Origin of the sequence: Oleiharenicola lentus (assembly GCF_051660365.1) — a bacterium.
Classification (GTDB): Bacteria; Verrucomicrobiota; Verrucomicrobiia; order Opitutales; family Opitutaceae; genus Lacunisphaera; species Lacunisphaera lenta_A.
This window is the reverse complement of record NZ_JBOZXB010000001.1, coordinates 1-115,343: the sequence shown is the minus strand read 5'-3', so window position 1 is coordinate 115,343 and position 115,343 is coordinate 1. Positions and strand designations below refer to the sequence as shown.

Below are 115,343 nucleotides of genomic sequence, written 5' to 3'. Positions count from 1 at the left end.
GGTCTCGGCCTACGTCGCAGGATTCGTGATGCTTTATGCCCTGGTGTTTGGTGCGGTGGCGGAGTGGTTTTTCTGGGAGGAGTTTGGCGCACGATTCAATTTCATCGCGGTCGATTACCTCGTCTACACGACCGAGGTCATCGGCAATATCCGCGAGTCCTACAATCTGCCGCTGATTCTGGCTGTGGTGGCGGCGGTGGCTGGACTCTGGTTGTGGGCCCTGCACCTGTGTGGTGCTTTCGCGCTGACCTTACGTGCTCAGCCCGAGACGGCACGACGGCGCTATGCGAGTGGCGCGCTGTGGTTGGCGGGCATGCTGGCGTTTGGGCTCGTCCTGCGCGAGGAACAGCTCCCGGCGTTTCGCAATAACTACAATCGCGAGCTCGGGAAGGACGGACTCTGGTCGCTCTTCGCGGCGTTTCAGAACAACGTGCTCGATTACGCGCAGTTCTACAAAACGATGCCGATCGACGACGCGTTTGCGCGTTTGACACATGAGTTAACTGAAGACGACTCGGTGCCGGTGAAAGCCGCGGGTTACGACACCTTGCGTTTGGTGCGGGGTCAGGGCGTTGAACAGCATCTGAACGTGATTCAAATCACCGTGGAGAGCCTGAGCGCGGATTTCCTCGGCATTTTTAACCACGCGTCGAATCTGACGCCGAATCTCACGGAGATCGCGGCGAAGAGTCTGGTGTTCGATAATTTCTACGCGACGGGCACGCGCACGGATCGCGGCATGGAAGCGCTGACGCTGTCGCTGCCGCCGACTCCCGGTCGGTCGATGATCAAGCGTCCGCGCAACGAAGGCATGTTCACGCTCGGCTCGTTGTTTCGCGCGAAGGGTTACGACACGGCGTTTATCTACGGTGGCTTTGGCTACTTCGATAACATGAATTATTTTTTCGGTAACAACGGCTACCGCGTGATCGATCGGAACAGTGTCGCGAAAAACGATGTGTCGTTTGCCAATGTCTGGGGCGCATGCGACGAAGACCTCTATCGCTGGACGATGCGCGAGGCGGATGCATCCAGCACGGCGGGGAAACCTTTTCATTACTTTGTGATGACGACGTCGAATCACCGGCCTTACACGTTTCCCGAGGGAAAAATCGATCTTGCGTCAAAAACTTCTGGCCGCGCCGGCGCGGTGAAATATACGGATTACGCGATTGGCCAATTTCTACGCGATGCGTCCACGAAGCCGTGGTTTAAGAATACGGTGTTCGTGATTGTCGCCGACCATTGCGCGTCGAGCGCGGGCCGGACGGAACTGCCGGTGCAGAATTATCATATTCCGCTGATTATTTATGCGCCGGGCGGGCACATCGCGCCGGGTCATATCAAAACGCTCACGAGTCAGATCGATTACGCCCCGACGTTGCTCGGGATGCTGAACTGGAGTTATCCGTCGCGTTTCTTCGGACACGATGTGCGGAGGATTCCGGAAGACGATGCGCACGCGCTCGTGGGAAATTATCAGAAGCTCGGGCATCTCGAGAAAGGCGAGATGGCCGTGCTGCGTCCGCAGCAAGGCTCGGCCACGTATCATTACGACGCGAAGGCTGCGCTACTCACGCCGGTCGCAGACAGTGCCTACGCGGTGAGTGAAGCCATCTGCTATTACCAAACCGCGAGTTATCTTTATCAGCACGGGCTGTATCGCGCTTTGCCTGCGGATGAGTTTGCCCGACTCACGGCGCTCGCGAACACGCCCGATCACAAGAGCGCAGTGGCGGTGAATAAATAAAAGCGCGCGGCCATGAAGCTTTTCAATTGGGGTTGGTGCGCGGGTGGTGCGTTGCTCGCGTTGACCGGACTTGCTGCGGAAAAAGAGGTGCCTGACGACGATTTGCGCATTCGGGGTATCTTTAACTCGAACCTTCCAGGCACGGAAAAGAAACATTCACTGCGATTTATTTTTCACCCGCATTTGGGTGATTTGATCAACGAGGATTATTTGCGGACGCCGATGGGTGCGCGTTATGGCATCACGCAGCAGTGGGAAGTGTCTGGTGAGGTGGAGACGTATTTCTCGCACGGGTTGGGCGACGAGAAATTCTTCGACCGCTTTGGGTTTTCGCAGGTGCGCTTCGGGACGAAGTATCGATTCGCGAAACCGTTGTTCGCCGATTGGGAAACGGCGACCGGGATGGATTTCTCCAGCCCGGTCGGCAGTCCTCCTGCGAAAGTGAACGACGGACTTGAGCACTTGATGCCCTTTGTCACGTTCGCGCGGCCGCTCGATGGGCATCCGAACGTGCGCGTGTTTTGGGGATTGGGCGCGGATTTGGTCGATCGGTCGTCGGTTCCCGGTCAGCTGCGCAAAAATCAACTGAGCGACGATTCCCTTAATCTCACGACCGGCGTGGTGTGGAAACGCGGCATCATGAATTACACCCTGGAAACCAATTACGCGACGACTCGTGGGATTGGTCAGGTCGATGAGGACGTGTTTACCGTGCGTCCAGGGTTTGTGTGGGAGGTGCCGGAGAAATACACCAAAGGCTACTTGGGAGGACGTTGGCTGGTCGGGCTCGGCTTGCGCGCGAGTTTTGGTGAAGACGGCACGGATCTGGGCGCGAGTGCGAAAGTGCGCGTGAACTTTGATTTCAAGAAGTTGCTCCGGCGCAAAAAATAGTTCGCGATGCCACGTTTGTTTTTCGATCTGCGTGTCCTGAAGGCGAAATGCGCGTCGGGTTGGCTGGCGCTGGCGTGTCTGGCGGGTGTGCTCGTGTTGTTCGAAAGCACGCGACTCGACCTCGCGGTGCAGGATCATTTCTACGACGCGCGCGCAGGGCGGTGGCTGGTCGATGCGAAAGAGCCGCTCGGAAGGGCGCTATTTTATGATGGCCCGAAGATTCTAGTGTGGGTGATTGCGCTGACGGTGCTGGTTTTCGCGGTGGGGCCGTCGCGTTGGCGTGAGCAGTGGCAGCTTGATCGTCATGGTTTGTGGCTCGCGTTGTTGGTGTTCGCGACCGTGCCGGCGCTCGCGGGGCTGGGGAAGAGCTGCACGAATATCTTTTGTCCCTCGGAAATCCGGCGTTACGGCGGCGACGTGGCTTATGTGCAATTATGCGGATCGTATCCGTCCGGCGATGTGCCGACGAGGCGGGGAGGGTGTTTTCCGGCGGGGCATGCGAGCGGGGGCTTTGCGTTGATGGGCTTGTTGGCGATTCGCTCGACGCGGCGCTGGCGAAAGAGCGCGGTGTGGTTGGGCCTCTCGCTGGGATGGTGGATGGGAGGTTACCAGATGCTCAAAGGCGCGCATTATCTCAGTCACACTGTGACGACGATGCTCGTCGCATGGGTCGTCGTGGCGAGTTGGCGGGCGGTGCTCGGCGGGCATGCGCGGACGGATCTGCCAGGGAGTTGATCGAGAGTTTGAGTTTGTGCACGCGGGCTCTTGCCACAGGGGAGGGCGCGACGTTTGGATGGGGCATGGAAGTTATCTTTTTAGGCACGGGCACGTCGCAGGGTGTGCCGATGATTGCGTGCGATTGCGCGGTGTGCACGTCGACTGATCCGCGCAACCGGCGCACGCGGGCGAGCGTGCATGTGGTGATGGATGGCTTGCATGTGCAGGTGGACGCGGCGCCGGAGTTTCGTTTGCAATGCTTGCGCGAAAACATCCGCCAGATGGATTTTTTTATCCTGACGCACGGTCATGCGGATCACATCGCGGGCATGGATGACTTGCGGCGGTTCTGCGATTTGAAGGGGGCGACGGCGCTGACGGTGTATTCGACGGAGGAGGGGATGGGGCGCGTGCTGGCGATTTTTCCTTACACGATTGCGGAGCGACCGATCGCGAAGGGTTACGCGGCGTTCCGGCTCACACCGATGCCGCCGAAGCTGGAATTGCCACAAGGGACGATTCAATCGACGCTGTTGCCGCACGGCGGTCTAAATACGCTCGGCCTCATCTTTACCGAAAAGAGCAGCGGCAAGAAATTCGTCTATTACACGGACAACAAACGCCTGCCGGTCGAAGCCATGGAACTCGCGCGCGGAGCGGACGTGGTGGTGTTGGACGGCCTGCGGCCTGAGCCGCATCCTACGCATATGAACATTGCTGAGGCGTGCGCGGCGGCAGCCGAAATCGCGGCGCCGATTACATATTTGACCCACCTGACCCACTTGAGCAACCACGCAAAGCTTTCGGCGGAAATGCCTGTGGGTGTGCAGTTGGCCTACGACGGGCTGCGGCTCCAGCTGTAGCCTAGAGGCACCCTGCGACCACGGCGCCGAGGCGACCGGACGTTATAAGTCTGTAGGAGAAATTTTATGACAAGTGCCTCAAATAGAGCTTGATTCAATTCATACTAAACCAATGTAGTATTAATTAATAGCCTATGAAACTGTCCAAACGCGGCGAATACGCCCTGCGCTCCCTGATCAACCTCGGCATCGGTGCCAAGGTGGGGCGTTCGCTGATTCGCGTGTCGGAACTGGCCAAGGCAGAGGACTTGCCGGTGAAGTTTCTGGAGCAGGTCATGCAGCAGCTTCGCGAGGCGGGTTTTGTCGCCAGTGAGCGCGGCAAACACGGCGGCTACCGTCTGGCCAAGCCGGCGGCGGAGATCCCCATCGGCGCGATCGTCCGCCTGATTGACGGCCCGTTGGCTCCGATCGGGTGCGTGTCGCAGTCGGCTTACGAACCGTGCAATTGCCCCGACGAAACCCACTGCGGGTTGCGCATGCTGATGCTCGATGTCCGCAACGCCATCGCGGCGATTCTCGACCGTTACACGCTCGCCGATGTCGTCGAGGTCACCACGCGCCGCATGGCGGTGAGCGGCCTGCCGCTCCCTTACACGGAAGCCATTCGCGCCAATCTTTCCGTTACTTCAACACCACCCAAACGCGCGAAAAACCGCGCCATCCACAGCCCCACCGAGGGCGTCATTCATCAACTTTTAGGAGACTACGCCATATGAGCCAGACCACCGAACAGGAAAAAACCGATGTGAACCCGGAGTGGTTGCGCATCGTGCAAGAGAAAGTCGAAACCCTGCGCTACGGCCTCGTGCAACTCGTCGTGCACGACGGTCGCGTCACGCAAATCGAGCGCACCGAAAAAACCCGCCTCTCCGGTCCCGGCCATCGCGACGGCTCCGGCATCTAACTTTACCTGCCTACCGCTCAAGCGGAGGTGTTTCCAACCAAGCAAGCCCACCCCGAAGTGAGGACGACCAGCCACACTGGAGACCTCGCGAAGATAAAAACTAGTAACATGATTATTCGAAACACCGCGGCCCGCGCAGTTTTATCTGCCGGTCTTTTATTAGCCACTCTGCCCGTTGTCGGCAGCGCCCAGAGCGACGACATCCAATTCCTGCGCGAGCAAATCCGTTTGCTCGACCAAAAGCTGCGCGTCCTTGAGCGTAAACAAGAGCTCAAAGATGAAGCGTCCGCCACCGCTGCTGCGGCGGCGGCGAAGTCCACGCCGAAGATCACCGCGAGCGATGGTCGCTTCGAAATCGTATCCGCTGACGGCGCGCACTCACTTCGTCTGCGCGGCCTGATTCAGGGCGATTATCGTTGGTATGACGCCGCCAACGATCCGAACGACACCTTCATCCTGCGCCGCACGCGCCTGATCTTCGAAGGTAAGTTCAACAACATTTTCCAATACTACATCCAGCCTGAGTTTGGCGGCACGATCCAGATCCTCGACGCGAACATCAACGCCGCGTTCTCGCCCGCGTTCAATGTGCGTGTCGGCAAATTCAAGACGCCGGTCGGCCTTGAGCAGCTCCAGTCCGATCCAGTTGCTTTTTTCAACGAGCGCTCCATCGCGACGAATCTCACGCCGAATCGTGACCTCGGTCTGCAAATCCAAGGCGACGTGCTCGACAACCGCCTGAATTACACGGTCGCCGTCCTCAACGGTGTGCCGGATGGCGGCAACAACGTCACGGGCAGCGCCGATTTCGATGCGGATAAGACGCTCGCGGCGCGTCTCTTTGCCACGCCGTTCGCCAATGACAAGGAGTCCGCTCTCGCCGGTCTCGGGGTGGGGGTTGCGGTCAGCGCGGGCGATTACGCGACGGTCAACGGTCGCACGGCGGCTTACCGCACGGACGGTCAGCAAAACTTCTTCACCTACGAAACCAATGTGTCGGCCGCTGGCAAAGGCCTCACGTTCTCCCCGCAAGCTTACTACTACCGCGGGCCGCTCGGCGTGCTCGCCGAATACGTCGGCTCGTCCATAGAAGTGCAACGTGGCACCGACCCGATTCAAAAAGTCAAAAACTTCGGCTATAATCTCACCGTCGGTTACGTGTTGACCGGCGAAGATTCCACCTACCGCGGCGTCTCCCCGAAGAACAGCTTCAACCCGAAAGCCGGCACTTGGGGCGCGTTCGAACTCGTGGCCCGCGTCTCGAATCTCGATGTCGATGACTCGGCGTTCAACGGCGCCGCCGCGGCTCGCCTCGCGAATCCCAACGTCAGCGCGACCGAGCTCAACGCCTTCGGTCTCGGTTTGAACTGGCATCTCTCGAAGAGCGTTCGTGCCGGTTTCAACTTCTACCACAACGAATTCAAACTCGCACCCGGCGCCGTTCCCGCCGCCAACGCGCTCATCAACGATGACGAAAATACCGTCATCACCCGTCTCCAGGTTTCGTTCTAACGAACAAAACGTGCGTCACGTTTAACTAAAAAACTTAAACAAAATTACGTCATGAAATCTTTTAAATCTCTTCTCGCCCTGTCGCTGTTCGCCGGCGCGGCCGTGTTCGCCTCCGCTAAATCTATCGAACTCCTCAACGTTTCCTACGACCCGACGCGCGAACTCTACGTCGAATACAACGCCGCTTTCGCCAAGCACTGGAAAGCCAAGACGGGTGACGATGTCACTATCAAGCAATCCCACGGCGGTTCCGGCAAACAAGCGCGCTCGGTGATCGACGGCCTCCAGGCCGACGTCGTCACACTCGCGCTCGCCAACGACGTCAGCGCACTCAATAAGAACGGCAACCTGCTTCCCGCCAACTGGCAGGAGCGTCTCCCGCTCGGTTCCGCGCCTTATACGAGCACGATCGTGTTCCTCGTGCGCAAAGGCACGCCCTTCAAAGTGAAAGATTGGGACGATCTCGTGCAGCCCGGTATTTCCGTGATCACGCCGAATCCGAAAACTTCGGGCGGCGCGCAATGGAATTATCTCTCCGCGTGGGAATTTGCCCGTCGCAAATATGGCAGTGATGCCAAGGCGCAGGAGTTCGTGAAGAAGCTCTACAAAAACGTGCCGGTGCTCGACTCCGGCGCGCGCGGCTCGACGACGACCTTCGTGCAACGTGGCGTTGGCGATGTGTTCATTTCCTGGGAAAACGAAGCGTTTCTCGCGGTGAAAGAATTCGGCGCCGACAAATTCGAAATCGTCGTGCCGTCGCTGAGCATCCTCGCGCAGCCCACAGTCAGCGTCGTGGACAAAGTCGTGAAGAAGAAAGGCACCGAAGAAGTCGCCAAGGCTTACCTCGAATACCTCTATTCCGACGAAGGCCAAGACATCGCCGGTAAAAACTATTACCGCCCGACGTCCGAAGCCGCCAAGGCCAAGTATGCCTCGAGTTTCCCGAAGGTTGAACTCTTCACCATCGACCAAGCGTTCGGTGGCTGGACGAAGGCCGCGAAGGATCACTTCTCCGACGGCGCCACGTTCGACCAAATCTACGCGCCGTAACGCGCTGTTTCTCCGCACTGCGACCGGCGCCCCACGCGCCGGTCGCAGTTTTTCCTGCTCAGAGCCTCACAATTTAATTTTTCTTACGATGAGCTCGATTCCTTTTGCCGGTAAAACTTTGTCTGTTTCCGCGGCGACGCTGCCTCCCGCCGATGCGTTTCGCGCGCAACTCAGCGCGCTCTACGCGCTTTCCCAGAAAAACCATTACATCTTCGGCTCGCCGCTCGGGCCGTTCTTTCACCAAACCCGCCACGCTTACGTGCCACGCTTCGTTTTCTTCGGGCCGCACGCGTCTGACGATTCGTGGCGTCTCGCGTTTCTCGCCGGTTACGACCGGCGCGATCTCCGCGCGAGCCGCGCGATGTTGCACTTGGTGGAGCGTCTCGCGAATCACGCCGAGCAGGGCCACGGCTTAAATCTCTCCTTTTTTCCCCTCGTGGATGCGGGCGGATTTTTCCTCGATGTGCCGCCGCGTGCGCTTGCGGAGCAACACTGGGGCCGCACACGTCAGCCCGAGATCGACTTGCTGGAAAAAGATGCGCGCCTCCGCGGCTACCACGGCTTTATCCGCATCGAATCCGCTGCACCCGGCGACGACATCATCACGATTCGCGTCCGTCAGCCGCGCACGTTGCTGGCGACGCCCGACCTCGAATTGATTTCCTCTGAGGAAACGACGCCGTTCCCGGTGCGTTTCGAATGCGATTCCAGCGAGCCCGCGACCGCCGGCCCGCTTTCGGTCGCGGACGATCTCCCGCACGTGCCGTTCGAACTCGTGCTGCAAGTTCCCGCCTCGTGGCCGGACGACATTTATCACGAAGCTGTGAGCTACATTCTCACGCGCTTCATTTTGCGCTACCGCGCGTTCCAGGCCTACGGCCAACACCTTTAATTAAAATTTTCATGTCCCTTTTTCGTAAATCACTGCTCGCGCTCGTGGCGGCGGGCGCTCTGCTCCAACTCTCCGCGGCGGATCCCGCGTTGCTCAACGTCTCCTACGACGTCACGCGCGAGTTCTACAAGGAATACAACCCGCTGTTTTCCGCGCATTGGAAATCCACCAATGGCGCGAATGTGGCGATTAACCAATCCCACGGCGGCTCCTCGAAACAAGTGCGCTCCGTGATCGACGGCCTCGCGGCCGATGTTGTCACCATGAACGGCGTGCCCGACGTCGATCAGCTCGCGAAGGTGAAATTGATTCCCGCCGACTGGGCGAAGCGCCTGCCGAACGAAAGCGTGCCTTACACGTCCACGATTCTGTTCATCGTGCGCAAAGGAAATCCCAAGGGCATCAAGGATTGGTCCGACCTCGTGCGCGAAGGCGTGCAAGTCGTGATTCCGAATCCGAAAACCTCGGGCAACGGCCGCTACAGTTACCTCGGCGCGTGGATCTACGCGTTGAAACAACCGGGCGGCGACGAAGCCAAAGCGCGTGAGTTCGTGAAAAAACTTTTCGCGAACGTCCCGGTGCTCGACACCGGCGGTCGCGGCGCCACGACGACCTTTGCCCAACGCGGCATCGGTGACGTGTTGCTTACGTTCGAAAACGAAGTCGCGCTTACGATCAAGGAACTCGGCGAAGACCAGGTCGAAGGCGTCGTGCCCTCGTCGAGCATCCTCGCGGAAAATCCTGTCGTGTGGGTCGACAAAGTGACGAAGAAGCATGGCACCGACGCGCTCGCCAAAGCTTACCTCGAATACCTTTACTCGCCCGCGGCGCAGGAGCTGGTCGCGAAGTATAATTTTCGTCCGATCGACAAAACGGTGTTTGCGAAACACAGCAGCCGCTTTCCGAACATCCCGCTTTATTCCGTGCCGGAAATCTTCGGCAGCTGGGACAAAGCGCAAACCGCACATTTCTCCGACGGTGGGGTCTTCGATCAAATCTACGTGAAGCAATAATTGTTTAGCTCAAGCCATGGTTCTGTCCGCCCAATTCCCTGACACTCGCGACCTGCGGCTGCTTTACGCACCGCTGGAAGCGCTGCTGGGCCGCAGTCAGGAATTGGTGCGCGGGCTGCTTGGGAAATTCTCGCTCGGCGGCCGCGACTACGAGATCGATGGATTTCGTTTCGTCGGGCCTTACGCGGGGCACGATCCGATTCACCTCGGATTTTTCGCGGGCGTGCATGGCGACGAACCAGCGGGTTGCGCCGCGCTCGTGGAATTTTTACTCGCACTCGTGCGCGAACCGAAACGCGCCGCCGGTTACGAGTTGTGGGTTTATCCCGTGGTGAATCCCACCGGTATCGAAGACGGCACGCGCGAGAATCGTGCGAAGAAAGATTTGAATCGCGAATTCTGGCGCGGTTCCAGCCAGCCGGAGGTGAAGCTGATCGAGGCCGAGTTGCGCGACCGGCGTTTTCAAGGACTCATCACGCTGCACTCGGACGACACCTGCGACGGCATCTACGGTTACACGCACGGCCGCACGCTTGACGAAGCGTTGCTGCGCCCCGCGTTGCTCGCGGCGGAGCGTTTGTTGCCGCGCGATTGTCGCGAGACAATTGATGGATTTTCCGCAAAAGAGGGGATGATCTCCGATTGTTTCAAAGGCGTGCTCTCCGCGCCGCCCGAACAAAAGCCTCAACCGTTCGATCTTATTTTCGAGACACCGGCGAAAGCGCCCTTTAAAGATCAAGTGGCTGCGACGGTCGCGGCCCTCGATTCGGTCATCGCCAACTACCGCGGCTTCATCGCTCACGCCCAAAATCTCTAATGTCTCTTTTTGGAAAAACTCGTCGTAAAGTGCTCCCGGGCTTCGGTCTGTCGCTGGGATTCACGCTCGCTTACCTGAGCCTGATCGTGCTCATCCCGCTTTCGGCCGCGTTTATCAAAACTTCCGGCATGACGTGGGACGCTTTTGTGCAAGCGGTGACGTCACCGCGCGTGGTGGCGTCGTATCGTTTGAGTTTTGGTGTGTCGTTTCTCGCGGCGGCCATGAATGCGTTTTTCGGCACCATCGTGGCGTGGGTGCTGGTGCGTTACACGTTTCCTGGAAAAAAAATCATCGATGCGCTCGTGGATTTGCCGTTCGCGTTGCCGACCGCCGTTGCGGGCATCGCACTCACGGCAATTTACGCGAAGAACGGCTGGCTCGGTGGCTATCTAGAACCGTTGTGGGCGAAAGGCGTCACGACCTTGGACGCCAACGCGCCCGGCGCGTGGAAGGACTGGCTCGGCCTGCGCATCGCGTTTGATCGCCCAGGTATTTTTATCGCGCTCACCTTTATCGGTCTGCCGTTTGTCGTGCGCACGTTGCAGCCCGTGCTTGAAGAAATGGAGCCGGAACTCGAAGAAGCGTCCGCCACGCTCGGCGCGAATCGCTGGCAAACGATCACGCGAGTGATTTTGCCTGAGTTGACGCCGGCACTTATTACGGGCTCGGCGCTAGCGTTCGCGCGCGCGCTGGGCGAATATGGATCGGTTGTCTTTATCGCGGGCAACCAACCCATGCACAGCGAGATCACCCCTTTGTTGATCATCACCAAACTCGAGCAATACGACTATCGCGGCGCCACCGCGATCGCGGTCGTGTTGCTCGTGGTGTCGTTCACGTTGCTGTTGCTCATCAATCTCCTCCAGAAATGGAGCCGCCGCCACCACGCGCTCGTCTGACATGGCCGCCATTGTTTCCAGTTCGCTGAGCACCACCGCTGCCGCTCCCGTTCGCAAATCGCGCGTGACGCAGGACGCGCCGTGGGTGCGCTGGTTGCTCACGAGCGTCGCGTTACTGTTTCTCCTGTTTTTCCTTTTCCTGCCGCTCGCGGCGGTGTTCGCGGAAGCCTTTCGCAAAGGCGCGAAGGCTTACTTTGCTGCGTTCTCTGATTCGGATGCATTGTCTGCGATCAAGCTGACGCTCACGACCGCGGCCATTGCAGTTCCCGCTAACGTGATCTTCGGTGTCGCCGCGGCGTGGTGTATTACGAAATTCCAGTTCCGCGGCAAAAGCGTGCTGACGACGCTCATCGATTTGCCCTTCGCTGTTTCGCCCGTCATCGCCGGTTTGATCTACGTGCTCGTATTCGGCCTGCAAGGCTGGGTCGGCCAGTATCAGAACGCTGAAAATCCGTGGTTTCCGTGGCTACAGACGTGGCTCGTGGAGCAGGATTTCAAAATCATTTTCGCCGTGCCGGGCATCGTGCTCGCGACGATTTTTGTGACGTTCCCGTTTGTCGCGCGTGAATTGATTCCCCTCATGCAAGCGCAGGGCACCGACGAGGAATACGCCGCCGTCACCTTGGGCGCGAATGGCTGGCAGACGTTCTGGCGCGTCACCTTGCCGAACATAAAATGGGGCCTCTTTTACGGCGTAATCCTGTGCAACGCCCGCGCAATGGGCGAATTCGGCGCGGTCTCCGTCGTCAGCGGACACATCCGCGGCGAGACCAACACGATGCCGTTGCACGTGGAAATCCTCTACAACGAATACAACTTCGCTGCCGCGTTTGCTGTGGCCTCGCTCCTGGCCTTGCTCGCCATTGTTACTATCGTCCTCAAATCCATCGTCGAATGGCGCCACGCGGCGAGCCGGTCGAACGTCGAACAGTGAACCTTGAACGCTGAACATCGAAGTATGAGTGCCGCAAATTATGATTTGGAGGAACGCTTGCTGGAATACGCCGCGCGGATCATTCGACTCGCGGAGAATGTAACGCGTTCACCGGCGGGCCAACACATCGCGCTGCAAGTGCTGCGTTCCGGCACCTCCGCTTTGCCAAATCATGCGGAAGCTCAGGCCGCGGAGTCGTCTCGTGATTTCGTTCACAAACTCAAAATTTGCCTGAAAGAGCTGCGCGAACCGTCGCGTTGGTTGAAACTCATTCAGCGGGTGCCACTCGTTAAGAAACCCGCTCTCGTCGACGCACTGCTCGCGGAGACGGACGAACTCATCCGCATATTCGTCACCAGCATAAAAACCGCCCAAAAGAACGCCCTGAAATGATTTCCGCATCCTCCCTTCAAAGTTCAACGTTCAGCGTTCGCTGTTCGAAGTTCGCCTCTCTTTTCGCGTGAGTATCGTCGCCAATAATATCAAAAAGACCTTCGGTCGCTATACGGCGCTCTCGGGCGTCGATCTGAACGTGCCGAGTGGCAAACTCGTCGCGTTGCTCGGGCCTTCGGGTTCCGGCAAGACCACGCTGCTGCGTATCATCGCGGGCTTGGAATTCGCTGACGAGGGGAGTGGCCGCATCGCGTTTCACGGCGAGGATGTGACCGACGTCGATGCCGGCCATCGCCGAGTGGGCTTTGTGTTTCAGCATTACGCGTTGTTCAAACACATGACCGTGTTCGACAACATCGCGTTCGGGTTGAACGTCCGCCGCGCGGGTCGTCCCCCGAAATCGGAAATCGCTGATCGGGTGAACAAGCTGCTCAAGCTCGTGCAACTCGACAATCTCGGCGCGCGTTTCCCGTCGCAACTTTCCGGGGGCCAGCGTCAACGCGTGGCGCTCGCCCGCGCGCTCGCGGTTGAACCGAAAGTGCTGCTGCTCGACGAGCCGTTTGGCGCGCTCGATGCGAAAGTGCGCAAAGAACTGCGCCGCTGGCTTCGCAAATTTCACGAAGAGATCCATCTCACGACGTTGTTCGTGACGCACGATCAAGAAGAAGCGCTCGAGATCGCGGACGAAGTCGTGATCATGAACAACGCCAAGATCGAGCAGGTCGGCACGCCGCAGGAAGTTTACGACCGCCCCGCGTCGCCGTTTGTGTATCAATTTCTCGGCAACGTAAACGTGCTCCCGGCCAAGACGCTCTCCGAATCCGGCACGCCCACGCAACTGACGTCCGCTCAGCGATCGGAAGGCCGCATCTATGTGCGCCCGCACGATATCGAAGTGATCCGTCACGCGCCTGGCCAGCCGGGTCTGACTGCAGTGGTGCGTTACATGCACGCCGCCGGCCCGCAAGCGCGTCTCACGCTCGAACAGGTGCAGAGCCGCGATATCGTCGAAGCCGAGTTAGCGCGCTCCGAACTCGATGGGCTCAATCTCAAGGTGGGCGACCTCGTCAACCTGCGCTTGCGACAGACGCACTCGTTCCCGGCCGACTATTCAATTTAATCCCAAACTAAAAACCCAAACCCGAATCCACCATGGCTAAGATCTATAACGACATCACGGAAACCATCGGCAACACGCCCCTCGTGCGCCTTAATCGCACCGCCGCCGCTCATGGCGCGCAGGCGGAAATCTTGTTGAAGTTGGAATTTTTTAATCCGCTCTCGAGCGTGAAAGACCGCATCGGCTTTTCGATGATCGATGAGGCGTTGAAGTCCGGCAAAATCAACCAGAACACCGTCCTCATCGAGCCGACCAGCGGCAATACCGGCATCGCGCTCGCGTTCGTCGCCGCCGCCAAAGGCCTGAAGCTGATCCTCACGATGCCCGAGACGATGAGCTTGGAACGTCGCAAACTCCTCAAAGTCCTCGGCGCGCGCGTGATTCTCACCGAAGGGCCGAAAGGCATGAAGGGAGCCATCGCGAAAGCCGAAGAACTGCAATCGAAGATCGCGAACAGTGTCATTCTTCAGCAATTCGCGAATCCCGCGAATCCCGAGATCCACCGCAAGACGACCGCTGAAGAAATCTGGCGCGATACCGATGGGAAAGTGGACATCGTCGTTTCTGGCATCGGCACCGGCGGCACCATCACTGGCATTGGCGAAGTGCTGAAAGCGAAAAATCCGGCGGTGAAAATCATCGCGGTCGAACCCGATGCTTCGCCGATTCTCTCCGGTGGCACGCCCGGCCCGCACAAACTGCAAGGCATCGGCGCAGGCTTCGTTCCTTCCGTGCTCAACACCAAGATTTACGACGAAGTCATTCGCGTGAAGGAGTCCGACTCCGGCCCGGTTTCCAAACAAGTAAACCAGCTGGACGGCATTCCCGTGGGTATCTCTTCGGGCGCGGCCATCTGGACGGCGTTGCAACTCGCGAAGCGCCCGGAAAACAAGGGCAAGCAAATCGTCGCCATCATCGCGTCGAGCAGCGAGCGCTACCTTTCCACGTGGCTCTTCGCGGATATCAGCGCGGAAAGCGATTCGCTCGACGATCTCATTCCGACCGGCACCTCCGCGTAATTAAAGCACGCAGTCGCCATTCTTTTTAGCCGCGAACTGTCTGCATCAGTTTGCGTTTGGAATTTAAGTCCTCCGTGCATCCGGCATTTCCGGGGCACGGAGAGAATTTTAGAGGATGACCAGTCCACTGGAGTCCACGCCGCCGCACGCGGCATAAAAATTCGAGCACCACTTGCTCGAATCGCGTTTCATTGTTCGTTCCCGGGGCCAAGGGACACTCCCGTGCCCGCGTGGATTTCACGCCTGTCATCTTCTATTTTCATGAACCAGATCACACCAAGTAAACTCTCCCGCTCGATCGCGGGAGCAGTCGCAATTCTCGCGCTCGCCCTGACCAGTCGCGCGCAAGTGGACACTCGTCCTGCTCAAACTGCCCCAGCGCAACCCGCCGCGGAGGAAACATTGCAGCTCGAAAAATTTGTCACGCTCGGCACCCGCTTCGAGCAGCGCACTGTCGCGGAATCCACCGTGCCCATCGACATCATCACGCAAAAAGAAATCCGCCAGGGCGGCTACACCGAGACCGCGAAAATTCTCCAGACGCAGGTGCCCTCGTTCAACAATCCTCACCCGACGACGCCCGATGGCAACACGCACATCCGCTCGATCACGCTGCGCGGTTTGTCGCCCGACCAGACGCTCGTGCTCATCAACGGCAAACGCCGGCACACCGCCGCGTGGGTCAACACCGGCGGCACGATCGGTCGCGGCGCTGTGTCCACCGATCTCAATGCCATTCCCTCCACCGCGCTCGGCAGCATTGAGGTGCTCCGCGACGGCGCTTCTGCGCAATACGGCTCTGACGCCATCGCAGGCGTGATTAATCTCATTCTTCGCAAAGATCTCGGCACGGAGTTCAGCGGCACTTTCGGCGTCACCAAGGAAGGCGATGGCGACGTCTGGGAAGCCTCCGCCGATTCTGGCGTGCGCCTCGGCGACGACGGGTTTCTCCGCGCGACCGTTTATTACCGCGACCGCAACGCCACAAATCGCGCCGCGCCCGACACGCGCCAATTTTACTTCGGCACGAATAACACCACTAATTTGCCCACCGCCAACTCCGGCGCCTTCGGTTCCGGGTCGACGCCGCAAACCGGGATCACGCTCGACCCGCGCGAAGCCACGGTCGATCGCAACGTCTGGCGTTACGGCGACGCCGACGTCGTCGAACAAACGATTTTCCTCAACGCCGAGAAACCGATCAAGGCCAACACCGGTCTCACGTTCTATGCTTTCGGCGGCTACGGCCAAAGCGACGCTTTCTCGAACGCCTCGTTCCGCCGTCCGGCGGACAACAACAACGTGCGCGCGATTTATCCAAACGGCTTTCTGCCCTTCGTCGCGACGGAAAGCACCAATGCCTCGCTCGCCGCGGGTCTGCGCGGCAAAGCCGGGCAGTGGGATTGGGATCTGAGCCAGGAATTCGGCGGCAACACGCTCGATTTCTCCACGCGCAACACGCTCAACGCTACGCTTGGCGCGGCCAGCCCGACGAGTTTCTACAACGGTCGCGTGGAATTCGCGCAAGCCGTCACCAACTTTGATGCTAAAACTTCCATCGACACCGGCTGGAGCGCTCCGCTCAAAATCGCGGGCGGTGCCGAGTATCGTTTCGATCGCTACCGCGTGACGCCCGGCCAGGCGGACGCTTATCGCGACGGTGGCGTGCGCATTCTCGACGGCCCGGCGGCGGGCACGGTCGCCACGGTCGGCGCGCAAGGTTTCGGCGGCATCCAGCCGCGCGATGCCGTCCGCACGGACCGCGACAGCTACGCGTTCTACGCAGAAACGGAAACGGATTTCTTCCAACGCCTGCGCGTTTCCGCCGCGGCGCGTTTCGAAGACTACAGCGATTTCGGCACGACCGTTAACGGCAAACTCGCCGCGCGCCTCGGCCTGGTCGGTGGTCTCGCGGCGCGCGCTTCGGTGAGCAGCGGATTCCACGCGCCGGCATTGCAGCAGCAATATTTCGGCTCTACCAGCAGCCGCACGGACGCGAATACCAACACGATTATTCTCGCGCGTCTGTTTCCGGTCGGCGATCCCGCCGCCGTGGCGCTCGGCGCGTCTGCGCTCAATCCGGAAGAGTCGGTGAATCTCACCGGTGGTTTCACGTATGAACAAGGCGCGTTCACCGCGACCGTCGATTTCTACGAAATCAAAGTCGATGACCGCATCTTACTTTCCAGCCAATTCACCGGCGCAGCGGTGCAGGCTTACCTGACTTCGCAAGGCATCGCTGGCGTCGAAGGTGCGCGCTTCTTCACAAACGCAGGCGACACGAAAACCCGCGGCGTTGATTTGACGGCGCGTTATCGACTTGATCTGCAAAACGCCGGCAAGCTCACGCTGACCGCCGGCTACAATCATAACGAAACGAAACTCACGCGCGTCCGCCCGACGCCGGCGAGCGTCACCGCGCTCGGTATCACGACGCCGTTGTTCGACATCACGGAGCGCATCCGCGTCACGAAAGGTCAACCGAAGGACAATGCGCAACTCAGCGCCACGTGGGATATCGGTCGCTTCTCTGCGCTCGTGCGCGGCGTGCGTTACGGCGATTACGAAGCGGTGGCGTTCACCAATCTTGCGGCATCACAAGTCGCGCTATTCCCCGCGGGTTCGCGTTTCTACACGCTTCCGACCGAAACTGTCGGCGCAGCGGCGGGTAACGTCGATGTCGTGGGCACGTTCGAGTCGAAGATTTTGACCGACGTGGATTTCGCTTACCGCGTAACCGATCGCATCACGCTGTCGGTGGGTGCGAATAACGTGTTCGACATTTACCCGCAGGAAGTGATTCGCAGCGTGCCGGCCCGTCTCGGGGCGGATTCGGGCGGCGTGTTCCGTTACAGCGAGTTCAACCCGTTTCCGTATAGCGGCGCTTTTTACTACACTCGCCTCACGGTGAAATTCTAATTCAATCGTTCTCATGTCCGCTTCTTCGTTTCGCTGGTTTAAGAAAAGTGTTTTCGCATTTGGCGCTGTTGCGCTCGCGTGTTTCCTGCCCGCCGGCGAGCCGGTGCGACTGACGCTGAATGAAAACCCGTTCGGCCCATCGCCCAAGGTGGGGCCGGCGCTGCAAGCGGACTTGCAGAATCTCTATCGCTACACGGACTCCACGGCGACGGCGCTCATCGCGCAAATCGCCGCGAAGGAAGGCGTGGCTCCTGAGCAAATCGTGCTCGGGGAACTCCTCGAACCGCTCGGTCTGGCCTTGAGCCAGCAGAGCGGGCCGGGCGGGGAATTTATCTATTCGGTGCCGGGCTATCCGGCGCTCGTGGACGCGGCGGCACGCGTCGGCGGCGTGGTGGTGGCGGTGCCGCTAAACACCCAACTGGAGAACGACCTCGCCGTCATCGCGGCGAAGGTTAACTCGAAAACGCGCGCGGTCTTTTTGGTGAACCCGCACAACCCGTCGGGCACCGTGAATGACGCGCGCGCGTTTTCAGAGTTCCTGAAAAAAGTCTCGAAGCAGGCGCTCGTGATCGTCGATGAAGCTTATTTGGAATTCAGCGACGACTACGCGGGACGCACGGCGGTGACGTTGACCCAAGTGGGAGAAAACGTGCTCGTGTATCGCACCTTCGCGAAAGCTTATGGCCTCGCCGCGCTGCCGCTCGGTTACGCGGTCGCACCGAAAGCGGTCGCCGATTTACTGCGCAAACAAGGCCTCGGCGGCGTGCGCGACGTCAATCGCCTCGCGGCCACGGCGGCATCTGCGACGTTGGCAGACAACGATTATTTGCCTCGCGTGCACGCCGCTGTGACCGGCGAACGCGCCAAGTGGCGCGCTGTCCTTGATACGCTCGGACTCAGGCACACGCCGTCGCAGGCGAATTTCGTTTATTTTGAATCGCCCAAGCCGCATGGCGAGGTGGTGGAGGCGTTGCGGAAAGAAGGCGTGCTCGTGGGACGGGCGTTTGCGCCTTACCATAACTGGGTGCGCATCACGATCGGCTTGCCCGAGGAAAATGCGCAGGCGCAGGCCGCGCTGAGAAAAGTTTTTCAGAAATAAGCTGCGCATCGGCGCACGCTTGTTTTCGCTGTTGGTCGTAGCATCTGTCCATGAGCACACCACTTTCAGTTCCCACTTTGGCCATTATTGGCGGCGGCGTGAGCGGTTGCCTCGTCGCGGCGCAATTGCTGCGCCAGGCCACGCAGCCGGTGCGCGTGCTGCTCATCGAGCGCATGACCGATATCGGCCGGGGCGTCGCTTACGGCACGGAGAATCGCGAGCACTTGCTCAACGTGCCGGCGGGACGCATGGGCGCGTTTCCTGATGACGTGGGCCATTTCCAAGCGTGGGTGACGGAGCGGGCAGGGCAGGCGGGTTACCCGGAGAAGGTGGGCGCGGGTGACTTTTTGCCGCGCTGGATTTTCGGCGATTACGTGCAGGCCGTGTTGCATAACACCATCGCAGCCGCGAAACCTGGCGTCGGGTTCGAGCGGTTGAAAACGGAGGTCGTGGATATCGAGGATAATACGGGCGAAGTGCGCGTGCGTTGCGGTGACGGCCAGATGATCGCGGTGAATAAAGTAGTGCTCGCGATCGGCAACTTGCCGGGAGAATACCCGATTCGCCGTTCGCTGCCGATTTACCACACCCAACATTACGTGCACGTGCCGTGGCGCCCGGGCGTGCTCGCGAGTATTCCGATCGATGCAGAAGTGCTGCTCGTCGGCGCTGGCCTCACCGCGATCGACCTTGTGCTCGAATTGCGTGCGAAAGGACATCGCGGAAAAATCCACGCGCTCTCGCGGCGCGGTCTGCGCCCGCAAGCGCACCGTCCGGGGCTGGAGCCTTACCCGAAGTTTTTAGACGATCACGCGCTGCCGACGACTATTCGTGCCCTCACGCGTGTGATTCGGCGGGAAGTGAAAAACGCGGCGGAAAAAAATATCGATTGGCGCGCGGTGCTTGATGCGTTGCGTCCGCAATCACATGCGCTGTGGCAGCAGTTGTCGTGGGCGGATCGCGCGCGTTTTATGCGGCACGTGCGGCCATTTTGGGAAGTCCACCGTCACCGCGTCGCGCCACCGGTTGCGGAGAAGATCGGGGAAATGCTTTCGTCAGGTCGTTTGCAATTTTACGCGGGTCGACTCACCAAACTGGTTGAACAAAATGGTCGCGTCGCCGCGGAGTTTCGCGAGCGCGGCACGAAGCACGTGCGGCAAATCAGCGTGGCAAAAATCATCAACTGCACGGGGCCACGGTCGGATTATTCCAAATACCAGCACCCGTTGCTCATTAATCTGCTCGCGCGCGGCTTGATCGACCACGACCCGCTCGCGCTTGGCATCAACGCGGGCAATGACGGCGCGGTGTTGCGTTATCGCACGAGCGGCGGCGCGCAAGTCGGCTGGCTTTACACGATTGGCGCGCCCTTAAAGGGCATGCTCTGGGAATCGACCGCTGTGCCGGAAATCCGCGCGCAGGCGAAGATCGTGGCTCAGGGCTTGTTGGCGTAGGCCCGGCCGCGCGACGGATTCTTTTTTTCGGACGCCTGATACCAGCGATAAAAGCTCACCGCGAACGCGAGCATCGAGACGGACAGGCCGATGAGTTTCATCATGCTGCCGGCGAGCACTTGATCCTGCATGGGCGTGAGTGTGGTGATGCGCGGCGCGAATTCGTAGGTGGGATAAAGCACGTCGCTGGAAAACGTGAGATAGGCGAACACCGGGGTCATGCCGATGACGACGGCGGGGAAATAGAGCATTTGCCACGCGTAGGACGCCGGCGGGAATTCTTTGGAAGGACTGCACACAGGCCACCAAAACATCAGCGCCGCGCCGAACATCATGAAATGCTCGCCAATGTGGACGAGGCGGTTTTGCAGGGCGTAGTCGTAGAATAACGGCATGTGCCAGCCGGTGAGCACCACGGTGTAGGTCACGCCGCAGACGACGGGATGCGTGAGCACCTTGAGGATAGGCTGGAGATTCGGCCGGCCGGTGACGACGCGGACCAGCCAATCGGGCAGTCCCAACAGGAAAAAAATCGCCGCCGGATAAATCAGGATCTGGTGCTGCAGCATGTGCGCACTGAAGAGGTAGCGTTCCGCGATCTGGTCGAGCGGCGAGCCGACGCTCAGGTAAAACGTGATGAGCGCGCCGTAAAACATCGCCGCGTGCCGAACCGGATAGGGTGTGCCGGGGGCAAATCTGGCGCGATACGGGCCGGTGAGGATGGCATACAGCCATCCGAGGAAGGTAAGGCCTCCGATCAAGATCGGTTCGTTGTGCCAGTGGGTCCAGTCGATCATCGCAGACGCCGAACTAAACGCGCCATTTCACGAATGGCCACACAAAGTCTTTCTCGTGCCGAGGTATCAGCGTTTGCGCTGACGCTAAAAAGAAAAGCCGCGCGAATGGCGCGGCTTCGATGAGGACGGATTTGAATCCTTTACGCGTTGGCGGTAATCGCGGCGGGAGCCTCGATGGAGGCAGCGCTCAGGGGTTTGCTAGCTTCGGCTCCGAAGAGGTGCAGCAACGCAAACAATGTGAAGCCGCCGAGCACGAGACCGATAAAAAAGAGGATTGTGCAAAACAACTTATCCCAGCGCAAATGCATGAAGTAGAAGATAACGAACAGAAACTTCACGGCGGAGAGCGTGACGAGCGCGGTGACGACCAGCCATTTGGCCAGCGGGAGATAGACGAGCACCACTTCCACGCCCGTGATGACCGCGAGGATCATCGCGATTTGGATGTAGAGGTGGAATTTGCTCGGTTCGTCGTGGTGAGCGTGAGCGTCGTGAGTGGCGGCGGGAGCGGACATGAGTGCGAAAGTTGAGAGCTAAGAACTGTGAGTGAAGAAACTCAGAGATACTCGAGCAGGTAAACGGCGGTGAAGATGATGATCCACACGATGTCGACGAAGTGCCAGTAGAGGCCGATGGCTTCGACATCGATCGCGTTTTTCTCGCCGAATTCGACCGCGCCGTGCGATTTGCCGAGGAGGAAGAGAACCACCGCGGCGACGGCGCCGACGGCCAGAGGGATGCCGGCCTTTTTAATCCAGTCGCCGAAGTGCGCGCCGTAGAAGATTTCGATCAGGCCGGGAACCAGCCAGATGAAGGAAACGGCGATGACCACGGAGAGCGTCAGCAAATGGAGGAAGTTTTTCGCCAAGCCGCCACCGTTGGCGGGCTTGAAGGTGCGCACATAGAGCATGCCGAGAAGCAGGACGCCGATGGCGACGTGCGTGCCGTGCGTGCCGGTGAGCGTGTAGAACGTCGAACCGAAGATGCTGTTTGAGAGCGTCATCTTCTGGGCGTGGACGAAGTGTTCGAACTCGTAAACCTGACCGCCGAGGAAGATACAGCCGAAGAAAATCGTGCCGAGGATCATCGTGCGCGTGCTCTTGACGTTGCCGCGCTGGATTGCGTTCACGGCGAGCGCCATGAGGAGCGACGACATGAGCAGGATGAACGTCGAGAAGGACGTGAGCTCGATATTGAAGACCTTGGTCGGCTCCGCGTTACCCGGGGGCGGGTTGAGACGATAGACGAGGTGCGTCGAAATCAGCGCGCCGAAGAACATACAATCCGAGGCAAGGAAAGCCCACCAAAGGAGCTTCTTGTTCGGAATGCCGGTCGTCGTGGTATGATCGTGATGGTGGTCGACTTGACCAGTGGCCGCGTGGCTGCTCATGGAAGATGAAGGGTCGGGAAAGGGACTTGGGACTCGGGTCAGGACTCTAGACGGGGCGGCTTAGTGGTGGTCGCCGCGGGACTCGGTGACTTTACCGTCAGCCGCGATGTGGATGTGGTAGCCGGCCGGGCCTTCGAGCGCCCAGAGATACAGCGCGATAAGCGTTACCACGCCGCCGGAGATGGCGAGCGGGAGGTGGGAGGCCAGCACTTGGTTACCGAAGAAGGTGACCGGGTGGTGCAGTTGTGCGAAGTTGTAGCAACCGATCAGCAAGCCCACGCAAGCGATGAACGGATACCACGACTGGTCAGGCATGTGGATGCCGCCGTGAGATTCCTCGGCCTTGATGTGCTCGGCCTTTTCCTTGGTGATCTCCTCCTGGTGATGTTTCTCATACCAATAGGCGTCGCGGGCGTGCACCGTCGGGATGGCATTGAAATTATGCTCAGGCGGCGGGGAAGGGATCGACCATTCGAGCGTGCGCGCGTCCCACGGATCGTTGCCGCATTTCGTGCCCTTGAAGTAGCTGTAAACGAGCACCGAGAAATACGTGAAGATGCCGATGCCGAGCGTGTAGGCGCCGAGGGTGGCGACCAAATTACCTTCGTTCCAACCCATGTTGGAATCGTAAGTCCAAGTGCGGCGCGGCATGCCGTTCAAGCCGAGGAAGTGCATCGGGAAGAACGTGACGTTGAAGCCGGCGAAAATGAGCCAGAAGGAGATCTTGCCCCAGAGCTCCGGCACCATGCGGCCGAAGAACTTCGGGAACCAGAAGTGAATCGCGGCCAGCAGCGCGAAAGTGGCGCCACCGATGAGCACGTAATGGAAGTGCGCGATGACGAAGTAGGAGTCTTGCTGCTGCGCGTCAGCCGGAGCGGCCGAGTGCATGATGCCGGAGAAACCGCCGAGCATGAACATCCAGATAAAGCCCAGCGCGAACAGCATTGGCACGCGCGTGGTGATCTGACCGCCCCAGAGGGTGCCGATCCAGTTGAAAATCTTAACACCGGTCGGCACCGCGATGGCCATCGTCGCGAGCGCGAACGCCGCCGTGGCGACCGTGCCCATGCCAGTCGTGAACATATGGTGAGACCACACACCGAAGCCGATGAACCCGATGGCCACGCCGGAGAACACGATGATCGGGTAACCGAAAAGGGGTTTCTTGGAGAACGTCGGGAGAATTTCCGAGACGTAACCCATCGGCGGCAGAATCAAAATATACACTTCAGGGTGACCGAACACCCAGAACAAGTGCTGCCAGAGAATCGGCTGACCGCCGCCCGACACCTCGAAGAAGCTCGTGCCGAAATTGCGATCCATCATGACCTCGACGAGCGCGATGGCGATGGCCGGAAGCGCGAGCACCAGGAGGAAGCTGGTGACGAGCGTCATCCACGTAAACACCGGCAGGCGCATCATCGTCAGGCCGGGGGCGCGCATGTTGATGATCGTCACGATAAAGTTCAGCGAAGCGACGATGGAGGAAAGACCGAGAATCTGCAGGCCGAGCACCCAGAGGTCGGTCGACATGTCAGGGGAGAACACCTTGGAAGAGAGCGGGGCATAACCGAACCAACCCACGTCAGGGGCACCACCGAAGCCGCTCCACGCCGGAACGAAGTGGGAGAGCCAGCCGATGTTCAGGAGAATCGCCCCGACGACCCACGACCAGAGGGAGAACGTGTTGAGACGCGGGAAAGCGACGTCGCGCGCACCGATTTGGAGCGGGATGAGCAAATTGAAGAACGCGGCGTTCAAGGGCATGACCGCGAGGAAGATCATCGTCGTGCCGTGCATCGTGAACAACTCGTTGTAGAGCTGGGCGCTGATGAAACGATTGTTCGGGACGATCAGCTGCGTGCGGATGAGCAACGCTTCGAGGCCCCCGACGAGGAAGAAGAAGATCGCGAACGCGGCATACATCATGCCGATCTTCTTGTGATCGACAGTGGTGATCCAACCGGCGAGGCCGGTCTTGGCCGTGGGACGGCGGAAGAGATCGAAGGAGGTTTTCACCGCAGGCACATGAGTGCCGCCGGTGTAATCGCTTTTAGCCAAGGCTTGGGCCATAAGAAGGGAGGGTCGAAGTGACTTTTAAATTTAACGACGAAGCCGATTATTTCAGGCTTTGGAGGTAGGCGACGAGGGCGTCGATTTCGGTGTCGCTGAGAACGATGCTGCGTTCCCAACCACCTTTGCCGTCGGGTTTGACGTAACCGGTCATGCCGCCGAGGCCGTAATACATTTTGCTGCCAGGTTTGAAATATTGTGGGTCTTTGATCCACGCGTGCAGACGCTCGGGAGTGTTTTCGAGGACGCCGGCGGCAATCGTGCTGCGCGCGCCGACGTGCGTGAGATCGGGGCCGTTCACACCGCCGCCATCGTGACCGCGCGTGGTGTGACAGTTCGTGCAGGTCTTCTCTTTAAAGAGACGGTGACCTTCCGCGATCAAAGTCGCGTTCTCGTTCGCGGGCTGAGGAGCCTGACGGGCTTGCCACGCGCCGAAGGGATTGGCGTCGAACGCTTCCGTCGCGGCCAAGGCTTCGCCCTTCACTGGCACGTAGCTGGCGAATTGCACGCGAGGAGCGTTGGCGGAGGCGACCGCTTGAGCAGTGACGTTACGCGCGGGCTGCTTTTGAGCGGCGAGCCAGACATCGTAGTCAGGTTTATCGAGCGCGATGACGCGGAAGCGCATGATCGCATGGGACTCGCCGCAATACTCGGCGCACTGGCCGTAGAAGTAACCGGCTTTGTCAGCCTTAAACCAAAGATGGTTCGCGCGATTCGGGATCATGTCGACCTTACCGGCGAGTTTCGGGATCCAGAAACTGTGGATGACGTCGACGGTGCGGAGCGCGACGCGCACTGGCACGCCGACCGGGACAACGAGTTCGTTGCCCGTGGTGAGGGGAGCTTCGCCGCCCGACGGGATGGGAGCCATCTCGGTGGGGTATTCGAATTTGAACCACCATTGATAGCCGGTCGCTGTGATTTCGAGGGCGTTGCCTTTCTCGGCTTCAGGCACGTCGTGGGTATACCAGATGTCCTTGAGCGTCGGGATGGCGATGAACGCGAGGAGCACGATCGAGGCGGCGATGAGGCCGATTTCGATGAGCGGATTGCCGTGGCCTTGGTGCGGAACCTCGGCCTTGCCCGCGTCGGAAGGCTTGGCGCGGAACTTGATCTGCGCATAGGCGAGCACGGCGCCGACCACAATGAAGATGCCTCCGGTCACCCAAACGGTCACCATGAAGAGGTCCCACTGGGCCTTGGCGACAGGGCCTTCGGTGACCATGGTGGACTGGTGTCCGCTCAGGCTGAAGACTTTGCTACAGCCGGTTAAAAACGCCAGGCCAAGCCCGGCAAAGAGTGTGGTCGCAAAGCGGGAAGCCTTGCGTAGGTCGATACGTGGTCGAGTCATGTGTAACAATGGCGGCATCAGCGTAGTGCGCTGCGGAAGAATGCTTGGGCGAGCGTTTGCAAAAAATCAGGCAATTCAACCTTAAAACCCATGAAAACTCCGCTGAAACGCGGGAGTATTAACAGCGCTAGGTCTGGCATTAGGTGCGCACAAAGATTTTTCGCGGGATTGCGCACGCTCGGCGGCTGTGCGATAGTCGTTTTGCATGAAAAAAACGCTTACCCTCGTTCTCTGTGGTGCCGGCCTGATGTTTGCAGGTTGCGGCCCGAAAACTGAAACAGTAGCAGCTTCCACCCCTGCGGCTGCCCCAGCTTCGGCTCCGGTGGCCAGCGCGCCGGCTCCAAAAGCGCCCGTCGTGGCGTTGTTTGAGTTTACTGCGAACGACACGATGAAATTTAACCTCACCCGTTTCGAGGTGACCGCTGGTCAGGACGTCACCGTGACGCTGACCAACACTGGCATGATGCCGAAAGCCGCGATGGGCCACAATTGGGTGCTTTTGAAGAAAGAGGCCGATGTGAAGGCCTACGCCAACGCCGCCATCACCGCCATGGGCACCGAATATATCCCCGCCTCGAAGGCCAGCGAAGTCATCGCGCACACCAAGATGCTCGGGCCGAAACAGAGCGACGAAGTGAAGTTCAAGGCGCCGACCGAGCCGGGCGAGTATCCTTTCCTTTGCACGTTCCCCGCACACTTCGCGTCCGGCATGAAAGGCGTGATGGTCGTCAAGTAAGGCCTGCGAATTTGCAAAAACTGACTCCGTTTTCCACAAAACCTTCCGCCGCCACGCGGGAGGTTTTTTTACGGCAAAACGCGTGAGGGAGGTGGGCGTCGGTCTCTGCACCGACGCTTAGTCGCCTACGCAGCGCGTCGCCGGTGCGGAGACCGGCGACTACCTTTGCATCGAACTCAGTTTTGAACCGGCACCAAGCGCACGATGCGCCCGGGTCGACCGACCAACTCCAGCGAGAGATAAAGTAATCCGTCCGGGCCGGTCTGGATGTCGCGCACGCGGCCCAAGCCTTTGAAAAGCTCTTCTTCGTGCGTGATCTCGTTGCGGTCGTTGATTTCGAAACGCAGAAGTTTTTGCTGCCCGAGCGAGCCGAGGAAGAGGTTGTTTTTCCAATTGGGAAAGCGGTTGCCTTTGTAGAATCCTATCGGGCTCACGGCAATCGATGGTGTCCAGTGTTTCGCCGGCGAGGTCAGGCCGTCTTTTTCGGTGAGACTGCTGATGGGCGTGCCGTCATAGTTGATGCCGTGGGTGACGATCGGCCAGCCGTAGTTCGCGCCGCCCAGGATGTGGTTGAGTTCGTCCCCGCCGCGCGGACCGTGCTCGGTTTCCCAAATCGCGCCGTTGCGCGGATCGACGGCGAGGCCCTGCGGGTTGCGGTTGCCGTAACTCCAAATCGAGCCGATCGCGTCGGGCTGACCCACGAAAGGATTATCGGGTGGGATGCGGCCATCGCGGAATACGCGATGCACTTTGCCGTTCGCCTTGCTGAGATCTTGCGCGTCCTGCGGCAGCCAGCGGTCGCCGACGGTAAAATATAAATACTCGCCGTGGAAAAGCAGGCGGCAGCCGTAACCCACGAAGCCTTTCTGGTAGTTCTCCTTCGGGATGCTGAAAATCGTTTCGTGATCGACGAGGCGATTGTCACGCAGACGCGCGCGAATGATTTTGGTCATCGCAGTCGTGGTCTCGGCCGCCGGTTCTTCCCCGGCATCGCTGAACGATAAATAGATCCAGCCGTTCTTCGCGAAATCGGGATCGAGTTCGATCGACATCAAACCGCCTTCGTCGTGCGCGACAACTTCCGGCACGCCTTCGATGGGCTCAGGTTGGAGTTTGCCATCAATGACCAGGCGCAAGCGACCCGGGCGTTCGGTCGTCAGCAAGTGGCCATTGAGCAGGAACACAAACGACCACGGCACATCGAGTCCTTCCGCGACCGACTCCAGCCGATACGAGTGCTTTTCACTTTTCTGGACGGCGACGGGCAGGTCAGTGGATTTCGCGAGCGCGGGATCGACGACCCGCATCGAAACTTCACGGATGTAAGCGATGAGGCCGATGACCTCCGCTTCGTTCAGCGCCGCGGCGAAACCAGGCATTCCGCCCGCCGGCCGCCCCTTCAAAATCATCTTGGTTAAACTCTCATCGTCGCGGCCGTATTTGGATTTCTCGGTGAGGAGGCTCGGGCCTTTGCCGCCGTGAAGATTGTCGCCATGACACGCGGCGCAAAAATCCGCGTAAATTTTCGTCGCGTCGCGTCCCGCAGGGGGAGGCGGCGCGGGTGCGGCCGGTTCTTCCGCGCAACCGACGGCAGCGCCCAAAAGAAAACCAACAACAAAGATGTGCGGCGTGAACATGGGCACGCCAAACTGACTGGCATTTCGAGATTCAGTTCCGATTTGTCTGCGCGCTGATTACGCCCGCACGCCGGCGGTTAAGCGACTGGCTGGCTCGGCCACCACACGTAGAGGAAAAAATACACCAGCACGCCGGTCACCGAGACATAATACCAGATTGGAAACGTGAACTTCGCCCAGCGCTTGTGCGAAACGATATCGCCTTTGATCGCGAAGAAAAAAGTGCGCGGCACGAGGTAGGCGATCGCGATGGCGAGAATGATGTGCGAAATCAGCATCACGTAATACACGAGAGCGATTGCGCCCGTGCCGCCGAATTTGGTGTGCACCGCTTCGCCCGCGCCGGCGGCCATTCCTTTGAGGAATTTGTGAGTGAGATAACCGACTAGAAAAATCGCCGACACCACACACGCGGAAATCATCGTGCGGCGGTGAGCGAGGATTTTGCCGCGTTTGATGAAAATGAAGCCAATGCTGATGAGAATCGTGGCGAGTCCGTTGAGCGTCGCGTTGAGCGCGGGAATGTCGTTGATCGTCATGGTCGCGTCAGAATTTGAAAATAAATCGGTCGATCACTAACAGCCCCAGCACGAGTGGCAGGTAGCCGAGCGTGATAAAGAAAAGTTTGCGCGCCTCAGTGTCGCGTTTTTCGGGATTCAGGAATGTGATCGCCGATTTCAAAATCCACAGGCCGAGTGCCGCGGCGAAAGAGAAATAATACCACGAGCAGTAACCCCAGAGCGTCGGCAACAAACTCGAAGCGACCAGCAACACTGTCCAGATAAACGCCCGGCGCGCCACGCGCACGCCGCTGGGATCGAGCACCGAAAGCATCTTCATGCCGGCAGCGGCGTAGTCCTTGCGATACGTCCAGCAGAGTGAAAAAAAGTGCGGCATCTGCCATGTGTAAAGAATCGCGAACAACGTCCACCCGAGCAGATGATTCGAACGTCCCGCCGCCGCCCAGCCGATCAACGGCGGCAGCGCTCCGCTGATGGCGCCGATCTCGGTGTTCCAACGCGACCAGCGTTTCGCCGGCGTATAGATCGCGAGATAAGCCACGATGGTCGCGAGCGCGACGAACGCCGACATGCCGTTCACCAATTTAAATAAAACTGCGAGGCCCGCGATGCACATGATCCAGCCGATGATAAACGCCGAGCCCGGCGCGACCGCCCCGGAAGGAATCGGGCGATCCGCCGTGCGTTTCATCAACGCATCGAGGTCGCTCTCCATATACATATTGAGCGAGGCCACGCCGCCCGCGCACAGCGCCGTGCCGAGCACGACGAAAAACATCCGCGGCCAATCGACGAACGAGTAGGGCACCGCGGCGAGGTAACCGATCATCGCCGTGATCACCGACATCAGGCTCAGGCGCGGCTTCGTCAGTTCGAAATACTGCCGCCAGAGCGGGATGCCGGTATCAACCGGAGCAGTGGCGGGAAGCTTTTCGTGGGTCTCGGTCATGGGCGTGGGCGCTCAATCGAGTCGCGCCCCGTGAAAAAAGCCACCACGAACGTCGTCGCGAGCGTCAGCGCCCCGATGATTACGTGGCCCGTCGTCATGTAAACGCTGCGACCCGTCCAGATGATCTGCGCCCCGAGGTAAATTTGCAGAGAAACCAGCCCGACCAACAAGAAACTCGCTGACCGCAGAAACAACGTAAGCGATTTCTCGCGCCATAAGAAGTGTCCGTAAACCAGCACCGCGATGCCGATCAACATCGCCATCACCCGGTGGATAAATTGCAGCGTAACGCGATAATCCCAATGCGCCGGCAGTAAGTCGCCCGTCGGTGTCGAAAACGGAAATGTGCCGATCGCCATGCCGGCGTGGTTGTGCCGCATGCTCGTGGCGACGATCAGCTGGATGCCGAGCAACGCGACGCACCACCAACCGATCTTGCGCAGACGCGCGCTGGCGACACCGAAATTATTTTCCACCCACGGACGCGACACGCCCGCTGCGATGGCGAACAGCACGCACACATATACCTGCGCGAGCACGCCATGCGGGATGCGCAGCATCTGGCCGAGCGTCATGTCGAACCCGGGCACGCCAATGGAATCGAGCAACACGCGCTTACCGCCGAGGATGCCTTGGAAAATCACGATGCCGAGCGCCCACCAGCCCAGTTTGCGCAACCACGCGCGCTCTTCGCGGCGTTGCAACCACACCGCGAGTGCAATGGTCACCAAGCCCATCACGGTGCCGCTCAGGCGATGCGAATGCTCGGCGAATTTATCGATTTCTTCGAGCCAGCCGTCGGGATTGATCGAGCCGTTCGAAAGCGGCCAGTCCGCAAACGCCATGCCCGCGCCAATCGTCGTGGTGAATGCGCCCAGCGCCACGAGCACAAACACCCACGCGCTGCCGAGCGCGGCGAACCACGCGAGACCGGGTTTGTAGGTGGAGGTGCGGGCCATCAGTTAAAAATTAGGCGTGAAGCGGGCAGGTGATACTTGGCGTGGGGACGGCGCAAACCTTTTGACAATCCGCGCCGGTGGCAAATGTGTGTTCAGCATGCACCCCGGTTATTCGCCTGCCTCGCGCCTCGCCCTTAGTTTGCTAATGGCCGCCGGCGTGCTCACCGGATGTGGAAAGCGCGAAGCCGGCGCAACTCAACCGGCTGCGAACGCCGCAACTCAATCGCCGACTGCGCCTTCAGTCCCCGGCGAAAAACGCTATGCGTTAACGGGCGAGGTTCTTAAAGCGGACCTCGCACGAAAAGTGCTCATCGTGCAACACGATGAAATCAAAGGCTACATGCCCGCGATGACGATGGAGTTTCGGGTCGAGACCTCGGGCGATTTGCAAAACGCCAAGCCCGGCCAGCGCATCCGCGCCGAGATGGTCGAGCGCGGTGACGATTATTTCCTCGAAAAAATCTGGCCCGACGACGCCGTGACGACGCAAGCGATTGCCGCCGCGACCAACGCACTCGCGCAAGACACCTCGACGCGTGGCAAAGGCGTTTACCGTGAGATCGGCGAAGAGATGCCGCTGTTCACCCTGCTTGACCAAGAAGGGCGCGCGGTGAACGCGAATCGGTTTCGCGGCAAGCAGATCGTGTTGAACTTTATTTTCACGCGTTGCCCGATCGCCACGATGTGCCCGGCGGCGACACTGCGCATGATGGATCTGCAAAAAGCCGCGAAGGACGCCGGCGTGAAAAATTTCGAACTCGTCTCTATTTCGCTCGATCCGGAATACGACACGCCCGGCGTGTTGAAGGAATACGCGGAAGTGCGCGGCATCGACACGGCAAACTGGTCGTTCCTCACCGGCCCTGATGCGGCCGTGCGTCACTTGCTCGCGCAACTCGGCATCATTCGCGAGTTCGAGGGCGCGACGATCAAGCACACGCTCGCAACTGTGCTCATCAACGAGCAGGGAAAAATCAGCTACCGGATCGATGGTAGCTCGTGGCCGGTCGATGAATTTGTTCGCCGTTTAAAAAGATCATGAGCGAACGCGAAATCGATTTGGTGCGTTCCGAAAATCCGTGGGGCCACTCCGGCGGAAAAAAGCCCGCGTCCGCGCTGCCGTGGAAACAAGTCGCGCTCATCACCGTCGTGGCGCTGGGCGTGTATTTTGCAATCCGCCTGATGCCGACGGCGAGCAACCTGAACCACATGGATTTCCGTGCGGAAGGAAAGGGGATGATCGAATTCTGCGATCCGGCGAATCCACAGTTCATCCCGGTTGTCGCGGTGCGTTCGCCGGTGCAGCTGGCGCTGAAATCAAGTCGCGCGCCCGCGGTGAATCAGCCGATCGAGTTCACGCTCACGATGCAGACTTCCGGCGGAAAGCCGATCGGGCCGGCCGACTTGCTCGTCGCGCACACGCGCAAACTTCACTTGCTCGTGGTTGATCCGACGCTCGGCGATTATCAACACGTTCATCCGGAGCCGGGCCGCAAAAATGGCGAGTGGATTTTCACGCTCAGCCCGGAAAAACCCGGCACGTATCGCGTGTTTGCCGATTTCACTCCCGCCGCGACGGCTCGCGGGTTGTATGCGTCGGTCGATTTTGAAGTTCCCGGCCTCGTGGCTAAAGTCATCCGCAGCAGCAACACGACGTGGCAAGGTGGCGGTTTTAATTTCGAACTCGTCACGCCGACCTTGATTCGCGCCGGACAAGTGACCGACTTGAAATTCCGTATCAGCGCGCAAGGGACGGAGAAACGCGCGGTGCCGCTGCAGCCAGTGATGGATGCGTTCGCGCACCTGGTGGCGTTCGATGAAACGCGCTCGGGCTTCGCGCATTTGCATCCCAATGAAACCGATCTCTCGAAACCCCCGGATGCGGTGAATCCTGAATTAAATTTCAAGATCACAATTCCTCAGCCCGGTCGTTACGTAATCTGGGCGCAGGTGAACATCGGAGGCCGCGAAACGTTCGTGCCGTTCTGGGTGGATGTGTTGCCGTGATTTTTTTGAACCACGAATGGACACAAATTCACACGAATAGAAACCAATCAATGGCTCTTCATTCGGGTCAGTTCGTGTCCATTCGTGGTTAATTTTTATAAAGTCTAAGTCTCACACCGGTTCGCTGGAGAGTTCGAACAACTCGCCGCCGTCGGTGTGCAAAAACCGGCCAAGTTGCGTGCCGGGGAAACTGCCGAAATTTCCGGGATGGCAACGATGCAAGCCTTCGCGCGCGAGCCGCACGATGCTGTGCTGGTTACGTTCGGGGTCGTTGCAGAAGTAATGTTCGCGCGCGCGGTTCGGCCATAGGATGCTTCCGCGCAAGACGTCGCCGATCAGCGCTTCGCCATTGGCGAGAATCACCGAGACCGATCCGAGGGTGTGACCCGGCGTAGGCAGCACCCGACCGCGCAGGCCATAAGGCTCCAACGCAATGCCTTGTTCAAACACGATGTCCGGCTCGAACGGTTCAAACTCTTCGTCGATGTAAGGCCGCATGAAACGTCCCAGAATATCTTGCACGGCGAGCACGCCACTCCGACCGGCGCGCGCGAGCGGCGCGTCAGCGGTGTGAATCGCGATTTTCGCGCCGGTGCGGCGGCGCAATTCCGCTGCGCAGCCCGCGTGATCGCCATGGCCGTGGGTGAGCAGAATCAGCGCGAGATCTTTGGGCGCGACGCCATTGGCCTTGAGCGCGGCGATGATGCGTTTCAAATCGCCCGGCGCGCCGGTATCCACGAGCACCGGCTTGTCGCCCAGCAACAAGTAGCTGTTGGAAATCGTGCCTTTGATCCGGACGAGCATCGTGGTGTTCGACGAAAATTAGAACCGCAGATGCTTCACCGTGAGGCCGTTGTTCTTGAGCTGCTTCAAGGACTCGATGCCGATTTTCAGGTGCTCGGAAACGTGGTCGGTATCGACTTTCTTATCGCTGGCGCTGGTTTTCACGCCTTCGGGCGTCATGGGTTCGTCCGAGACGAGCAGCAGCGCGCCCGTGGGAATTTCGTTCGCGAAACCAGTCGTGAAAATCGTCGCCGTTTCCATGTCGACCGCCATCGCGCGGATACGCTTCAAATATTTTTTGAACACCGTGTCGTGTTCCCACACGCGGCGGTTGGTCGTGTAAACCGTGCCGGTCCAATAATCTTTTTTGTGATCGCGAATCGTGGTGGAGATCGCCTTTTGCAGCGCGAACGAGGGCAGCGCGGGAACTTCGGGCGGGAAATAATCGTTACTGGTGCCTTCGCCGCGGATGGCCGCGATCGGCAAAATGAAACTGCCAATTTTGGCGCGGTGTTTGAGTCCGCCGCATTTGCCGAGAAAGAGCACCGCTTCAGGATGCACGGCGCTGAGCAAATCCATCACCGTCGCGGCGGTCGCGCTGCCCATGCCGAAATTGATGATGGTGATGCCGCCGGCGGTGGCGCTGGTCATCGGTTTATCGCGGCCTTTGACGGGCACGCGGTGCCAGTTGGCAAAGAGTTCGACGTAGCGGTGGAAATTTGTGAGCAGGACGTATTTTCCGAAATCTTTGAGGGCGACGCCCGTATAGCGCGGCAGCCAGTCGTGGACGATTTGTTTCTTGGTGTTCATGGCGATTGCTTTGCCCGCAAAGAATTAATCGCGGTGCGACTTTGCGCGAGGCAAAAGTAAAACGCGCCTCGGCGTCGTGCGGATGCGAGCGCTGCGGGTGATAAGTGTGAGCACCGTTTTTAATAGATGAAGCGGCGACATCGACAGACGCTGCTCGATTGGGCAGGCTGCGCGCATGTGGTCGCTCGCTTACCCGTCTGAAGCAGAGATCCGGAAGTTTCTGGAGGTGCAATCGTCGGCGCACTTCAGCTACACGGAAGCAGGCGCTTCTCGCGGGGCGATGCTCGCGGGTTACAACATAGATGTGAATCGCGGGTGCCTCGGTCACGGCGAACGCGCTTTCGATGCGGCGTGCGACGCCTTGCGCGCCTGGAAAATGTTTCCGGAGTCGTGGACGAAAATTTTACCGGAGCGCGCGCCGCTGAGCACCGGCACAACGGTCGCCATGCTCGCTCACGTGTATGGCTTCTGGTGGCTGAATGCGTGCCGCGTTGTTTATACGATCAACGAGACGACACCGGTGCGGCGTTTCGGTTTTGCTTACGGCACGCTCAAGGCACACGTGGAAACGGGCGAAGAACGTTTCTCCATCGAGTGGTTGCCCGATGATTCGGTGTGGTATGATTTGCGCGCGTTTTCGCAGCCGCGCTATTGGCCGGTGAAATTATTCAAACCGCTCGCGCGAGCGCAGCAGCGGCGCTTTGCGGTCGAATCGAAAACGTCGATGCAACGCGCGGTCGGGGAGGCGCTGGCGTGATGACGCCGGTGATTCTTTCCGCACTGATTCGCGCGGGCCTTGGGGCGTTGGCGTGGATATTGGTCACGGTTTGGTCGGTGAACGACCTGCGCGGGGCATATTGGTCGGCGGCGATTTTGTTGCTCGCGGCGTTCGTGCTCGTGCCGCTCGTCATTGCGCTCGTGCGTGATTTTTCGAGTGACGCATGGCCGGAAAAATTGCTGGCGCTGGCCGCGACGCTGCAGTTGCCCGCCGCGGTGTTGCTCATGGTGTCGAGCGCGCAAAAGCCTGGAGTCACCGCTGCGTTGCTGGCTGCACCGTGGATCGGGGTGACGGCGTTGCTCGCACTTGCGGGCGGACTGAGAATTATCGCGCGCGGCTGGCATTCGCACTGGGAACAGTGTCGTGATACCGGGCTGGTGTTCATCGCCGTCGGCGGCGCGTGGACGCTGGCGGATCGACTCGGAATGCATCCGCTCGGGTTTGGGTCTGACATCGTGCAGCTGACCGCCGTGCATTTTCATTTTGCGGGGCTGGTGCTGCCGGTCGTCGCAGGATGCGTGTGGCGCGAAACTCATTTTCCGCGCGTGACTGCGGTCGCGGGGTGGGGCGTCCTCGCTGGCGTTCCGTTGGTCGCTGTCGGCATCACGGCCACGCAACTCAACTGGGGGCACGCGCTGGAATTGCTCGCCGGCTTGGTGCTCGGCTTGAGCGGAATGGTGGTGGCGATTCTTCAGATCAAACTCGCGCAAGAAAACCGCTGGCCGTTGGCTGCGCGCGTATTGTGGGTGATCGCGGGTTTTTCGCTGTTTTTCGGCATGACGCTCGCGCTGCTTTATTCCGCGCGGACTTTTGTGATGCCGTTACCATGGCTGAACATTCCATGGATGCGCGCCCTGCACGGAACTGCGAACGCGCTTGGCTTCGCGCAGTGCGCGGCGCTGGGGTGGGTGCTGGCGTTATGTGCCAAACCTGACATCTCGCTTAAATCGGGTGCGCGCCGCGGCCAACATCAGCAGCGCCGCTAGGAACCACAGGGAGGGCGACCCACCACCGCCGCTCCCACCGTTGCCGCCGGCGGGTGGGTTGGAATTAGTGGTGATGGCGAGCACCGCGACTTCACTCGAGACCGCTCCGAGGTCATTGCCGACCGCCACCGTGTAGTTACCGTCGTGGGACGCGGTGACATTTGGCAGCGTGAGCGTGCTGCTGGTTGCTCCGTTGATCGGCTCACCATTGCGCGACCATTGGTAGTGGGTGGCGCCGGTCGCCATCACCGAAAACTGGGCGCTGCTGCCTGCGCTGACGCTGAGACTGCGCGGTTGCGTGGTGATGTCGGGACTGTAACCGAGGAATTCGCCGCGACGTAATGTCTGCCCGTAGTTGTCGGATACGAAGAGATTGTTTTGTGCATCGACGGCCACGCGGAGAGGCGCGTCGAAGCGGGCATTCTCACCGGTGCCGTCACGGGTTGTTGAATCGTCGTTGGCTCCGCCGAGGATCACGTTGTTTCCAATCGAAGTGAGAAGTCGGATGGTGCGATCGTAGACGAGAACAAACTCGCCGCGGGAGTTAACGGCGAGATCCAGCGGATAATCGGAGATCGTGCCAACCGGCTGGCTGAGGTCGGCGCGCAGCGTGGTGACCGTGCCGCTCGATTGCACCCGCCGGAGCGCGGTGCGCGTTGTCGTGGCGGAGGTCGGCAGCTGATCGAGCACAAAAATTTCGCCGCCGGTATTCGTCGTGAGCGCAGTGATGGCGCTGAAGCGAGCATCGGCACCCGTGCCATCTTTGATTTCTGCACTGGCATTGGCACCGGCGAGCACTTCCCAAGCACCTTGATGGTTGCGCCGATGAATGCGGCGGCTTTCTGCGGCGAGCAGTTGATCGGCGGCATCGAAGGCGATTTTCGATGGGTAGTTGAAATCGCCGCGCTCGATCATACTCGTCCGGCCATCGCTTGCGATCCGCGTGAACCGTGCATAATAGTCGGTGATGGAGAGCATGATGTTGTTCGTGCGATCCACGGCGAGCCCGCTGGCGTAGCGCCCGGGACTGATCGTCTGAACGACGGTGTAGGCCGTGCGGACGTTGCCCGCCGGGGTGACTTTGCGAAGATTCACGCCTGAATAAAATCCATCGTCCTGAAACCAACGTAGGTTCGTGTCCGTGACCAACGCGTCACCATTGCGATCGACCTGGAGGTGAGTGATGCCTGCAAAACGAGCGGCATTTCCAGCGCCGTCAGTGCCGTAGGCATTAGTTTCTGTGCCAGCCAATAATCTAGGGCCTACTCCAGTCGTAACTTTGAAAATCGCGCTGTCTGCATCCCGCGTGTAAAACAATGTGCCGGCAGCATCCACGGCGAGGCCGAGGGGAACGCTCGCCGCTCCGGAGTGGGCAACCACGTTACCTTTGAGGATGATTCGCTCGTCGCCGGTAATCATCGCCAAATGATAGATCGGCGTGGTGGATAAATAATGAAATGCGAAATAGAGCCTGCCCGCCGCATCGGTGGCCATCGCGACGATGCGCGGCAGATTCGAGCCGAACAGGAAGATGGCGGGATCCGAGTAGTCGGCACTCGCCACGATGGAAATCACGCCCGCTGCGCTTCGTTTCATGAGGCGATGGGTGTAGAGGTAGAAACTCGCATTACTCACGGGGACCGCATGGCCTGCGAAAAAAAGCTCGCCCGCAGGCGAGCAGGTCAGGCTCCCAGACGGAGCGATCGTTACGGCCAAACCGTTTCCCGTGGTGAGTTGAATGCTTTGAAAAATCGTCTGCACCGTCCCCCCGGCGATGTGCCGGATGCCATTGTCCGTGACGTAGACGCCGCCACTTGCGTCGACAGTGATTTGATCGAGTTTCTCAAATAGTGCCATCGAAGCGGAGCCATTGGCGTTTCCGCTTTTCCCTGCTTGTCCCGCTAACGTAGTGACGTCACCCGCGGGCGAAATTTTACGAATCAGAAAGTTACCTGCATCGCTGACGTAGACATTGCCATTGGGATCAACGGCGACGCCTTTGGGGGATTTGAAACGTGCGGCGGCACCGTTGCCGTCCAGGCTGCCGGATTTACCAGAGGAGCCAGCCAGCGTGGAAACCACTCCGTCGGTTGAGATTTTTCGAATCGAATGATTGTCGGTATCGGCAACGTAAATATTCCCGGCGGAGTCGCGGGCCAGACCGTGCGGCGCGTTGAACCGTGCACTCAGCGCGACGCCATCTTCGGAACCGACGCTGCTTCGACCGGCGATGGTCGACCAGCGATACACGGGAAATGATTCCGCGCGCAGGCCGCACACAGCGACAACGCTGCTCGTAGCCAGGAACAAACGCATGAGGGAAAAATTCATGGAGTGAAACTTGAGTGACTGACAGGCCGTTTCGGTTATCTGGCTCGCCGTGACCACCCGCGCACGATGGTCAGCAACGCGAGGAGTGCTCCGAACCAATGAGAAGGCGCGCCGCCGCCTCCGCTGGCACCGGAACTGTTTCCCCCTCCGGAGCCAGGCGTGGAGCCTGACGTCACAGTCAGCGTGGCGGCGTTGCTCGTGACGCTGCCGAGTGCATTGCTCACGACGACGGTGTAGGTGCCGGCGTTGGCAGAAGTAACACCCGCCAGCGTGAAGGAACTGCCAGTCGCGCCGTTGATCGCCGTGCCGTTGAATTGCCACTGATACGTGAGTGCCGGCGTGCCTGTTGCGACGACATTAAGTTGAACCGAAGCGCCCTGATTTACGGATAAACTCTGTGGATGAGTTTGGATAGAGGGCCCGATGTTCAGCGTGCCTTTGCGGATGGCGGAATTCATCTCCTCGGTGATGTAGAGGTTGTCGGCGTTATCGATCGCCAGTCCGAAGGCGCTGAAAAAGTGCGCATTGCCACCGGCACCGTCGGCGCTGCCGTAGATGTCGGGGTTTCCGCCGATGGTCGTCACGACACCAGTCGGCGTGATCTGCCGGATGGTTTTGTCGTCGGTGACGATGAGATTGCCTTTGCTGTCTATGACGACGCCGCACGGGCCACGAAAACGCGCCGCTGAGCCGACGCCATCGACGTGGTCGAATTTGTCGGGCGAGCCCGCGACGACCGTCAGCACGCCGGCGGGAGTGATTTTTAGCACGACGCGTGCGTCGCGGTCTGCGACGTAGATGTTTCCAGCTGCGTCCACCGCTAATCCGTTCGGTGCTTTCAACGGCGTCTCGGCGGAAGTGATGTTCAGCGTGGTCACGACGGCCTGCGGGGAAACCATCCGGATTTTTTTGTTGGCGGTGTCGGATACGTAGAGGGTGCCGTTTTTCGCGATCGTGATGCCCAGCGGGTAGGCGAAGGTTGCGTCGGAGCCGGTGCCGTCGGCACTGCCGAAAATCCGGCTTTTGCCGGCGAAAATCGTCTCGGTGCCTTGCGGAGTGATTTTGCGCACAATATTGGCTCCCGCGTCGCTGGTGTAAACATTTCCAGATGCATCGACCGTAACCCCGCTTGGTTCAAGAAAGCGTCCGTTACCCGGCGCGAGCGTTGTAACCTGACCGTTGGGAGAAATTTTCCGGATCCGATGGTTTTCCCGGTCGGCGATGATCAGATTACCGGACGCATCGAGGGCGATGCCGCACGGGGAATCGAACGACGCCTTTGTCCCGGCGTCATCAACCGCGCCAGTGTTTCCTGCCACGCCGGCGAAGGTGGAAACAGTCGAAGGCAAGCGCAGTTGCCGGATCGTATCATTGCTGGAATCGGGAATAAAAAGATCGCCGGAGGAACTCACGGTGAGCTGACCGGGTTCAAAGAACCGCGCGTCGGAGCCGGTGCCATCGGCAGAGCCCAGCGCGTTGGCCAACCCGGCGATCGTGGTGACGGTGCCGTCGAGCGTCACCTTGCGAATGACGTGACCGCGTTCGCTGATATAAAGGGTGTTGGATGAATCGATCGCGAGCGTCGGGCGATTGAAACGCGCCGCTGAACCTACGCCATCCACCGTGCCGAGTTCTGCCGCTCCCGCAATCGTAGTCACAACTCCGCCTGGAGTGACGCGCCGGATCGTGCTGACATCAGCGACAAACAGATTGCCTGACGCATCGACTGCGATGCTGACCGGTCCGGCGAAACGCGCGGTGCTGCCGGTGCCGTCGACGCTGCCGCGGATATTGGGCGTGCCCGCAAGGGTGGTAACGTTGCCGTCGGGAGTAATTTTCCGGATCGTCTGGTTTCCGGAATCGGCGACGTAGAGATTGCCGGAGTGATCGAGCGCCAAGCCGTAGGGTTGATAGAAGCGGGCGTCGGTTCCCAAGCCGTCGCGATTGATGCCAATGGGAATATTGCCGGAATAGAACGGGTCGTAACGGGCTCCGGCAAACGCGATGGAGCCTTGGGAAGTGATCTTATATATGACCGAGGTCCCCGAATCAGCGACGTAGAGCGTGCCTGAATCGTCGACGGCCAAGCCGCTCGGATTCAGGCCAGGGGTCAGGCCGATGGTTGTGACGGTGCCATTCGGCGCCACTTTGCGGATCGAACGGTTGCCGCCATCGATGACAAAGAGGTTTCCTTGACGGTCAAAGGCGACTGCGCGCGGGCTGTTAAAGCGCGCGATGTTCGGGGCTCCATCGGCATTCCCAGCACCGCCAAGTGGGCCGGCGATGTGAGTGAACACATACTCAGCGTGAGCGATTGCCGTTAAGATCGTAAGCCCGATCAGCAGGGTAAGTAAGCGGGAAGGTTTCATGGAAGTGCGGATACTTCCAATGACAACCTCCACGGACTACTCCGCTATCGGCGTGCGAATAACCTGTCTCGTTTGCTAGAACTGAACCGCACAAAACGGTCTGACTTCAAACGCCCGCGAGCGCGTTCTGGGTATTCAGATGTTCGACGCCGGTGTATTTTTGCGACTGTTCGTCGGCGTGGTAACTGGAGCGCACCATCGCGCCGCTTTCGACGACGCCGAGGCCGATGCTCAGGCCAAATTCTTTCCAGTGCTTGAACTCGTCGGGATGCACCCAGCGTTCGACTTTCAAATGTTGCGGCGTGGGCTGCAGGTATTGGCCGATGGTGAGGATGTCGGTCTTGTCGCTCGCGATGTCGCGGAGCGTTTTTTCCACTTCTTCGTGCGTCTCGCCGATGCCGAGCATGATGCCGGTCTTCGTGGTGAACCCGCGGCTCTTCGCGTGTTGGAGCACGGAGCGCGAACGATCGTAACGGGCTTGCACGCGCACGGGTTTTTGCAGGCGTTCGACGGTTTCGAGGTTGTGGTTAAAAATGTCGGGTTTAGCGTCGAGCACGGTGTCGAGGTCGTGGAGCCGGCCTTTCCAGTCCGGCGTGAGGACTTCGATCGCGCAGTCGGCGTTGCGGTAGCGCGTGGCGCGAATCGTCGCGGCCCAGACGCTGGCGCCGCCGTCTTTCAAATCGTCGCGGGCGACGGAGGTGATGACGCAGTGCTTTAAATTCATCTTCGCGACGGCGTCGGCGACGCGTGCAGGTTCGCCGAGATCGTATTCGGTCGGACGGCCGGTCTGGATCGCGCAAAAATTACAGGAGCGCGTGCAGATGTTGCCCAAAATCATGACCGTCGCGGTGCCGCGCGCCCAGCATTCGCCGATGTTGGGGCACTGCGCGCTTTGGCAGACGGTGTGGAGCTTGTTCTCTTCAACGAGGCGACGCGTGGCATTGTAGCCGGGGCCGGAGGGCAGCTTGGCGCGGAGCCAGTCGGGTTTGCGGAGGGCGGTCGTCATGAAGAGGCGTTAAGAAACCACAGATGGCCGAAGTTGCACACAGATTTTTTCACGGAAACAGCCCAGAAGCGCGACTTCACCTGGGTTAATTTGTGTTAATCTGCGGTTTAAATTAACCCCGGTTTACGCCATCGGAACCTGCTGGGAAGGAAACGGTTTCGCCGGTTGTAACTTCGACGCCTGCGGCGGTCACGGAGTTGGCCGCAGGTGCGCGAGACGTTCGCGCAGTTCACTCCAGCGAAGCCGACTGGCGGAAACGGGCTGCGCGACGCCGGCGAGGAAAAGTGACGTGTGCTCGTCGCTGTCGCGCTGGTAATTTGTCACGTGAGTGAGGTTCACGATTTGCGTGCGGTGCACGCGCATGAACGCGCTCGTCGGCAACGAGTCTTCCCACGCTTTTAAACTTTTGCGCAGGAAAATGCGCGTGCCGTCAGCGAACAGCACCTCCGAATAATTATCCTGCGCGGTAATGACGCTGATGTGCGCCACCGGCGCAAAACGGGCGCGCTGGCCGGAGCGCAGATAAACGGTGTCGTCGAGGCGCAACGCGTGGCGTTGGCGATGGCTGTTTGTAGCTTGTGCAGCCGGCGCGTCGTCGTCTTCGGGTTCAGGTTGGGCGAGTTTGCTCAAACTCAAGGCCAGCCGCGCGGGGTCGACTGGCTTTAAGAGGTAATCGAGTGCGTTGATTTCGAACGCGCGAAACGCGTAATGATCGTAAGCCGACGCAAAAATAATCCGCGCGCCGGGCCGCACGTCGGGGATGAGTTCAAACGATTCGCCACCGATAATTTGCACATCAAGAAACACGAGATCGTAGTCCGCTTGCTGGAGTAGGGCGCGCGCAGCGCGTAGCGTGCCGGATTCTCCCACGACGGTGATGAAGGGATGAGCGGCGAGTTTCGCGCGGAGTTCCACGCGATTCGGCACTTCGTCCTCAATGATGAGGGTGCGCAGAGTGGGGGGACGGGAAATCATGATGAAAAATCTTCAGGTGCAGCGTGACGCTGACCCAGCCAGGCGTGTGCGAAAAAATCAACTCGTGCGCGCGCGGATAGTAACGCGCGAGACGTTCGCGCAAATTCGCAAGGCCGATGCCAAACGAGGGAGTGCCGCGTCGCGCCGCGTCGGTTTCGATCCATTCACCGGAGTTGGCAACCACGAGCACCAGTTCTTCGGGTTCGCGGCGCACACTCAAGCGCACGATGATGCGATCCTGACTGGTTGCGCGCCCGTATTTAATCGCATTTTCCACGAGCGGCAGCAGCAGGAAATGGGGCAGCGGTTCCAACTCCAGCATCGGCGGGCAGTCGATGGTGACCTCCAGCAAATCGCCCCAGCGCGACTGTTCTATTTCGAGATAGGTGCGCAGTTGCCGCATCTCTTCACCGACGTTGCTGCGTTCGGTGTCTTCGCCACGATGGAGCGTGATGCGGCAAAAATCCGCGAGCCGCCGCACCATCGTGCGCGTCGCTGTGGCGTTCTCGGGCAGGGACGCACTGATCGACGTGAGCGTGTTGAACAGGAAATGCGGATTGAGTTGGTAGCGCAGCGTTTCGAGCCGGGCTTTTTCTTCGGCGAGGAGCGCCGCCGATTTTTGGTTCAATTCCAACTGGTGCAGTCGCTTCAACTCACGATTTTGCTGGAGCAATTCGGCGGTGTGTTCCGCCACGGTGGCCGTCAATCGCGCGGCGCGAGCTTGCAGCGCGCGCGTGCGCAGGTGGATCAGGCTCGCGATGGACAGAAGACCAAACACGAAATACGCGACGACCGCCCACGACGTGCGCCACCACAACGTGGGCAGCGTGAATCGAAGCTGGCTGACCGGTCCGCTGTTACCGCTGGCGTCGCGTGCCTGCACCCGAAAAGAGAAATTTCCCGAGGGAAGATTCGAGTAGTCGCGTTGGGTGTGTTCGCTCCAATCCGACCAGCCCGCGTCGACGCCCTGAAGTTGCGTGCGATAGGAAATTTTTGTGCGCCCAAGCGTGTCCGAATGAAAATAAGGCGCGGCGTAAGTGAAGCCGAGCGAAGTGTCTTCGAAAGACAGCTGGCGCGTCTCGTCGTTGCTGCCGCGCCACAGGCTCTTTCCGTTGCGACTCGCAATTTCGCGAATCACCACGCTGGGCGGTGACGTGTCGCGCGTTTTCCAACGGAGATCGAACGCGGCCAGCCCGAGGTGTCCGAGCCACAACGTGCCCGTCGCCGGATCGTCGATGAGCGCGGTCGGACGAAGCGATTCCAGGTCGGTGCCGGTCAACGGCTCGAAGCGCCAGGCGTTTGGCGTCGTGGCACGGGCGAGGGCTGGCGGATCGTTGTCCTGAGAATTGGCAAGCCACAGCGAACCATCGCTAAGTGGGAACGCCCGCGACCAACGCTTCGCATCGAACCCGCCCGCGATGCGATCTTCGGCGACAAAACGATTCACGATTGGATCGAACCGCCACAGTTGATCCTGGCTCGAAACTTCGATCTGCCCGTTCAGCAAAAATAGGCGCACGCGAAACGAAGCCGCTCCCGCGCCAGTCAGGCCGTGCTCCGCGCCAAGATTTTCGAGCGGCGTATCGAGCCGCATGCCTTTTCGCCAGTCGAGCCGCACGATTTCGAGCCGGTTGCGCGAACTCCAGATCCAACCTGCATCGTCTTCGACCAGCGGATAAAGCGGCGCCCGCACGCTGGCGACCAGGCCTTCGAAACGCCACGTGATTTCGCCCGCCTGTGAACGTTGGCGCCGGTAAACGCGCAACTGTCCGCCTGGGCCGGTGCTCGCGAGCAGGCAATTCGGATCGCGCCGCAGAAAAATCGCCGAGCGAAACCCGAGGCGTTGTTCCTCGATCAATTGCACACTGCCGTCTGGACGAATCAGGCGCAGATCATCGCCGGCGACGACCAAGCCGTCTTTGGTGCTGAGCAGCGCCCACGTGTCGATGCCGCCTTGCGGTAAAAGTTTAAATTGCCCGTCGTCGCTCCCGCGCACCATGACGCCGCGCGTGGTGCCGACATGGAGTTGACCGTGGTGAAACGCGAAACTCTCCACGCGCGCAAATCCTCCCGCGATATCATGCAGCGACGTGGGTGAATTGAACTGCGCGCGCGTGACTCCGCCGTAGTGCGAGATCCACACGCCGCTCCAAGTGTCGCCGGTGAGCGCGGCGATTTTTCCTGAGATGGGAAAGTTGCGGTCGTTCTCGGTGTAATGCGCGAGCACGCGGCCTTCGGTATCGACGATGAGGAGGCCGTGTGCGTCGGTGCCGAGTAACAACGTGCCGTCTTCGAGTGCGGCGCAACTGGTGATGCGGTCGCCTGCAAGCAGCGTGACAATATCTTTGGAAAGCAGCGGCGCCTCGTCGCGGTCCCAGCGATGCAAGCCATCGGAGCAAATTAAGAGCGCCTCGCCACCCGCGGTCGTGTGCGTGGCCACCACGGCGATTGATCGCAACTGCGGCAGCGTCGCCACGCGCGCCGGTGCGGAATTTGCTTCGACGCGCCAAAGTTCGGTTCCGACCGTAAAGAACACCGCCCCCGCGTGCGCGAAAAGCGAGGTGCAGCGACCGGTCAGCGGAATTTTTTCAACGGTGCCGTTCGGTTGTGCGCGCACGAGAAAATGTTCCGCGCCTTGCGGGGCGAACACCGCCGACTCGCCGGCGAGCGCGATCCGCAGCACATGGCCGACGCGCCGGTCGGCGGTCGCGAGTTGCGTCTGCAACGGCTGCGCTTGCAACGCACCTTGCCCGTTACGCACCAGATGCCCGAACGTTTCCGCGCCGCTGTAATAAACGTGGCCTTGCGGAGTGACGGCGACGTTGTGGACGATCAGGCCTTCCGTGCCCGCGACGCGCTGCCAAGTCGCGCCGTCGTATTCCGCCAGACCGTCAATCGAGGCGACGTAAACGAAGCCACGCGGATGAATCGCGACCGCCCGCGCCGGTGGATTGATCGGCATCTCACCCTGCGTAAAACTGCGGACGATGGGCGTGCCGGAAAAACGTGCCGGCAAAGCCGCGCTCCACACCTTGCCGGCGGCAAGGAATAGAAAAATGAAGATCGCAATCGCGCGGGGTGCAGACGCGTGAGGTGTAATACTTGGTCGTATAAATCGGACAGGTTAGCATCCGCAAGAATCATTGCGTATGAAGGCTTTAAGTTATAAAATTGCATCTACGTTTAGGGCCGTTCGTCACACGCGAACTCGCAGCGGACGCATAAACAGAAAGGCCACCAAATTGTCGCCGTCTGAGTCTAAGCGGAGGGGGCTTCCGCAATAAACTGCGCCCACAGTCCCCAAAATTCCTTGGCGAGCACGGCTTTAACTTCGGCAACCGGGAGCGCGTTGCCGCCGAGTTCGGCTTGCATGGAGGTGACGGTGCCGTCGGTGATCCCGCACGGCACGATGCCCTCGAAGTGAGTGAGGTCGGGATTCACATTGAGAGCGAAGCCATGATACGTCGTCCACTTTTTCACCGCGATGCCGATGGCGGCGATTTTGCGCGGGCCGAGCCAGATGCCGGTTTTGCCGTCGCGACGCGCGGCGGCGAGCCCGAAGGTGCCGACGGTGTTGATGAGGACTTGTTCAACAAAACGTAGGTAAGCGTGCAGATCTTTGCGCGCATCGAGGCTGACGATCGGGTAGCCGACGATTTGCCCGGGACCGTGATAGGTGATGTCGCCGCCGCGGTTGGACTGAACGAGTTCGATGCCGCGTTGCCCGAGTTCAGATTCTTGCCAGAGCAGATGTTGCGCCGCGTCTTTGCGCACGCCGAGCGTGAAGACCGGTTCGTGTTCCGTGAAGACCAGCGTGTCGCCGATGTCGCCGGCCTGGCGTTGCGCGAGGAGAATTTCCTGCTGCTTAAACGCCTCACTGTAGCGCGTGCGACCCCAGTCGATCGTCGATACGGGAAGCGTATTCATGGCGCTGGCAGGCGAGGTCATCGCCGCAACTTTTCCCAACTAATTCGCCGGTGCAACTGTTTCGTCGAGTCCGCCTTCGAGCACGAAAAATCCAACCAGCCCGCAGGCGACGGTGACGGCCATCAACCCGACGACGTGCCAGCGTAAGGTGGCTGAGCCGCACACGGCTGCAATCCCCGCTTTCGTGATGGAGTTCGCGATCGCCGCGAGCACCACCGCTTCGGCGGCGAGTCTGGCGGGGAAGGCTTCGCCGAATTGGCCGGCAGCGGTCAACGCGATCGCGTCGACACTGTGCAAGCCCGACGCGAAGGCTAGGGTGAGCACGCCGTCTTTTAAGTGATCCCAGTGCTCGGCCGCTTTCACCAAAAATGTCACGACCGCATAGGCGGCCGCGAATTGCAGTGCGGCTTTTAAGTTGAGCGGATTCGTGATGATCGGCTGCGGCGCGTCACGTTTGGTTTGGCTTTGCGTCCACCACGCCCACGCGATGTAGAGTATGCCCGGCGCCATCATCAGCCCGCACGGAATCAACAATTCCAGCGCAAGTTGCCGGTTTAGAAACGCGACGAGAATCACGAGACGCGGAATCATCACGGTGCAGGCGATGGCCACCGCCATCGCGTAATTGGCGGATTGTTTCTCGTCATCGCGGCTGCGCCGACTGAAGGCGAGGGTGGTCGCTGTGCTCGACGCGATGCCGCCGAGCAGACTCGTGAGAAAAATTCCCGAGCGCGCGTTTAACAACCGCATGGAGACATATCCGGCAAAGCCTACGCCCGAGATCAACACGACCATCATCCAAGTGGAGAACGGATTAAAGCCATTGAATGGCCCAAATTCCTTATTTGGCACCAAGGGCAGAATCACGCCGGTGATGGCGACGAATTGCAGGGTCGCGCGCATGTCGATTTCCGTGAACGCGCGCGTCCACGCGTGAATCGGATGTTTCAAACCGAGCAGCACCACCGTGATCGCGCTGATGAGCACGGCTTCTTCACGTCGTTGCCACGTCACGAGCGCGCCGACGCAGATCGTGAGTAGTGTCGCCGCAAAGGTCGTGCTGCCGACAGGTGCGGCGGTGCCCGTGGCCCGTAATCCCGAGACTACAAAATGGGCGCCGACTGCGGCCACGACGACGGGGAGAACCGCGGGCGAATATTCTTCGGATAAAAATGCCGCCACGCAGCCGAGCACGCTCCAAAACGTAAACGTGCGCACACCGCTGAATTCACCGGTTTTGGTTTTGTCCGCCTGCTCGCTCCATTGACGGATCAAGCCGATCACGGCGCCGAGACCGGCGCTGGCAATTATGGCGAGCATCAAGGGGTGTAACTGCATGCGAGGCGAAAGGTATACAGACACGAAAATGCGCCGATGTTCGCGACAAAAATCCTCACTTGGAAAATGGGTTTGGTTCTCCACTCCGCACCGCTTGCAGATAAATTTTCATTGTCATTCATATTGCCGCGCGCCGCGCGAATCGCGGAACGTGCAGCATGCTTTCGCCTTTACCCTTGAGCGATGTCGTGCCGGCGGGCGATTTGCGCCGGCGGCAGGCGTTGAACTACCAACGAATCCACGACGAACCGTTTCGTTTCGACGCGATGATTGTGTCGTCGACGATGCGCGAGGCGCCGGGCGATTGGATCGGCCGCGAGATTCTCGGGCTCGCGGTCTTGAGCCAGACGCTGGCGACCGAGCCGCGTTATCTGGAAGACATTATCGCAAAACTTCCCGGCGCGATGAACAGCCGCGGCTATCTCGGCGCGGAACTGCCACCGCGCACCGTGGACGAAAACCAAGTCAGCGGCCACAACAGCATGCTGCGCGGACTCTGCGAATATTACCTCTGGAAAAAAGATCCGCGCGCGCTCGCGTTGATGCAGCCGATCGTCGCGAACTTGATGCTGCCGCTGGAGCCGTTGTTCGCGGAATACCCCAGCGACCGCGTCGAAAAGGCTGCGGACGGTGTGCCGACTTCGCTGACGGTCGAGCATCATGGCACGTGGTCAAAACTCGCGACCGATGTGGGCGCGGTGTTTTTCACACTCGATGGACTCACGCAGGCTTACACGATTTTGCCGTCGCCCGAATTTCGGAAGCTGATCGAGACAATGATCGCGCGGTTTCGTCAGCTCGACCTCGTCAAAATCGGCGCGCAAACGCACGTCACTCTCAGCACGCTGCGCGGGATTTTTCGCTGGTGGGAAGAAGTCGATCCGCGGCCCGAGTTGCTCGAGTTAATCAAGGACCGTTTCGCGCTCTACCGTGAACACGCCGAGACCGAGCACTTCGCGAATGTGTGCTGGTTCGGCAAACCGGAATGGACGGAAATCTGCGGCGTGGTGGATGCCTATTTGCTCACGATGCAACTGTGGCGCGCGACCGGCGAACGCGATTACCTGACCACAGCTCACCGGATTTATTTCAACGCGATGCTTTATGGCCAGCGCCCGAACGGCGGTTTCGGCTGCGACATCTGCACGGGCGCACGCGGGCAATTGCACGTCGCGCCATTCCCGAAAATTTTCGAAGCGGCGATTTGTTGCACGATGCGCGGCTCCGAAGGTTTGGCGCGCGCGGCGCAAGCGAACTTCATGCTCGATGTGAAAGCGGGCCAAGTGTGGTCGCTGTTTTATTTCGAGGGCGATTACACGCTGCGATTCGCCGATGGCGAAATCGTGCTCCGCTGCCTGAGCGAATACCCAAATAACGGCGTGGTGAAGTGGACGGTGCTGAAATCCACGGTGTCTTCGGAGAAGGAGTGGAATTTCTTCGTGCCGCCCAATGTTGAGGTAGCCGCGATGAAGCTCACGCACTCAAAATTCCCTTCGCTCGAAATGAGCGGCCCGACGCGCGGGTTTGTAATGGCGAAATTCGCTTTGGCGCCAAACGACGTGGTGACGCTGGAATTTCCAGTCGGCTTCGGGGTGGCGCAGCCAAGCATGAACGAAGTTCCCGCCGGGTATCACCGGTTTTTCCATGGCGCATTGCTGTTGGGCGCGGAGCAACCGGACACCCTGAGCCTGCGCGCGAACGATGAGTTCCTGGCGCTCGGGCGCGGGCGCTACGAATGCAAACGCACCGGCACGCAACTCGCGCCGATCAACGATCTGACTTATCGCTCCGAAGCGGAAGCGCGCGCGGATCGCCGGCAGGTGTTGTTTCCGGAATCGGATTAACGTCGGCTGCTTTCGCGGACGATGAGTTCACCGCGCAACAATACAGGTGCGCGGGGCGCGTCGCCGGTGACGATGGCCATGGCGGTGGCCGCGAGGTCGCGTGCGGGTTGGCGGATTGTCGTCAGCGCGGGACGCATCAGCACGGCCATCGGCACGTCGTCGTAGCTTGCAACGGCGATTGTCTCGGGCACGGCGATGGCGTGTTGCGCGAGGGTGTGCAGCAGGCCGAGTGCGATGGAGTCGCCGGTGGCGATGGCGGCGGTGGCGCGCGTGGCGGCGTCATTTGCGAGGAGAAATTGCGCTCCGTCCGTGCCGGCTTCGGTGCCTTCGCGCGGGCTGAGAAATTCACTCACGTGCGTTTCGGTTGCCGCGAGTTCGTGGAGTGTGGCTCGCAATAAACTTACGCGGGCGTGACTGGCGGCGGTGAAATCGCCGATCAACGCGAAGTGGCGGTGGCCGGCGTCGTGGAAATGCTGGACGAGCGCGGCAGCGGCCGCAGTTTCGTCGATGCCGCACGTGATGACGCGCGGGTCGGCGCTGGCGAGGCCGATTTGCACGACGGTTTTTCCCGGGGTGAACAGGTCGTCGCTCCACGCGCTAAAATCCGTCGAACCCACCACGATGAGCGCGTCGGGACGGTAACGTTGCATCAGCCGCACCTCCTCGGTGCGCTGGCGTTCGTCGCCTTCAAGGCCGATGACGAGCAGCGTGTGGCCGGACGCGAGCGCGCGGCGATTTAACTCCTGCAGAATCGCAGCGAGAAACGGATCGTCGAAGGAGCGCACGACCACGCCCACCAGTTTGCTGGCGCCGCCGAGCAGCATGGTCGCGGCGGGATGGGGGCGGTAGCCGAGTTGCGCCGCGATGGCGGTGATGCGCGCGGCGGTTTCGGTGGCGATGCCGAATTGCGCCGCGCGGCCGTTGAGCACGCGCGAGACGACCGACTGGCTTACATTCGCGAGGTGCGCGATTTCGTTCTGGCTGGCCATGACGGTCGCGAAACGGAGTTACGCGTGCGCGGCCGCTTCTGGTGCGCGTTGGCCGATTTTCCCCACGAGCAACGAGACGGCGGCAAACGCAGTGAGGTGTAAGAACGCCGCGACGGCGAACACGGGACCGAAGGAAATGTTTTCCACCGTCCAGCCGATGCCGGTTTGAGTGAAAATGCCAACCACGCCGCCCATCGCGCCGGCGAGTCCGGTGACGGAGCCGATGGCGCGCGTCGGCAATACTTCGGCGGGCAAAGTCATGTTGGCCCACGCGGCGTGGAAAAACATCGCGAGGCTCATGTAGGTCAACGCGAGCGCGGGAATCTGCGATTGCGCGATGGAGAAACATAGCACGGGCATCGCGAGCGAGGCGAGGAGCATGACGGATTTGCGCGCGCGGTTGACACTCCAGCCGTAGCGCACGAGGCGATTCGGCACGAGTCCGCCAAAAACGTTGCCCAGCGCGAGCGCGACAAACGGGATCCAACTAAACTTGCCGATGTCGGCGAGGTTGAAGCCCTGCTCCTGCTGCAGGTATTTCGGCGTCCAGAAAACGAAAAAGTAAGTGACCGGATCGGTCAGCATGCGGGCGAGCACGCAGGCCCACGTCGCGCGCGAGCGCAGGATTTCCTTCCACGGCATCATCGGCTCGGCGGGTTTGTCGGCATCGCGCCCGTCGAGGATGAGCGTGCGCTCGGCGTCGGAGAGACGAGGGTGATCCTTCGGTGTGTAGTAAACGCGACGCCAGACGATCACCCAAATGAGACCGAGGCCGCCCGTGACGACGAACGCCCAGCGCCAGCCGAGCGTGAGCGCGATAAATGACACCAATGGCGCGGCCAGGCCGGCGCCGATCGCGGTGCCCGCGTTAAAAAGTCCGACCGCGAGCGCGCGTTCGCGCATCGGAAACCACTCCGAGACCGCTTTGACGCCGGCGGGAAAATTCGCGGGCTCCGTCGCGCCGAGGAGAAAGCGACACGACGCGAATTGAAACGGCGTGCGCGCAAAGAAGTGCAGCATCGTCGAGAGCGACCAGCCGGTGACGAAAATGGAAAACGATTTCCGCGAGCCCAACCAGTCGACCAACCGCCCGCTCACGAGATACATCACGGTGTAACTCATCAGGAAGGCGGACGTGATGTAGGAATACTCCATCGTCGTGAAACCGAGCTCGTCCTGGATTGTTTGCGCGAGGACGGACAGCGCCTGTCGGTCGAGGTAATTGAGCTCCGAAGCGACAGCCAGCATACCGACAATATACCAACGCAAGCCGGGGATTTTTTTAGCAGGACTGGGGGCCATAAGCGGAGGAGTGGTTGAAAACGAGCGGTGCTGGATGCCGACGCAGAAGCGCGAGCGGCGGATTGGCAACAGCAAACCACATGCCTATTCACTATGAGTTTATGAAATTTCAGGGGCGATGGTTTAGTTTGACGAAGCGCGGCTTTTCTGAGGCTTTGCAACGCCGCGCGATTTCCGCCGGATCATTTCAAATGTCACTCAAAGTCGAACAACTCTCCGTTTACATTTATCCCAATCGCACGCTCATGGGGCGCGCCGCCGCCCTCGCGGCTCACGCGCACTTGAAGGCCTGCGTCGAAGCGCGCGGCCACACACGCGTGATCCTGTCGAGCGCGCCTTCGCAAAACGATTTCTACGACGCGCTCGCCGATCTCGCAGAAGCGGAGCCGAAAGTGTGGACGTCGGCCGTGGTGTTTCACATGGACGATTATGTCGGGCTCGCGCCGGACCATGCGCAAAGTTTCAGCCGGTATTTGCAGGAGCATTTTTTTCACCGCGTGAAGGTCGCGGAGTTTCACCCGATTCGCGGCGACGCGCCTGACGCGGCGGCGGAAGCTGTGCGTTATGGAAAATTGCTGACCGCGGCGCCGATCGATCTCATCGGGATGGGCATTGGCGAGAACGGCCATATCGCGTTCAACGATCCGCCCGTCGCCGATTTCAACGATCCGGTGCCGGTGAAAGTCGTCGAGATGGATCGTGTGTGCCGTCAGCAGCAGGTGAACGACGGGTGTTTCCCGAACATCGATGCGGTGCCGCGTAATGCGATCTCGATCACGCTGCCGACCTTTGCAAATGCCGGGATGTTGTCGTGTCACGTGCCTACAACGCGCAAAGCCGACGCCGTGCTCGCGACGTTAACCGGGCCGGTCGGCACGGCGTGCCCCGCAACGTTGATGCGCTCGCATCCGAATGCGGCGCTGCACTTGGATCCGGCCGCGGCGAGTTTACTGCCGGAATCGCTGGTGGTCGCCGCGAGTGTTGCGATCGGCGCGGTGCGAGGCTAATTCTGTTTCAATGTCGATGACCGCTCCGTTTTTCGATCTGCAGGTTAATGGTTTCGCTGGCGTCGATTTTCAGGATGCGCAGTTGACGCAAGCCGCGCTACGTCGGGCGGTGGATGCGTTGCTGCGGCATCGCACGGGCGGGATTTTGCTTACGCTGATCACGGATCGGATCGATTCGCTCGCCGCGAAACTGGCGCAGATCGAGCATTACCGGGCAGCGGATCCCGTCATTGCAGCGATGGTGGTGGGGTATCATTTGGAAGGGCCGCATATGAGTGCGTTGCCGGGTTACCACGGGGCGCATCCGCGGGAACTCATGTCTGAGCCGGACGTCGCCGCGTTTGATCGATTGCAATCGGCGGCAAATGGCCGCGTGCGTCTCGTGACGATCGCGCCGGAACTGCGAGGTTCACCCGAATATATCGCTCATGTGCGGTTGGCAGGCGCGCGCGTCGCGATCGGGCATTCAGCGGCGAGCGACGCCGAAATCGACGCGGCCATCGCAGCGGGGCTCACGATGTGCACGCATCTGGGTAATGGCGCGCCGATGGAATTGCCGCGTCATGATAACATCATCCAGCGCCTGCTCGCGCGCGACGAGTTGGATGCGGTGTTTATCGTGGACGGGTTGCACGTGCCGCCGCGGGTGCTGAAAAATTTCGTGCGCGCCAAACCGGCGGCGAAAGTGTTGTTCACGACGGATTGCATGGCCGCCGCGGGCGCGGGGCCGGGGCGTTATCAGATCGGCCGCTTGGAAATTGAAGTCGGGGCCGACGGCGTCGTGCGCGAGCCCGGCAAACCGAATTTTGCCGGCTCTTCGCTGACCATGGATCGCGCCGCAGAAAATGTTGCGGCGTGGCTCGGTTGGCCGGGCCACGAAGTTGCCGCCGCGTGCGGTTCGCGGGTGAGGGCGGCGCTCGGGCTGGGGTAGAGTGGCATGCTCGCATACTTTCCGTTTGCCGAGGGCCGTGGGGACGTGCACTTTGAACGGTTCCCATGAGCGACATCACTCCGGATATTTCCCACGATCAGCACGCAGTGCGCCGGCAAAAGCTGGCCGACATGCGCGCGGGCGGCTTCGACCCGTTCCGCGCCAACGTCACCACGACGCACTTCTCGCAGGATGCCAAAGCGCTCTATGTGGAAGGCCAGGATAACGTCACCACTGTTACCGTGGCAGGTCGCCTCGTGACGTTCCGCGTGCAAGGCGGCAGCTCGTTCGTCAAAATCCAGGATCAACAAGGTCCGATCCAACTCTATTTCCGTCGCGATGTGCTCGGCGAGCAGCGTTACAACGAAGGCTTCAAAAAGTCCCTCGATCTCGGCGACATCATCGGCGTGACGGGTTCGCTTTTTAAGACCAAGACCGGCGAAATCACCGTGCGCGTCGATGCGTTCACCCTCGTGTCAAAGGCGCTGCGGCCGTTGCCGGAAAAGTGGAGCGGGCTCACCGACTCTGAACAAATTTATCGTCAGCGTTATCTCGATCTCATCGTGAATACGGAGTCGCGCGAGCGGCTCATCAAGCGTTCGAAGATCGTGTCGCACGTGCGCCGTTTTCTTGAAGATCGCCAGTTTCTCGAAGTCGAAACGCCGGTATTGCAAAGCGTCGCGGGGGGCGCGGCGGCGCGGCCGTTCCAGACGCACCACAACGCGCTCGGCGTGGATTTCGTGCTGCGCATCTCGCTCGAACTTTATCTGAAGCGCATGCTCGTCGGCGGTTACGACCGCGTGTTCGAGATCGGCCGCAACTTCCGTAACGAAGGCGTTTCGCGCCGCCACAATCCGGAGTTCACGATGCTAGAAGTTTATCAGGCTTACAGCGATTACCGCGGCATGATGACGCTGGTGAAGGATTTGCTTCATCACCTCGTGCGCGACGTCGTGAAGCCCACCGAAACGGAAGGCGAGGGCGAGACCGCGGTGCAGCGTCCCAGCATGCGCATCAAGCATGCAGCGAGCGGCGAACTGATCGACTTCAGCGGCGACTGGCGCGAAGTGAAGTATAAGGATCTCATCATCGAAAAGACGGGTGATGCAGATTGGTTTGCTCGCTCGAAGGCCGAAAAAGTGGCCGGCGTGCAAAAGCTCGGCCTCTTCGCGGATCCGAACTGGCAGGAATTCGAACTGACCAACGAAATTTTCGGCAAGCTGATCGAACCGAAGCTGATTCAGCCGACATTTGTCACGCATTTGCCCAAGGAACTGTGTCCGCTCGCGAAGATCACGCCCGACGACCCGACCACGATTGATGTGTTCGAATTGATCATCGGCGGCATGGAAATCGCGCCCGCTTACTCCGAGCAGAATGATCCTGATGTGCAGCGCCAGATGTTTGAAGCCCAGGCCGGCGAGGAGCAGCAAAAGGTTGACCAAGATTTTCTGCTCGCACTCGAACATGGCATGCCGCCCGCCGGTGGCATGGGCATCGGCATCGATCGCTTGTGCATTTTGCTCACAGGCGCGGAAAGTATTCGCGATGTGATTCTGTTTCCCGCGCTGCGGCCCACCGCCGTCGGTGCGTCAGAAGGCGCTCCGGCGAATCCGTGATTTCGCAAAAATTCAAAACCGGAAATGGCCTGCGCCGTTTCCGGTTTTTTTTGCGCTTATTTAACGGACTCGGTGGGGTGCGTCCGTTGACTTATCGGTGGGTTGTTGTAGGATTTTGGCGTTTTCACGGGCCACATGATTCGACTTTTCAAGTTCACCGCGTTCGCGTTGGCACTGCTGACGCTCGGGCCGCCGTTGTCGGCCGCGCAGGTCGACTTGAACAACGATGGCCTGGGCGATCTCTGGCAGTTGCGGTTTGGAGCGCAGGGTCTCGTGGCCAACGACGATGCGGATGGCGACGGACTGTCCAATGCGGTGGAATCGCTACTCGGCACCGACCCATTTTCAGCGCGCTCTGGATTGGCGATGGAGATCACGGGGTTTTCAGCGAGCGCCCTTGGCGCGCAGTGGCTGGGGATCGTCTCGAAACGCTACACCGTTGAAACCAGCTCGAATCTCACGACGTGGACGCCGTTTGAAACCAAATTAGGAAATGACGCCACTCTGACGACCTCGGCGCCTTCGGCGGGGGCGACAAATTTTTTCCTGCGCGTCGCGGTCACTGACACCGACACTGATGGCGACGGGCTGAGTGATTGGGAGGAAATTGCCGCAGGCTTTAATTCGAAGCGCGTCTTTTCCGAAGGGCTGGGGAGCAATCCCACGACGCCGACTACGAACAATCCGCGTATCACTGACCTGGAGCGTTTTCGCACGCAGATCGCCGCGACGACGAACACGGTTAGCATCGCGGCCATCGATGCAGACGTAGCGGAATCCTGGCCGCATCCGGCGGTCGCCGTGGTGCGTCGCGCCGGCCGACTCGATGCCATCACGGTTAATTTTACGCTGGCAGGCACCGCAACGGGCGGCGTGGACTACAGTTTGCCCACGACGACTTCGGTGACGATTCCCGCGGGCGTTGACGAAGCGGTGATCACGCTGCCGATTCTAAATGACGCGCTCACCGAAGGCGCAGAAACGATCACAGTGCAACTCATCACCGGCAGCGGCTACGTGCTCGCGGCGAGTGGCACCGCAGTGACCTTTACGATCGCGGACGCGGCGGCAGGAATTTCGCACCTCGAGGCAGCGCGGTTTCTCGCGCAGTCGACGTTTGGCTCAACGCCGACTGAACTTGCGCGGGTGCGCGCGCTGGGTTTGGCCGGGTGGATCGATGAACAATTCAACCGGCCGGTCGCGCTGCATTTGCCGATCGTGCAACAATGGTATGCGGAGCTTTCCGACGGCACGCCGATTAACAACGGCGCGGTAAACGTGGAGCACCGCATGGAAGCCTGGTGGCGGCAGACGATGCGCGACGACGCGACGTCTGATCCGTTGCGGCAGCGCGTGGCCTTCGCGCTCTCGCAGATTTTTGTGATCTCTGATCGCATGTCTTCACTCGGCGACGACCAGCGCGGCATGACCGATTATCAGGATCTGCTTTTGCGGAACGCGTTTGGCACTTACCGGCAACTGCTCGACGACGTCACGCGGCACCCGTGGATGGGGCTATATTTGAGTGCGATGCGGAATCGTAAGGCGGCGCCCGCGATCAACCGTTACCCCGATGAAAACTACGCGCGCGAGGTGTTGCAGTTGTTCTCGATTGGTTTGTGGCGGCTCAATGCGGACGGCACGCATTACCTTTCCAACGGCACCGACCTGGATCCCGAGGGCAACCTCGTGCCAGCCGGGCAATCGATTCCCACCTACGGGCAAACGCAGGTTTCGGCATTTGCGCGCGTGTTTACTGGACTGAGTTTCTCCACGCGATTTACGAGTGGCACGGTCGGCACCGAGATCGCGACCACGCGTTTCTACGACAGTTTCAATGTTCCGTGGCGACCGATGCGAATGTTCGATGCCGAACATGACGTCGCTACCAAAACCATTTGGCTGCCCGGTGCATTGCCGCTCGTGCTACCGACACGGACAGCGTCAACGGGTTCGACCGCGGGAGATGCGGATTTGGCCGCGACGCTCGACTACATCGCGAATCATCCGAACATCGGGCCGTTTATTTGCCGCCAACTGATCCAGCGGCTCGTCACGTCGAATCCCACGCCTGACTACGTCGCGCGCATCAGCGCCGTGTTTGCGAACAACGGGTCGGGCGTGCGCGGCGATTTACGGGCGGTCATTCGCGCGCTGTTGCTCGATCCGGAAGCACGCGACTTTGCATCTGCTGCCGACCCCGAGCACGGTTCTTTGCGTGAACCTTACACGCGCTACGTGGCCGCGGCGCGGGCGCTGGCAGTTGCGCCGAGCGATGTTGTTTCTGCGGGCGGACGCTTCCGCGGCTTCGGCAGTCTCGATTCGGAGTTGTTGCAGCGCCCCCTGAGCGCCCCGTCGGTGTTTAATTTCTACAGTCCGACCTACGCGCCGCCCGGTCCGGTGCGCGATGCGGGTCTGGTCGCGCCGGAGTTTCAAGCGCTCAACAGCGTTACGGCGATCAGTCTGCCGAATCGTTTTTCCGGTTCGCTCTCCGCAACCAGCGGAACGGCTGCCGCGACACGGTTTAATTTAACGAATATCGCCGACGATGCCGCGACCACCCCCGTCAATGAATCGCTGTGGAACTCTCGCGTGAACGAAGCCGTCTGGCTGGAACTGGCGCGCGGCAATCCTGATCTGCTCGTTAATGCGCTTGCTCGCACCGTCGCGACGCGTCCGCTCAGTGCGGCGACGTTTCGCCTCGTGACGCGCGCGTTGCGTCGCTTGGACGATCCGCTCGCAGTGTCGACTACGCTCACTGCCGCGCAACGCGAGCAGCGCGCGTTGCTGCGGTTGCGCGTCGCGATTCACCTGCTGTTGATCGCGCCTGAGTGCGCCGTGTTGCGGTAAAAATTTAAAACGATCCCACCATGCCTTCACGCCCGATCACCCGCCGCACGTTTCTCGGACAAGCCAGCTGCGCCGCGGTCGGTTCGCTAGGCTTTCTTTCGACGCTGCTGAATCTCCGCATGGCGAACTCCGCGATGGCGCAGGGTTTGCCGCCGGGGGAGGATTATCGTGCGCTCGTGTGTCTCTTTTTCGCGGGCGGCATGGATTCTTATAATCTGCTCGTGCCTTACGATTCCGCGCAGCACGCCATCTACGCAACGACGCGCGGCGGCATTTACGATGCGACGACCAACTCTGACGGCCTCGCGATTTCACGCGAGTCGCTGCTGCCACTTGCCGCGGCGGTGTCCGATCCATTCGCGATGGCGATGCATCCGCGCGGGAGCGATTTCAACGGACAGCCGGGGATGCAGTCGCTCTACGGCGCGGGCAAACTCGCTTACGTGTCGAACGTCGGCACGCTCGTCGAACGCGTCACGAAGACGGGCTATAATTCCTCGACCGCCAAACTGCCGCGCAGCCTTTATTCGCATTCGGATCAGGTGCAGCAATGGCACACCTCGGTCGCGACGCAGGAACGTCGGTTGGGCTGGGCGGGATTGGCGGCGGATTTGTTGCACGCGGGCAACACGAGCACGAATGTTTCGATGAATATCTCGCTCGGCGGCCAGAATCTGTGGCAGATGGGCAATCGTGTGTTTGGCTACACGATCGGCACCACGGGCAGCACGCTGCCGAGCGATTTTAATTCTCCGTATGCGACGCCGGTCGTCGGCAATAATTCGCGCGGAGCGATTCGCACGGCCGCCTTCGAGAGCTTGATGCAGCAACAGCATCAACACCTGCTCGACAGCACGCTTTCGACAAACTTGCGCGATTCGGTCGAGGCTTCCGCGGCGTTTAAGGATGCGTTCGACACGAGCCTGCTCACGACGCTCTTTCCGGGCGACAACGGCTACGTGCCGCCCGCGCCCTACACGGCACCGACGGCCAACTCGCAAGGCAACGATCCCGCCCGCACGCTCGGCCAGCAGTTGAAAGCCGTCGTGCGCACCATCAAAGCGCGGCAGGAACTCGGGATGCGTCGGCAGACGTTTTTCGTGAACTACGGTGGCTGGGATCATCATGACGAGGTCATCAACACGATGGACACGATGGTCGGCGCCGTGAATCGCTGCCTCGCGTGTTATTGGGCGGCGCTCGGGGAGATCGGCCTGCAAAATAATGTCACGCTTTACTCCGCGTCGGATTTCGCGCGCACGCTGACTTCAAACGGTGCGGGCTCCGATCACGCGTGGGGCGGCAATTCATTCGTGCTTGGTGGCGCGGTCACCGGCGGACGCATTTACGGGGCCTATCCGAATCTCGCGCTGACCGGGCCGAGCGTCGTCACAAATCGCGGCGTCACGTTGCCGGCGGTGTCCGTCGAAGAATATTTTGCGGAACTCGCGCTGTGGCTGGGCGTGCAACCGCACCAACTCGCCGACGTGTTGCCGCGCATCGGAGCGTTTTACACGCCGGGCGGCGCGGCGCCGGTCGGATTCATGCAGGCGTGAAAACGTCACGGAGTTTCCAAGTGGGTGTCGCGGTCGTGGTGGTCGCGATCATCGGTGTTATCCTTTTTCTAAATCATCAGCGGCCGCGCGCGAAAGCTCCGGGATCGTTTCTCGCGAACGAACCCACGCCCACGCCGCCGACGTTGCTTGCTCCGCCGGCGGATGCGTCGGTCCCCGCGCCGGCGTGGCGGTGGTTGCTCGCAGCGGACGGATCGCCCCAACAAGACCTCACCGCGTTGCAAGACATGGTTGCGAATCTGCTGCAAAGCGTGCCGGTGAACCAACGTCCGCCGCTGGGTTTCGATACGGATTTGGCGCGGGCATTGAGTGATCCCGCGTGGATGGGCGACGCCGCGTTGCCGCCCACGCATCCGGCGTTGCGCGAAGGGCGGCTGATTGATCGCTGGGGACGCCCGTGGTTAATTCATCCGCAATCCGCTGACCGCATTCAGGTGCGCAGCGCAGGGCCGGACGGGAAATTGTTCACGGCCGACGACTTGGTGGCTCCGCGTGATGTGGTCGGTGGCGATAAGCAATAAAGCGGAAGGCATTGGCAAAAACAGATTGGCAGGTTGACCTCTAACCTATCGCCTCAAGCGTAGCGCTTACCGCCCACCAAATGCCCTGGCCCGTTTATCTCGCTCTCAAACAACTTTTCCCGACGGGACGGATTTCGTTTTTTACGCTTATCTCGGTGATCGGCGTTGGCCTCGGCGTGGCGTTGATGTTCGTGACGACGAGCGTGATGGGTGGCTTCGGCCACCAGATTCAGCGCATGATCATCGATACGCAGGGGGAGGTGCAGATTCGCGCCCAGTCGGCGCTTGATAAACCCCAAGCCGCTGCGGTGGAGAAAGCGCTCCTCGCGTCGCCTGAGGTCGCGGCCTTTGCGCAATATGCCGCCGGGGTCGTGGTGCTCGAATACGCCAGCCGGCCGGCGTTTCCGGCGATTCAAGGGTTCGACATCGAACAGATCAAAAAAGTGATTCCGCTCGACCGTTACATGATCGCCGGCTCGCTCGATAATCTCGACGATGATTCCGTGATCCTGAGTTCATTGCTGGCGAGCGGGCTCGGCGTGCGGGTGGGCGATGTCGTCAGTCTTTATTCGCCGTTGTCGATCGAGCGGGCGCGAAAAAACGAAATGTTACTACCGCGCGACGTGCTCGTGGCGGGCATTTTCCAAGTGGGCCACCAGCAACTCGACAGCTCGACGGTGATTTGTTCGCTGCGCCTGATGCAGGATCTCTACGGGCTCGAACAGAGCATTCACGGGTATAACGTGCGGCTTAAAACTGGCACCGACGACTATGTGGCTGCGACGGCGATTGGGAAACTGCTTCCGCCCGGCACGCGCGCGTTTACGTGGTTTGAGTCCAATGCGGATTTTCAAGCGGTGCTCAGCTTCGAGCGGAACATGATTTTTTTCCTGCTGACGTTTATCATCATCGTGGCGGCATTCTCAATCACGAGCTCGCTGCTCGTGACCGTGGTGCGGAAGACGCGTGAAATCGGTTTACTCGGAGCCATGGGCGGCAAGGCGCGAGATATCGCGACGAGTTTTTGTGTGCAGGGTTTGTTTATCGGGATAACCGGCACGGTGATCGGGCTCGGGTTTGGGCGCGCGCTGCTATATTTTCGCGACGACATTGTGCAAGTGATCGCGCGATTCACGATGGGGCAGGAGGCGTTCGTGAAGTTTTACCAGTTCAGTTCGTTGCCTGCTCACACCGCGACGAAAGACGTGGTGATGATTATCGTTTTCTCAGTGTTGGCCTCGACGATCGCCGGCTTGATTCCCGCGTGGCGTGCGGCGCGACTGAAACCCGTGGAGGCGCTGCGCAGTGAGTAATATTTTTGACACCCGAATTTCACGAATGGGCACGGATGGTGAAGTGCTCTCGTTCGTCAGTGTAAATTCGTGTAATTCGTGTCCTACCCAACCTCATGTCTAACGTGGTTCTCAAGGCAGCGGGCATCCGCAAAAATTACCGCAGTGGCGACAAGACACTGGCGGTGTTGCATGGCGTGGATTTTTCAGTCGCGGCGGGCGAGACGGTTTCCATTCGTGGCGAATCCGGTTCGGGCAAGAGCACGCTTTTGAATATCGTTGCCGGCCTGGATCGTCCTGATGCGGGTGAACTGTTCTGGGCGGGCGAGGCGGCGCACCAACTCAGCTTGAGCGAACTGACAGCGCGGCGCGGCAAATTCCTCGGCATGGTGTTTCAGTCGTATTACCTGATTCCGGAAATCGACGCGCTGGCGAATGTGCTGATGAGCGCGCGGCTGATTGGCAAAGTCGGCGCGGCGGAAAAAGCACGTGCGCTGGAATTGTTGAAACGCGTCGGGCTGGGCGAACGCAGTCATCATTTACCGGCGCATTTGTCCGGCGGCGAACGGCAACGCGTGGCCGTCGCGCGGGCGTTGATGAATCGCCCGAAACTTATTCTGGCGGACGAGCCGACGGGCAACCTCGACGAGCGCACGGGCGACGAAGTCATCGAGCTGCTGCTTGGCGTCTGCGCGGAGCAGGATACCGCATTGGTGTTGGTCACGCATAATCCTGCGCACGCGAAAAAAACGAGTCGCCAACTTGTCCTGAAAACCGGACAAATGGTGCATGGCTAAACCCAAGATCAAGTGCGGCGTCGCCGGCGTCGGTTCGCTCGGACAGCACCACGCGCGCATTTATGCGTCACTGCCGAATGTCGAGTTTGTCGGCATTTTTGAGACGAGCGACGCGCGCGCGGCGGAGATTTGCGCGAAGTATAATTGCAAGCGCTACGCCACCATCGATGCGTTGGGCGACGCGTGTGATGCGATCAGCGTGGTGGTGCCGACCGACAAACACGCGATCGTGGCGTTGCCGTTGCTCGCGAAGGGATGTCATTTACTCATCGAGAAACCGCTTTGCGCGGATCTGGCTGAAGCGGAGCAGGTGCTCGCCGCCGCGCGCGAGCACAACTGTTTGGTGCAAGTCGGGCACATCGAGCATTTCAACCCAGTGATGAGTTACCTCGAGAAACACACGGGGCGTCCGCAATACATCACGACGGAGCGGCTCGCGCCTTACACGACGCGCGGCACGGAAGTGGGCGTGGTGCTGGATCTGATGATCCACGACATCGGCATCGTGCTCGCGCTCGTGGATTCGCCGATTCGGAAAATCGATTCGGTGGGCATCAGCGTGCTTTCGAAAACCGAGGATATTGCGAATGCGCGCATTGAATTTGAGAACGATTGCGTAGCGAACCTCACGGCGTCTCGCATGAGTATGAAAAAGAATCGCGAGATCCGCGTGTTTCAGGACAACGCGTATCTCTCGCTCGATTTCATGAACCAAAAAGGGCACCTCGTGAAGAAGAGCGACATCATCGCTTACGGGGTGAAATTAAAAATCGGCCTGGCGAAAGCTGGCGATGCTTCGTCGGTGCCGGTGCACGAGATTCCGATCGAGAAGGGCGAGCCGCTGGCGATCGAGTTGGCGCATTTCACCGACAGTGTGCGCGAAGCGACGCAGCCCAAAGTGGGCGCGGCCCTCGGTAAATCCGCGCTCGAAGTGGCGATCACGATCACGGATCAAATTCGGAAGGCGCAGAAATGAAGTGGGCTGCAAACAAGGTAGGGGCCGATCTCCGAGCGGCCTGGTTGGATGCGCGAATTTTAGGCGGCCCGCCCGGAGGTCGGGCCCTACCATGAAACCTGCATTGATTTCAGAACTGCCCGCACCGATGACGGGCTCCGTCGACTTGTTGATTGTCGCGGGCGAACACTCGGGCGATGAGCACGCGGCGCGGGTCGTGAGTGAGTTGCGGGAGAAAAATCCGGCGCTGAAAATCGCGGCGCTGGGCGGACCGGAGTTGGCGAAGGCGGGCGCGCAGTTGCTGCACGATCTCACGGCGACTTCGGTCGTCGGGTTTGTCGAGGTGCTGAAACATTATTCGTTTTTCAAATCGCTGTTCGATGCGACCCTGGCGTGGGTGGAGTTGCACCAGCCGCGCGCGATTTGTTTCGTGGATTATCCCGGATTTAACCTTCGGCTCGCGGCCCAGTTGCGCGAACGCGGGCTGAGCGTAAAGGGCGGCGGCACGGTGAAATTGCTCTATTATATTTCGCCACAAATTTGGGCGTGGAAGCCGAAGCGTCGTTTTACGATGGCGCGCGATTTGGATGCGCTGTCAGTGATTTTTCCGTTCGAGCCGGCGTGCTATGCGGACACGGCTTTAGCGGTGGAATTCGTGGGTCATCCGTTTCTCGCGGCGGATTATGTGCCGCCGGTGAGCTTCGATGCGGCGGGACCGATTTTGTTACTGCCCGGCAGTCGCGTGCAGGCGGTGGCCCGGATTTTTCCGCGGCTGCTCGCGGGATTTGCGGAGTATGCAAAAACAAATCCGGCGGCGCGCGCCGTGGCGCTTTATCCGAGCGCAGAAGTGGTCGCGGTGGCTCGCGAGGAGTTGACGCGTTGGCCGCAGTTGGCGGGGAAAGTTGAACTTAAACCGGTCAGCGAGAGTCACGTGGCGACACCGTTGGCGGCGAGTGCGGTGCTGACGTCGAGTGGCACGATGTCGCTCCATTGTGCGCTGGCGGGGATTCCTGGCGCGGTGGTGTATCGCACGAATGCATTGACCTACCTGCTCGCGCGGTGGCTGGTGAAGATCGATTACATCGGTATCGCGAATTTGCTTTTGAAAGAGCCGATGTATCCGGAGTTCATCCAAGATGCGGCGACTTCACGCGCGCTCGCTGCGCAGTTGCAAGAGTGCGTCACCAATCCGGCGCGGCTGGCGCAAACGCGCGAGCAATTGGGGCGACTCCGGCAGTTACTGTGGCAACCGGCAGCGGGCACGGCGGCAGACTGGGTGGCGCGTCATTTAAAACTTTGTTAAAGTTAGGAAAGGATTCGCCTAAGCTGCTTTAGGCAGGTGTGATGCGGGAATGGGTTTGCGCTCCCATCACCCCATCGAACAACGATTTGGCAAAGCTTTGCCGTGGATCGTTCTGCTGCTTTGCAGCGTCTTCTCGCTGCTCGCGAGTTGGTTTTTGCGGCAGGAAGCGTTGCGAGTTAACCAGACGCGCTTTGACCGGCAGGTCGCGCGGCTGACGGTGGCGATTCAAGAGCGTTTCACCGGCGTGAAGGAACTGTTGCACGGCGCGCGGGCGCTCCCGGAAGCATCGAACGAAGTTTCGGCCGCAGAATGGACGGCGTATTTTGCTTCGCTGCAACATGAGTTGATGCGCGGCTTGCTTGGTCTGGGTTATGTCGAACGAGTGCGTCGCAGCGAATTGCCTGAATTGGAACGACGCGTGCGCGCGGCCGGCTTGCCAAATTTTAGGGTGCAAGAGTTGTCGGGCACCGGCGAGTGGGCCTATATCGTGACCGCGTTTGAGCCGGCCTCGGCCAACGCGGGCATTCTCGGACTCGATCTCGCGACGGGCACGACGCGTCGGGCGGCGGCCGAAGAAGCGGCGAAAGTTAACCGGATGATGCTGTCGCGGCGCATCCGGCTCAATTACGAGGGGAAGGAAGTGGCGGGCTCGTTGCTGATGCTACCGGTGTATGCGAAAGGGGCGAAAATTTCGACGGAAGGAGAGCGTGATCTGGCGCTGCAAGGTTGGGTATATGCATCGTTACGCATCGATCAATTGATGGATCGCCTCGCGGAATCGGCGGCGATTCAAATCGATTTCGATCTATTCGAAGGAGACGAGCCGCGCGTAAGCAATCTCCTGTATGATCAGGACGCGGCACTTAATTTGAAAGGTGCGGATCGGGCGATCACGAGCGCCGACTTTGCGAAGCGTTCCTTCAATGCGAAGCACACGATCGAGGTGCTGGGCCGGCGTTGGACGATCTGGGCAAGTTCGCTGCCGGAGTTCGATGCCAATAGTAACAATCTGTTGGTGCCTTGGTTGGTGGCGGTCGGCGGAGTGCTCGCGGGGATCATGGGCGCCGTGTTGATCACGGTGCTCGTCAATGCTCGTTCCCGCGCGCTGACGCTGGCGCGAAACATGACGGCTGATTTGCGGATCGCGGAAGCCGAATCGCGCAAGCTCGCCATCGTGGCCAGCCGCACGGCGAGCGCGGTGTTGCTCGCGGATGCCGACTGGCGCATCGAGTGGATCAACGAAGGCTTCACCCGGTTGTTTGGGTTTACCGCTGATGAAGTGCGCGGAAAGCTGCCGAGCACTTTTCTTAAAGGCCCCGAGACGGACGAGGTGATCATCGACGCCATGAACAAAGCATGCGCCGCCGGCGAAGCGTTTAACGCGGTGATGATGAACTACACCAAGTCGCGCGATAAAAAGTGGGTGGAAATCGAAATTCAGCCGATCAAGGACAAGGCGGGAAAGGTGACTGGCTTCATGGCGTTACAGCTCGATATCACCGAGCGGAAAGAGGCCGAACGGGAGTTGGCGCAACGCGAAGCGCAGTTCCGTTTTATTCTCAATGCACTGCCGATTGGCGTGAGTTGGGAGCACTATGGCGAGAAGAACGAGACCTGGCTCAACGAGACTGTCCTGCGCATCACGGGACTTACGCGCGAGCAGGCGCTGGTGCCGGGCGCCTACCAACGCATCACGCATCCCGACGATTGGAAAGTGCAGCAAGCGCAGTCGGCGCGGTTGCGCAGCGGCGAGATCGACAGCTATGCGATTGAGAAGCGCTACTTCCGTGACGACGGAAAAACGGTGTATGCGTTGCTGACTTTGCAGGTTTTCCGCGGGCCGGACGGGAAAATTTTGCAGGAAGTTTCGACCGTTTCCGATATTACCGAGCGCCATGAAGCCCAGAAAGAACGCGAGCTGCAGGAAGCACGTTTTCGTTTCATCTTCGATGCGGTGCCGACTGGCATCGTGTGGCGGTTGGTAAACCCGGATGGCACAGTGGCGAGCAGCGTCAACGAAGCGCACTTGCGCATCGGCGGACTGACGCGCGAGCAGGCGATGGAGCCGGGCGCGTTTCGCAATCTCACGCACCCGGACGACCTGAAGGTTCAGAAGGTGCTCCACGACCAGATGATGGCTGGAGAGACGAATGAATACTCGCTGCACAAGCGCTACATTCGCCGTGATGGCACGGTGGTGTGGGTCGCGTTTACCAACCAGCGGCGCACCTTCCCGGATGGGAGCGAGCAACACCTGTCGACAGTCACGGATATTACGGAGTTGAAACGGGTGCAGGAAGAGCTCGGCACGGCAAAAGAAACCGCTGAGCACGCGAGTCTCGCGAAGAGTCAGTTCCTCGCGATGATGAGTCACGAAATTCGCACGCCAATGAACGGCGTGATCGGCATGACGAGCTTGTTGCTCGATTCAAAACTGACGCGCGAGCAACGCGACTATGCCGAGACGATCCGCGTCAGCGGCGAGGCGCTGCTCACGATCATCAACGACATTCTCGATTTCTCGAAAATCGAATCAGGCCGTCTCGAACTCGAGCACATGGAGTTTCCGTTGCGCGATTGCGTCGAAGGAACCCTCGATCTGCTCGCAGCACGCGCGGCGGAGAAGCGCATCGATCTGCTTTATGAAATCCAGGATGGCGCCCCGAGCATTATCCGCAGCGATCCAACGCGGTTGCGCCAAATCCTCGTCAATCTTTTGAGCAACGCAGTGAAATTCACCGAGCGCGGCGAGGTGTTGCTCGGTGTGCGCAGTAAGACGCTTGCGGACGGTGCGCTGGAATTGGTGTTCAGCGTAAAAGACACTGGCATCGGGATCCCGAAGGACGGCATGGATCGATTGTTTCAATCGTTCACGCAAGTTGACGCATCGACGACGCGCCGTTTTGGCGGCACCGGCCTCGGTCTTGTCATTAGTCGGCGGCTCGCGGAGATGATGGGCGGACGCATGTGGGTCGAAAGTGTGCAGGGCAAGGGCTCGACCTTTAGTTTTTCGATCAAAGCGGAGGCCGTCGCGAGCAAGCCGCGTCTGTATGCGGGTGGCGCAAAAGCGAGTGTGGATGGCCGCCGTTTGCTCGCGGTCGACGACAATGCCACGAGCCGGCGCATCCTGAGCGACCTCGCGCGCAATTGGGGCATGGTGCCGCGCACGGTCGAAACTCCGGCCGAAGCGCTCGCATTGTTGCGCGCAGGCGAGAAATTTGATGCCGCGGTGCTCGATATGCAGATGCCCGACATGGATGGTCTCATGCTGGCGGCGGCGATTCGCGATCTTCGCACGGCGGAACAGTTGCCGCTCATCTTGCTTTCTTCGATGGGCAAGCAGGAGGACTTGCACAATTTGTTCGCAGCGAATCTGACGAAGCCGGTGAAACCTTCGCAGTTGCTCGATGTGCTCTCGCAACTTTTCTGGCGCGGTCGCGAGGAAACCGTGGCCTCCACCAGCGTCGTCAACGTGCAAGGCGGCTCGCGTCCCGAGATCCAGCATCCGGATCGCGTATTGTTGGCCGAGGACAATTTAGTGAATCAAAAAGTCGCACTCCACATGCTGCGTAATCTCGGCTATCGCGCCGATCTCGCGGCGAACGGCCTTGAGGTGATCGATGCGGTGAAGCGTCAGACTTACGACATCATTTTGATGGACGTTCAGATGCCGGAGATGGACGGCCTCGAAGCATCGCGCGTGCTGAGTAAACTTTATCCCGAAGCCAGCCTGCGCCCGTGGATCATCGCGCTCACCGCCAACGCCATGCAAGGCGACCGCGAAATGTGTCTCGCGGCCGGCATGGATGATTACATCAGCAAGCCGATAAAAACGCCTGAACTGCTCTCGGCGATGTTGCGCGGCCGGACGCGCACCCGGCTGTGAGCGCTGGTGTCGCCGCTGCTGATTTGAAACAAACCGCCCATGTCGTCCGAGAATCCAAACCACGTTCATCGCAGCCTGTCGGCGCTGCCCTGGCTGGTGTTGATCATCCTGCTCGGAGCGTCGGTCGCGAGTTGGCGGGTGGTTGATCGGGAAGTGAAGCGCACCGCACAGGCGCGCTTTGATCGTTTGACGGAACGCATCAGCGGCAACGTGCGCATGCGTTTCGATACGGCGTCGAATTTGTTGCACGGCGCGGCGGCGTTGCCGACTTCGAGCGATCAAGTCACGAGCAGGGAGTGGGCGAGTTATCTCGGCCATGCTTCGGTGCAACTTTCCAACGGCGTCGTCGGACTCGGTTATGTGGAACGCGTGGCGCGCACCCAGCTCGCGGCGTTGGAAACGCGCCTGCGCGCGGAAGGTGAAACGCAATTCACCGTGCAACGCGACGGCACCAACGAATGGGTTTTCGCGGTGGTGGCGATTGAACCGCGCGCGGCGAACACGGGCGTGCTCGGTCTCGACATCGGCAGCGGGCGCACGCGCCGTGCGGCCGCCGAGGAAGCCGCCGCCCGCAACGAGATGACGCTTTCGCGACGCATTCGCCTCGATTACGAAGGTAAGCAGGTGCCCGGCTTCCTCATGCTGGCACCGGTTTATCAAAAGAATGCCGATCTCGCCACGCCCGCTTCGCGTCTCACCGCGGTGCAGGGCTGGGTTTACGCCCCGATCCGGATTGACCAGTTGCTGCAGGATATTCCGGAAATTTCGGCGCAGTTGATCGACCTCGAAGTGTTCGAAGGCAAGGAGGCTGACACGGCGAATCTCCTTTACGATTCTGACAGCCACCTCACGCGTGATTCGGCAAAAATGCTGACGCGGATGGATTATCCCGGGCGCGCTTTTCACGCGCTTCAGCCGCTCAACGTGTTTGGTCAGCGGTGGACGCTCGTGATGAGCACGCTCCCGGCGTTTGAAAATTCGGCGTTTCGCGGTTTGTCGTGGATCGTGCTCGCGGCGGGATTTGGCGTCAGCGTGCTCGGCACCTTGTTGACTTGGTCATTGGTGCGCTCGCGCGCTCGCGCAGTGAATCGGGGCGAAAGTCTGTCCACGGATATGCGTCGCGCACAGGAGGAATCTCATCGTCTCGCGCTGGTGGCCAGTCGCACGGCGAGCGGCGTTATTCTCACCGACACGGAGTGGCGCGTGGAATGGATCAACGAGGGATTCACGCGGTTGTTTGGGTTTACCTTCGATGAAATCAAAGGCCGCAAGCCGGTCGATTTTATGATCGGGGCGGAAACCGATTTGAAAACGCTTCAAGCCATGGGGCAGGCCGGTGAATCGCGTCGGCCCTACATCGGGGAGATCCTTAACTACGCCAAAGACGGGCACAAAGTGTGGATTGAGTTGGAGATCCAACCGATGTTTAGCGAGCGTGGGGAGCACATTGGTTTCATGGGCTTGCAGCTGGATATCACCGAGCGCAAGCGCCACGCGGAGCAAATGACGCTCGCGAAAGAAGCGGCTGAAAAAGCCAACGTCGCGAAAGGCCAGTTCCTCGCGATGATGAGCCACGAAATCCGCACGCCGATGAACGGCGTGATCGGCATGGCCGGACTCCTGCTCGATTCGCAACTCACCGCCGAACAACGCGAGTCCGCCGAGACGATCCGGCATAGCGGCGAATCGCTGCTCACGATCATCAACGACATTCTTGATTTTTCTAAAATTGAATCCGGTCGCTTCGAGTTGGATCACACGGAATTTTCGTTGAACGACTGTCTTGAAGGCGCGCTGGATTTACTCTCTTCGGCGGCAGCCAAAAAGAAAATCGATCTGCTTTACGAAATCGCCGACGGCACGCCGGCGCTGGTGCAGGGTGACGCGACGCGGCTCCGGCAGGTGCTGGTCAACTTGATCGGTAACGCAGTGAAATTTACCGACAAAGGTGAAGTGCTCGTATCGGTCAAGGCGCTCGCGTGGCACCCGACAGGCGTGGATTTGCATTTTGCGGTGCGCGATAGCGGCATCGGTATTTCGGCGGAGAACATGGAGCGGCTTTTCAAACCGTTCAGCCAGGTTGATGCGTCGACCACCCGGCGCTTTGGCGGGACAGGGTTGGGCTTGGCGATCTGCCGCCGCTTGGTGGAAATGATGGGCGGACGCATCAGTGTGGAAAGCGAAGTGGGTCGCGGGTCGACTTTTGGTTTCACCCTGCGCTTGCAGGAGATCGGCACGTCGGGTTCGATTCCGCCGTCGGCGCGGCAAAGTTTTCAAGGCCGCCGGGTTTTGTTCGTCGACGACAATGCGGTGAGCCGCCGCATTCTCCGCGACCTGGCGGTGGCGTGGGGCTTGGAAGCGGTGTTCGTGAACTCCGGCCAGGCGGCGTTGGAAGTGCTGGGCACGCTCGATTTATTCGATGCGGTGATCATCGATTTGCACATGCCCGACATGGACGGCGTGGGGCTTGCGCAGAGCATCCGAAAAATACCCACGCGCTCGTCAACGGCGCTGTTGCTACTTTCAGGTTTCGGCCAGCGCACCGCGGCGGGTGAGGTTTTTGATGCGGTGGTGCCGAAACCGGTGAAGCCGTCATTACTGTTCGACGCACTCACACAAATTTTCTGGCGCAGCGATCGTCCGACGCAGCCGTTGGTGGTCTCGGAATCGGCGGCGGCGGTTGCGACCACACCGAGCACGCTGCGGATACTGATGGCGGAGGATAATCCGGTGAACCAAAAGGTGACGCTGCATCAGCTGAGCGGTCTGGGTTACCGGGCGGATGTGGTTTCCGATGGCGCGGAAGTGCTCGTGGCCCTCGCGCGCCAGCGCTACGATGTCATCTTGCTCGATGTGCACATGCCGGTGATGGATGGCCTCGAGGCGGCGCGGCAAATTTGCCTGCGTTATCCTGACGCGGAACGTCCGTGGTTGATCGCGCTGACCGCGAACACGATGCCGGGCGATAAGGAAATCGGGCTGGCGGCGGGCATGGACGATTACTTGGGCAAGCCGATCAAGACGGCGGATTTGGGCGCCGCCATCCAGCGAGCGAAGTTGCGCGTGCGCCTGCCGTAATGCCGAAACTCCGTGCGTGAAACGCAGCGGGGCGCTTGGTTATGGGCCGAGCTGGTTCAGCGAATTTGCGACCTGCGGCCAGAGCGAAGCGGTGCGTTCGGCCACGATGGCGCGGCAGCGCGCAAGTTCGGCTTCGCGCAAGGCGAGGTTGCTTTCCGCAATCTTGGCGAGGTCGTCGAGATTATAGAGGAAGACGTTGGGCACGCCAGCCGCGGCGGGATCGATGTCGCGTGGCAGCGCGAGATCGATTAGAAAAAGTGGGCGCGCGGGGCGTTGCTTGATGGCCGCGGCAATCAACTCGCGCGTGAGCACAAATCCCGGCGACGCGGTCGAACTCGCGATGATATCCGCGGCGGCGACCGCTTCGGGCAATTCGGCGAGGCTCAAGGCCCAGCCACCGGCTTGGGCGGCGGCTTCCTCGGCTTTGGCGAGCGTGCGGCTGGCCACGGTGATGTGCGTGGAGCCGCGGCTTTGGAACGCTTGCACGGTTTTCAGGCCGATATCGCCCGCGCCCACGACGAGAATTTTTGTGGCGACCAGTTCGCCGAAAATGCGTCCGGCCAGGTCAACCGCAACAGACGCGATGCTGGTCTGACCGGAGCCGATCGCGGTGTGCGTGCGCACGTGTTTCGCAGCCTGGAAAGTTTTTTGAAAAACGCGGTTCAGCACCGGACCGGTCCAGCGTTTGGCGAGTGCGTCATCGTAAGCATCTTTGACCTGACCGAGGATTTCAGTTTCGCCGACCAGTTGAGAGTCCAGTCCTGATGCGACCGAGAACAGGTGGGCGACGACGTCGTGGTTTTGCTGCTGAAAACTAGCGGTGGCGAATTCCGCGGGCGTGCAACCGGTCGTTTCGCACAGTGCGGCATCGATTTTCGCCAGCACTTCGGGGGTGTGTGCGACGCCGTAAATCTCGACGCGATTGCACGTGTTGAGCAGCGCGAATTCTTTGACGCCGGGGGTTGCCTGAAGGCGCGTGGCCAGCGTGGCCGCCTTGGCGGCGTCGAGCGCGAGCTTTTCACGCACCGCGAGCGGCGCGGTGTGGTGACTTGCGCCCAATAAAAACAGAGCTGGAAAATGCTGCGCCATGATCACTCGCCGGCTGGCGTGAGCACGATGGTGTGGTGACGGCTGGAGTTCACCGGCCCGAGCGAAAGCAGCGCGATCATGAACAGGATCACGCACACCCAGGCAAAGCGCACCGACACCAGACGCCCGCTGCGGCGCAAGAGAAACACTACGAGGTAAGCGAGCCACACGCCGACCGTGATAAATAATTTTAGCAGATCGACTGACGCGAGATCGCGCACCCACCACGCCGCGCCGACCGCGAGGGAGAAAGTGAGCAGAGCCACGCCGAGGAGCAACACGCGCAGATTGATCTGGTCGAGTTGGACAACGGAAGGGAGGAACCAGAAGAGGCCGTTGAGGCGTTTATGTTTCAGGCTCCAATTTTGGAGGAGCTGCATGAACGACGTGAGCGCCAGCAGGCCGAACACGCCGTAGCTAAAAACCGCGAGCGCAGCATGAAGTTCGATCCACGGATTGTTGCCGAAGATTTTTTGGCCACGCGTGACATCCCATTGCGTAATCAAAAGCGATGCGATCGCGAGCGCGGCGGCGTAGCCCGCCGTAAACAAACCTAGCACACTCACGCGAAACGCCGGCCCCACGAAGAAATACAAGACCATGGCAGACCACGCGACGAATTGGACGAGTTCAAACGTGTTGCCGAGCGGGCAGCCGCCGACGGCCCGACCGCGAACGTAGAGCCCAGCCATTTGCACCACCCAGCCCGCGATGAGAAAAATATTGAGGACGTTGCGGTTGGTCGTGCCGCTTTGTTTGCGAGTAAGGCCAACCAAGCCGGTTAAAAAACCGGCGAGATAAAGGAGCGCGCCGAGCCAGAGGAGGGCGCGGTCGGTGAGCAGGGCGGACATTCGGGCAAGTTGGCAGTGGCGGCGCGTGCGGGCAAGCGTGGTGGCAGGGTATTAGAATGGGGGGAACTGTGCGGGTGCAGGTCTGATTCAGGCTTGGGTGCCCGCGATTTGCCGGCAAGGTCGCGTCCATGAAGTTCGACCCGCAACCGATTCTGCTCGAAGGGCGCCACGTGAGACTGGAGCCGCTGAGCCTGGCTCACGCCGAGGGGCTTTTTCGTGCGAGTGTCGATCCGGTGATTTGGAAATACCTCGCGATTGAGCCGTTCAAAACGGTCGCGGACGCGACGGCGTGGATCGATGAGGCGTTGCGCGGGCAGGCAGCCGGAACGGATGTGCCGTTTGCCACGGTGCGAAAAAGCGATGGCGTGGTGGTCGGCACTACGCGCTACCTGGATATTCGTCGACCGCATCGCGGCCTGGAGATCGGCTGGACCTGGATGAGGCCCGAAGCGCAACGCACGGGGATCAATACCGAGGCGAAATACTTGATGCTGCGCCACGCGTTCGAGCAACTCGGGGCGCTGCGCATCCAGTTAAAAACCGATGCAAACAACGCCCAATCGCGTGCGGCGATTCTCCGGATTGGCTGCAAATTTGAAGGCATTATCCGCAAGCAAATGCTCCGTGCGTTCGACGGTTATCAACGCGACTCGGCGATGTTCAGCATGATCGACACCGAATGGCCTGAGGCGAAACTTGCGCTCGAGGCCAAGCTTGCGCGCTGAGCGCGCCGTGACCGATCAGCGCTTCGGTGACCATTGTTTCAGAAACGCGGAGACTTTGGCGGAATCGTGGGCCGCTTTGCCGTCTTCGAGCGCACCGGTTTCCTGGGTGGTGAGTTGTTGGCCTTCGGCGTCGAGCACGACTAACACGGGCAGACCTTGTTTGATCGGATTACCGTATTTTTCGTCGACGGCGGCATTGCGCTTTTCGCCTTTGCGCGTGTTCACGTCGATTAAGACGAGTTCGTAGTTGTCGCTGAGAAGTGTCTTCACGGCTGCGTCGGTTTCGAAGGTGTGATGCAGGCGATGGCACCATACGCACCAGTTTGCGCCAAACATAAGCAGCACGTTTTTATTTTCTGATTTCGCCTTAACTTGGGCGTCGGCAATCAAGGCAAAGCCATCGACCTTGGGGTCGTAGATATCGGGCCCTTGCTTGGGATATTCGGGTTCGGCAAAGGCTGAGAGAGTGGCGGCGGCCAGAATCGAAGCGAGCAACAGGAGGCGTTTCATCGCTGCACGCTACTCGAAAAGCTGCGGCGCGCTAACGCTTTTTCGCGACCCAGAAACGACAGTTGTCGGAAAAGTTGCGCACCTTCGGCGTCTCGCTGGCCAGTTCGTTGCGCGTCGCATCGTAAACGTGTTCCCAGCCGGTGGCTGCCATATCATCGAGAATTTCGCGACGGTCGGGCAGATGCATGAACGTATTGCCCGTGTCGTCGCTGAAGTAGCGGTCACCGAATTCAAGGAGTCGCGGGTCTTGTTCGCCGCGGGCCCAGAGTTCTTTTTCCTTGGCCCACGCTTTAAGCTCCCGCGCGTTCGGCTCGTCGCGATCGTGAGAAGTGAAAATGAAATGAGCGCCGGCGCGACAACGCTCCGCAATCCCTTGCAGCGCAGCGCGGCGGTTTTCGCGCCCAGGAATTTGCATGAGGCCGTTGAACATGAACAGAGCGCCATCAAACAGTTTGTCATATATTATATGACAACTGCGCAGAGCGGTCGCGTCGGCTTGCACGAAGGTAAGGCCGGAGATGCCTTGTTCCTTGGCGAGGTTTTCGGCTTGTTCGACGAGTTCGAAAGCGAAGTCGAACGCGACGACGTTTCGGTATCCCTGATGCCAAAGTCCGACGGCGACGCGTCCGGCTCCGCAACCGGCTTCGAGCAGATGCGCGTTTTTATCGGGCAGATATTGTTCAATCAACTTTAGCTCGGATTTCCATAGCCCGATGAAGTGAGCCGCCCGGGTGTAATGCAGGACGGTGTTAATCGAATTGAAATCGTCGCGGACCGTCGCGCCGCTGATTTTGCTCACTTCTTCCGCCATTGCGCGATGAACATGCCGTTGGCGTTGAGCTCCTGCGGCCAGAGGAATTTTGCGGAGAGCGGTTCGAACTCAGGATGAGTCGCATTGAAGTTCTCCGCGATCCCGGTTGTTTCGGCGCGCGTGAGGGTGCACACGGCATACACGAGGCGGCCGCCAGATTTCAGCGATCCGGCGATGTTTTCGAGGAGTTGCTTTTGAACGACCGCGAGTTCGTGAACGTCTTTGGGCGTCGTCGTCCAGCGCGCGTGCGGGTTGCGCTGCCACGTGCCGACGCCGCTGCACGGCGCGTCGACGAGCACGCCGTCGAATTTCGTTTTAGTCGGCAAGGTGGTGCCGCCTTCCCATGGCACGGCGCGGTAGTTGAAAACGCTGGCGCGAGACGCGCGGTCTTTGAGTTTATCAAGACGCCGCGCAGAACGATCGCTGACCCAGAGCGTGCCCTTGTTCTGCATCAGGTCGGAAAGGTGCATCGATTTGCCGCCTTCGCCGGCGCAGGCGTCCCACCACATTTCTCCCGGCTGCGGCGCGGCGGCGAGGCTGACGAGTTGCGAAGCGAGATCCTGAATTTCGAATTCACCCGCCTGAAATTCCGGCGTGCGGTAAAGATCCTTGATGCCTGTGTAGCGCAATGCGTCGGGCGAATGCGGCGTGGCCTCGGTCGTGACGAGTTTTTTGGCGAGTGCGGCAGACGTGCCGGTTTTGGCGCGAATCCACAATACTGGCTCGCGTTGCAACTGACGCAGCCATTCGACGGGGATTGAATCCATCTCGTCTTTCAACCAATCCGGAACGACGCGCGCGGCGAGGCCTTCGGGTTTGAAGCTGGCGGGATTTTTGTTGAAGCGCTCTTGAAAGACGAGGCCGGCTTCGAGTTGTTTTTGCAGGGAATCTTTTTCGCTGAGCCAGCGCCACCAGCGAAAATACGCGAAGACCGCGCGACTGATCTCGCGGCGTTCGAGTGGTGCGGTGAAATGGCGATTCTGCGTGAGCGAATCGCGCAAGGCCTGATCGGCGGGGGTGCCCGACTGCACCAGCCGCAGAATGCGGGCGGCGTTATTGATGATTTTGGATTCGGCCATGAGTTAGTCCTTCTTCGCCCACTTGCGGCGGACTTCTTTGATTTCCATGCGGCGCGCTTCGACCATGGTGCCGGCGACGGCGGGGTGCTGGCGCAGCTCTTGAAAAATCTGCGGATTTAGTCGCCAGTTAAGTCCAGAGGGCGCTTCGGCAATCGGGGTGGCACGGCCTTCGAAGACGAAGCCGAGTTTGATGCGCGTATCGCCACCGGCGGCGATGAGGATGGGGCGGAGTTTTTGGAGGAACTCGGGCAACTGTTTGTGCTCGGGGTGAAGCAGCCAGGTGATTTCGCGGATGTTTTGAGAGATGTGCGTGTCGAGCGGGTAACACTCTTTCACATTCAACCTCGCGCCATCGTCGCCGCGCATAACGCTGCCGAGAATGACCACGGGCTGGTTTTCCGCGAGATTGCGGCCGTAGTTTTCGAACGCGTCGGAATACATGTTGACCGAAATCGTGGCGCGTTTGCTCGCGAGATTGAAGAACGCCCACGGGCGGTTGTCTTTGCGCGAAAGTTTTTTCGTGATGCCGGACGCGATGCCGCACATGCGGAACTCCATGCGGTCGCCTTCGAGCATGACTTCTTCTTCGGTGTGGGTGGTGAGCGCTTCGGCGAGCCCGGCGTAGGCATTCATCGGGTGACCCGAGATATAGAAACCGAGGAGTTCTTTTTCGAACTGGAGCCGGTTGGCGGAAGTCAGGCGACGCTCGACGGTCGCCGTGGTTTTGGCTTTGGCGGTCGCGGCTTTGTTGGACCCAACACCAAAGTCCAGGCCGGCGTGGTCATCGTGATGGCCGTTGGAAGTCGCGGCCATCGCGGGCGCGCGCTTCGTGTGGCGAAGTAGCTCGGCAAATTCGCGAACGAGCACACTCCGCTCGGGGAGGGGCATGCCGCCCTGCGTAGCACCCATGTCGAAGAGCATGCTTTCAGCGGGCTCGACGACTTTGGCGGTCGTGGTCTCTTTGCGCAGCGCGGGATATTTACGTTGGAGTTCCGCGAGCGCGGCGAGGATGTCGTCGATCTGCGCGAACAATTCTTCGCGGGGCGCGCCACTGAAATCGAAGGCGCCCGTCGCGGTGAGATTTTCGAGGACGCGTTTGTTGATCGCGCGCGAATCGGCGCGGAGCATGAAGTCGGGGAAATCTTTGTAGGGGCCGTTGGCTTCGCGTTCAGCGATGATTTTTTGCGCGGCTTGTTCGCCCACGCCTTTGATGCCACCGAGACCGAAACGAATTTTGCCGGCGGCGGGCGCGAACATCTCGCGCGATTCGTTCACGTCGGGGCCGAGGACTTTGAGGCCCATCGCTTCGCACTCGGCGATGAAGTGGGAAACTTTTTCAGAGTTGCCCAGCTCGGAGCTCAACATGGCGGCCATGAACTCGACGGGATAATTCGCTTTGAGAAAACCGGTTTGATAACTCAGCACCGCGTAGGCGGCAGAGTGGGATTTATTGAAACCGTAACCGGCGAACTTGTTGAGAATGTCGAAGATCGCGTCAGCGGTCTTGGCTTCGATGTTGTTCACGCGCTTCGCGCCCTCGACGAATTTCGCGCGCTCTTTCGCCATCGCGTCGACGTCCTTTTTACCCATCGCGCGGCGCAGCATGTCGGCGCCGCCGAGCGTGTAGCCGGCGATGATTTTCGCCGCCTCCATGACTTGCTCCTGATACACCATCACACCGTAAGTTTCGCGGCAGACGTCTTCGAGAAGCTTGTGCGGGAACTTGACCGTGCTCGGGTCTTTTTTGCCCTTCACGTAATCCGGAATCCACTCCATCGGGCCGGGACGGTAGAGCGCGATGAGCGCGACGATTTCGTCGATCGAGGAGAGACCGATCTGGCGGCAAAGATTTTGCATGCCGCCGGACTCAAGCTGGAACACGCCGGTCGTGCGGCCGGAGTTGAGCAGTGCGTAGGTGACGGGATCGTCGAAGCCGACCGCTTCGAGATCGAAATCGGGTTTCGTCGTGCGGCGGACATTCTCGATGGCGTCGGCGATCACGGTGAGCGTCTTGAGTCCCAGGAAATCCATCTTCAGCAAACCGAGTTTGCCGACGGCGTTCATGTCGAACTGCACGGTGACGTCGCCTTCCTGCAACGTAAGCGGGACGAACTCGTCGAGCGGGCGATCCGTGATGATGATACCGGCGGCGTGTTTGCCGGTGTTGCGCACCATGCCTTCGAGGACGAGCGCTTGGTCGACGATTTTTTTTGCGATGGGATTCGCGGAAATCTCTGCGCGCAGCTCGGCGGATTTTTCGATGGCGGACTTGAGCTCGATGTTGAGCTCGTCGGGGATCATCTTCGCCAAACGATCTGCGTCGACGTAAGGCAAATCGTGCACGCGCGAGACGTCGCGGATCACCATTTTCGCGCCCAGCGTGCCGTAGGTGATGATGTTCGCGACGCAGTCGTTGCCGTATTTCTGGCGGACGTAATCGATGACCAGCCCGCGACGGCGCATGCAGAAATCGATATCGAAGTCGGGCGGCGAGACGCGTTCGGGATTCAGGAAACGTTCGAAGAGCAGCTTGAAACGGAGCGGGTCGAGATTCGTGATGCCGAGCAGATACGCGACGATGCAACCGGCGCCGGAACCGCGACCTGGGCCGACGGGAATGTCGTGTTTGCGCGCCCAATCGATGAAATCCCAGACGACCAGAAAGTAGTCGATGAAGCCCGTGACGCTAATGATGAGGAGTTCGTATTCGGTGCGAATCGCGAGTTCTTCCTCTTGCGAAAGTCCGGTGTAGTCCGGCGCGGAAGGTTTCTGGCCTTCCGGATAATTCCGCATTTTTGCCAAACGCTCGGCGACGAGGGGGCGTGCGGAAACGGCGACGTAATCGAGCTTGTAGCGCGTTTTGAGGCCTTCGATGCAGAGTTCTTTCAGGTAGCCCGCGCGGTCGGTTTTGACTTCGGGCGGCAGCGGGTATTTCGGGTAACGCTCGGAGCCTTTCGGAAATGGAATCGTGAGGTCGCACATCTCGGCGACGAGTTGCGTGTTCGTGACGGAATCGGGAACTTCGGCGAAGACCTTCGCCATCTCGTCACGTGATTTCAGGAAGAACTGCGTGCCGGTGAACTTCATGCGATCCGTCTCGTGCACCTTCGAGCCGGTCTGGATGCAAAGCATCGTGTCGTGCGGCATCGCATCGCCGGAACGCACATAATGGACGTCATTCGAACAAATCACTTTCAGGCCGAACTCTTCGCCGAGTTTCAACAGGCCCGGGATGATCTGCACTTGCTCGGGGATGCCGTGATCCTGGATTTCGACGAAATAGTTTTCCTTGCCGAAGATATCGATGAAGCGCGCGCAGGCCTTGCGGGCTTCTTCGTAACGACCGTGCATCAAGTGCTGCGGCACGAGCGACGCGAGACAGCCCGTGAAACCGATCAGGCCCTTCGAGTATTTGGCCAGCGTTTCGAGATCGGTGCGCGGCTTGTAGTAAAACCCCTTGAGGTGCGCGTCGGAGACGAGTTTGAGCAGGTTTTGGTAGCCTTCGAGATTCTTGGCGAGCAGGCCGAGGTGGAAGATGCTTTTGCCTTCGTCGGAGCGGCCCTGGCGGTCGAGCCGGGAATTGGCCGCCAGATACAGCTCGCAGCCCACGAGTGGCTTGATGCCTTTTGCTTTAGCTTGGTTGTAGAACTCAATGGCGCCGTAGAGGTTGCCGTGGTCGGTGAGGGCGAGCGCCTTCATGCCGAGTTCAGTGGCACGATCCATCAACCGGTCGATCCGGCAGGCTCCGTCGAGGAGGCTGTAGTCCGTGTGGACATGCAAATGGACGAAGTTTTGGTCGACGGAAGACAAGCGAGGGGATGGAAAGCCAGTGTTTCAGGCGGGCAAGCGTTAAAGCTAACGTTGTTGGCCGGCGCGGTTTAGATGGAAGGGCAGGCGTCGTGGCAAAGTTGATGTGAATAGATTAAAAATTGGGGTTGACGGTGACGGGAGCGAATGGCTTCTTGCTCGTTTTCTTCCAAGTAAACCTGTCTATTTCCCATGCCCATCGAGATCAAAATGCGTAAGAATGAGCCAATCGACCGTGCGCTGCGCCGCATGAAGAAGAAGCTCGAACGCGAAAGCATCATCAAAGACGTGCGCGCCAAGCGCTACAACGAGAAGCCGTGCGAGCGCCGTCGCCGCAAGGAGAAGGTTATGGCCTTCACCGCGATGCTTCGCCGCCGTCACGCTGAATAAGCGTTAACTGTCTTCCTTTCCGGCCGCTCATCTTATGATGGGCGGCCTTTTTCTTTTAACGCGTTGAGTAGCATCACGCGCCTTGCCATAGTCCGCTTAGGCTCCTGTAGTTGCATTAAACGAATGAAACCCATCGTCGCGCTTTCCTCATGCTGGCTGTCGCATCGTCATCAAGACGGTTACGCGATGATGAAGGAGATGGCCGATCTGGGTTTCGAGTATGTCGAACTCAGCCACGGCATCCGGATCACCCTCGTGCCCGGGATTCTTCGAGCAGTCGAAGAGGGCGTGGTGAAAGTCGCTTCATGCCACAATTTCTGTCCTCTGCCGACCGGCATCACTAAGGCGGCACCGAATGTCTATATGCCGTCGACAATCGACGCGCGCGAACGCGATCAATGGTTGCGTCAATCGAAGCGCACGATCGATTTCGCGGCGCAAGTCGGCGCGAAGAAAGTCGTGATGCACCTCGGAGCGGTGGAATTTTTCTGGTTTAATCCCGCGCGCAAAGTCACCGAGTATATCGCAGCGCACGAAGGCGAAGATCTGTCGAAGGACGAGCGCTACAAAAAACTATTGGCGCAGAGTTTGGTGAAACTGCGCAACCGCATGGGGCCTTACTGGGAAAACACCAAGAAAGGCCTGGTCGAGTTGCTGCCTTACGCAGAGCAGAAAGGCGTGAAGTTGGGTTTCGAAAACCGCGAGCGGTTCGAAGAGTTACCGCTCGACGAAGACCATCCACTGCTCGTTGAAGTGATGGCGAAACCCAATGCGTGCGGTTACTGGCACGATTGCGGCCACGCGCAGATCAAGCAGGAGATGGGCCTCCTCAATCATGAGGAACACCTGCGGAAAAATGCCGCGAACCTCATTGGCTGGCACTTGCACGATGTGGCCGAGGGCGACGATCACCAGCCGATTGGCAAGGGCACGATCGATTTTGAAATGGTCAGCAGTTTCTGGCGCCCCGAGCACACGCTCATCATCGAACTCAGCCCGCGGCTCACGCCGGAAGAGGTGCTGTTCTCAAAGAAGCGCGTAGAGGAGTTAGTGATCGCGCGTTTCGGAAGATAACTGAGGAAGCACGCGAGGCCGGTCTGTGGGGCGCGCGCTTTTCTGACCACGGATTGGACGGATAAATACGGATTACATGGATCCGGTTGTGAATCAGTTCCATCCGTTTAAATCCGCGTGATCCGTGTTAAAAAAACCTGCCGGATCTCGCATCGCGCCCGTTTGATCAATTCACCCACGCCTAGCTGCGCGCGGCGAGCAACTCTCCGATCCAGCGTTTGTGCGGGCCGGAGAGCGTGATGGTATCGAGCGCGTTGACGGCAATCCATTCGAGTGACGCATCCGCTTTGACGGCCTTGAGCAACGCGGCGTCGGCTTCGAGTTTGTAGATCGATTCGGCGATCTGGAAGCGAGTGATTGTGCGGCGTTTGGTGACAAGCAGCGTGCTGGCGTCGGGAGTTTTTAAGCCGAGATCGGACGCTTCGGGAAGTTCGTGCAGTCCCGCGAGACGTTTGGCGGCGGCGTGGCCGCGACGGAGAAGGAGTTGCCCGCGATGTTCGCACCAGATGCGCGCCACGGTGCGTTGTTCGATTTGTTTGGGTTGCAAGTGGGGGTATTTTTCGGGCGTGCCGCGTTTCCGGCCTTCGCAGAACTCCGCGACGGGACAGACGAGACACATCGGTTTCTGTCGCATGCACACCGTTGCGCCAAGCTCCATCATCGCCTGATTGTGCATGCCCGCGTCGGCACCGACGATTAACGCGTCCGCAAGCGGCGTGAAATACTTCGCCGCCTCAGAGCTGTCGCGAAACGGTCGCGCTTCCGCCGTGAGTCGCGCGAGGATCCGCACGACGTTGCCATCCACACAGGCCGCGGGTTCGCCAAATGAGATACTCGTAATCGCCGCCGCCGTGTAAGGCCCGATGCCGGGCAGCTCGCGCCAGTCTGCAACGGCGCGGGGTGGAAGCGGCAACGCGGCGACGGAGCGCGCGAGTTTGTGCAGGTTGCGCGCACGTGAATAGTAGCCGAGGCCTTCCCACAACTTCATTACTTTTTCTTCCGAGGCGGCCGCGAGTGCGGTGAAATCAGGCAACTCGCGCAACCAGCGATCAAAGTAGGGTAGCGCCGTCTTGATCTGCGTTTGCTGCAGCATGAATTCCGACACCACGGTTTTGTAGAGTGAGGGTTCGTCGCGCCAGGGAAGTTTCCGGTGATGAGCGCGATACCACGCATGCAAGGCGCGTTGGAAAGCCGGTCGCTGGGCGATGAGTTGCTCGGAATTGGCCAAGTCCGACAAAAAGACCGACGCGCCGCGGCTTCGCCACTTTTTTGTGTGTTTTTGGGACTTTTTATGGCCATGTAGCCGCATGCCCACACGGCCCGACGACACCGAGGACAAACCCAAGGCGATCACCAGTTACACCATCAAGCTCGACGACGCGCAGATGGAGAAACTGCGTGCCGCCTGCGCGGCGAAACATTGGGAAACCGCCGAGGTGCCGTATGCGCGTTTTGCCTTTAAAGGCCCGAAGGTCAACGTGACTGCCTACACGAGCGGCAAAGTCGTGGTGGCCGGAAAAGAAACCGAGGGATTCGTGCAAAACGTCATCGAAGCCGAGGTCACCGGCGCAGCGAAACTGGGTTACGACGAGGTGAATCATCCCGATTGGTTCGAGCCGCACGCGGGTCTCGACGAAAGCGGCAAAGGTGACTTGTTTGGCCCGGTGGTTTCCGCGACGGTCATCGCGGAAAAATCTGCGATCGAAGCGTGGCGCGCATCCGGCGTGCGCGACAGTAAAGCGGTGGTCGATACGCAAATTCTCCGCCTCGACGACCTCATCCGCAATACGCCGGGCGTCGTGGTGGAAACCGTGTTTTGTAGCATGGCGCGCTACAACGAGCTGATGGCGAAACCGCGCGCGAATCTGAATCGTCTGCTCGCCTGGCAACACGCTATCGCCCTTGAAAAAGCATTGAAGAAAAAATGGGTGCCGCGCGGCCTGCTCGATCAATTTACGAAAGAGCCGCTCGTGCAAAAAGAACTCGTGAAACGCGGCGTCGACCGCTTCGACCTGCAGATGCGCACGAAGGCGGAAAGCGATCCGGTGGTCGCGGCGGCGTCGATCGTGGCGCGGGCGGAATTCGTCCGCCAGATGCGCGACCTTTCGCGTGAGTTCGGCGAGAAATTGCAGTTTGGCGCCGGCGCGCTTGCCAAGGCGCAGGCGGCGCAACTCATCGAAAAACTCGGCGTGGCGGCATTGCCGCGTTTCGCGAAATTACATTTCCGCACGTCTTACGAAGTCGTGAAGGCGGCGGGAAAACTCGACGAGTTGCCGCTGCCCGAGCCGCGCGAGAAAATCGAGTGGAAGCGTTGAACGGTCGCTGACGACGCATGGCTACACGCCGCCAACTTCGCGGATTCGATATCAAGCAAATCACCGGCTTGAGCGGCTTGATCGGCGTGGACGAAGCCGGCCGGGGTGCGCTGGCGGGCCCGGTCGTAGCGGCCGCAGTGTTGGTTTCCCCGGGATTTCTTGAGAGCCGCTGGGCGGTGAGTAAATCCGGGCGCGTGAACGACTCGAAGCAACTGACGGCGGCGGATCGCGCCGAGCTTTGGAACGAGTTTGAAGAACTGGTTGCCGCGGGACAAATTCACGCCAACTTCGGTGTCGCGAGCGTCGCGGAAATTGAAACGGTCAACATTCTCGGCGCGACGAAACTGGCGATGCGGCGCGCGTTGGAGGGGATTTACCCGCCGGATGCATTCGAGAAAAAAGCCGAGCCGGATCTGTTCGCGAGCGACGAAGAAAAAGCGGCGTTTCAGCCGACGGTGTCGTGCCGGATTTTGGTCGATGGGTTGCCGCTGAAAAATTTTCCGTATCCGCATCAGGGGATTGTGAGCGGCGATGCGCGCTCGTTGTGCATCGCGATGGCGTCGATTATTGCGAAGGTGACGCGCGACGGTCTGATGGATGAGTTGGACAAGGTGCATCCCGGCTATGGGTTTGCGCAGCACAAAGGTTACGGCACCGAGGAGCACCGCGAGGCGTTGCTGCGGGTCGGGCGCTGTGCGGATCACCGGGATAGTTTTCTACGGAAACTCTTCGCCGAGCCGCGCGACCTTGAAGGCCAGATGATACTATTTGATTGAGGAAGGGAGTCGGGTATCTGTGCTTACTCATGGCCGGAAAAAAACAGACAGCGCTCGACAAAGTGATTGGCCGGATCGATCGCCTCGACGCGGCCAGCTTGCGGACACTGGTCGAGAAGCTTGCGCGGGAGCGCGCGTTGCTCGGGTCGGTCTTCAACACGTTGCAAGAAGGAGTGATGGTCATCACCGAGGATGGCGAAATTGATTACATCAACGACGCGGGGGCGAACTTGATCGGCTATCGCGAAAGTGGGGACGGCGAGACCACGTTATGGCGGCTGGTGCCGGGATTGCGCGCGTCGCTGGGCATGGAAGGCGTGCAGACGCCGCACGCTTCAGCGCCGGTCGTGACGCGGGAATTTGAACTGACTTATCCGCAGCCGCGCGTCGTGCGGCTCTACATGGTGCCGTTTAACGAAGTCGAGAACGACGAACCGCGTCACGCGATCATCCTGACCGACATTACGAACGAAAAGAAAAGCACCGAGGAGTTGATCGAGAACGAAAAGATTTCATCAATTCTGCTGCTGGCGGCGGGCGTGGCGCACGAGTTGGGCAATCCGCTCAACTCGCTCACGATTCACCTGCAACTCATCGAGCGGAAATTAAAGAAATTGAAAGGCTCGAAGGAAGCCGCGTCGTTGGAAGAGTCGATTCGGGTGTGTCAGGGGGAAGTGACGCGACTCGACGGCATCATCCGAAATTTCCTCGAAGCGATTCGTCCGCGCCCGCCGGATCTTTCCGAGACCAACGTCGTGGAAATCGTCGAGGACGTGGTGACATTTCAGGCCAAGGAACTCGAGGATCGCGGCCTGCAGGTGGAGCTCGATTTCCCGAAAGATGTGCCCGTGATCATGGCGGATCGGAATCAGTTGAAGCAGGTTTTTTTCAATCTCGTGAAGAATGCGATGGAGGCGATGGAGCCCGGCGGGCGCTTGAATCTGCGCGTGCGCGCGGATGACGAGTCGGTGTTTGTCCGCATTGCCGACACCGGTTCGGGCATCAAGACGGACGACCTCGCAAAATTATTTTCCCCTTACCATACGACCAAGGTCGGCGGCCACGGACTTGGATTGATGATCGTGCAACGCATCATGCGGGATCATGGCGGTCACATCGGCATCGAGAGTAAACAGCATGCCGGCACGGTGGTGACGTTGCAGTTTCCGCAGAAGCATCGCCGCGTGCGAATGCTGCAGGCGTGATACGCACAAGATGTCGCCGGTGCGGAAATCGGCGACCACCTGAGACTGCTTCAGTGCACAAAAAAGCGCGACGTTTACGGCGTCGCGCTTGGGGAAAAGGGATCGAGTATCGCGATTGGCTTTAGCGCGACGCTGTCGTGCCGGGCGGCAGCGGTGGATTTTTGCTGAATTTCGCGATGACACCCTGATGCGAGATGATTTCGAGCGTGCCGGGGCCGATGCGCCAGCTGGTCATTTCTTCGAGGGCGGCGAGAAACACGCCTTCGGTTTCCGTCATTTCGGGCGAGCTGGCCATTTTCGTGGTCGTGATCGGGCCGGCTTTTAATTTGCCGTCGGTTTCGACGAATTCGAAGGAGAAGGAATTGATGCCGGTGTTGCCGACATTCTTGCCTCCTTCCGATGCGTAGAGGGAAAGCGTCGGCACAGGACGGGTTTTCACCGGATCGCCGTAGAGTTCGGTCAGGTGCCAGTTGCTAAGCGCAGGCTGGTCAGAGAGGTTGCCGTTGACGGGCGGCGGGCTGGCGCAACCGGCGGAAAAAATTGCAGTGAGCAACCCGGCCAACAAGGCCGTGCCGGTGAGCAAACGCTTAAGAGACGCATTCATAGTGAAGTTCAGACTCATTCGATAGGTGGGTGTTCCCCGACGAAACGCGACAACTGGACATTGGCAAGGAGCTTACGGGGTCGACGCGCCATCCGTGATCATGACGACGTCCTGCGGATTAATCGCAAGCATGCTGCCGGCGGACAACGTAATCAGCAGCACGCTCCCCACCGGCCGCGCAGAGCGAATGCCTTTGATCGCGACAACCTTCCCGTCGCCTTTGACGTAAACGACCGTGGTTTTGAGTGCCATTTGTTGGATGGCGTCGGCGTAACCTTGAGCGAGTTCGGAAATCGCGGTTGGGACGATGACGCGGGTTTCGCCACTGGTGACCGCAGTGCCGGCGGGTGCGGGGCGGGTTTGCGCAGTCGCATGTTGTGCGAAAGCGAGAGCCGCGATGAAGAGGAGGCTTTGATAGGTTTTCATGTTCGTGGTAAGGGAAAGACGGGTGGGTTATTTGAGGTGGGAGGGTAGAACTGCACCTCGCGCTAGCAGTTTTTGTATTTCCAGTGACGCGATTTCCCTTCGGCGACCCATTCAAGTGTGGTTTCGATGCGTTGCTCGCGGGTCTCGTCGCGTTTTGCATCAATGATCCACTCGAGGTAATCGCGGCGCGCGCTCGGGCTGAAATCCGCCCAGTGCGCCGCAGCTTTTTTGTTTCGTTTTAAAGCAGCCGCAAATTCGGCGGGGGTGGCGAGTTCGGGACGCGGTGGCTTTTTCTCACGCGGGGCGACGCCGGTGTCGTGCAGGGCGAGCGCAGCGCGCAGGTAGCGCCCGAGCGCCTTGTCGTCCGGCAAATCAGCGACGCTCGTGATGCGTCCGAGCAGGCCCATCGCGTCGTCCGCTTTGCCAAGTTCGTCGGTGAGAATTTTCGCCATGCCTTGATGCCAGAAACCGAATGCCACGTGGGCTTTGAAGGCGGCGAAGTTGCACAGGAGTTTTCCGCGGTAGAGGAAAAATGGCGAACTCCACTTGATCGTTTCTTCCACGTCGGGGCAGGTGGTGTGGATCAATTTACGCAGGTGTTTGAGAATCGGCTGCGCAAATGGGGCTGCGGTGGCGATGTAGGCGTCAACGCGGGGATCTTTTTTCGCGGGCATGAATGCAGCGTGACAGGCAGAAATTTTCGCGCGACTGAAATTTCATGAGGTTCGCCCTTGCTTTCAGAGTTTTCGAACGGCACCGAAATGCCCGACCCCGATGCGAGCGTTTCATTACCCTGAGTTTGACCGTCTGGAAATTCGCGACGTCGCGCCTGCACAGCTGCGCAGTGACGAAGTGTGCATTCGAGTCGCTGCGTGCGGACTGTGCGGCAGTGAACTCGAGACGTTTAAAAACCGCAGCCCGCGCCGCACGCCGCCGCTCGTGATGGGCCATGAATTTTGCGGCACGATTGACGAACTCGGTGGCGAAGTGCGCGGCTGGGAGAAAGGTGCGCGCGTCGTCAGCAATTCGCTCGTGCCGTGCGGACATTGCGTGCGCTGCCATCGTGGAGATACGCATCTGTGCGCCGACCGACAGATTTTTGGGATGCATCGCCCGGGAGCATTTGCGGAATTTGTGAACGTCCCTGCGCGCTGCCTGATTGCGTGGCCGGAAAATGTCTCCGCGGAAGCAGCGGCACTGTCCGAACCGATTGCGAATGGCATTCACGTAGTGAATCTCACGCAGCATTTGCCGGCGGCGACGGCGCTGGTCATCGGCGCGGGACCGATCGGGCTTTTTTGCCAGCAAGCGTTGCAGGTGTTACGCGGTTCGCGCGTGTTTGTCGCGGACCTGAGCGTGGAGCGGCTCGCGGTCGCGAAGAAACTCGGTGCGGCGCGCGTCATCAACCCGCGCAACGAAGATGTCGCGCAAATCATGTTAGCAGAGACCGGTGGCGAGGGGGTCGATCTTTCCGTCGATGCCGTGGGCGGGACGATCACGAAAAAAACATCGCTCGAGGCGCTGCGACCCGGCGGCGCGACGGTGTGGATCGGACTGCACGAGAATTCGATGCAGGTCGAAACCTACAACATCACGTTGCCTGAAAAACAAGTGTTCGGCACTTACGCCGCGAAGCTTTCAGAACTGGAACAAGCGCTCGATTTGCTGGCCGAGGGAAAAATCGACGCGACCTCGTGGGTGCAGCGTTTCAAACTCGAAGACAGCGTCGACGCGTTCGACCGCATGCTCGCCGCAAAAGGCGCGGATATCAAAGCCGTGATTTGCCCGTAAAATTTATTTCCCCCCTCAATGGTTATCGCCCCCAATCGCACCCCCATCCCTCATCGTTTCAAAGGCAAAGTTGCGCTCGTCACGGGTGCCACCAATGGCATCGGGCAGGCCATCGCGCTGGAGTTGTTGCGCGAAGGCGCGGACGTGGTCGTGAGCGGTTTGCCGGCGGACGCGGAAGAGGGGAAGCGCGCGTTTGCTGCCGCGGGATTTTCGCCGCTCATCGTCGCGGGCGATCTGGCGGAGGAAAAATTTTGCCGCGAACTCGTCGCTGCGGCGCTCGCGAAGCATGGACGGCTCGATTACCTGGTAAACAACGCGTTTTCGTTCACGGCGAAAGGCCTCGATGCGACGCGGGAAGATTTTTTGCGCAGCTTCAATGTTGGGCCGTTTGCGTTTGCTCTGCTCACGCAGCTCGTCGCAGAGCCGATGAAAAAGCAGGGCGGCGGCGCGATCGTGAATGTCTCGAGCATTTCATCATGGGTCGCGCAGCCGAATCGCTGGACTTACAATACGGCGAAAGGCGCGGTTTCGCAGCTCACGCGTTGCGCGGCGCTCGATCTTGCGCCGGCCAAAATTCGCGTGAACAGCGTGAGCCCGGGTTGGATTTGGACGCGCGAAGTCGACAAGGCCGCCGGCGGCGATCGCGACACCTATGATCCGATTTGGGGACAATTTCACATGCTCGCGCGTATGGGTCATCCGATTGAGATCGCGGCGCCAGTGCTGTTTTTGCTGAGCGACGATGCGTCGTTTATCACGGGCACAGATTTGCCGGTGGACGGGGGTTACAACGGGCTCGGGCCGGAAGGGCTCGGGCAAAATACGAAGATCGCGGGCAGTCGCTGAATTTAATTTTCCATGTCATCCTTACGCGCAGTTATCACTGATCACGGATTTCCGAATCTTCGCCACGAAGAAGCGGTCTTGAAAGCCGCCGGCTTCGAACTGGTCGTTGACCAATGCAAAACCGCCGACGAAGTCATCGCGGCGGCCCGCGATGCGGATGCGTTGCTCGTGCAATGGGCGCCGGTGAACGCCGCTGTCATCGCCGCGCTGACACGTTGCAAAGTGATCGTGCGTTACGGCATCGGCGTGGACAACGTCGACCTCGCCGCCGCCAAAGCGAAAGGAATTCCCGTCGCGAATGTGCCGGATTACGGCGTGCACGAAGTTGCCGAGCATGCGGTGGCGCTCGCCTTGGCGATGGCGCGGCAGTTGCCGCAAATCGATGCGCGCACCCGTGGCGGCGTCTGGAAAATTATCCCGGATCGCCCGATGCCGTCGTTGAGTGAGATGACGTTTGCGACCGCCGGCTTCGGCCGCATCGCGCGTGCGGCGCACACGATGATGAGCGGCTTTGGCGGCACGCGCATCGCTTACGATCCTTTCGTGACCAAGGAGGCGATGGCCCAGGAAGGCGTTGAAAAAGTCGAACTCGACGAACTTTTTGCGCGCACGGATATTCTTTCGCTGCACTTGCCGCTCACGCCCGAGACCAAACATTTTGTGAACGCCGCGCGCCTGGCTTCAATGAAGCCCACGACGGTGATTGTGAACACCGCGCGCGGCCCGCTCATCGACACGGTCGCACTCGCGCAGGCATTGCATGCGGGCACGATTTCCGGCGCCGGCGTGGATGTTTACGAAACTGAGCCGTTGCCGGCAGAACACCCGTTGCGCGGGGCGCCGCGCGCGTTGCTCACGTCGCACGTGGCGTGGTATAGCGAGAGCAGCATCCCGCGTTTGCAGAAACTCGCGGCGGAAGAACTCGTGCGTGGCTTGCGTGGCGAGCCGCTGAAGAACCAGGTGAATCGGTGAATTTTTTTGACCACGGATTTCACGGATGACACGGATAGATTCAAAGCTTCTTCATCCGTGTCATCCGTGAAATCCGTGGTTAATTTTTCTGAACCAGACTTACCCCATGCCTAATTTCCCGATCGTCGACACACATCTCCACATCTGGAATCTCGACCGGCTGCGTTACCCGTGGCTCGCGAGTGTGCCGATGTTGAACAAGAATCATCTCATCGAGGATTACCGTCGCGCGTGCGGGCCGGTGCCGGTGGCTAAGATGGTGTTTCTCCAGTGCGAATGTGATCCGGCCCAATTTAAGGAAGAAGCCGATTGGGTGACCGAGGTCGCGCAGATTGACCCGCGCATCAAAGGCATCGTGCCGTGGGCACCGTTGGAAAAAGGCAACGCCGCGGAGCCTGAGCTTGCGCGGTTGGCGTCGAATCCGCTGATCAAAGGCATTCGCCGTATCATCCAGTTTGAGGCGGATCAGGAGTTTTGTTTGCGGCCGGATTTTGTGCGTGGCGTGCAGTTGCTGCCGAAATACGGACTGAGTTTCGACATCTGCATTAATCACACGCAGCTGGCGAACACGTTGAAATTTGTCCGCCAGTGTCCGGAGGTGAAGTTCGTCATGGATCACATCGCGAAGCCCGACATCAAAGCCGGCAAACTGGATCCGTGGCGCGCGGAGATGCGCGAGCTCGCGCGGTTGCCTAACGTGTGGTGCAAGTTGTCCGGCCTCGTCACCGAGGCGGATCATGCGAAGTGGACGCCGGCGGATTTGCAGCCGTATATCGATCACGTGGTCGCGTGTTTTGGTTTCGAACGCATCATTTTCGGCGGCGACTGGCCGGTGTCGACGCAAGCCACGGATTATCCGCGCTGGGTAAACACGCTCGATGCGGCGCTCACAGGCGCTTCGCCGGACGAGTTGAAAAAACTCTACGTCACGAACGCCGAGGCATTTTACAGGATTTGAGCAAGTAGTCGGCGGGGGCTGCGTCAGCTCGTCACACTTACACGTTGACCGCGACGGAGGGCTGGGGCTTGATCGCGGGCATGGTGCCGAGCGTTTTGATTGTGGATGACGAAAAGCACACCCGCGAAGGCCTGCAACAAGCGTTGCAGGAACACTATGATGTGTCGGTCGCCGGCAGCGCGGACGAGGCGTTTAACCTGATGGATGCGCAGGAATTCGAGGTCATCGTGACCGATCTGCGCATGCCGGGCAAAAGCGGCCTCAAGGTCATCGACAAGGCTCTCGCGCTCCCGAACAAGCCGGCGGTGATCATGATGACGGCTTACGGGAGCATCGACAACGCGGTCGAGGCGATGAAGCGCGGTGCGGTGGATTTTCTCACCAAGCCGGTGCAGATCGAGCGCTTGGAAATTCTCATTCAGCGCGCGTTGAAGACGAAGACGCTCGAAGTGGAAGTGAAACAACTGCACGAGCGGCTCGACGAAAAATTTAACGTCGAGGGCATCGTTGGGCATTCGCCGAGGCTCGCGGAAGTCATCGACCGCGTAAAACTGGTCGCGCCGTCCAAAGCGACCATTCTCATCGAAGGCGAGACTGGCACGGGCAAGGAACTGATCGCGCAGGCGATTCATCAGGCGAGTCCGCGCGCGCGCGCGGCATTTGTGCCGGTGCATTGCGCGGCGCTGCCGGCGACGCTGCTCGAAAGCGAATTGTTCGGCCACGAGCGCGGCTCATTTACCGGCGCGACCGAGCGACGTGAAGGGCGTTTCGAAGCGGCGGATGGCGGCACCGTGTTTCTCGATGAAATCGGCGAGATCGGGCCGGAGATCCAGGTGAAGCTGCTGCGCTTTCTTGAGACGAAGAGTTTCGAACGCATCGGCAGTTCAAAAACGATCACGGTAGACGTTCGCCTTGTCGCGGCGACGAATCGTAATCTTGAACAGATGGTGAAGGAGGGAAAGTTTCGCGAAGATTTGTTCTTCCGCTTGAATGTCGTGCGCATCACCACGCCGCCGCTGCGCGATCGGGCGGACGATATTCCGGTGCTGCTCGATCACTTCATTAAAGTTTATTCGAAGGAAAACGGCTACGATGTCGTCACCGTCGAGCCAGGCGCGATGCGGTATTTGCAGGCTTATCCGTGGCCGGGAAATATTCGCGAGCTGCGCAACTTCGCCGAAAATGTGGTCGTGTTGCGGCGCGGCGGGAAATTGAGCGAATTCGACCTCGAACCGAAGTTCCGCGGGGAGACTGCGCCGCCGCCCTCGATGGTCACGGCAACTCCGGCGAATCCATATTCGGTTGAGGACAACGAAAAGCGGCTGTTGCGCGAGGCGTTGATGAAAGCGCGCGGCAATCGCACCAAGGCCGCGACGTTGCTCGGCATCAGCCGGCGCACGCTGCACCGCAAGATCGCGCAATGGCCAGAACTCGACGTGCTGGATCGCGGATGAGCGGAGCATTTTGTCTTTTGGAGGTGGGGCCATGAAAAATTCGCAGGAACTCATTCACTGGCTCGAGCAGGGGCGCGGGGCGCGCTGGATGCGAATTGCGACGGTGGTGTTCGCGGGACTGCTGCTCAGCACGATTTATTCGTGGAAACAATTTCACGGCATTCCGACTGAATCGGTAATGCAACAAGCAGTGCTCGGCCGGCAGGTGGCGAAGGGCGAGGGGTTCACGACGCTTGTGAATTATCCGCAGACTTACGCGGTGATGCAGAAGCGTGGTGAAGCATTTTCCCAAGACCGGCTTTATCCCGAACTGCACCACGCGCCGCTGTATGCGCTGACGATGGCGGGCGTGTTTGCGGTGCTGCCGGAATCGCTGTGGTCGCAGCGCCCGACTCCGCCGAGTGGCTGGGGGCCGGATTATGCGGTGTTGGGCTTGAACCTGGTTTTATTCTGGCTCGCGGTGTGGCTCGCGTGGCGGTTGGGAAAAAAGCTTTTTGATGAACGCGTCGCGGCGATTGCTTCGGTGGCGATGGCGGTGTCAGTGCCGTTGTGGGAGCAAACCGTGATGCTGACAGGGCTGCCGTTGTTCATGGTGCTCATGCTGGCGGTATTCAACTCGCTCGCCGGTCTCGAAGAGCGGCTGCGCGATTTTCCGGTGCCCGATAAAAGCACGGTGTGGCGCGTGGCGTTGCTCGCAGTGTGGTGTGCGCTTTCATTTTTAACGGAGTATTCGGGCGGCTTGGTCGCGCTGGTCATCGGCGGTTATCTCGCATTGCGCGTGGCGGGGAGCGCGCGCGTGACATTGCTGGCGGTGTTCGCGGCAGTTTTTTTCGCGGCGGTGTCGCCTTGGTTGGTGCGCAACACGCTGGTGGTCGGGCATCCGCTGGGACTCGCGTGGCAGAACCTCGCACTCAAGGCCGGCGATTCCACCGCCGAACCGGCGGCGCAGCGGAATCTCGCGACGGCGGAAGCGCCGGGTCTCGACGTGAACAAGCTCGGCAACAAAGGGCTCACGGGTATGGAAATAAATTTGAAGGAGCGCATCTGGTCGGGCGGCGGCATGATGTTGACGGCTTTTTTTATCGCGGGGCTCGCGTATCAATTTCGCGACGGGCGCGTGAATCGCGTGCGCTGGTGCTTTGCGGCGGTGTTGCTCGTGCTGCTCGCGGGGCAGCCGTTCTTGAATTCCGGCGAGAGCCTGCGTTTGCCGGCGTTCTATCTCGCGCCGCTGATTATTTTGTTTGGCGCGGGATTTTTTTTCGTGCTCGTGGACAGCCAGCAGCAGCTGACGCTGCACTGGCGTTGGGTGGCGGCGGGCGTGCTGATGTTGCAAACTCTGCCGTTGGTGCGCGACTGCCTGGAGCCGCGGCGGATTCATTTTCATTATCCGCCGTATTTTCCGGGACTGTTTATGGAATTGAGCCGCGATATGCAGAATCGTTTCCGCCCGGAAGCCGGCGTGGCCACCGATGTGCCGGCGGGCACGGCGTGGTATGGGCAGATGCGCGTGTGGTCGAAGCCGGAGCGGTTGCGCGATTTCACGCAGATCATGGTCGACCAGCCGATGGGGGCCTTGCTTTTAACGCCCGTCACGCTCGACCGGCCGTTCTTTACGGAGTTGGCCGCGCGCACCGGCGATAACATCAATCTGACCGATGCAGGGGGCTGGGGCGGGGTTTACACGGGTCTGGTTACGCGGCGCATGCCGGCAAATTTCGCGCTCAATCGTCCCCCGCAGAAATTGACCGAAAACATGGTGCTTTTGGTGAACCCGTTCCTCGCGCGCTAGCCGGGGAAATTGATTTGCAAGAGCGCGCCGGCTCCCCCTTAAGTCAGGCGCGACTAACGTCTTGGCCTAACTATGAAAACTATTCTTCGCTTCGCGCTTCCGCTCACTTTGCTTCCTTCGCTGGCCCTCGCGGTCTACGCGCCCATTCCCGAACAAGAACAGGGCAAAGCGCTCACGGTGCGCCTCGGTGGCTCGATTTACCACGACAGCAACATCTTTGGCGCGGCAACCAATGAGATCGACAGCATGGTCTATAACGTCTCCGCCAAGCTTTCCTACAACGGTTCGCTTTCCGACCAGACGTTTGCGACGGGTGCTTACGAGATCAGCAACGACTACGTGCCTGACCGCCCCGGCGACGAAAACCTGGTGAGCCACACCTTGAACGCCCGCGTCGCGCATGCGTTTTCTTCCGCCACCAACATCGACGTCTCCGCACTCTACAACGTCGCGCAAAACCCCGAGTCGCTGCTCGCGGGCGTGCCGGTGAACACCGACCAATCTTACAAGCGCGCGCAGGTTGACGGTCGCTTCACCACGACGGTCGGCCAGAAAACGGGCGCGGTCGCGAAGTATCGTTTCATCGATTTCAACTACGACGACACTGCACTCGGGAACCAACTTGATCGCGCTGAAAACTTGTTCGGACTCGAGGGCACTTACGCGCTGCTGCCTGAAACCAAGCTCGTGGCCGAATATCGTTACCAGACCATCGGCTACGATGTGTCCGGTGCGTTCAAGGATAAGGACTCGCACTTCTTCATGGGCGGCGTCGATTACAACCCGAGCAAGCAGCTCTTCCTTTCGGCCCGCGCCGGTCTGGAAGATCGCTCGCGCGACTCCGCGCCGGACACCACGTCGCCTTACGTCGAGTTGAGCAGCCGTTACGCTTACGCCGAGGGCTCGTTTATTTCCGGCGGCTATGTTTACACGCTCGAAGAATCCTCGGATATCGTCCGCTTTCTCGACGCGAAGGTGAATCGTTTCTTCGCCAACGTGCAGCACCGCCTCACGGGCACGCTTTCGGCGTCGGGTTCGCTCACGTATGAACCGTCGCAACTCCAAGGCCGCGGCCTGCAAGCCGATCTCGATGAGACGACGACCCGCTTCGGCCTCGGCCTCGCCTGGCAGCCTAATAAAAACTTCACGCTCGCTGGCACCTACGATTTCGACGACGTGAATTCCGACGACGCGAATCGTGAGCAAAACCGCAGCCGCTTCGGCGTCTCCGCGCACTACACGTTCTAAGCGCGCCGGGCGCGCGAGTTTTCATGGGTTCACTGCCAGCCAGCAAAGACGGCGCCAGCTTGAGCGACTTCGTCGGGTTGTTACGGCTGCGCAAATCGCTCGTTTTCCTGATCATCGCCATCGTCGTGCTCACGACGCTTGGCGTGACCGCGTTGCTGCCCAAGTGGTATCTCGCGACCGCGAAAATCAGCGTCCAGAAACCGGAAAGCGAAGTGAAACTTTTCCAGTCGCAGAGCAGCGCCTACTACGATCCGTATTTCATCCAGGATCAGTTTAAGATCATTCAGGCTGAGAAAATTCTTTATCCGGTCATCGAGAATCTCGGGCTCAACGATGTCCTCGGCAAACAACTCAACGACGGCGTCGCGCTGCCTTCGTCGACGACGTATCGTTACCTGATCAATAAAATGCTGCGCGTCGAAGCGCCGCGTGCGTCCTCGATCATCGAGATCAACGTTTACGCGCGTGACCAGAAGCTCGCCGCCGATATCGCCAACGACATTGCGCGCGTTTATTCGGAAGATCGCATCACGCTCGCCACCTCCGACCAACGCGAAGGCCTCGCCCAACTGCGGAAGGAACTCGAGAAGCAGGAGCAAACCCTCGTCGCGCAACGCGACCACGTGGAAAAACTGCGTCAGGAACTGAACGTCGCCGGCGTCGATCTTAGCCAGCGTTACACCGACATGGACGTCGAGACGCTGCGCCAGATGCAGAACTCGCTCATCGCCCTGCGCGTCGATGCGATTGGCCGCAAGACCCGGTGGGAACGTTTCAAAAACATTCCCGTCGAGGGCCGTCGCAATCTCGTGAACTCCGAGCTGATTCAGGACACGAACATCCAGAATCTCCTCCAGGCGTATTTGCTTTCCGACCAAAACGTCACGCGTTTAAAAGCACGTCTGGGCGAAGCGCACCCCGACCTCATCGCGGCCGTTGATAACGTCGCGAAGATCCAGCAGCAGCTGGACAACCAATTACTCGGCTACGAAAATTCCCTTGAGATGGCCTACAAGGAATCCGATGCGCGCGTCGCCGAACTCGAACGCCAACTCGGTCAGGCCAAGGTCGACCAAATCCTCTCGGCGCGCGACCGCATGCGCCCGTTCGAGGAAGCGACGACCAAACTCGACGACGAGCAGCGTTTGCTCACGACGCTCAAGCTGACGCTTCGTCAGCGCGAAATCGATTTTCAGGTTCCGAAGAAGACGATCGAAATTCTCAACACCGCCGAGCCCGCGCGTTTTGCGAGCAAACCGAATTGGCCGCTCAACATTCTTTTCGCGTGCGTGTTTGGGGTGATTCTCGGGGTCGGCGCAGCCGTGTTGCTCGAATACCTCGACACGAGTTTCCGCAACGTCGCCGATGTCGAAAGCAAACTGAACTTGCCCGTGCTCGGCGTGATTCCGCAGATGCGCGAACCTGGCGCGATTCACGATCCGTCGTCGCCCGAAGGCGAACCTTACCGCGTGTTGCAGACTAACCTGAACCTCGCGTTGCGCGCCGGGCAATCGTCGGCGCTCGTCATGCTTTCTTCCGGGCCGGGTGAAGGTAAATCCACGACGATGCGCCAGCTGGCGCTTTCGATGGCGTCGGCGGGCGAACGCGTGTTGCTCATCGATTCCGACGTGCGCCGACCCACGCAGCACAAGCTCGCCAACGTGCCGAAAGATCCGGGCCTGACTGACGTCGTGCTGAACAAAATCGCATGGACGGAAGCAGTGCGGCGCGATCCGTCGGACTTGATGGATTTTCTGCCGAGCGGTGGTTCTACAAGCGTCACGCTCAGCTTGCTGTATGCGAACAAGCTTCGCGAACTCGTGGGCGAGTTTAAGCAGCGTTACGACAAAGTGCTTTTCGATTCCCCGCCGATCATCGGCGTGAGTGATGCGTCGGTGCTGACGAGCATTTCTGACGGCGTGGTGTTGCTCATCCAACATCGCCGCAATCCCGAGAGCATGGTGCAGCGCGCGCGTCAGATCATCGAAAGTTTGAAAGTGCCCGTGATCGGCGTGGTGTTGAATCAAGTGCCGAGCGGCACGGGCGAAGACTACGGTTACTACACGAATAATTATTCGTATTATTCGCACGACAAAGAGCCGTCCTCGCCCAAGCCCGTCAGCGGAAAACCCGGCGTCGAGCGCATGGATTTGTCGGAAAAACCGAAGCGAAAAACTTGAACTCGTGCGGGTATTTTTCGCATTCGCGGCCGCAGTAATCTTCGCGGGTTCCTCGTTTGCGGCGTTAGAAGTCATTCGTGTTTCGGGTTCGGATTTATTGGGGGCCGATTTCACGAAAGCGGTCGCGGAATTCGCGCGCCGCAACGATGTCACCGTAAAACTTGAACTGCACGGCACGCGTCCGGGAGTCGACGAACTGAAAGCGCGCCGCGCGGACGTAGGGCTGTTTATGTTTCCGCCCGGAGAAAAACCGCCGGCGGAGGCGTTGATCAGTAAAGCCGTCGCGTATCAAGTGGCCGTGGTGTTGGTGCCGGCAGCGTCGCCGCTCAAGCAAGTCACGGTCGCGCAGCTTCGCGGAATGTTCGGCTTGTCCGCCGGCGAGGCGTTTTCGCGTTGGGGCGAACTCAACCTGACCGGCGAATGGGCGTCGCGGCCCATCGTGTTGCGCGGGTTGTCGCCGAAGGCCGGCCTCGCGTTTCCTCTGTTTCAGCGGGTGATTTTGGGTGGCGGCGAGCCGAAGGTCGGGCTGACGTTTGCGGCGACGACTGCTGAATTGAACGCCAGCCTGACGAGCACGGTGAATGCGATTATGGTGTCAGGCCTGCCGGCAAGTGAGGTCGCTGGCGTGCGAGCGCTGGCCATCGCCCCCGACGCGGGTAATCTTGCGCATGGCCCGACCGCCGAAGCCATCCATGCGGGCGGCTATGGGCTGCGGATGCCGATTTATGTGATGTTTCGGCGCGAATCAGCGCAGGATTTGCAGGATTTCCTGAAATTTCTCCTTTCAGACGAAGCAGCTGCCGCGCTCGCGAAAGCGCATTTTGCGAGCCTGCCGCTTTCGGCGCGAAATCAGCTCATTTTCGAGCTCGAAGAAATCCGCTAGCCGGTGGGCTGGGCGGGCCGGCAAGGCTTTTGCGGAAGCAGCTTGTCACACTGGGGCGAGGGCCTTTTGCTGACCCGCTAATCCCGACCCATGGCCTCGATCACCAAGAGCTACGAATCACGCGACGTTGAGAAAAAATGGTATGCCGCCTGGCTTGAGGCGGGCTGTTTTGCGGGCAAGGCGAACCCGGTCAAGAAGCCCTACACGATCATGATTCCGCCGCCCAATGTCACCGGCGTGCTGACGATGGGCCACGTGTTGAACAACACGATTCAGGACATCCTCATCCGCCGCGCGCGTCTTGAAGGCCGCGAAGCATTGTGGCTGCCGGGCACGGATCACGCGGGTATCGCGACGCAAACCGTCGTGGAAAAAGAGCTGCGCAAGGAAAAGAAAACCCGGCACGACCTCGGGCGCGAAAAATTTATCGAGAAGGTCTGGTCGTGGCGGGAAGAGAAGGGCGGCATCATTCTCAAACAGCTCCAAGGCCTCGGCGCGTCCGCGGATTGGAGTCGCACGCAGTTCACGATGGATCCGGCCTATTCGCAGGCGGTGCTCAAGGTGTTCGTCGATCTTTACGGCAAGGGGCACATCTATCGAGGCAAGCGCATGGTGAATTGGTGCCCGGCTAGCCTGACCGCGCTTTCGGATGAGGAAGTCGATATGCGGCCGACCAAGGGCACGATCTACCAAATCCGCTACGAACTCGTCGATCAGCCCGGAAGATTTATTGAAGTCAAAACGACGCGCCCGGAAACGATTCCCGGTGACGTCGCGATCGCCGTGCACCCGGACGATCCGCGTTACACGGACATCGTGGGCCAGAAAGTCTGGCGTCCGCTCAACCGCACGCAGATTCCGATCATTGCCGATGCCGCCGTCGACAAGGAATTCGGTTCGGGCGCGCTCAAGATCACGCCCGCGCACGACAAGGTGGATTTCGAAGTGGGCCAGCGTCACAAGCTGGTGCCGATCGACGTGCTCACGCCCGATGCGAAACTGAACGAACTCGCCGGCCCTGAGCTGGCCGGACTGGAGCGTTTTGCCGGGCGTAAAAAAGCGGCCGAACTCCTCAAAGATCTCGGCGCGCTGGTTAAAGAAGAACCTTACGAAAACAACGTCGGCTATTCGGAGCGCGCGGGCGTGCCGATTGAGCCGCGCCTCACGTGGCAATGGTGGCTGCGTTACCCGAAAGTCGAGGAAGCCAAAACCGCCGTGCGCGACGGCCACATCAAATTTTACCCCGACCGCTGGTCGAAGGTTTACCTGCACTGGCTCGAAAATATCCAGGACTGGTGCATCAGTCGCCAAGTCTGGTGGGGCCACCGCATTCCCGTGTGGTATGCGAAGGGCGTCGACAAGGAGACCCTGACCGAAGCCGATCTGCTCGACCCAACAAAAGTTCACATCTCGCTCGAAGGCCCGGCCGACAAAACGAATTGGACGCAGGAAAGTGACGTGCTCGATACGTGGGCGTCGTCCTGGCTCTGGCCGTTTGCGACGCTCGGCTGGCCGGACAAAGACGCGATGGAGAAGGCCGGCTTCGATTATTTCTACCCGACGAGCACGCTCGTTACCGGTCCGGATATTATTTTCTTTTGGGTCGCGCGCATGATCATGGCGGGCCTGGAATTTATCCGTCCCGGTGAATTGCTCAGTCGCCGCATCCCGTTCAAGAACGTTTATTTCACCGGCATCATCCGCGATCAGCAGGGCCGCAAGATGTCGAAGTCACTTGGCAACTCGCCTGACCCGCTCGACCTGATTGAGAAATACGGCGCGGACGGCCTGCGCTTCGGCATCATCTCCATCGCGCCGCAGGGTCAGGATATCCGCTTTCAAGAAGAGCGCATCGAGGGTGGCAAAAACTTCTGTAACAAACTCTGGAATGCGTCGCGCTTCCGTCAGATGAGCGGCGAGATGGCCGATAACTCCTCTATCGGTGCGATCCTCGCGCGCGTCGAGCCGGCGAAATTCGATGCCGACGACCACGCGATCATGGATCGCCTGTTGTCCACGACGCGCGAAGTCGACCGCGCCTTCACAGAGTTCGAATTCAGTGCCGCCGTGCAGACGCTCTACGGTTTTTTCTGGAATGATTTCTGCGACTGGTATGTCGAGGTTTCGAAGGCGAAACTCCAGGATCCGGAAACGAAGGCGAACTGCCTCGCGATTCAAGATCTCGTGTTGCGTCAGACGCTCGTGCTGTTGCATCCCTTTACGCCTTTCATCACGGAAGAATTGTGGCATCTCCTCGGCTACGGCGCGGAAGGCACCTATCTGATGCGCGATGTGCGCCTCGATAATCCTTCCCAACTCGCCGGTCGCGGATTGCAGATCGATCATAACGCGGCGGCGCAAGTCGGCCACCTCAAGGCGGTCGTGTCGCAAGTGCGCGCGTTCAAAGCCGAGCAGGGCGAAGCGGCGAGCAAGGTTTCCGAGTTCGTGGTCGAAGCGCCTGACCATCACTGGGCGGTCGTTGAGGCCAATCTCGCGAAACTGAAACGCATGGTCGGCGCGGCGAGCATCACGCGCGGAGCCATGTCGGCGAATGCGCCGGCGACCGTCACGTTGTTCGGCTCGTGGAATCTCATTAAACAACTGAAGGGCGATCCCGCGGTTGAAAAAGTCCGCTTGCAGAAGGAAATCGAAGCGATGGCCAAACACATCGCTGGCACGCAAGCGCGTCTTTCCAACGAAGCCTTCGTCAGCAAAGCCCCGCCGGCGGTGCTCGACGGCGCGCGCAAACAACTCGCCGACCAACAGGCCAAGAAAGCCGAGTTGGAGCGCCTGCTGGCCGCGTTGGGTTGAGCCAGGTGGGCGTCGGTCTCCGCACCGACGCCTCAGTGTGCGCGAGAGGGATATCCCGCGCGCCGCTTGTCGCCGGCGCAGCGACCGACGACCACTCGCTTGAGGCGTCGTCTCGTTGTGCGGTTGGGCACATCCCTATTTCGAGGGGAAGGACTTTGCTTGGAATCGTGCTGATTATTATTAGGCCTAAGCGCACGATCAGACGTTACCCCACAAAACGATCGCTCCTCGGCGCCGTGATGGCGTGTGTCGCCTTGTGGCTGCCCGGGTTGCACGCACAAGTGGCGGAAGCCGGCCTGCGGACGATTACGAGCGCGGCCGAAGTGCTGGCGTTGCCGGAGAAGGAAGCGGCGAAACATTTCCCGGTGAAATTTACCGGCATCGTGACTGTCGCCGAACCGGATTGGGGCGGGCGTTTTGTCGTGCAGGATGAAACGGGCGGCATCTTTGTGAACCACCGCGGCAAGCAACCCGCCGTGGGCGACCGCATCGAAGTGCAGGGCGTCTCCAGTCGCGGGGCCTTTGCGCCGACGTTGATTCAGTCGAGTTTCAAAAAGGTCGGCACTGCGCCACTGCCTAAACCAAAGCCGATTACGATCGAGCGTTTGATGGGTGGCGTGGAGGACAGCCAGCGCGTCGAGATCACCGGCTTGGTGCGAGCAACCGGACTTTCTTCGACTCGGAAACTGCAGGTGGACGTCTCCATCGGCGGGCACCGCGTGCGCGTGTTTCCGAAACTGCCGCCGGAATTGAATCCGGAATCGTTGATCGCGGCGAAAGTGCGCGTGCGCGGCACGGCGACGACTTCCTTCAACTCTTCGCTGCGCCAACTGACGGCGGTGAATATCTTCGTGCCGAAAACGGAGGATTTTATCATCGAGCAGGCGGATCAAAATTCTCCGTTCGAACAACCCATTGTGCCGTTGGGTGACGTGGCGCGGTATCGCGCGAATGCCAATTGGGCGGAGCGCGTGCACATTCAGGGATCACTCACGTTTCAGCGAGTCGGGCTCGATTTGTTTCTGCAGGATGAAAGCGGCGGTTTGCACATCGAGAGCCGGCAACCGTTGCGTTTGCCGATTGGGCGCGTGGTGGAAGCGGTGGGATTTCTGGAACTGATCAATTATCAACCCGTGCTCAAAGACGCGGTGTTCCGCCAGGTGCTCGATGGCATGGATCCCAAGCAACCGATCAAGGTGCCAATCGAGGAACTGCGGAATGGTCTGCATCCGTCTGAATTTGTGGTGATGACCGGTCGCTTGCTGGAGCGCACGGTGCGACCGGTGCAGCGGGAGAGTGGCCCGTTCGCCGGCGTGCGCGTGCTGTGCACGATCCAGGCGGCGGAACTCACTTTTACGGCGGAGTGTGAAGAACTGCAGGAGGTATCGCTTCTGACCACCGTGCCGTTGGGTAGCACGGTGGAGTTGCGCGGCGTCGCGACCTACGAGACGGGCGACGACGGTAAGATGAAAACGGTCAACCTGCTGTTGCCGGACGCGGGCAGCATGAAAGTGTTGAGCAAGCCGAGTTGGTTCACCGCGGAACGCATGCTCATCGGGTTTTCCGCGGTCTGCGTGTTGCTGGCCGGCGTGGCCGGCTGGTCGCTCACCGTTTCGAAAAAGAATGCCATGCTGAGTTTCCTCGTCGCCGAGCGCGAGAAGGCGCAACGCGAACTGCAGGAGGCGCACGATTCGCTTGAGCAACGCGTGAAGGAACGCACCGATCAGTTGAAAGTGGAAATGACCGTGCGCAAGACGGCCGAACTCGAATTCCGCGCGGTGCTGACCGAGCGCACGCGGCTGGCGCGCGAGTTGCACGACACGTTGGAACAAGCACTCACGGGCATCGCGCTGCAACTGGACACCGCCGCGAAACTTTTCCAACGCAACCCCGAAGAAGTGGCGCGACCGTTGGAGCTGGCGCGGGAATTCTTGAAGCAAAGCCAGCTGGAGCTGCGGCATTCGATTTGGAATCTCCGTTCGCGTGAACTTGAGCAGTTCAATCTCGCCGAAGCGCTGGCGATCGGCAGCCGGCACATCATCGCCGGTAGCCAGATTCAGTTGGACATCGAAACGACCGGACCGCGCAAAAATCTTCCCGAGATTATCGAAGAAAATCTTTTGCGCATCGGCCAGGAGGCCATGACGAACGTCGTGAAACACTCCGGAGCCACCCAAGTCACGATCCGCCTCCAATTCGGCGCGGAGAACGTGTCGCTTGAAGTGCGCGACAACGGCAGCGGGCTGAGTCCGGAGCGCATGGCCGCGCGCGGCGACCGGCAGTTTGGATTGCTCGGCATGAGCGAGCGCGCGAAACGCCTCGGCGGTCGGCTCGATATCAGTGGCGCCGTGGGCGAGGGCACGACGGTGCGCGCCGTTTTTCCGCTGCGCGAAATCGAAGAACAGACTGCCGCGAAAGGATCGCCGGTGACCGTTTTATGAGCACTCCGGCTCCTTTGCGGATCATCGTGGCAGACGATCATTTCATCGTCCGCATCGGCTTGGTTTCGCTCATCAACACGGAGCCCGACCTGAAAGTGGTCGGTGAAGCGGACGACGGCGACCGGGCCATCGCCTTGTTCGAGTCGCTACGTCCGGACGTCGTGCTGATGGATTTGCGCATGCCGGGAAAAAATGGGCACGAGGCCACCCGGCGCATCCGGCAGATTTCCGCCGGCGCGCACGTGTTGATTTTGTCGGCGTTCGACGGGGATGAAGACATCCATGCGGCGCTCGAAGCCGGCGCGCGCGGCTATGTTTTGAAAAGCGCCACGGGCGAGGATCTGATTCCGGCGATTCGGGCCGTGGCGGCGGGAAAGAAATGGATTCCGAGTGATGTCGCGACGCGGCTGAAGTCGCGAAATTACTACGAGCAGCTCACGACACGGGAAGTGGAAGTGTTGGGTGAATTGGCGCTCGGTCTCGCGAACAAGGAAATCGCGGAGAAATTGAAAATCAGCGAATACACCGCGAAGGATCACCTGAAGAGCATCCTCGCGAAGCTGCGCGTCGCCGACCGCACGCAAGCAGTGACGGCAGCGCTACAACGCGGACTTATCCACCTTTAAAGTTGAATTGGGATAGGGCCCGATCTCCGAGCGGGCCGTGTGGTGCTTATGAAATACGCCGGCCTGCCCGGAGGTCAGGCCCTACCTTAGTTACCTCACGACCAGCGTGATGATCGAGTGCGCGGGGCTGTTTGTGGCGGCGGCGGTTTCGCCGAGGCGCAGGCTGAAGGCTTGGTCTTTGTCGTTGGTGTTCAGCACGACGACGGCCAGGCTGCCGTCTGGGTTTTCGAAAGCCGTGGTTTGCAGCGTATCGATGGTTGCGGAACTGATGATGCGGCGCGCTCCCGGGCGGATGAATTTCGAGAAGTGGCCGATGTAGTGAAACGAATTCATGAACATCAGTTCCCCCGTCTTGGTGTCGGCGTGGACAGGGGCGTAGCAGTAGTTAGCGACGTGATTCGGGCCGCCGACTTCGTCGAGCAGGATGTTCCAATCCGTCCAGCCTTCCGCGCCATTGTTGAAATCCTTGAGGATGGCGGTGCCGTAATTTTCACCCCAATGCCATTCGTCGAGCTTGGTGCGATCGTAGGGGTAAAGACAGGCTTCAGTGAGCAGGAGGTGAGTGTTCGGGTAGGCTTCTTTGACGAGGCGGACGTTGTCGTAGGAGTCGTTGACATACCAATGGAAGCCGACGCCCCAGATGTATTTCGCGGCCTGTGGGTCATCGAGCGCGACGCGGGCGCGTTCGTAGAGCAGCGTGCGGTTGTGATCCCAGATGATGATTTTTTTATCGGCGAGACCGTTCTTTTCTAGCGTGGGCCCGAGATGGTCGCGGACGAAATCGCGTTCTTCCTCAGCGGTGTAGAAACACGATTCCCAACGCTGTATGGCCATCGGTTCGTTTTGCACGGTGAGGCCCCAGATCGGGATGCCGGCTTTTTCGTAGGCTTGGATGAACGCGACGTAATAGCGCGCCCATGTGTCGCGAAGCTCGGGTTTTAATTTCCCGCCGCGTAGCATGTGGTTGTTGTCTTTCATCCATGCCGGCGGACTCCACGGGCTGACGTAAAGCGTGAGCGGGTTTTTGGCGGCGGCGATGGCTTCCTTGATGAGCGGAATGCGAAATTGCTCATCTGGTTTCACCGAGAACGTTTTCAATTCGGTGTCGCCGTCGGCGGTGTAGGTGTAGCTCGCGCTGGAAAAATCGCAGCTGTTGATGTGCGTGCGGGCGAGGGAATAGCCGATGCCTTCGACGGGATCGTAGTAAGCTTTGATCAGCTGGCGGCGTTTTTCTTCGGGGAGCTTGGCGTAGGTTTCAGCGGAAGCGTCGGTGATGGCGCCGCCGATGCCGAGCAACGTCTGAAACTTTTTCGACGGATCCAGAAAGACGTATTGGATCTTCTCGGTGAGTGCTGAGGTGTCGTTCAAGGTGAGGGCAGGCGCCTGCGCCAGCTTTTGGCCGGAGGCCTGCGCGGTGATGTAAACGTCGACGGTGCGATGGGCGTGAGCGGCGAACGTGAAGGTGCCGAGAGTGGCGAAGCCGACACAGAGAGTAAGCGAAACGCGCATGGGGATCAGGCGATGAATTTGGATTGGAGAACGGGTGAAGGGGCGAAGGAGGGATCGACGATCGAAGCACGCGCGAGCCCGAGCCATTGATCCGAAACGGTCGCGATCACGCGGCGGAAATCGATGAACGCGTCGTCGCTTGCGGATGAATCGCAGAGATCGTGTCCTTCATTGTGGATGCCGCCAACGACGGCGGGCCCGACCAAGCAAACGGGGCCGCCGTGGCCGTGATCGGTGCCGCCTTGGGCGTTTTCGGCGAGGCTGCGGTTAAATTCGCTGAACACGACCGTGAGCACGCGGTCGGCCACGCCACGTTCGGTGAGCGTTTGCTGCAATGCCGCGAGGCTGGTCGTGAGAGTGACCAAGCGTTCGCGATGGCGCGTCGCTTGATCGAAGTGCGTATCGAAGCCGGACAAGGCCGCGAAAAATATCTCGTTGGAATCGCTGAGGCCGGCGCGCGTGCCGATTTCGGCGAGTTGTGCGTCGAAGCGCTGATTCCAAGTGGAGAGTTGCTGTGGGGCGTGGGTTGAAAGCTCCGAGGAAAAAATGCGCGGAGCCAAAGGAGCTGCGTAGTAATTCTGCGCGGCGCAACGTGCGCCCCAACCGCAAGTGGGCGCATAGTCGTCGGTCGAAGCAGTGTGCCAGATTTCGGAGGAACGAAAGTGACTGTCGCTCATTAGCGGGTAGCCAACGTTTTGAATCACGGCCATCTCGCCGGCATTGAAGATCGGCAACAACGGCGCAGCGGCGCGGTTGAGCCCGGAGATTTCGCTGAGAGGAATGACTTCGTTTCGGGCGAGCGCGAGAGTCGGTCGTGCACGGAAATAGGCGTCGTTTGAAAAGGGCGCGACGGTGTTGAAGCCGTCGTTGCCACCGTCGAGTTGAATCAAGATGAGCGTGCGCGGCGAGCGGGCCGAAATTTTTCCGGAGGCGAAGGCAGGGGCGACGCGGGTGAGCGCGCACGCGGCGAGGCCGCTACCGAGCGTGCGGAGAAACTGGCGGCGCGAGGGAATGGGGAAACGCGAAGAGTTCATCGGGAGTTAGACCAAAGCGTTTTCGCGCATCACGCGGCTGAACCAGCGGGCGCTGGCTTTGGGTGTGCGTTGCTGGGTTTTGAAATCGTTATAGACCAAACCAAACCGGCGCTCGTAGCCGTCCGCCCACTCGAAATTATCCATAAAGCACCACGCGAAATACGCGCTGACGGGGGTGCCGTCTTTGATGCCGCGGTGGAGTTCGCGCAGGCACGCGCGGATGTATTCGAGGCGGTGCAGATCGAAAACCTCGCCGTTGACCGGCGGCGCGTCGTTATAGCCGGCGCCGTTTTCGGTGATGAGAATATCTTTCACACCGTAAACTTCCGCCGCGTGGCGCGGGCCCCAATACATGCAACGCGCGTTGAGGCGCAGCCATGGACTGTCGGCGGTGGGAAAATGCGCGGGATAGGCGATGTTCTGCGGTTTGCCGTCCGCGCCCTGGCGCACGACGTCGCCGGAGTAAATATTGAGACCGAGGAAATCCGTGGGCTGCGAAATCAAAGCGAGGTCGCTCGGTGACATCTGCGGCAGCCAGCCTTTGGTGAGGTCGAGGTAGTCCTGCGTGTATTTGCCGCGATAAATTGGATCGAGGATGCGACAATTGCGGCGGGCGAAGGCGATGCGTGCGGCCGCGATATCTTCGGGCGTTTCCGTGAGCGGAATCATCGCCTTTGAATTATCGGTCACGCCGACGCGGGCGCTGGCACCTCCATGCTCGCGCACCGCGCGGACTCCGTGGCCGTGGCAAATCAGCGCGTGGTGAAAAGCTTGGTTGACCACTTGTGGCCCTTCTTTGCGACCGGGCGCGTGGCGACCGATGCCGTAGCCGTTGTCGAGGAACACGGCGATTTCGTTCATCGTGATCCAATTCTTCACGCGGTCGCTGTAGGCTTTGACGATTTCGTCTGCGTAATCGGCGAAGGCATCGGTGACCTGGCGCGTGGGCCAGCCGCCTTTTTCTTCGAGCGCTTGCGGCAAATCCCAGTGAAACATCGTGACCCACGGCGTGATGCCGCGTTCGAGCATCGCGTCGATCAGGCGGTGATAAAAATCGAGTCCGCGTTTGTTCACGGATCCCGTGCCGTTGGGCAAAATGCGCGGCCACGCGAGGGAGAGGCGGTAATGTTTCACGCCCAGCGAGGCCATCAAATCGAAGTCTTCCTTGAAGCGGTGGTAATGATCGCACGCGACGTCGAGGGTGTCGTTGTTGTGCACCGCGCCGGCTCGCTTGGCGAAAACGTCCCAGACGGACAGGCCTTTGCCGTCTTCGTAAGCGGCGCCTTCGATTTGTGGCGCGGCGGCAGCGACGCCCCAGTGAAAATCTTTGGGAAAAGCGTGATGAGTGGCGGGAGAAACGATGGCGGAACTGCTCATGGGTTGGCGGGAGGTGGGCAAATGAAAGTGACTTCGTCAGTGAGTGGGTTCGTCGAAGAAAGTGTGCGGGCGATGAAATGGTTTTTTCCGGAGACGAGGGTGACGTTCCAGCGGAACGCGTGAGTATCGCTCGATACGCTGCCTTGGGAGACGCCATTCAGCAGTAATTCGACTTGGGAACTGCTTGCGTAGACCGTGATCGTGGTCGGGCCGGGCTGGCGGTTCGTGAAGCGCTTGCTGGCGAGATGCAGCGTAGGCTCGGAACTCCAGTTTGCTTTGTAGAAATAGAACGCGTCCTTGCGCGTCTTGCGGTCGTAGGTAACGAGGCCTTTGTCATTCATCCCGTGAGCATCGCCTTCGGTGCGATCGTCGGCGGCGAAATCGAACATGTTCCAGATGAATTTTCCCCATAGATAGGGTCGCGCGCGCATCGTCTGCCAATAGACTTCGTGGAAATGTGACTGATATTCTTCGGGATGCCACTCGCCCGCGGGTGCGGGTTTTTGCGGAGGAATTTCGTGATGCAGGATGCTCGCGCCTGCACCGTATTCGCTCATGCCGAGGCGTAGCGCGGGAAACTTCGCGTGCACGTCATCGATCCATTTGCCAAAGTCCTCCGCTTTGCCGCCATACCAGCCGATGTATTTGTTAAACGCTAACGTGTCCGCGTGAAAGTGGCGGATGTCCTCCGGACGATGATGCGAGGCGTAGGTGGAGAGGCGGGTGGGGTCTTCTGCTTTCGCGAGTGTGGCGAGATCGGCCACGACGCGATTTGGCTCGGGGGGATTTGGCTTTTGTCCGCCCGGGCCTTCGCCGGTTTGGCGGGTTTCGTTGCCGACGCCCCAAAAGAAAATCGACGGACGGTTGTAGTTTTGCCGTATGAGTTCGCGCAGTTGCTGGCGCGCGTTCGGCAAATAACTGTCGTTGACGGGCACTTCGTTGACGACGGGAATTTCCGCCCAGAGCGCGAGGCCGTGTTGGTCGGCGAGGTCGAACCAGAGTTGCGATTGCGGGTAGTGGGCGACGCGAATGGCGGTCGCACCCATTTCCTGAATCATGGCGAAATCCTCGCGCTCGTCCTCAGGTGAAATCGCCCAGCCTTTGCCGGCGCGATCCTGGTGGCGGTTCACGCCGTGGAGATCGAGATATTGGCCATTGAGGAAAAAACCTTTCTCCGCGTCGACGTGGAAAAATCGAAGCCCGAAGGATTGCTTGAACGAATCACGCACGACGTCGTTCGCGAGGAGCGAGACCTCGACGGTGTATTGATGGGGATCTTGGCGCGCGTTCCAAAGACGCGGATTATCGAGAGAGAATTTTTCTTCGTGACGTAATGAACTTCCCGGTGCGAGTTCGCGTGGAGTTGCGATGGTGCCGACGACTTTTCCGTCCGCATCTTTGATCACGGTGCGAACCAGAACAGATTTCGAAACGGCGGAGGTGTTTTTTAAAAGCGTCGCAACGCTGAAACTGGCGCGTGCGGTGGAGACGTTTGTTGGGGTTACGTAAATTCCGTCAGACGCGTGGTCGGTGACGTCGATGTGCAGCGGGTCGACGGAGAATAATTTTACGTCGCGATAGATGCCGCCGAAAAAAGTGTAGTCAGCGGAGATCGGTGCGGTGCCGTCAGGCGCGTTGGAGACTTTTACGGCGAGAGTGTTTTCGCCGGCGGTGCGAAGTGCGTCGGTGAGATCGAAACGGAAACGTGCGTAGCCGCCCACATGCTCGCCGATAAGTTTTCCGTTGAGATAGATGGTCGCGATGCGATTGACGCCATCAAATTGGATAAAGACGCGGCGTCCGTTCCAAGTGGCTTCAGTTTTAAATTTTCTGAAATACCAGCCGGTGCCGCGCGCGTAATCGTTTTTCCCGTTGGCGCCATCGGCGGCGTTCCACGTGTGCGGCACGCTGAGCTTGGGCCAGTCGACCACGGTCGCGCCGCTGAGTTGCTGAGGAGTGGGTTCGGCGCCGTAGCGGAATTGCCAATGCTCGTTGAGCGAGACGATCGCGCGTGAATTGTTTTTCGTCACCTGCGGGCTCGGCTGGCAGCCGCCACCGAACCAGATCGTTGAAAGGGAAACTAACGTGAGGGTGAAGCGAAAGCTGCGCGACAAAAAGCCCATGGAAAGCGTGAGAGAGTGGGGTGCAAAATGCGCGGGAGGATGCGTGCTCCGAAAAGCTGCCGCGTTCGCGCTAACGGGCGCCATCACTCTAGCGAACAGTAAACGGCCAGGCATCCCTCATTGGAGGGGGCGAAGGCTTTATTTTTTATTCCGACTAATTTTTATGAAACCCCTCAAAGGAGGGATGCGAACGCACGGACGTTCCGATATCGTATGGGGGTGTCGAGATTACCCCTGAGTGACACATTTCGCGTCACGTCTCGGCATGAGCGCGCGGTTTCCGCGGCTTTTTGCCATGCACCCTACACACCGTAAAATACCCTCCCTTGTTCTCTTCGTGAGCCTCATGCTCGCTTTGACCCTGAGCGCGTTCGCTCAGCCGACCGGCACGATTACCGGCCATGTTTTCAACACCGTTAACAAAGAGTTTGTGCGCGACGCGGAAGTCCGGGTCGAAGGCACTAACATCTCCGCGGTCTCGGAAGGCGGTGGCTATTTTAACCTCGCACGCGTGCCGGCTGGTGAGGTCACCGTTACGGTTAACTACGCCGGGTTGGCGCCGGCTTCCGTCAAGCTGACCGTCAACGCAGGCGAAGCCATCGCACATGAATTCGAGTTGAGCGGCGCCACTGCGACGAACAGCGACCCCAGCGTCGTTTCGCTGGAAACTTTCCGGGTGACGGCGTCATTGGACGGCGGCGCCAAGGCGCTGCAGAATCAGCGCAATTCGATGAACATGAGCCGCTCGGTTTCATCCGACGCGTTCGGCAACGTCACCGAGGGTAACGTCGGCGAGTTTTTGAAATACCTGCCCGGCGTCGAAATGGAATACTCCGAAGCTGACACGCGCGGTCCGCGTATCGGCGGCATGAGTTCTGAATACGCAAGCGTGACGCTCGACGGCAAAGGCGTGGCGAGTGCCGACGCATTCTCGCAATACACCGGCTACGAAAATTCCGCTGCCGGCACCGCGAACCGTTCGTTCGGCTTCGATACGATTTCGATCAACAGCATCGAATCCATCGAGATCAACCGCGTCACGCCGGCCTCGATGAACGCCGACGCGCCCGCCGGTAACATCAATCTTCGCAGCCGGAAAGCCTTCGATCAAAAAGGTCGCCGCATCGGTTTCAATTTTGGCACCGTGCTGAACAGCGAAGAGTTCACGCTCAATAAAACGCCCGGCCCGGACGATAGCGTCAGCCGCAAGTTCCGGCCGAATTACAGCCTTAACTACTCCGACGTTTTCCTGAACAACCGTCTTGGCGTCGTCCTCAGCGTGCAGGAGTCCAACGTCTACGTTGAACAATACCGCGTGGATCACACTTACAACCGCACGCAAGTCGCGGGTCTCGACACTCGTCCGCAAGTGTTGACCTCCGTGTTGCTCAAGGACGGTCCGAAGTGGACGCAACGCGCCACCTATACCGGCACGTTCGACTTTCGCGTCACCTCGAATCTCTCCGTCTCGTTGACCGCGCTGTTCGCGAAATACCACGCGGAATTCTACAACCGCCAGGTCACCATGCAGGCCGCGACCAACAACGTCGTTACCACCACGGGCCGTCAATTTGTCACCGGCGACGGCGTCCTGAGCTACGGCACGGGCGGCGCCACGGCGGCGACCAACGCCATCATCTTCGGCGGCGGCAACGGGCAGAAGTTCACCAACACCCTGACGCTCACGCCGAGCTTCGAATACCGCCGTCGCAATCTCACGATCGATGGTGCCTATTCGTCTTCGCACTCGCGCAACGATTACGACAATCTCTCGCACGGCACGCTCAACAGCAACGTCGTCAATAACCTTACCGGCATCGGCTTCACCGCCACGCGTTCGAGTTCCGAGGATGCCGATTGGAAAATTACCCAGACGGGCGGCCCCGACTGGACCAACCTTTCGCTGCAGACCAATCCCCGCATCTCCGATGACAACCGTCAGAACACGATCGATCTGAAGACGGGCGAACTGAATGCCAAATTTGTTCTCCCGACCAGGCTGCCGACCTTCCTGCAAGCCGGCCTCAAGCGGATCCGCAATTACCAGACGGCTACCGACACGCGTTCCTATGATGTCTGGCAGTTTGTCGGGCCCGGCGGCGGCACCACGGGGTCGTTCGCCAACTACCCGACGCCATTTTCGCTCTATCAGGGCAACAATCAGCCGGGCGTTAAGTTCACGTCGCTGAGCGGCGGCGGCGCTCCGCCGTTCGCGAACCGCGATCAACTCGGCGCGCTTTTCCTGAGCAATCCTGAGTATTTCGTCCGCAGTCTTCCCACGAGTTCCACGGTCGCGGGCAGCTCCGGCATGACGCTCGCTGGTTACGAAAGCGGTCGCTACACGAACGTGCCGACTTATGATGCGGTCGAAAGCATTTCCGCGGGTTACCTGATGGCTAACTCTCGCATCAAAAATCTTCGCCTGCAGGGCGGCCTGCGCTACGAGCTCACCGAGCTCGCGGCCAACGAACTCGACCCGTATTCCAATCAGGACGTCGCTGCCGCCGGCTACCCGATGACGGTTCCCGTGGCCCCGGCGCTCACGGGCGTGCCGAACAGTGTTTCCGCCATCGACTACAAATATTCGAAGCCCCGCGTGACTCGTCACGGCGAATATCACGACTACTTCCCGAGCGCCACGGCCAAGTATTCCATCTGGCCAAACCTGCTCGCCGATCTCGGCTGGGGCAAAACCATCAAGCGCCCCAATCTGCGCGACATCACCGGTGTCCGTAATATCAACGAGGACGCGTTGCTCGTGACGACGCCGAACCCGAATCTCCTCCCGGAGCGTTCGCAGAAGATCGCGGCATCGCTTGCTTATTACTTCGGCAAGGCGGGCATCAACAACGCCCAGATCGTCGCGAGCCGGACCAAAACCAAGAACCAGACGCTCGGCAATCAGCGCATCAGCGAAGAAGAATTCGGCAACGACGATCCGAATCTCGCCGGCTACGAATTCCTTTCGCTCAGCAACGCGAATTCGCCCGTGACCTGGAACTCCATGGAGTATTCCTACACGCAATACCTCTCGTTCCTGCCGCGTGTCCTCCAAGGAACTTCCGTCAATCTCTCCTACACGCGCACCTACGTCGAAACCTCTGATCCGACGATCTTCGTGTCGGGCGTGATTCCGCATTCAATCAAGGGCACGCTGGGTTGGCGCTACGGCCGCTTTAACCTGAGCTTCAGCGGCATCTGGCAGGACGACTCCGGGCCGTTCCTCAACAACCTCAACCGCTACCAGCTCGAGAACATCAAATACGACCTGAGCGGTGCGGTGAAAATCACCAAGAACCTGAGCCTGTATTTCGCCGGTCGTAATATCTTGGAAGAATCCCACCGCATCATGGAGAAGAGCGCCGGCAACCCGGATTTGCTCTATCGTTACGAGAATTACGGAACGATCTGGTCGTTCGGTCTCCGCGGGAATTTTTAGTCAACGGGGGTTAACTAAAAGCAGGTGCGCGCATGTCATGCAGGCATGCGCGCACCGACGCTCTCTCAGAAAACCGCCTTCGTGGCGGTTTTCTACGTTTTTGTGACCGGACTTGCATGATGACGCGGCATCCTTCTATCTCGTCGGCTACTTTATGAAGAAAGCTTTGATCACCGGTATCACCGGACAGGATGGATCCTATCTCGCCGAGTTGTTGCTCGAGAAAGGGTATGAAGTGCACGGGGTTATCCGGCGCGCCTCTACTTTTAATACGAGCCGCATC

91 protein-coding genes (1 of these 91 running past the window's edge) are annotated in these 115,343 nt (G+C 59.7%); 57 read left to right on the top strand and 34 right to left on the bottom strand.

Features of this window, described 5'->3' with window-relative positions:
• The 19 genes from ACRRQW_RS00455 to ACRRQW_RS00365 form a co-directional block, all read left to right on the top strand.
• Window positions 1-1,750 carry the 3' portion of an LTA synthase family protein gene (locus ACRRQW_RS00455; protein ID WP_438479148.1) on the top strand. 293 nt of this gene lie to the left of the window's left edge, so the window shows 1,750 of its 2,043 coding nt (coding positions 294-2,043); its start codon lies beyond the left edge, outside the window; it ends in the stop codon at window positions 1,748-1,750.
• Between the two features lie 12 nt (window positions 1,751-1,762).
• A complete protein-coding gene (locus ACRRQW_RS00450; RefSeq protein ID WP_438479146.1) occupies window positions 1,763-2,641 on the top strand; it encodes a hypothetical protein in 879 nt (292 codons plus the stop codon).
• 6 nt (window positions 2,642-2,647) lie between these two features.
• Window positions 2,648-3,376: a phosphatase PAP2 family protein gene (locus tag ACRRQW_RS00445; protein WP_438479144.1), complete on the top strand. Its 729-nt coding sequence runs from the start codon at window positions 2,648-2,650 to the stop codon at window positions 3,374-3,376.
• Window positions 3,377-3,441: 65 nt separating this feature from the next.
• Window positions 3,442-4,221: an MBL fold metallo-hydrolase gene (locus tag ACRRQW_RS00440; protein WP_438479142.1), complete on the top strand. Its 780-nt coding sequence runs from the start codon at window positions 3,442-3,444 to the stop codon at window positions 4,219-4,221.
• Between the two features lie 134 nt (window positions 4,222-4,355).
• Window positions 4,356-4,937 (top strand): RrF2 family transcriptional regulator, encoded by a 582-nt coding sequence (locus ACRRQW_RS00435; RefSeq protein WP_438479140.1) that lies wholly within the window; start codon window positions 4,356-4,358, stop codon window positions 4,935-4,937.
• Window positions 4,934-5,125 (top strand): YezD family protein, encoded by a 192-nt coding sequence (locus ACRRQW_RS00430; RefSeq protein WP_438479138.1) that lies wholly within the window; start codon window positions 4,934-4,936, stop codon window positions 5,123-5,125. Before ACRRQW_RS00435 ends, ACRRQW_RS00430 begins: the two co-directional genes overlap by 4 nt.
• 108 nt (window positions 5,126-5,233) lie before the next feature.
• Complete coding sequence (locus tag ACRRQW_RS00425; RefSeq protein ID WP_438479136.1) at window positions 5,234-6,637, top strand: OprO/OprP family phosphate-selective porin; 1,404 nt, start codon at window positions 5,234-5,236, stop codon at window positions 6,635-6,637.
• Between the two features lie 51 nt (window positions 6,638-6,688).
• A complete protein-coding gene (locus ACRRQW_RS00420; RefSeq protein WP_438479134.1) occupies window positions 6,689-7,687 on the top strand; it encodes a sulfate ABC transporter substrate-binding protein in 999 nt (332 codons plus the stop codon).
• Between the two features lie 88 nt (window positions 7,688-7,775).
• The gene (locus tag ACRRQW_RS00415) at window positions 7,776-8,579 is read left to right on the top strand and encodes a hypothetical protein (RefSeq protein WP_438479132.1); all 804 of its coding nucleotides are present in this window, start codon (window positions 7,776-7,778) and stop codon (window positions 8,577-8,579) included.
• Window positions 8,580-8,590: 11 nt separating this feature from the next.
• The gene (locus ACRRQW_RS00410; protein WP_438479130.1) at window positions 8,591-9,592 is read left to right on the top strand and encodes a sulfate ABC transporter substrate-binding protein; all 1,002 of its coding nucleotides are present in this window, start codon (window positions 8,591-8,593) and stop codon (window positions 9,590-9,592) included.
• Window positions 9,593-9,608: 16 nt separating this feature from the next.
• Entirely contained in the window at window positions 9,609-10,409 is an 801-nt protein-coding gene (locus tag ACRRQW_RS00405; RefSeq protein WP_438479128.1) for a peptidase M14, read from the top strand.
• Entirely contained in the window at window positions 10,409-11,308 is a 900-nt protein-coding gene (locus tag ACRRQW_RS00400; RefSeq protein ID WP_438479126.1) for a sulfate ABC transporter permease subunit CysT, read from the top strand. The genes ACRRQW_RS00405 and ACRRQW_RS00400 overlap by 1 nt, the downstream gene beginning before the upstream one ends.
• A gap of 1 nt (window position 11,309) precedes the next feature.
• On the top strand, window positions 11,310-12,242 hold the full coding sequence (gene cysW, locus ACRRQW_RS00395) for a sulfate ABC transporter permease subunit CysW (protein WP_438479124.1): 933 nt from the start codon (window positions 11,310-11,312) through the stop codon (window positions 12,240-12,242).
• Window positions 12,243-12,266: 24 nt separating this feature from the next.
• A complete protein-coding gene (locus tag ACRRQW_RS00390; RefSeq protein WP_438479122.1) occupies window positions 12,267-12,635 on the top strand; it encodes a four helix bundle protein in 369 nt (122 codons plus the stop codon).
• Between the two features lie 67 nt (window positions 12,636-12,702).
• Window positions 12,703-13,755: a sulfate/molybdate ABC transporter ATP-binding protein gene (locus ACRRQW_RS00385; protein ID WP_438479120.1), complete on the top strand. Its 1,053-nt coding sequence runs from the start codon at window positions 12,703-12,705 to the stop codon at window positions 13,753-13,755.
• 32 nt (window positions 13,756-13,787) lie between these two features.
• Complete coding sequence (gene cysK, locus ACRRQW_RS00380; RefSeq protein WP_438479118.1) at window positions 13,788-14,774, top strand: cysteine synthase A; 987 nt, start codon at window positions 13,788-13,790, stop codon at window positions 14,772-14,774.
• Window positions 14,775-15,035: 261 nt separating this feature from the next.
• Window positions 15,036-17,693: a TonB-dependent receptor plug domain-containing protein gene (locus tag ACRRQW_RS00375; RefSeq protein ID WP_438479116.1), complete on the top strand. Its 2,658-nt coding sequence runs from the start codon at window positions 15,036-15,038 to the stop codon at window positions 17,691-17,693.
• Between the two features lie 13 nt (window positions 17,694-17,706).
• Window positions 17,707-18,792, top strand: coding sequence for a pyridoxal phosphate-dependent aminotransferase (locus ACRRQW_RS00370; RefSeq protein WP_438479114.1), 1,086 nt, complete (start codon window positions 17,707-17,709; stop codon window positions 18,790-18,792).
• A 50-nt stretch (window positions 18,793-18,842) separates the two neighbouring features.
• A complete protein-coding gene (locus ACRRQW_RS00365; RefSeq protein ID WP_438479112.1) occupies window positions 18,843-20,246 on the top strand; it encodes an FAD/NAD(P)-binding protein in 1,404 nt (467 codons plus the stop codon).
• On the opposite strand, the gene ACRRQW_RS00360 is transcribed toward ACRRQW_RS00365, so the two are convergent.
• From ACRRQW_RS00360 to coxB, 5 genes are all read right to left on the bottom strand, one after another.
• Window positions 20,228-21,043: a cytochrome c oxidase assembly protein gene (locus ACRRQW_RS00360; RefSeq protein ID WP_438479111.1), complete on the bottom strand. Its 816-nt coding sequence runs from the start codon at window positions 21,041-21,043 to the stop codon at window positions 20,228-20,230. The two genes, ACRRQW_RS00365 and ACRRQW_RS00360, sit on opposite strands and share 19 nt — an antisense overlap.
• A 140-nt stretch (window positions 21,044-21,183) precedes the next feature.
• Window positions 21,184-21,558 carry a cytochrome C oxidase subunit IV family protein gene (locus tag ACRRQW_RS00355; protein ID WP_438479110.1) on the bottom strand — a complete coding sequence of 125 codons (375 nt, stop codon included), beginning with the start codon at window positions 21,556-21,558 and terminating at the stop codon, window positions 21,184-21,186.
• A 41-nt stretch (window positions 21,559-21,599) separates the two neighbouring features.
• Window positions 21,600-22,433 carry a cytochrome c oxidase subunit 3 gene (locus tag ACRRQW_RS00350; protein WP_438479109.1) on the bottom strand — a complete coding sequence of 278 codons (834 nt, stop codon included), beginning with the start codon at window positions 22,431-22,433 and terminating at the stop codon, window positions 21,600-21,602.
• Window positions 22,434-22,493: 60 nt separating this feature from the next.
• On the bottom strand, window positions 22,494-24,506 hold the full coding sequence (gene ctaD, locus ACRRQW_RS00345) for a cytochrome c oxidase subunit I (protein WP_438479108.1): 2,013 nt from the start codon (window positions 24,504-24,506) through the stop codon (window positions 22,494-22,496).
• Between the two features lie 46 nt (window positions 24,507-24,552).
• On the bottom strand, window positions 24,553-25,857 hold the full coding sequence (gene coxB / locus ACRRQW_RS00340) for a cytochrome c oxidase subunit II (protein ID WP_438479107.1): 1,305 nt from the start codon (window positions 25,855-25,857) through the stop codon (window positions 24,553-24,555).
• Window positions 25,858-26,062: 205 nt separating this feature from the next.
• Here coxB and ACRRQW_RS00335 point away from each other — a divergent pair, with 205 nt between their 5' ends.
• Window positions 26,063-26,593, top strand: coding sequence for a plastocyanin/azurin family copper-binding protein (locus ACRRQW_RS00335; protein WP_438479106.1), 531 nt, complete (start codon window positions 26,063-26,065; stop codon window positions 26,591-26,593).
• Between the two features lie 176 nt (window positions 26,594-26,769).
• On the opposite strand, the gene ACRRQW_RS00330 is transcribed toward ACRRQW_RS00335, so the two are convergent.
• From ACRRQW_RS00330 to ACRRQW_RS00315, 4 genes are all read right to left on the bottom strand, one after another.
• Window positions 26,770-28,230, bottom strand: coding sequence for a PQQ-dependent sugar dehydrogenase (locus ACRRQW_RS00330; protein WP_438479104.1), 1,461 nt, complete (start codon window positions 28,228-28,230; stop codon window positions 26,770-26,772).
• 77 nt (window positions 28,231-28,307) lie between these two features.
• On the bottom strand, window positions 28,308-28,769 hold the full coding sequence (locus tag ACRRQW_RS00325; protein WP_438479103.1) for a DUF420 domain-containing protein: 462 nt from the start codon (window positions 28,767-28,769) through the stop codon (window positions 28,308-28,310).
• 7 nt (window positions 28,770-28,776) lie between these two features.
• Window positions 28,777-29,700 (bottom strand): heme o synthase, encoded by a 924-nt coding sequence (gene cyoE / locus ACRRQW_RS00320; protein ID WP_438479101.1) that lies wholly within the window; start codon window positions 29,698-29,700, stop codon window positions 28,777-28,779.
• Window positions 29,697-30,659: a COX15/CtaA family protein gene (locus ACRRQW_RS00315; RefSeq protein ID WP_438479099.1), complete on the bottom strand. Its 963-nt coding sequence runs from the start codon at window positions 30,657-30,659 to the stop codon at window positions 29,697-29,699. The genes cyoE and ACRRQW_RS00315 overlap by 4 nt, the downstream gene beginning before the upstream one ends.
• Before the next feature lie 97 nt (window positions 30,660-30,756).
• Here ACRRQW_RS00315 and ACRRQW_RS00310 point away from each other — a divergent pair, with 97 nt between their 5' ends.
• Both ACRRQW_RS00310 and ACRRQW_RS00305 read left to right on the top strand, forming a co-directional pair.
• Window positions 30,757-31,701 (top strand): SCO family protein, encoded by a 945-nt coding sequence (locus tag ACRRQW_RS00310; protein ID WP_438479098.1) that lies wholly within the window; start codon window positions 30,757-30,759, stop codon window positions 31,699-31,701.
• On the top strand, window positions 31,698-32,666 hold the full coding sequence (locus tag ACRRQW_RS00305; protein WP_438479097.1) for a hypothetical protein: 969 nt from the start codon (window positions 31,698-31,700) through the stop codon (window positions 32,664-32,666). Before ACRRQW_RS00310 ends, ACRRQW_RS00305 begins: the two co-directional genes overlap by 4 nt.
• Before the next feature lie 111 nt (window positions 32,667-32,777).
• Here ACRRQW_RS00305 and ACRRQW_RS00300 read toward each other — a convergent pair whose 3' ends face one another.
• Window positions 32,778-33,470 carry an MBL fold metallo-hydrolase gene (locus ACRRQW_RS00300; protein ID WP_438479095.1) on the bottom strand — a complete coding sequence of 231 codons (693 nt, stop codon included), beginning with the start codon at window positions 33,468-33,470 and terminating at the stop codon, window positions 32,778-32,780.
• Between the two features lie 18 nt (window positions 33,471-33,488).
• On the bottom strand, window positions 33,489-34,259 hold the full coding sequence (locus ACRRQW_RS00295; RefSeq protein ID WP_438479093.1) for an AMP nucleosidase: 771 nt from the start codon (window positions 34,257-34,259) through the stop codon (window positions 33,489-33,491).
• Window positions 34,260-34,434: 175 nt separating this feature from the next.
• On the opposite strand from ACRRQW_RS00295, the gene ACRRQW_RS00290 reads away from it, so the two are divergent.
• Window positions 34,435-35,016 (top strand): DUF1990 family protein, encoded by a 582-nt coding sequence (locus ACRRQW_RS00290; RefSeq protein ID WP_438479091.1) that lies wholly within the window; start codon window positions 34,435-34,437, stop codon window positions 35,014-35,016.
• Entirely contained in the window at window positions 35,016-36,023 is a 1,008-nt protein-coding gene (locus ACRRQW_RS00285) for a YndJ family transporter (protein WP_438482333.1), read from the top strand. The genes ACRRQW_RS00290 and ACRRQW_RS00285 overlap by 1 nt, the downstream gene beginning before the upstream one ends.
• Here ACRRQW_RS00285 and ACRRQW_RS00280 read toward each other — a convergent pair.
• The 7 genes from ACRRQW_RS00280 to ACRRQW_RS00250 form a co-directional block, all read right to left on the bottom strand.
• Window positions 35,955-38,354 (bottom strand): immunoglobulin domain-containing protein, encoded by a 2,400-nt coding sequence (locus ACRRQW_RS00280; RefSeq protein ID WP_438479089.1) that lies wholly within the window; start codon window positions 38,352-38,354, stop codon window positions 35,955-35,957. The two genes, ACRRQW_RS00285 and ACRRQW_RS00280, sit on opposite strands and share 69 nt — an antisense overlap.
• 35 nt (window positions 38,355-38,389) lie before the next feature.
• Window positions 38,390-40,723: an immunoglobulin domain-containing protein gene (locus tag ACRRQW_RS00275; RefSeq protein ID WP_438479087.1), complete on the bottom strand. Its 2,334-nt coding sequence runs from the start codon at window positions 40,721-40,723 to the stop codon at window positions 38,390-38,392.
• A gap of 106 nt (window positions 40,724-40,829) precedes the next feature.
• Window positions 40,830-41,729 (bottom strand): lipoyl synthase, encoded by a 900-nt coding sequence (lipA, locus tag ACRRQW_RS00270; RefSeq protein ID WP_438479085.1) that lies wholly within the window; start codon window positions 41,727-41,729, stop codon window positions 40,830-40,832.
• A 189-nt stretch (window positions 41,730-41,918) separates the two neighbouring features.
• A complete protein-coding gene (locus ACRRQW_RS00265) occupies window positions 41,919-42,704 on the bottom strand; it encodes a LytR/AlgR family response regulator transcription factor (protein WP_438479083.1) in 786 nt (261 codons plus the stop codon).
• On the bottom strand, window positions 42,664-45,666 hold the full coding sequence (locus ACRRQW_RS00260) for a histidine kinase (RefSeq protein WP_438479081.1): 3,003 nt from the start codon (window positions 45,664-45,666) through the stop codon (window positions 42,664-42,666). The genes ACRRQW_RS00265 and ACRRQW_RS00260 overlap by 41 nt, the downstream gene beginning before the upstream one ends.
• Window positions 45,667-45,962: 296 nt before the next feature.
• Window positions 45,963-46,631, bottom strand: coding sequence for a lipoyl(octanoyl) transferase LipB (lipB, locus tag ACRRQW_RS00255; protein ID WP_438479079.1), 669 nt, complete (start codon window positions 46,629-46,631; stop codon window positions 45,963-45,965).
• A 39-nt stretch (window positions 46,632-46,670) separates the two neighbouring features.
• A complete protein-coding gene (locus ACRRQW_RS00250) occupies window positions 46,671-47,969 on the bottom strand; it encodes an MgtC/SapB family protein (protein ID WP_438479077.1) in 1,299 nt (432 codons plus the stop codon).
• Between the two features lie 158 nt (window positions 47,970-48,127).
• Here ACRRQW_RS00250 and ACRRQW_RS00245 point away from each other — a divergent pair, with 158 nt between their 5' ends.
• Entirely contained in the window at window positions 48,128-49,813 is a 1,686-nt protein-coding gene (locus ACRRQW_RS00245; RefSeq protein WP_438479075.1) for a hypothetical protein, read from the top strand.
• On the opposite strand, the gene ACRRQW_RS00240 is transcribed toward ACRRQW_RS00245, so the two are convergent.
• Both ACRRQW_RS00240 and ACRRQW_RS00235 read right to left on the bottom strand, forming a co-directional pair.
• Window positions 49,810-50,802, bottom strand: coding sequence for a LacI family DNA-binding transcriptional regulator (locus ACRRQW_RS00240; RefSeq protein ID WP_438479073.1), 993 nt, complete (start codon window positions 50,800-50,802; stop codon window positions 49,810-49,812). The two genes, ACRRQW_RS00245 and ACRRQW_RS00240, sit on opposite strands and share 4 nt — an antisense overlap.
• A gap of 18 nt (window positions 50,803-50,820) precedes the next feature.
• Entirely contained in the window at window positions 50,821-52,104 is a 1,284-nt protein-coding gene (locus ACRRQW_RS00235; protein WP_438479071.1) for an MFS transporter, read from the bottom strand.
• Window positions 52,105-52,295: 191 nt separating this feature from the next.
• Here ACRRQW_RS00235 and ACRRQW_RS00230 point away from each other — a divergent pair, with 191 nt between their 5' ends.
• From ACRRQW_RS00230 to ACRRQW_RS00175, 12 genes are all read left to right on the top strand, one after another.
• Window positions 52,296-53,111 (top strand): 6-phosphogluconolactonase, encoded by an 816-nt coding sequence (locus tag ACRRQW_RS00230; RefSeq protein WP_438479069.1) that lies wholly within the window; start codon window positions 52,296-52,298, stop codon window positions 53,109-53,111.
• A gap of 16 nt (window positions 53,112-53,127) precedes the next feature.
• Window positions 53,128-54,042: an N-acetylglucosamine-6-phosphate deacetylase gene (locus tag ACRRQW_RS00225; RefSeq protein ID WP_438479067.1), complete on the top strand. Its 915-nt coding sequence runs from the start codon at window positions 53,128-53,130 to the stop codon at window positions 54,040-54,042.
• Window positions 54,043-54,107: 65 nt separating this feature from the next.
• Window positions 54,108-55,661 (top strand): lysine--tRNA ligase, encoded by a 1,554-nt coding sequence (lysS, locus tag ACRRQW_RS00220; RefSeq protein WP_438479065.1) that lies wholly within the window; start codon window positions 54,108-54,110, stop codon window positions 55,659-55,661.
• A gap of 135 nt (window positions 55,662-55,796) precedes the next feature.
• Window positions 55,797-58,511 carry a DUF1800 family protein gene (locus tag ACRRQW_RS00215; protein ID WP_438479063.1) on the top strand — a complete coding sequence of 905 codons (2,715 nt, stop codon included), beginning with the start codon at window positions 55,797-55,799 and terminating at the stop codon, window positions 58,509-58,511.
• 20 nt (window positions 58,512-58,531) lie between these two features.
• A complete protein-coding gene (locus ACRRQW_RS00210; protein ID WP_438479061.1) occupies window positions 58,532-60,067 on the top strand; it encodes a DUF1501 domain-containing protein in 1,536 nt (511 codons plus the stop codon).
• Complete coding sequence (locus tag ACRRQW_RS00205; protein WP_438479059.1) at window positions 60,064-60,606, top strand: hypothetical protein; 543 nt, start codon at window positions 60,064-60,066, stop codon at window positions 60,604-60,606. The genes ACRRQW_RS00210 and ACRRQW_RS00205 overlap by 4 nt, the downstream gene beginning before the upstream one ends.
• An 80-nt stretch (window positions 60,607-60,686) precedes the next feature.
• Complete coding sequence (locus tag ACRRQW_RS00200; RefSeq protein ID WP_438479057.1) at window positions 60,687-61,919, top strand: ABC transporter permease; 1,233 nt, start codon at window positions 60,687-60,689, stop codon at window positions 61,917-61,919.
• Window positions 61,920-62,014: 95 nt separating this feature from the next.
• Window positions 62,015-62,695, top strand: a complete 681-nt coding sequence (locus ACRRQW_RS00195) for an ABC transporter ATP-binding protein (RefSeq protein WP_438479055.1) — start codon at window positions 62,015-62,017, stop codon at window positions 62,693-62,695.
• A complete protein-coding gene (locus ACRRQW_RS00190) occupies window positions 62,688-63,671 on the top strand; it encodes a Gfo/Idh/MocA family oxidoreductase (protein ID WP_438479053.1) in 984 nt (327 codons plus the stop codon). Before ACRRQW_RS00195 ends, ACRRQW_RS00190 begins: the two co-directional genes overlap by 8 nt.
• A gap of 91 nt (window positions 63,672-63,762) precedes the next feature.
• Window positions 63,763-64,953, top strand: a complete 1,191-nt coding sequence (gene lpxB / locus ACRRQW_RS00185; protein WP_438479051.1) for a lipid-A-disaccharide synthase — start codon at window positions 63,763-63,765, stop codon at window positions 64,951-64,953.
• Between the two features lie 49 nt (window positions 64,954-65,002).
• Window positions 65,003-68,839, top strand: coding sequence for a PAS domain S-box protein (locus ACRRQW_RS00180; RefSeq protein WP_438479049.1), 3,837 nt, complete (start codon window positions 65,003-65,005; stop codon window positions 68,837-68,839).
• Between the two features lie 39 nt (window positions 68,840-68,878).
• Window positions 68,879-71,917, top strand: a complete 3,039-nt coding sequence (locus ACRRQW_RS00175; protein ID WP_438479047.1) for a CHASE domain-containing protein — start codon at window positions 68,879-68,881, stop codon at window positions 71,915-71,917.
• Between the two features lie 39 nt (window positions 71,918-71,956).
• Here the strand turns inward: ACRRQW_RS00175 and hemA are convergent, their stop codons facing one another.
• Entirely contained in the window at window positions 71,957-73,006 is a 1,050-nt protein-coding gene (gene hemA / locus ACRRQW_RS00170; RefSeq protein WP_438479045.1) for a glutamyl-tRNA reductase, read from the bottom strand.
• Between the two features lie 2 nt (window positions 73,007-73,008).
• Window positions 73,009-73,857 (bottom strand): cytochrome C assembly family protein, encoded by an 849-nt coding sequence (locus ACRRQW_RS00165; protein ID WP_438479043.1) that lies wholly within the window; start codon window positions 73,855-73,857, stop codon window positions 73,009-73,011.
• A 128-nt stretch (window positions 73,858-73,985) separates the two neighbouring features.
• Here ACRRQW_RS00165 and ACRRQW_RS00160 point away from each other — a divergent pair, with 128 nt between their 5' ends.
• On the top strand, window positions 73,986-74,582 hold the full coding sequence (locus ACRRQW_RS00160; RefSeq protein WP_438479042.1) for a GNAT family N-acetyltransferase: 597 nt from the start codon (window positions 73,986-73,988) through the stop codon (window positions 74,580-74,582).
• Window positions 74,583-74,597: 15 nt separating this feature from the next.
• Here ACRRQW_RS00160 and ACRRQW_RS00155 read toward each other — a convergent pair whose 3' ends face one another.
• From ACRRQW_RS00155 to dnaE, 4 genes are read right to left on the bottom strand one after another with little or no spacing between them, the layout of a single operon-like run.
• Window positions 74,598-75,092, bottom strand: coding sequence for a thioredoxin family protein (locus tag ACRRQW_RS00155; protein WP_438479041.1), 495 nt, complete (start codon window positions 75,090-75,092; stop codon window positions 74,598-74,600).
• A gap of 31 nt (window positions 75,093-75,123) precedes the next feature.
• Window positions 75,124-75,891, bottom strand: coding sequence for a class I SAM-dependent methyltransferase (locus ACRRQW_RS00150; protein ID WP_438479040.1), 768 nt, complete (start codon window positions 75,889-75,891; stop codon window positions 75,124-75,126).
• Complete coding sequence (locus ACRRQW_RS00145; protein WP_438479039.1) at window positions 75,888-76,982, bottom strand: RsmB/NOP family class I SAM-dependent RNA methyltransferase; 1,095 nt, start codon at window positions 76,980-76,982, stop codon at window positions 75,888-75,890. Before ACRRQW_RS00145 ends, ACRRQW_RS00150 begins: the two co-directional genes overlap by 4 nt.
• Before the next feature lie 3 nt (window positions 76,983-76,985).
• Window positions 76,986-80,792, bottom strand: a complete 3,807-nt coding sequence (dnaE, locus tag ACRRQW_RS00140; RefSeq protein WP_438479037.1) for a DNA polymerase III subunit alpha — start codon at window positions 80,790-80,792, stop codon at window positions 76,986-76,988.
• Between the two features lie 189 nt (window positions 80,793-80,981).
• Between dnaE and rpsU the strand changes: the two genes are divergently transcribed.
• Both rpsU and ACRRQW_RS00130 read left to right on the top strand, forming a co-directional pair.
• On the top strand, window positions 80,982-81,179 hold the full coding sequence (gene rpsU, locus ACRRQW_RS00135) for a 30S ribosomal protein S21 (protein ID WP_438479035.1): 198 nt from the start codon (window positions 80,982-80,984) through the stop codon (window positions 81,177-81,179).
• A 123-nt stretch (window positions 81,180-81,302) separates the two neighbouring features.
• Window positions 81,303-82,253, top strand: a complete 951-nt coding sequence (locus tag ACRRQW_RS00130) for a sugar phosphate isomerase/epimerase family protein (protein ID WP_438479034.1) — start codon at window positions 81,303-81,305, stop codon at window positions 82,251-82,253.
• Window positions 82,254-82,434: 181 nt separating this feature from the next.
• On the opposite strand, the gene ACRRQW_RS00125 is transcribed toward ACRRQW_RS00130, so the two are convergent.
• Entirely contained in the window at window positions 82,435-83,481 is a 1,047-nt protein-coding gene (locus tag ACRRQW_RS00125; RefSeq protein WP_438479033.1) for an A/G-specific adenine glycosylase, read from the bottom strand.
• A 79-nt stretch (window positions 83,482-83,560) separates the two neighbouring features.
• On the opposite strand from ACRRQW_RS00125, the gene rnhC reads away from it, so the two are divergent.
• The 3 genes from rnhC to ACRRQW_RS00110 are packed head-to-tail and all read left to right on the top strand — an operon-like array spanning window position 83,561 to window position 86,549.
• Window positions 83,561-84,568, top strand: coding sequence for a ribonuclease HIII (gene rnhC, locus ACRRQW_RS00120; RefSeq protein WP_438479031.1), 1,008 nt, complete (start codon window positions 83,561-83,563; stop codon window positions 84,566-84,568).
• Between the two features lie 17 nt (window positions 84,569-84,585).
• A complete protein-coding gene (locus ACRRQW_RS00115) occupies window positions 84,586-85,344 on the top strand; it encodes a ribonuclease HII (RefSeq protein WP_438479030.1) in 759 nt (252 codons plus the stop codon).
• A gap of 29 nt (window positions 85,345-85,373) precedes the next feature.
• Window positions 85,374-86,549, top strand: a complete 1,176-nt coding sequence (locus tag ACRRQW_RS00110) for a two-component system sensor histidine kinase NtrB (protein WP_438479028.1) — start codon at window positions 85,374-85,376, stop codon at window positions 86,547-86,549.
• 121 nt (window positions 86,550-86,670) lie between these two features.
• On the opposite strand, the gene ACRRQW_RS00105 is transcribed toward ACRRQW_RS00110, so the two are convergent.
• The 3 genes from ACRRQW_RS00105 to ACRRQW_RS00095 form a co-directional block, all read right to left on the bottom strand.
• Window positions 86,671-87,153, bottom strand: coding sequence for an META domain-containing protein (locus tag ACRRQW_RS00105; RefSeq protein ID WP_438479027.1), 483 nt, complete (start codon window positions 87,151-87,153; stop codon window positions 86,671-86,673).
• Window positions 87,154-87,225: 72 nt separating this feature from the next.
• The gene (locus tag ACRRQW_RS00100; protein WP_438479026.1) at window positions 87,226-87,579 is read right to left on the bottom strand and encodes a hypothetical protein; all 354 of its coding nucleotides are present in this window, start codon (window positions 87,577-87,579) and stop codon (window positions 87,226-87,228) included.
• A gap of 62 nt (window positions 87,580-87,641) precedes the next feature.
• Window positions 87,642-88,253 (bottom strand): YdeI/OmpD-associated family protein, encoded by a 612-nt coding sequence (locus tag ACRRQW_RS00095; protein WP_438479024.1) that lies wholly within the window; start codon window positions 88,251-88,253, stop codon window positions 87,642-87,644.
• Between the two features lie 100 nt (window positions 88,254-88,353).
• On the opposite strand from ACRRQW_RS00095, the gene ACRRQW_RS00090 reads away from it, so the two are divergent.
• From ACRRQW_RS00090 to ACRRQW_RS00035, 12 genes are all read left to right on the top strand, one after another.
• A complete protein-coding gene (locus ACRRQW_RS00090) occupies window positions 88,354-89,370 on the top strand; it encodes a zinc-dependent alcohol dehydrogenase (RefSeq protein ID WP_438479022.1) in 1,017 nt (338 codons plus the stop codon).
• Between the two features lie 18 nt (window positions 89,371-89,388).
• A complete protein-coding gene (locus ACRRQW_RS00085) occupies window positions 89,389-90,216 on the top strand; it encodes an SDR family oxidoreductase (RefSeq protein WP_438479021.1) in 828 nt (275 codons plus the stop codon).
• Between the two features lie 12 nt (window positions 90,217-90,228).
• On the top strand, window positions 90,229-91,188 hold the full coding sequence (locus ACRRQW_RS00080; RefSeq protein ID WP_438479020.1) for a C-terminal binding protein: 960 nt from the start codon (window positions 90,229-90,231) through the stop codon (window positions 91,186-91,188).
• A 106-nt stretch (window positions 91,189-91,294) separates the two neighbouring features.
• On the top strand, window positions 91,295-92,146 hold the full coding sequence (locus ACRRQW_RS00075; RefSeq protein WP_438479019.1) for an amidohydrolase family protein: 852 nt from the start codon (window positions 91,295-91,297) through the stop codon (window positions 92,144-92,146).
• Window positions 92,147-92,226: 80 nt separating this feature from the next.
• Window positions 92,227-93,600: a sigma-54-dependent transcriptional regulator gene (locus tag ACRRQW_RS00070; protein WP_438482332.1), complete on the top strand. Its 1,374-nt coding sequence runs from the start codon at window positions 92,227-92,229 to the stop codon at window positions 93,598-93,600.
• A 31-nt stretch (window positions 93,601-93,631) separates the two neighbouring features.
• Window positions 93,632-95,389: an ArnT family glycosyltransferase gene (locus ACRRQW_RS00065; RefSeq protein WP_438479018.1), complete on the top strand. Its 1,758-nt coding sequence runs from the start codon at window positions 93,632-93,634 to the stop codon at window positions 95,387-95,389.
• 72 nt (window positions 95,390-95,461) lie between these two features.
• Window positions 95,462-96,637 (top strand): outer membrane beta-barrel protein, encoded by a 1,176-nt coding sequence (locus ACRRQW_RS00060; RefSeq protein WP_438479016.1) that lies wholly within the window; start codon window positions 95,462-95,464, stop codon window positions 96,635-96,637.
• Window positions 96,638-96,660: 23 nt separating this feature from the next.
• Window positions 96,661-98,817 (top strand): GumC family protein, encoded by a 2,157-nt coding sequence (locus tag ACRRQW_RS00055; RefSeq protein WP_438479015.1) that lies wholly within the window; start codon window positions 96,661-96,663, stop codon window positions 98,815-98,817.
• Window positions 98,818-98,821: 4 nt separating this feature from the next.
• The gene (locus ACRRQW_RS00050) at window positions 98,822-99,700 is read left to right on the top strand and encodes a PstS family phosphate ABC transporter substrate-binding protein (RefSeq protein WP_438479013.1); all 879 of its coding nucleotides are present in this window, start codon (window positions 98,822-98,824) and stop codon (window positions 99,698-99,700) included.
• Window positions 99,701-99,790: 90 nt separating this feature from the next.
• Window positions 99,791-102,511, top strand: a complete 2,721-nt coding sequence (locus ACRRQW_RS00045; RefSeq protein ID WP_438479011.1) for a valine--tRNA ligase — start codon at window positions 99,791-99,793, stop codon at window positions 102,509-102,511.
• A 239-nt stretch (window positions 102,512-102,750) separates the two neighbouring features.
• On the top strand, window positions 102,751-104,952 hold the full coding sequence (locus ACRRQW_RS00040) for a histidine kinase (protein WP_438482331.1): 2,202 nt from the start codon (window positions 102,751-102,753) through the stop codon (window positions 104,950-104,952).
• Entirely contained in the window at window positions 104,949-105,578 is a 630-nt protein-coding gene (locus ACRRQW_RS00035; protein WP_438479009.1) for a response regulator, read from the top strand. The genes ACRRQW_RS00040 and ACRRQW_RS00035 overlap by 4 nt, the downstream gene beginning before the upstream one ends.
• 90 nt (window positions 105,579-105,668) lie before the next feature.
• On the opposite strand, the gene ACRRQW_RS00030 is transcribed toward ACRRQW_RS00035, so the two are convergent.
• Genes ACRRQW_RS00030 through ACRRQW_RS00015 form a run of 4 tightly spaced genes read right to left on the bottom strand, consistent with a single transcriptional unit; the run spans window position 105,669 to window position 111,621 of the window.
• On the bottom strand, window positions 105,669-107,087 hold the full coding sequence (locus ACRRQW_RS00030; RefSeq protein WP_438479008.1) for a glycoside hydrolase family 30 protein: 1,419 nt from the start codon (window positions 107,085-107,087) through the stop codon (window positions 105,669-105,671).
• A gap of 5 nt (window positions 107,088-107,092) precedes the next feature.
• Window positions 107,093-108,121, bottom strand: a complete 1,029-nt coding sequence (locus tag ACRRQW_RS00025; RefSeq protein WP_438479006.1) for a DUF1501 domain-containing protein — start codon at window positions 108,119-108,121, stop codon at window positions 107,093-107,095.
• Between the two features lie 6 nt (window positions 108,122-108,127).
• Window positions 108,128-109,498 (bottom strand): GH1 family beta-glucosidase, encoded by a 1,371-nt coding sequence (locus tag ACRRQW_RS00020; protein ID WP_438479005.1) that lies wholly within the window; start codon window positions 109,496-109,498, stop codon window positions 108,128-108,130.
• Window positions 109,495-111,621, bottom strand: coding sequence for a glycoside hydrolase family 2 TIM barrel-domain containing protein (locus ACRRQW_RS00015; RefSeq protein ID WP_438479003.1), 2,127 nt, complete (start codon window positions 111,619-111,621; stop codon window positions 109,495-109,497). Before ACRRQW_RS00015 ends, ACRRQW_RS00020 begins: the two co-directional genes overlap by 4 nt.
• A 346-nt stretch (window positions 111,622-111,967) precedes the next feature.
• Between ACRRQW_RS00015 and ACRRQW_RS00010 the strand changes: the two genes are divergently transcribed.
• The gene (locus ACRRQW_RS00010) at window positions 111,968-115,060 is read left to right on the top strand and encodes a carboxypeptidase-like regulatory domain-containing protein (RefSeq protein ID WP_438479002.1); all 3,093 of its coding nucleotides are present in this window, start codon (window positions 111,968-111,970) and stop codon (window positions 115,058-115,060) included.
• A 154-nt stretch (window positions 115,061-115,214) separates the two neighbouring features.
• The coding region (locus tag ACRRQW_RS00005; protein ID WP_438482330.1) for a GDP-mannose 4,6-dehydratase at window positions 115,215-115,343 on the top strand (129 nt) is incomplete at its 3' end.

What these genes read in the sequence shown, in the direction of transcription:
- ACRRQW_RS00450 (WP_438479146.1), top strand. Translation starts at nt 1,763, where the DNA reads ATGAAGCTTTTCAATTGGGGTTGGTGCGCGGGTGGTGCGTTGCTCGCG.
- ACRRQW_RS00445 (WP_438479144.1), top strand. Translation starts at nt 2,648, where the DNA reads ATGCCACGTTTGTTTTTCGATCTGCGTGTCCTGAAGGCGAAATGCGCG.
- ACRRQW_RS00440 (WP_438479142.1), top strand. Translation starts at nt 3,442, where the DNA reads ATGGAAGTTATCTTTTTAGGCACGGGCACGTCGCAGGGTGTGCCGATG.
- ACRRQW_RS00435 (WP_438479140.1), top strand. Translation starts at nt 4,356, where the DNA reads ATGAAACTGTCCAAACGCGGCGAATACGCCCTGCGCTCCCTGATCAAC.
- ACRRQW_RS00430 (WP_438479138.1), top strand. Translation starts at nt 4,934, where the DNA reads ATGAGCCAGACCACCGAACAGGAAAAAACCGATGTGAACCCGGAGTGG.
- ACRRQW_RS00425 (WP_438479136.1), top strand. Translation starts at nt 5,234, where the DNA reads ATGATTATTCGAAACACCGCGGCCCGCGCAGTTTTATCTGCCGGTCTT.
- ACRRQW_RS00420 (WP_438479134.1), top strand. Translation starts at nt 6,689, where the DNA reads ATGAAATCTTTTAAATCTCTTCTCGCCCTGTCGCTGTTCGCCGGCGCG.
- ACRRQW_RS00415 (WP_438479132.1), top strand. Translation starts at nt 7,776, where the DNA reads ATGAGCTCGATTCCTTTTGCCGGTAAAACTTTGTCTGTTTCCGCGGCG.
- ACRRQW_RS00410 (WP_438479130.1), top strand. Translation starts at nt 8,591, where the DNA reads ATGTCCCTTTTTCGTAAATCACTGCTCGCGCTCGTGGCGGCGGGCGCT.
- ACRRQW_RS00405 (WP_438479128.1), top strand. Translation starts at nt 9,609, where the DNA reads ATGGTTCTGTCCGCCCAATTCCCTGACACTCGCGACCTGCGGCTGCTT.
- ACRRQW_RS00400 (WP_438479126.1), top strand. Translation starts at nt 10,409, where the DNA reads ATGTCTCTTTTTGGAAAAACTCGTCGTAAAGTGCTCCCGGGCTTCGGT.
- cysW (WP_438479124.1), top strand. Translation starts at nt 11,310, where the DNA reads ATGGCCGCCATTGTTTCCAGTTCGCTGAGCACCACCGCTGCCGCTCCC.
- ACRRQW_RS00390 (WP_438479122.1), top strand. Translation starts at nt 12,267, where the DNA reads ATGAGTGCCGCAAATTATGATTTGGAGGAACGCTTGCTGGAATACGCC.
- cysK (WP_438479118.1), top strand. Translation starts at nt 13,788, where the DNA reads ATGGCTAAGATCTATAACGACATCACGGAAACCATCGGCAACACGCCC.
- ACRRQW_RS00375 (WP_438479116.1), top strand. Translation starts at nt 15,036, where the DNA reads ATGAACCAGATCACACCAAGTAAACTCTCCCGCTCGATCGCGGGAGCA.
- ACRRQW_RS00370 (WP_438479114.1), top strand. Translation starts at nt 17,707, where the DNA reads ATGTCCGCTTCTTCGTTTCGCTGGTTTAAGAAAAGTGTTTTCGCATTT.
- ACRRQW_RS00365 (WP_438479112.1), top strand. Translation starts at nt 18,843, where the DNA reads ATGAGCACACCACTTTCAGTTCCCACTTTGGCCATTATTGGCGGCGGC.
- ACRRQW_RS00360 (WP_438479111.1), bottom strand. Translation starts at nt 21,043, where the DNA reads ATGATCGACTGGACCCACTGGCACAACGAACCGATCTTGATCGGAGGC.
- ACRRQW_RS00355 (WP_438479110.1), bottom strand. Translation starts at nt 21,558, where the DNA reads ATGTCCGCTCCCGCCGCCACTCACGACGCTCACGCTCACCACGACGAA.
- ACRRQW_RS00350 (WP_438479109.1), bottom strand. Translation starts at nt 22,433, where the DNA reads ATGAGCAGCCACGCGGCCACTGGTCAAGTCGACCACCATCACGATCAT.
- ctaD (WP_438479108.1), bottom strand. Translation starts at nt 24,506, where the DNA reads ATGGCCCAAGCCTTGGCTAAAAGCGATTACACCGGCGGCACTCATGTG.
- coxB (WP_438479107.1), bottom strand. Translation starts at nt 25,857, where the DNA reads ATGACTCGACCACGTATCGACCTACGCAAGGCTTCCCGCTTTGCGACC.
- ACRRQW_RS00335 (WP_438479106.1), top strand. Translation starts at nt 26,063, where the DNA reads ATGAAAAAAACGCTTACCCTCGTTCTCTGTGGTGCCGGCCTGATGTTT.
- ACRRQW_RS00330 (WP_438479104.1), bottom strand. Translation starts at nt 28,230, where the DNA reads ATGTTCACGCCGCACATCTTTGTTGTTGGTTTTCTTTTGGGCGCTGCC.
- ACRRQW_RS00325 (WP_438479103.1), bottom strand. Translation starts at nt 28,769, where the DNA reads ATGACGATCAACGACATTCCCGCGCTCAACGCGACGCTCAACGGACTC.
- cyoE (WP_438479101.1), bottom strand. Translation starts at nt 29,700, where the DNA reads ATGACCGAGACCCACGAAAAGCTTCCCGCCACTGCTCCGGTTGATACC.
- ACRRQW_RS00315 (WP_438479099.1), bottom strand. Translation starts at nt 30,659, where the DNA reads ATGGCCCGCACCTCCACCTACAAACCCGGTCTCGCGTGGTTCGCCGCG.
- ACRRQW_RS00310 (WP_438479098.1), top strand. Translation starts at nt 30,757, where the DNA reads ATGCACCCCGGTTATTCGCCTGCCTCGCGCCTCGCCCTTAGTTTGCTA.
- ACRRQW_RS00305 (WP_438479097.1), top strand. Translation starts at nt 31,698, where the DNA reads ATGAGCGAACGCGAAATCGATTTGGTGCGTTCCGAAAATCCGTGGGGC.
- ACRRQW_RS00300 (WP_438479095.1), bottom strand. Translation starts at nt 33,470, where the DNA reads ATGCTCGTCCGGATCAAAGGCACGATTTCCAACAGCTACTTGTTGCTG.
- ACRRQW_RS00295 (WP_438479093.1), bottom strand. Translation starts at nt 34,259, where the DNA reads ATGAACACCAAGAAACAAATCGTCCACGACTGGCTGCCGCGCTATACG.
- ACRRQW_RS00290 (WP_438479091.1), top strand. Translation starts at nt 34,435, where the DNA reads ATGTGGTCGCTCGCTTACCCGTCTGAAGCAGAGATCCGGAAGTTTCTG.
- ACRRQW_RS00285 (WP_438482333.1), top strand. Translation starts at nt 35,016, where the DNA reads ATGACGCCGGTGATTCTTTCCGCACTGATTCGCGCGGGCCTTGGGGCG.
- ACRRQW_RS00280 (WP_438479089.1), bottom strand. Translation starts at nt 38,354, where the DNA reads ATGAATTTTTCCCTCATGCGTTTGTTCCTGGCTACGAGCAGCGTTGTC.
- ACRRQW_RS00275 (WP_438479087.1), bottom strand. Translation starts at nt 40,723, where the DNA reads ATGAAACCTTCCCGCTTACTTACCCTGCTGATCGGGCTTACGATCTTA.
- lipA (WP_438479085.1), bottom strand. Translation starts at nt 41,729, where the DNA reads ATGACGACCGCCCTCCGCAAACCCGACTGGCTCCGCGCCAAGCTGCCC.
- ACRRQW_RS00265 (WP_438479083.1), bottom strand. Translation starts at nt 42,704, where the DNA reads ATGATTTCCCGTCCCCCCACTCTGCGCACCCTCATCATTGAGGACGAA.
- ACRRQW_RS00260 (WP_438479081.1), bottom strand. Translation starts at nt 45,666, where the DNA reads ATGCCGATCAATCCACCGGCGCGGGCGGTCGCGATTCATCCGCGTGGC.
- lipB (WP_438479079.1), bottom strand. Translation starts at nt 46,631, where the DNA reads ATGAATACGCTTCCCGTATCGACGATCGACTGGGGTCGCACGCGCTAC.
- ACRRQW_RS00250 (WP_438479077.1), bottom strand. Translation starts at nt 47,969, where the DNA reads ATGCAGTTACACCCCTTGATGCTCGCCATAATTGCCAGCGCCGGTCTC.
- ACRRQW_RS00245 (WP_438479075.1), top strand. Translation starts at nt 48,128, where the DNA reads ATGCTTTCGCCTTTACCCTTGAGCGATGTCGTGCCGGCGGGCGATTTG.
- ACRRQW_RS00240 (WP_438479073.1), bottom strand. Translation starts at nt 50,802, where the DNA reads ATGGCCAGCCAGAACGAAATCGCGCACCTCGCGAATGTAAGCCAGTCG.
- ACRRQW_RS00235 (WP_438479071.1), bottom strand. Translation starts at nt 52,104, where the DNA reads ATGGCCCCCAGTCCTGCTAAAAAAATCCCCGGCTTGCGTTGGTATATT.
- ACRRQW_RS00230 (WP_438479069.1), top strand. Translation starts at nt 52,296, where the DNA reads ATGTCACTCAAAGTCGAACAACTCTCCGTTTACATTTATCCCAATCGC.
- ACRRQW_RS00225 (WP_438479067.1), top strand. Translation starts at nt 53,128, where the DNA reads ATGACCGCTCCGTTTTTCGATCTGCAGGTTAATGGTTTCGCTGGCGTC.
- lysS (WP_438479065.1), top strand. Translation starts at nt 54,108, where the DNA reads ATGAGCGACATCACTCCGGATATTTCCCACGATCAGCACGCAGTGCGC.
- ACRRQW_RS00215 (WP_438479063.1), top strand. Translation starts at nt 55,797, where the DNA reads ATGATTCGACTTTTCAAGTTCACCGCGTTCGCGTTGGCACTGCTGACG.
- ACRRQW_RS00210 (WP_438479061.1), top strand. Translation starts at nt 58,532, where the DNA reads ATGCCTTCACGCCCGATCACCCGCCGCACGTTTCTCGGACAAGCCAGC.
- ACRRQW_RS00200 (WP_438479057.1), top strand. Translation starts at nt 60,687, where the DNA reads ATGCCCTGGCCCGTTTATCTCGCTCTCAAACAACTTTTCCCGACGGGA.
- ACRRQW_RS00195 (WP_438479055.1), top strand. Translation starts at nt 62,015, where the DNA reads ATGTCTAACGTGGTTCTCAAGGCAGCGGGCATCCGCAAAAATTACCGC.
- ACRRQW_RS00190 (WP_438479053.1), top strand. Translation starts at nt 62,688, where the DNA reads ATGGCTAAACCCAAGATCAAGTGCGGCGTCGCCGGCGTCGGTTCGCTC.
- lpxB (WP_438479051.1), top strand. Translation starts at nt 63,763, where the DNA reads ATGAAACCTGCATTGATTTCAGAACTGCCCGCACCGATGACGGGCTCC.
- ACRRQW_RS00180 (WP_438479049.1), top strand. Translation starts at nt 65,003, where the DNA reads ATGGGTTTGCGCTCCCATCACCCCATCGAACAACGATTTGGCAAAGCT.
- ACRRQW_RS00175 (WP_438479047.1), top strand. Translation starts at nt 68,879, where the DNA reads ATGTCGTCCGAGAATCCAAACCACGTTCATCGCAGCCTGTCGGCGCTG.
- hemA (WP_438479045.1), bottom strand. Translation starts at nt 73,006, where the DNA reads ATGGCGCAGCATTTTCCAGCTCTGTTTTTATTGGGCGCAAGTCACCAC.
- ACRRQW_RS00165 (WP_438479043.1), bottom strand. Translation starts at nt 73,857, where the DNA reads ATGTCCGCCCTGCTCACCGACCGCGCCCTCCTCTGGCTCGGCGCGCTC.
- ACRRQW_RS00160 (WP_438479042.1), top strand. Translation starts at nt 73,986, where the DNA reads ATGAAGTTCGACCCGCAACCGATTCTGCTCGAAGGGCGCCACGTGAGA.
- ACRRQW_RS00155 (WP_438479041.1), bottom strand. Translation starts at nt 75,092, where the DNA reads ATGAAACGCCTCCTGTTGCTCGCTTCGATTCTGGCCGCCGCCACTCTC.
- ACRRQW_RS00145 (WP_438479039.1), bottom strand. Translation starts at nt 76,982, where the DNA reads ATGGCCGAATCCAAAATCATCAATAACGCCGCCCGCATTCTGCGGCTG.
- rpsU (WP_438479035.1), top strand. Translation starts at nt 80,982, where the DNA reads ATGCCCATCGAGATCAAAATGCGTAAGAATGAGCCAATCGACCGTGCG.
- ACRRQW_RS00130 (WP_438479034.1), top strand. Translation starts at nt 81,303, where the DNA reads ATGAAACCCATCGTCGCGCTTTCCTCATGCTGGCTGTCGCATCGTCAT.
- rnhC (WP_438479031.1), top strand. Translation starts at nt 83,561, where the DNA reads ATGCCCACACGGCCCGACGACACCGAGGACAAACCCAAGGCGATCACC.
- ACRRQW_RS00115 (WP_438479030.1), top strand. Translation starts at nt 84,586, where the DNA reads ATGGCTACACGCCGCCAACTTCGCGGATTCGATATCAAGCAAATCACC.
- ACRRQW_RS00110 (WP_438479028.1), top strand. Translation starts at nt 85,374, where the DNA reads ATGGCCGGAAAAAAACAGACAGCGCTCGACAAAGTGATTGGCCGGATC.
- ACRRQW_RS00105 (WP_438479027.1), bottom strand. Translation starts at nt 87,153, where the DNA reads ATGAATGCGTCTCTTAAGCGTTTGCTCACCGGCACGGCCTTGTTGGCC.
- ACRRQW_RS00100 (WP_438479026.1), bottom strand. Translation starts at nt 87,579, where the DNA reads ATGAAAACCTATCAAAGCCTCCTCTTCATCGCGGCTCTCGCTTTCGCA.
- ACRRQW_RS00095 (WP_438479024.1), bottom strand. Translation starts at nt 88,253, where the DNA reads ATGCCCGCGAAAAAAGATCCCCGCGTTGACGCCTACATCGCCACCGCA.
- ACRRQW_RS00090 (WP_438479022.1), top strand. Translation starts at nt 88,354, where the DNA reads ATGCGAGCGTTTCATTACCCTGAGTTTGACCGTCTGGAAATTCGCGAC.
- ACRRQW_RS00085 (WP_438479021.1), top strand. Translation starts at nt 89,389, where the DNA reads ATGGTTATCGCCCCCAATCGCACCCCCATCCCTCATCGTTTCAAAGGC.
- ACRRQW_RS00080 (WP_438479020.1), top strand. Translation starts at nt 90,229, where the DNA reads ATGTCATCCTTACGCGCAGTTATCACTGATCACGGATTTCCGAATCTT.
- ACRRQW_RS00075 (WP_438479019.1), top strand. Translation starts at nt 91,295, where the DNA reads ATGCCTAATTTCCCGATCGTCGACACACATCTCCACATCTGGAATCTC.
- ACRRQW_RS00070 (WP_438482332.1), top strand. Translation starts at nt 92,227, where the DNA reads ATGGTGCCGAGCGTTTTGATTGTGGATGACGAAAAGCACACCCGCGAA.
- ACRRQW_RS00065 (WP_438479018.1), top strand. Translation starts at nt 93,632, where the DNA reads ATGAAAAATTCGCAGGAACTCATTCACTGGCTCGAGCAGGGGCGCGGG.
- ACRRQW_RS00060 (WP_438479016.1), top strand. Translation starts at nt 95,462, where the DNA reads ATGAAAACTATTCTTCGCTTCGCGCTTCCGCTCACTTTGCTTCCTTCG.
- ACRRQW_RS00055 (WP_438479015.1), top strand. Translation starts at nt 96,661, where the DNA reads ATGGGTTCACTGCCAGCCAGCAAAGACGGCGCCAGCTTGAGCGACTTC.
- ACRRQW_RS00045 (WP_438479011.1), top strand. Translation starts at nt 99,791, where the DNA reads ATGGCCTCGATCACCAAGAGCTACGAATCACGCGACGTTGAGAAAAAA.
- ACRRQW_RS00040 (WP_438482331.1), top strand. Translation starts at nt 102,751, where the DNA reads ATGGCGTGTGTCGCCTTGTGGCTGCCCGGGTTGCACGCACAAGTGGCG.
- ACRRQW_RS00035 (WP_438479009.1), top strand. Translation starts at nt 104,949, where the DNA reads ATGAGCACTCCGGCTCCTTTGCGGATCATCGTGGCAGACGATCATTTC.
- ACRRQW_RS00030 (WP_438479008.1), bottom strand. Translation starts at nt 107,087, where the DNA reads ATGCGCGTTTCGCTTACTCTCTGTGTCGGCTTCGCCACTCTCGGCACC.
- ACRRQW_RS00025 (WP_438479006.1), bottom strand. Translation starts at nt 108,121, where the DNA reads ATGAACTCTTCGCGTTTCCCCATTCCCTCGCGCCGCCAGTTTCTCCGC.
- ACRRQW_RS00020 (WP_438479005.1), bottom strand. Translation starts at nt 109,498, where the DNA reads ATGAGCAGTTCCGCCATCGTTTCTCCCGCCACTCATCACGCTTTTCCC.
- ACRRQW_RS00015 (WP_438479003.1), bottom strand. Translation starts at nt 111,621, where the DNA reads ATGGGCTTTTTGTCGCGCAGCTTTCGCTTCACCCTCACGTTAGTTTCC.
- ACRRQW_RS00010 (WP_438479002.1), top strand. Translation starts at nt 111,968, where the DNA reads ATGCTCGCTTTGACCCTGAGCGCGTTCGCTCAGCCGACCGGCACGATT.